The organism is Rhodococcus sp. ACS1 (assembly GCF_002300155.1).
Lineage (GTDB): Bacteria > Actinomycetota > Actinomycetes > Mycobacteriales > Mycobacteriaceae > Rhodococcus_F > Rhodococcus_F koreensis.
The window spans coordinates 1,091,248-1,206,590 of sequence record NZ_NSDZ01000004.1 but is presented as its reverse complement, the minus strand read 5'-3'; the positions used below and the strand labels follow the sequence as shown (position 1 = coordinate 1,206,590).

The 115,343-nt window shown below is 68.3% G+C and carries 94 protein-coding genes and 1 tRNA gene (2 of these 95 only partly in view); 45 read left to right on the top strand and 50 right to left on the bottom strand.

The window, feature by feature from the left end:
* Positions 1-1,590 carry the 3' portion of an MMPL family transporter gene (locus CJ179_RS17840; protein WP_095862402.1) on the top strand. 633 nt of this gene lie to the left of the window's left edge, so the window shows 1,590 of its 2,223 coding nt (coding positions 634-2,223); its start codon lies beyond the left edge, outside the window; its stop codon occupies positions 1,588-1,590.
* On the opposite strand, the gene CJ179_RS17835 is transcribed toward CJ179_RS17840, so the two are convergent.
* From CJ179_RS17835 to CJ179_RS17810, 6 genes are read right to left on the bottom strand one after another with little or no spacing between them, the layout of a single operon-like run.
* Positions 1,587-2,438: a DNA-3-methyladenine glycosylase gene (locus tag CJ179_RS17835; protein ID WP_072947749.1), complete on the bottom strand. Its 852-nt coding sequence runs from the start codon at positions 2,436-2,438 to the stop codon at positions 1,587-1,589. The genes CJ179_RS17840 and CJ179_RS17835 overlap by 4 nt on opposite strands.
* A complete protein-coding gene (locus tag CJ179_RS17830; RefSeq protein ID WP_095862729.1) occupies positions 2,435-3,091 on the bottom strand; it encodes an alpha-ketoglutarate-dependent dioxygenase AlkB in 657 nt (218 codons plus the stop codon). The genes CJ179_RS17835 and CJ179_RS17830 overlap by 4 nt, the downstream gene beginning before the upstream one ends.
* 5 nt (positions 3,092-3,096) lie before the next feature.
* Positions 3,097-3,807, bottom strand: a complete 711-nt coding sequence (locus tag CJ179_RS17825) for a 2OG-Fe(II) oxygenase (protein WP_095862401.1) — start codon at positions 3,805-3,807, stop codon at positions 3,097-3,099.
* The gene (locus tag CJ179_RS17820) at positions 3,804-4,406 is read right to left on the bottom strand and encodes a methylated-DNA--[protein]-cysteine S-methyltransferase (RefSeq protein WP_095862400.1); all 603 of its coding nucleotides are present in this window, start codon (positions 4,404-4,406) and stop codon (positions 3,804-3,806) included. The genes CJ179_RS17825 and CJ179_RS17820 overlap by 4 nt, the downstream gene beginning before the upstream one ends.
* Complete coding sequence (locus CJ179_RS17815; RefSeq protein WP_095862399.1) at positions 4,403-4,894, bottom strand: RNA polymerase sigma factor; 492 nt, start codon at positions 4,892-4,894, stop codon at positions 4,403-4,405. The genes CJ179_RS17820 and CJ179_RS17815 overlap by 4 nt, the downstream gene beginning before the upstream one ends.
* The gene (locus CJ179_RS17810) at positions 4,891-5,397 is read right to left on the bottom strand and encodes a methylated-DNA--[protein]-cysteine S-methyltransferase (RefSeq protein WP_072947739.1); all 507 of its coding nucleotides are present in this window, start codon (positions 5,395-5,397) and stop codon (positions 4,891-4,893) included. Before CJ179_RS17810 ends, CJ179_RS17815 begins: the two co-directional genes overlap by 4 nt.
* A 94-nt stretch (positions 5,398-5,491) precedes the next feature.
* Here CJ179_RS17810 and CJ179_RS17805 point away from each other — a divergent pair, with 94 nt between their 5' ends.
* Positions 5,492-6,043 (top strand): ribulose 1,5-bisphosphate carboxylase large subunit, encoded by a 552-nt coding sequence (locus tag CJ179_RS17805; protein WP_095862398.1) that lies wholly within the window; start codon positions 5,492-5,494, stop codon positions 6,041-6,043.
* On the opposite strand, the gene CJ179_RS17800 is transcribed toward CJ179_RS17805, so the two are convergent.
* From CJ179_RS17800 to CJ179_RS17785, 4 genes are all read right to left on the bottom strand, one after another.
* Complete coding sequence (locus tag CJ179_RS17800) at positions 6,040-6,777, bottom strand: SDR family oxidoreductase (protein WP_095862397.1); 738 nt, start codon at positions 6,775-6,777, stop codon at positions 6,040-6,042. The genes CJ179_RS17805 and CJ179_RS17800 overlap by 4 nt on opposite strands.
* Positions 6,774-7,799 (bottom strand): phosphotransferase family protein, encoded by a 1,026-nt coding sequence (locus CJ179_RS17795; RefSeq protein WP_095862396.1) that lies wholly within the window; start codon positions 7,797-7,799, stop codon positions 6,774-6,776. The genes CJ179_RS17800 and CJ179_RS17795 overlap by 4 nt, the downstream gene beginning before the upstream one ends.
* The gene (locus CJ179_RS17790) at positions 7,796-9,007 is read right to left on the bottom strand and encodes an acyl-CoA dehydrogenase family protein (protein ID WP_095862395.1); all 1,212 of its coding nucleotides are present in this window, start codon (positions 9,005-9,007) and stop codon (positions 7,796-7,798) included. Before CJ179_RS17790 ends, CJ179_RS17795 begins: the two co-directional genes overlap by 4 nt.
* A gap of 99 nt (positions 9,008-9,106) precedes the next feature.
* On the bottom strand, positions 9,107-9,727 hold the full coding sequence (locus tag CJ179_RS17785; RefSeq protein WP_095862394.1) for a TetR/AcrR family transcriptional regulator: 621 nt from the start codon (positions 9,725-9,727) through the stop codon (positions 9,107-9,109).
* 119 nt (positions 9,728-9,846) lie between these two features.
* Between CJ179_RS17785 and CJ179_RS17780 the strand changes: the two genes are divergently transcribed.
* Entirely contained in the window at positions 9,847-10,305 is a 459-nt protein-coding gene (locus tag CJ179_RS17780; protein ID WP_072947722.1) for an SRPBCC family protein, read from the top strand.
* Here the strand turns inward: CJ179_RS17780 and CJ179_RS17775 are convergent.
* The 6 genes from CJ179_RS17775 to CJ179_RS17750 all read right to left on the bottom strand — a co-directional run bounded on the left by CJ179_RS17775 (position 10,302) and on the right by CJ179_RS17750 (position 15,742).
* Positions 10,302-11,291, bottom strand: coding sequence for an NADPH:quinone oxidoreductase family protein (locus CJ179_RS17775; RefSeq protein WP_095862393.1), 990 nt, complete (start codon positions 11,289-11,291; stop codon positions 10,302-10,304). The genes CJ179_RS17780 and CJ179_RS17775 overlap by 4 nt on opposite strands.
* A gap of 3 nt (positions 11,292-11,294) precedes the next feature.
* On the bottom strand, positions 11,295-12,053 hold the full coding sequence (fabG, locus tag CJ179_RS17770; protein WP_072947717.1) for a 3-oxoacyl-ACP reductase FabG: 759 nt from the start codon (positions 12,051-12,053) through the stop codon (positions 11,295-11,297).
* 67 nt (positions 12,054-12,120) lie between these two features.
* Positions 12,121-12,930 (bottom strand): SDR family oxidoreductase, encoded by an 810-nt coding sequence (locus CJ179_RS17765; protein ID WP_095862392.1) that lies wholly within the window; start codon positions 12,928-12,930, stop codon positions 12,121-12,123.
* Positions 12,931-13,053: 123 nt separating this feature from the next.
* Positions 13,054-13,749, bottom strand: coding sequence for a TetR/AcrR family transcriptional regulator (locus tag CJ179_RS17760; protein WP_087559136.1), 696 nt, complete (start codon positions 13,747-13,749; stop codon positions 13,054-13,056).
* 44 nt (positions 13,750-13,793) lie between these two features.
* On the bottom strand, positions 13,794-14,555 hold the full coding sequence (locus CJ179_RS17755; RefSeq protein ID WP_095862391.1) for an SDR family NAD(P)-dependent oxidoreductase: 762 nt from the start codon (positions 14,553-14,555) through the stop codon (positions 13,794-13,796).
* 41 nt (positions 14,556-14,596) lie between these two features.
* Positions 14,597-15,742, bottom strand: a complete 1,146-nt coding sequence (locus CJ179_RS17750) for an acyl-CoA dehydrogenase family protein (protein ID WP_072947707.1) — start codon at positions 15,740-15,742, stop codon at positions 14,597-14,599.
* A gap of 140 nt (positions 15,743-15,882) precedes the next feature.
* Here CJ179_RS17750 and CJ179_RS17745 point away from each other — a divergent pair, with 140 nt between their 5' ends.
* From CJ179_RS17745 to CJ179_RS17685, 13 genes are all read left to right on the top strand, one after another.
* Complete coding sequence (locus CJ179_RS17745; RefSeq protein WP_072947705.1) at positions 15,883-16,482, top strand: TetR/AcrR family transcriptional regulator; 600 nt, start codon at positions 15,883-15,885, stop codon at positions 16,480-16,482.
* A 91-nt stretch (positions 16,483-16,573) separates the two neighbouring features.
* Entirely contained in the window at positions 16,574-17,917 is a 1,344-nt protein-coding gene (locus CJ179_RS17740) for an HNH endonuclease signature motif containing protein (protein WP_095862390.1), read from the top strand.
* A gap of 97 nt (positions 17,918-18,014) precedes the next feature.
* Positions 18,015-18,350, top strand: a complete 336-nt coding sequence (locus CJ179_RS17735) for a hypothetical protein (protein WP_306454245.1) — start codon at positions 18,015-18,017, stop codon at positions 18,348-18,350.
* Positions 18,347-18,928 (top strand): DUF3558 domain-containing protein, encoded by a 582-nt coding sequence (locus CJ179_RS17730; RefSeq protein WP_179377607.1) that lies wholly within the window; start codon positions 18,347-18,349, stop codon positions 18,926-18,928. The genes CJ179_RS17735 and CJ179_RS17730 overlap by 4 nt, the downstream gene beginning before the upstream one ends.
* 3 nt (positions 18,929-18,931) lie before the next feature.
* Positions 18,932-20,284, top strand: coding sequence for a hypothetical protein (locus CJ179_RS17725; RefSeq protein ID WP_095862388.1), 1,353 nt, complete (start codon positions 18,932-18,934; stop codon positions 20,282-20,284).
* A complete protein-coding gene (locus CJ179_RS17720) occupies positions 20,281-21,030 on the top strand; it encodes an ESX secretion-associated protein EspG (RefSeq protein WP_095862387.1) in 750 nt (249 codons plus the stop codon). The genes CJ179_RS17725 and CJ179_RS17720 overlap by 4 nt, the downstream gene beginning before the upstream one ends.
* Before the next feature lie 16 nt (positions 21,031-21,046).
* Complete coding sequence (locus tag CJ179_RS17715; protein ID WP_007297214.1) at positions 21,047-21,520, top strand: DUF309 domain-containing protein; 474 nt, start codon at positions 21,047-21,049, stop codon at positions 21,518-21,520.
* Complete coding sequence (locus CJ179_RS17710; RefSeq protein WP_072947689.1) at positions 21,520-22,158, top strand: LON peptidase substrate-binding domain-containing protein; 639 nt, start codon at positions 21,520-21,522, stop codon at positions 22,156-22,158. Before CJ179_RS17715 ends, CJ179_RS17710 begins: the two co-directional genes overlap by 1 nt.
* A gap of 61 nt (positions 22,159-22,219) precedes the next feature.
* Positions 22,220-22,296: transfer RNA gene (locus CJ179_RS17705), tRNA-Met, on the top strand.
* A gap of 104 nt (positions 22,297-22,400) precedes the next feature.
* Positions 22,401-23,624: a cytochrome P450 gene (locus CJ179_RS17700; protein WP_072947686.1), complete on the top strand. Its 1,224-nt coding sequence runs from the start codon at positions 22,401-22,403 to the stop codon at positions 23,622-23,624.
* 40 nt (positions 23,625-23,664) lie between these two features.
* The gene (locus CJ179_RS17695; protein ID WP_072947683.1) at positions 23,665-25,263 is read left to right on the top strand and encodes an NAD(P)/FAD-dependent oxidoreductase; all 1,599 of its coding nucleotides are present in this window, start codon (positions 23,665-23,667) and stop codon (positions 25,261-25,263) included.
* A gap of 70 nt (positions 25,264-25,333) precedes the next feature.
* On the top strand, positions 25,334-26,173 hold the full coding sequence (locus CJ179_RS17690) for an alpha/beta hydrolase (protein ID WP_072947680.1): 840 nt from the start codon (positions 25,334-25,336) through the stop codon (positions 26,171-26,173).
* 50 nt (positions 26,174-26,223) lie between these two features.
* Positions 26,224-27,027 carry a transglutaminase family protein gene (locus CJ179_RS17685; protein WP_095862386.1) on the top strand — a complete coding sequence of 268 codons (804 nt, stop codon included), beginning with the start codon at positions 26,224-26,226 and terminating at the stop codon, positions 27,025-27,027.
* Between the two features lie 4 nt (positions 27,028-27,031).
* Here CJ179_RS17685 and CJ179_RS17680 read toward each other — a convergent pair whose 3' ends face one another.
* A complete protein-coding gene (locus tag CJ179_RS17680) occupies positions 27,032-27,412 on the bottom strand; it encodes a MarR family winged helix-turn-helix transcriptional regulator (protein WP_072947675.1) in 381 nt (126 codons plus the stop codon).
* Between the two features lie 64 nt (positions 27,413-27,476).
* On the opposite strand from CJ179_RS17680, the gene CJ179_RS17675 reads away from it, so the two are divergent.
* A complete protein-coding gene (locus CJ179_RS17675; RefSeq protein WP_072947673.1) occupies positions 27,477-28,973 on the top strand; it encodes an MFS transporter in 1,497 nt (498 codons plus the stop codon).
* A 47-nt stretch (positions 28,974-29,020) separates the two neighbouring features.
* Here CJ179_RS17675 and CJ179_RS17670 read toward each other — a convergent pair whose 3' ends face one another.
* The 3 genes from CJ179_RS17670 to CJ179_RS17660 form a co-directional block, all read right to left on the bottom strand.
* The gene (locus CJ179_RS17670; protein WP_095862385.1) at positions 29,021-29,992 is read right to left on the bottom strand and encodes an alpha/beta hydrolase; all 972 of its coding nucleotides are present in this window, start codon (positions 29,990-29,992) and stop codon (positions 29,021-29,023) included.
* A 160-nt stretch (positions 29,993-30,152) separates the two neighbouring features.
* Positions 30,153-30,704: a gluconokinase gene (locus CJ179_RS17665; protein ID WP_072947669.1), complete on the bottom strand. Its 552-nt coding sequence runs from the start codon at positions 30,702-30,704 to the stop codon at positions 30,153-30,155.
* A 33-nt stretch (positions 30,705-30,737) separates the two neighbouring features.
* Positions 30,738-32,132 (bottom strand): GntP family permease, encoded by a 1,395-nt coding sequence (locus tag CJ179_RS17660; RefSeq protein WP_072947666.1) that lies wholly within the window; start codon positions 32,130-32,132, stop codon positions 30,738-30,740.
* Between the two features lie 167 nt (positions 32,133-32,299).
* Between CJ179_RS17660 and CJ179_RS17655 the strand changes: the two genes are divergently transcribed.
* Positions 32,300-33,031, top strand: a complete 732-nt coding sequence (locus CJ179_RS17655; RefSeq protein ID WP_072947664.1) for a FadR/GntR family transcriptional regulator — start codon at positions 32,300-32,302, stop codon at positions 33,029-33,031.
* A gap of 36 nt (positions 33,032-33,067) precedes the next feature.
* Here CJ179_RS17655 and CJ179_RS17650 read toward each other — a convergent pair whose 3' ends face one another.
* From CJ179_RS17650 to zwf, 5 genes are all read right to left on the bottom strand, one after another.
* Entirely contained in the window at positions 33,068-34,519 is a 1,452-nt protein-coding gene (locus CJ179_RS17650) for a sugar porter family MFS transporter (protein ID WP_095862384.1), read from the bottom strand.
* A 226-nt stretch (positions 34,520-34,745) separates the two neighbouring features.
* Complete coding sequence (locus CJ179_RS17645) at positions 34,746-35,924, bottom strand: ROK family transcriptional regulator (protein ID WP_074933891.1); 1,179 nt, start codon at positions 35,922-35,924, stop codon at positions 34,746-34,748.
* Positions 35,925-35,952: 28 nt separating this feature from the next.
* Positions 35,953-36,579, bottom strand: a complete 627-nt coding sequence (gene eda / locus CJ179_RS17640) for a bifunctional 4-hydroxy-2-oxoglutarate aldolase/2-dehydro-3-deoxy-phosphogluconate aldolase (RefSeq protein ID WP_095862383.1) — start codon at positions 36,577-36,579, stop codon at positions 35,953-35,955.
* Between the two features lie 10 nt (positions 36,580-36,589).
* Positions 36,590-38,443, bottom strand: coding sequence for a phosphogluconate dehydratase (edd, locus tag CJ179_RS17635; protein ID WP_072947647.1), 1,854 nt, complete (start codon positions 38,441-38,443; stop codon positions 36,590-36,592).
* A complete protein-coding gene (gene zwf / locus CJ179_RS17630; protein ID WP_072947644.1) occupies positions 38,440-39,918 on the bottom strand; it encodes a glucose-6-phosphate dehydrogenase in 1,479 nt (492 codons plus the stop codon). The genes edd and zwf overlap by 4 nt, the downstream gene beginning before the upstream one ends.
* Positions 39,919-40,069: 151 nt before the next feature.
* Here zwf and CJ179_RS17625 point away from each other — a divergent pair, with 151 nt between their 5' ends.
* Positions 40,070-41,257 carry an ROK family protein gene (locus tag CJ179_RS17625; RefSeq protein WP_095862382.1) on the top strand — a complete coding sequence of 396 codons (1,188 nt, stop codon included), beginning with the start codon at positions 40,070-40,072 and terminating at the stop codon, positions 41,255-41,257.
* 66 nt (positions 41,258-41,323) lie between these two features.
* On the opposite strand, the gene catC is transcribed toward CJ179_RS17625, so the two are convergent.
* From catC to catA, 3 genes are read right to left on the bottom strand one after another with little or no spacing between them, the layout of a single operon-like run.
* Positions 41,324-41,605: a muconolactone Delta-isomerase gene (gene catC, locus CJ179_RS17620; RefSeq protein ID WP_072947638.1), complete on the bottom strand. Its 282-nt coding sequence runs from the start codon at positions 41,603-41,605 to the stop codon at positions 41,324-41,326.
* 15 nt (positions 41,606-41,620) lie between these two features.
* Positions 41,621-42,742, bottom strand: a complete 1,122-nt coding sequence (locus tag CJ179_RS17615) for a muconate/chloromuconate family cycloisomerase (protein ID WP_072947635.1) — start codon at positions 42,740-42,742, stop codon at positions 41,621-41,623.
* 29 nt (positions 42,743-42,771) lie between these two features.
* Positions 42,772-43,614, bottom strand: a complete 843-nt coding sequence (gene catA / locus CJ179_RS17610) for a catechol 1,2-dioxygenase (RefSeq protein WP_095862381.1) — start codon at positions 43,612-43,614, stop codon at positions 42,772-42,774.
* 206 nt (positions 43,615-43,820) lie between these two features.
* On the opposite strand from catA, the gene CJ179_RS17605 reads away from it, so the two are divergent.
* On the top strand, positions 43,821-44,591 hold the full coding sequence (locus CJ179_RS17605) for an IclR family transcriptional regulator C-terminal domain-containing protein (RefSeq protein ID WP_072947631.1): 771 nt from the start codon (positions 43,821-43,823) through the stop codon (positions 44,589-44,591).
* Positions 44,592-44,605: 14 nt separating this feature from the next.
* Here the strand turns inward: CJ179_RS17605 and CJ179_RS17600 are convergent, their stop codons facing one another.
* Entirely contained in the window at positions 44,606-45,145 is a 540-nt protein-coding gene (locus tag CJ179_RS17600) for an intradiol ring-cleavage dioxygenase (protein ID WP_072947628.1), read from the bottom strand.
* Positions 45,146-45,378: 233 nt separating this feature from the next.
* Between CJ179_RS17600 and CJ179_RS17595 the strand changes: the two genes are divergently transcribed.
* Together CJ179_RS17595 and CJ179_RS17590 are read left to right on the top strand one after the other, a co-directional pair.
* Positions 45,379-46,326: an acyl-CoA thioesterase gene (locus CJ179_RS17595; RefSeq protein ID WP_072947625.1), complete on the top strand. Its 948-nt coding sequence runs from the start codon at positions 45,379-45,381 to the stop codon at positions 46,324-46,326.
* A 51-nt stretch (positions 46,327-46,377) separates the two neighbouring features.
* Positions 46,378-47,862 (top strand): multicopper oxidase family protein, encoded by a 1,485-nt coding sequence (locus CJ179_RS17590; protein ID WP_095862380.1) that lies wholly within the window; start codon positions 46,378-46,380, stop codon positions 47,860-47,862.
* 10 nt (positions 47,863-47,872) lie between these two features.
* On the opposite strand, the gene CJ179_RS17585 is transcribed toward CJ179_RS17590, so the two are convergent.
* The gene (locus CJ179_RS17585) at positions 47,873-48,811 is read right to left on the bottom strand and encodes an AraC family transcriptional regulator (RefSeq protein WP_095862379.1); all 939 of its coding nucleotides are present in this window, start codon (positions 48,809-48,811) and stop codon (positions 47,873-47,875) included.
* A gap of 166 nt (positions 48,812-48,977) precedes the next feature.
* On the opposite strand from CJ179_RS17585, the gene CJ179_RS17580 reads away from it, so the two are divergent.
* Together CJ179_RS17580 and CJ179_RS17575 are read left to right on the top strand one after the other, a co-directional pair.
* Positions 48,978-49,538, top strand: coding sequence for a flavin reductase family protein (locus CJ179_RS17580; protein WP_095862378.1), 561 nt, complete (start codon positions 48,978-48,980; stop codon positions 49,536-49,538).
* Between the two features lie 24 nt (positions 49,539-49,562).
* Complete coding sequence (locus CJ179_RS17575; protein WP_072947615.1) at positions 49,563-51,179, top strand: 4-hydroxyphenylacetate 3-hydroxylase family protein; 1,617 nt, start codon at positions 49,563-49,565, stop codon at positions 51,177-51,179.
* 22 nt (positions 51,180-51,201) lie between these two features.
* Here the strand turns inward: CJ179_RS17575 and CJ179_RS17570 are convergent, their stop codons facing one another.
* Positions 51,202-52,149, bottom strand: coding sequence for an AraC family transcriptional regulator (locus CJ179_RS17570; RefSeq protein WP_095862377.1), 948 nt, complete (start codon positions 52,147-52,149; stop codon positions 51,202-51,204).
* 205 nt (positions 52,150-52,354) lie between these two features.
* Between CJ179_RS17570 and CJ179_RS17565 the strand changes: the two genes are divergently transcribed.
* From CJ179_RS17565 to CJ179_RS17535, 7 genes are all read left to right on the top strand, one after another.
* Positions 52,355-53,566: a cytochrome P450 gene (locus CJ179_RS17565; RefSeq protein ID WP_095862376.1), complete on the top strand. Its 1,212-nt coding sequence runs from the start codon at positions 52,355-52,357 to the stop codon at positions 53,564-53,566.
* A gap of 2 nt (positions 53,567-53,568) precedes the next feature.
* Positions 53,569-54,564, top strand: a complete 996-nt coding sequence (locus tag CJ179_RS17560; protein WP_095862375.1) for a 2Fe-2S iron-sulfur cluster-binding protein — start codon at positions 53,569-53,571, stop codon at positions 54,562-54,564.
* Between the two features lie 178 nt (positions 54,565-54,742).
* Entirely contained in the window at positions 54,743-56,119 is a 1,377-nt protein-coding gene (gene benA, locus CJ179_RS17555) for a benzoate 1,2-dioxygenase large subunit (protein WP_095862374.1), read from the top strand.
* 14 nt (positions 56,120-56,133) lie between these two features.
* Positions 56,134-56,643: a benzoate 1,2-dioxygenase small subunit gene (benB, locus tag CJ179_RS17550; protein WP_095862373.1), complete on the top strand. Its 510-nt coding sequence runs from the start codon at positions 56,134-56,136 to the stop codon at positions 56,641-56,643.
* A gap of 35 nt (positions 56,644-56,678) precedes the next feature.
* Positions 56,679-58,217, top strand: coding sequence for a benzoate 1,2-dioxygenase electron transfer component BenC (benC, locus tag CJ179_RS17545; RefSeq protein WP_095862372.1), 1,539 nt, complete (start codon positions 56,679-56,681; stop codon positions 58,215-58,217).
* Complete coding sequence (locus CJ179_RS17540) at positions 58,214-59,008, top strand: 1,6-dihydroxycyclohexa-2,4-diene-1-carboxylate dehydrogenase (protein ID WP_095862371.1); 795 nt, start codon at positions 58,214-58,216, stop codon at positions 59,006-59,008. The genes benC and CJ179_RS17540 overlap by 4 nt, the downstream gene beginning before the upstream one ends.
* Positions 59,009-59,153: 145 nt before the next feature.
* The gene (locus CJ179_RS17535) at positions 59,154-60,506 is read left to right on the top strand and encodes an aromatic acid/H+ symport family MFS transporter (protein WP_095862370.1); all 1,353 of its coding nucleotides are present in this window, start codon (positions 59,154-59,156) and stop codon (positions 60,504-60,506) included.
* Here CJ179_RS17535 and CJ179_RS17530 read toward each other — a convergent pair.
* Together CJ179_RS17530 and CJ179_RS17525 are read right to left on the bottom strand one after the other, a co-directional pair.
* Positions 60,482-61,549 carry a 2-oxoacid:ferredoxin oxidoreductase subunit beta gene (locus CJ179_RS17530; protein WP_072947656.1) on the bottom strand — a complete coding sequence of 356 codons (1,068 nt, stop codon included), beginning with the start codon at positions 61,547-61,549 and terminating at the stop codon, positions 60,482-60,484. The genes CJ179_RS17535 and CJ179_RS17530 overlap by 25 nt on opposite strands.
* A 5-nt stretch (positions 61,550-61,554) precedes the next feature.
* Positions 61,555-63,486, bottom strand: coding sequence for a 2-oxoacid:acceptor oxidoreductase subunit alpha (locus CJ179_RS17525; RefSeq protein ID WP_095862369.1), 1,932 nt, complete (start codon positions 63,484-63,486; stop codon positions 61,555-61,557).
* 122 nt (positions 63,487-63,608) lie between these two features.
* Here CJ179_RS17525 and CJ179_RS17520 point away from each other — a divergent pair, with 122 nt between their 5' ends.
* Positions 63,609-66,311, top strand: a complete 2,703-nt coding sequence (locus CJ179_RS17520) for a LuxR family transcriptional regulator (RefSeq protein WP_095862727.1) — start codon at positions 63,609-63,611, stop codon at positions 66,309-66,311.
* 103 nt (positions 66,312-66,414) lie between these two features.
* Positions 66,415-67,251, top strand: coding sequence for a class I SAM-dependent methyltransferase (locus CJ179_RS17515; protein ID WP_095862726.1), 837 nt, complete (start codon positions 66,415-66,417; stop codon positions 67,249-67,251).
* Positions 67,252-67,269: 18 nt separating this feature from the next.
* Here CJ179_RS17515 and CJ179_RS17510 read toward each other — a convergent pair whose 3' ends face one another.
* Positions 67,270-68,322, bottom strand: a complete 1,053-nt coding sequence (locus tag CJ179_RS17510; protein WP_072943797.1) for a 3-keto-5-aminohexanoate cleavage protein — start codon at positions 68,320-68,322, stop codon at positions 67,270-67,272.
* Between the two features lie 161 nt (positions 68,323-68,483).
* On the opposite strand from CJ179_RS17510, the gene CJ179_RS17505 reads away from it, so the two are divergent.
* The 8 genes from CJ179_RS17505 to CJ179_RS17470 all read left to right on the top strand — a co-directional run bounded on the left by CJ179_RS17505 (position 68,484) and on the right by CJ179_RS17470 (position 91,057).
* Entirely contained in the window at positions 68,484-69,488 is a 1,005-nt protein-coding gene (locus tag CJ179_RS17505) for an AraC family transcriptional regulator (RefSeq protein WP_072946304.1), read from the top strand.
* A gap of 152 nt (positions 69,489-69,640) precedes the next feature.
* Positions 69,641-70,027, top strand: coding sequence for a carboxymuconolactone decarboxylase family protein (locus CJ179_RS17500; protein ID WP_072946305.1), 387 nt, complete (start codon positions 69,641-69,643; stop codon positions 70,025-70,027).
* 50 nt (positions 70,028-70,077) lie between these two features.
* Positions 70,078-71,436 (top strand): MFS transporter, encoded by a 1,359-nt coding sequence (locus CJ179_RS17495; protein WP_072946306.1) that lies wholly within the window; start codon positions 70,078-70,080, stop codon positions 71,434-71,436.
* 139 nt (positions 71,437-71,575) lie between these two features.
* Entirely contained in the window at positions 71,576-72,052 is a 477-nt protein-coding gene (locus tag CJ179_RS52745) for a calcium-binding protein (RefSeq protein ID WP_241031327.1), read from the top strand.
* 14 nt (positions 72,053-72,066) lie between these two features.
* Positions 72,067-73,407, top strand: a complete 1,341-nt coding sequence (locus CJ179_RS17485) for a helicase-associated domain-containing protein (RefSeq protein WP_095862367.1) — start codon at positions 72,067-72,069, stop codon at positions 73,405-73,407.
* Between the two features lie 396 nt (positions 73,408-73,803).
* Positions 73,804-75,120: an HNH endonuclease signature motif containing protein gene (locus CJ179_RS17480; RefSeq protein WP_095862366.1), complete on the top strand. Its 1,317-nt coding sequence runs from the start codon at positions 73,804-73,806 to the stop codon at positions 75,118-75,120.
* A gap of 118 nt (positions 75,121-75,238) precedes the next feature.
* A complete protein-coding gene (locus CJ179_RS17475) occupies positions 75,239-76,246 on the top strand; it encodes an NAD(P)H-dependent glycerol-3-phosphate dehydrogenase (protein ID WP_072946310.1) in 1,008 nt (335 codons plus the stop codon).
* A gap of 135 nt (positions 76,247-76,381) precedes the next feature.
* On the top strand, positions 76,382-91,057 hold the full coding sequence (locus CJ179_RS17470) for a non-ribosomal peptide synthetase (protein WP_095862365.1): 14,676 nt from the start codon (positions 76,382-76,384) through the stop codon (positions 91,055-91,057).
* Here the strand turns inward: CJ179_RS17470 and CJ179_RS17465 are convergent.
* The 3 genes from CJ179_RS17465 to CJ179_RS17455 all read right to left on the bottom strand — a co-directional run bounded on the left by CJ179_RS17465 (position 90,992) and on the right by CJ179_RS17455 (position 95,012).
* Positions 90,992-91,708 carry a M50 family metallopeptidase gene (locus CJ179_RS17465; RefSeq protein WP_072946312.1) on the bottom strand — a complete coding sequence of 239 codons (717 nt, stop codon included), beginning with the start codon at positions 91,706-91,708 and terminating at the stop codon, positions 90,992-90,994. The genes CJ179_RS17470 and CJ179_RS17465 overlap by 66 nt on opposite strands.
* Positions 91,709-91,736: 28 nt before the next feature.
* Complete coding sequence (locus CJ179_RS17460; protein WP_095862364.1) at positions 91,737-93,692, bottom strand: aconitate hydratase; 1,956 nt, start codon at positions 93,690-93,692, stop codon at positions 91,737-91,739.
* A gap of 132 nt (positions 93,693-93,824) precedes the next feature.
* The gene (locus CJ179_RS17455; RefSeq protein ID WP_072946314.1) at positions 93,825-95,012 is read right to left on the bottom strand and encodes an AAA family ATPase; all 1,188 of its coding nucleotides are present in this window, start codon (positions 95,010-95,012) and stop codon (positions 93,825-93,827) included.
* Positions 95,013-95,181: 169 nt separating this feature from the next.
* Between CJ179_RS17455 and CJ179_RS17450 the strand changes: the two genes are divergently transcribed.
* Genes CJ179_RS17450 through CJ179_RS17440 form a run of 3 tightly spaced genes read left to right on the top strand, consistent with a single transcriptional unit; the run spans position 95,182 to position 97,207 of the window.
* Entirely contained in the window at positions 95,182-95,769 is a 588-nt protein-coding gene (locus CJ179_RS17450) for a sigma-70 family RNA polymerase sigma factor (RefSeq protein WP_072946315.1), read from the top strand.
* Positions 95,770-95,822: 53 nt separating this feature from the next.
* A complete protein-coding gene (locus CJ179_RS17445; RefSeq protein WP_095862363.1) occupies positions 95,823-96,920 on the top strand; it encodes a glycosyl hydrolase in 1,098 nt (365 codons plus the stop codon).
* Positions 96,917-97,207 (top strand): MoaD/ThiS family protein, encoded by a 291-nt coding sequence (locus tag CJ179_RS17440; protein WP_072946317.1) that lies wholly within the window; start codon positions 96,917-96,919, stop codon positions 97,205-97,207. The genes CJ179_RS17445 and CJ179_RS17440 overlap by 4 nt, the downstream gene beginning before the upstream one ends.
* Before the next feature lie 5 nt (positions 97,208-97,212).
* Here CJ179_RS17440 and CJ179_RS17435 read toward each other — a convergent pair whose 3' ends face one another.
* Positions 97,213-97,884 (bottom strand): cyclase family protein, encoded by a 672-nt coding sequence (locus tag CJ179_RS17435; protein WP_072946318.1) that lies wholly within the window; start codon positions 97,882-97,884, stop codon positions 97,213-97,215.
* 69 nt (positions 97,885-97,953) lie between these two features.
* Between CJ179_RS17435 and CJ179_RS17430 the strand changes: the two genes are divergently transcribed.
* On the top strand, positions 97,954-101,451 hold the full coding sequence (locus CJ179_RS17430) for a serine/threonine-protein kinase (protein WP_095862362.1): 3,498 nt from the start codon (positions 97,954-97,956) through the stop codon (positions 101,449-101,451).
* Positions 101,452-101,458: 7 nt separating this feature from the next.
* On the opposite strand, the gene CJ179_RS17425 is transcribed toward CJ179_RS17430, so the two are convergent.
* The 12 genes from CJ179_RS17425 to CJ179_RS17370 form a co-directional block, all read right to left on the bottom strand.
* Complete coding sequence (locus tag CJ179_RS17425; RefSeq protein WP_072946320.1) at positions 101,459-102,475, bottom strand: aldo/keto reductase; 1,017 nt, start codon at positions 102,473-102,475, stop codon at positions 101,459-101,461.
* A complete protein-coding gene (locus tag CJ179_RS17420; protein WP_072946321.1) occupies positions 102,472-102,963 on the bottom strand; it encodes a hypothetical protein in 492 nt (163 codons plus the stop codon). The genes CJ179_RS17425 and CJ179_RS17420 overlap by 4 nt, the downstream gene beginning before the upstream one ends.
* A 4-nt stretch (positions 102,964-102,967) precedes the next feature.
* The gene (locus tag CJ179_RS17415; RefSeq protein ID WP_072946322.1) at positions 102,968-104,572 is read right to left on the bottom strand and encodes a GMC family oxidoreductase; all 1,605 of its coding nucleotides are present in this window, start codon (positions 104,570-104,572) and stop codon (positions 102,968-102,970) included.
* The gene (locus tag CJ179_RS17410) at positions 104,569-106,080 is read right to left on the bottom strand and encodes an aldehyde dehydrogenase family protein (protein ID WP_072946323.1); all 1,512 of its coding nucleotides are present in this window, start codon (positions 106,078-106,080) and stop codon (positions 104,569-104,571) included. The genes CJ179_RS17415 and CJ179_RS17410 overlap by 4 nt, the downstream gene beginning before the upstream one ends.
* A gap of 16 nt (positions 106,081-106,096) precedes the next feature.
* A complete protein-coding gene (locus CJ179_RS17405; protein ID WP_095862361.1) occupies positions 106,097-107,215 on the bottom strand; it encodes a Zn-dependent alcohol dehydrogenase in 1,119 nt (372 codons plus the stop codon).
* Positions 107,216-107,249: 34 nt separating this feature from the next.
* Positions 107,250-108,266, bottom strand: a complete 1,017-nt coding sequence (locus tag CJ179_RS17400; protein WP_072946414.1) for an ABC transporter permease — start codon at positions 108,264-108,266, stop codon at positions 107,250-107,252.
* A gap of 5 nt (positions 108,267-108,271) precedes the next feature.
* Positions 108,272-109,789 (bottom strand): sugar ABC transporter ATP-binding protein, encoded by a 1,518-nt coding sequence (locus CJ179_RS17395; protein ID WP_072946325.1) that lies wholly within the window; start codon positions 109,787-109,789, stop codon positions 108,272-108,274.
* The gene (locus tag CJ179_RS17390; protein ID WP_083395952.1) at positions 109,786-110,817 is read right to left on the bottom strand and encodes an ABC transporter permease; all 1,032 of its coding nucleotides are present in this window, start codon (positions 110,815-110,817) and stop codon (positions 109,786-109,788) included. The genes CJ179_RS17395 and CJ179_RS17390 overlap by 4 nt, the downstream gene beginning before the upstream one ends.
* A 44-nt stretch (positions 110,818-110,861) precedes the next feature.
* Positions 110,862-111,902 carry a sugar ABC transporter substrate-binding protein gene (locus CJ179_RS17385; RefSeq protein ID WP_072946415.1) on the bottom strand — a complete coding sequence of 347 codons (1,041 nt, stop codon included), beginning with the start codon at positions 111,900-111,902 and terminating at the stop codon, positions 110,862-110,864.
* A gap of 65 nt (positions 111,903-111,967) precedes the next feature.
* Positions 111,968-113,155: an acyl-CoA dehydrogenase family protein gene (locus tag CJ179_RS17380; protein WP_072946326.1), complete on the bottom strand. Its 1,188-nt coding sequence runs from the start codon at positions 113,153-113,155 to the stop codon at positions 111,968-111,970.
* 12 nt (positions 113,156-113,167) lie between these two features.
* Positions 113,168-114,730 carry a CoA-transferase gene (locus CJ179_RS17375; protein ID WP_095862360.1) on the bottom strand — a complete coding sequence of 521 codons (1,563 nt, stop codon included), beginning with the start codon at positions 114,728-114,730 and terminating at the stop codon, positions 113,168-113,170.
* A gap of 275 nt (positions 114,731-115,005) precedes the next feature.
* Positions 115,006-115,343, bottom strand: the end of a protein-coding gene (locus CJ179_RS17370; protein WP_072946328.1) for a LacI family DNA-binding transcriptional regulator. It continues 676 nt past the right edge of the window; the window shows 338 of its 1,014 coding nt (coding positions 677-1,014); its start codon lies beyond the right edge, outside the window; it ends in the stop codon at positions 115,006-115,008.

Here is a 115,343-nt window from a genome sequence, read left to right as displayed (position 1 = left end):
TCCCCGGTGCTGTGGTTCTTCCCGCTCTTCTCGGCGCTGCTCGCGCTCGGCCTGGCGTCGATGGTCATCTACTTCCTCGCCAAGGCCGAGGTGCTCACGCTCACCGGGCAGAGTCAGGGCATCCTGTTCGTCCTCGTGATCGGGGCGGGCACCGACTATGCGCTACTCCTGATCTCCCGCTATCGGGAAGAACTGCACTTCTATCCCAGCCGGTTCGACGCCATGATCAAGGCCTGGAAGGAATCCGCCCCTGCCATCACGGCGTCGGCGGTCACCGTCATCCTCGGTCTGCTGTGCCTGACGTTTTCCGAACTGAACTCCAACAAGAGCCTCGGTCCGGTCGCCGCGATCGGCATCGCGTGCACGTACCTCGTGATGATGACGTTCCTGCCGGTGGCGCTGTCCGCGGCGGGACGGTGGGTGTTCTGGCCGCGGAAACCGAAGGTGGACGAGGCCGCCGACCTCACCACGCACGGTCTGTGGGGCAAGATCGCCGCCCAGGTCGGAAGCAAGGACCGCTCCCTCTGGATCGGGACGACGGTGCTGCTGGCCGTGCTGTTCCTGGTCGGTATCGGCAGCCTGAAGACGGACGGGCTGTCCTCTTCGGAGAACTTCACCAACCGGCCGGACGCCGTCGTCGGCCAGGAGTTGTACGACTCCAAATTCGATCCGGGCGCCGGCGCACCCGCCGTCATCGTCACCAACGCCGATCAGACGGACGCGGTCATCGCAGCCGTGAGCGGCGTGGAGGGTGTGTCGACGGATCCCGGCGCGGTGTGCCCGCAGGTCGATGTCGAGAAGCTGTCCGCCCTCGTCAAGTCGAACCCGGCGGCGGTGGCTTCGGCGGCCGGACAGGGGTGCGCACCCGACTTCCTCACCGCCGCACCGATCGACGGGCGAATGGTCGTCAACGTGACCCTCGCCGACTCGTACGATTCGCCGGAAGCTCTCGAGACGGTGAAACGACTGCGGGACGCGGCGCACGCAGTGCCCGGCGCCGACGCGCTCGTCGGTGGCAGCACGGCAACCACTCTCGACGTGCAGACGGCGTCGGTGCACGACCGGAACCTGATCATCCCGATCGTTCTTGTCGTCATCTTCGTCGTGCTGTCCCTCCTACTCCGCGCGCTGCTCACGCCGATCATCCTCATCGCCACCGTGGTCCTGTCGTTCGCGGCCACGCTCGGGGTGTGCGGGCTCTTCTTCACCCACGTCTTCCATTTCGCGAACGCGGATCCCGCGTTCCCGCTGTTCGCGTTCGTGTTCCTGGTGGCCCTCGGCATCGACTACAACATCTTCCTGATGACGCGGGTCCGCGAGGAAACCGAGGAACACGGCACCAAATCCGGTGTGCTGCGCGGTCTGGCGGTGACCGGTGGGGTCATCACGTCGGCCGGTGTCGTGCTCGCCGCGACGTTCGCGGTCCTCGGTGTGCTACCGCTGGTGTTCCTCGCCGAGGTCGGGTTCGCGGTCGCGTTCGGCGTGCTGCTCGACACGATCGTCGTGCGCAGCATTCTCGTCCCAGCGCTCTCCCACGACATCGGCAAGAAGATCTGGTGGCCGTCGGCGCTGGCGAAGGCCAAGGACTAATACGCCTCAGCCGTCCACAGGTGGAACAGGGCGTACGCCCGCCAGGGCCGCCACGCCTCGGCGAGTTCTGCTGCCTGCCTGCCGGTCTTCACCCCCAGCGCCCGTTTGAGGACGAGGTCGTCGGGTGTGAACGCGTCCGGGTCGCCCAGTACCCGCACCGTCAGATAGTCCGCCGTCCACGGACCGATGCCGGGCAGCGCGAGCAGACCGGCCCGGAACTCGGCCGGGTCGGTGTCCGCGCCGAGGCGCAGTCCGTTCGACGCGGCCTCGGCGAGCGCGAGCACCGTCCGGGCCCGGGCCCCGGTGAGACCGAGGGTCGAGCGGAACTGTTCGGGTGCGAGCGCCGCCAGCGTCTCCGGTTCGGGGAACGCGAAGAACCCGTCGTGGACCGGAAGGCCGTACGCGGCCACGAGCCGGCTGCCGAACGTCCGGGCAGCGGCCAGCGAAACCTGTTGTCCGAGAACGGTCAGGACCGCCGTCTCGAACCCGTCCACGCTCCCCAGGCGCCGCAGTCCCGGCCGTTGCGCCACGAGCGGAGCAAGCTGCGGGTGGCGGCTCAACGCGGCGTCGATCGGCAGCGGATCCACGTCGAGGTCGAGCCAGCGCCGGACCGTGGCGGTCAGTGCCTCGACGTCGTCGTGGTGCGCCGGCGTCACGCGCGCCTCGACATACCCGTCGGCGGGTCGCACGAGAACGGACACCAGCGCAGGCCCGTGCGGTCCCTCGACCACCCGGGTGTGAGTTCCGTCGGGGTCGTGCCGCTCGAGCCCGGACACGGTGTGCGCGCGGAGCGCACCCCACAGCGGCGCATGGGTGAACGGACCCCGATACGGCAGTCGCACTCTCATGTGTCCACGAGTCCCGTCACCCGCAGCGTGATGTTCAGTCGCCCCGTGGTCAACCCGCAGCCCGGATCACTCGTGCCGGGAAGCACTTTCGGCACTCCGTGATACGCGAAGCGCGACTCGCCGCCGAACACGAACAGGTCGCCGGACAGCAATTCGACGTCGGTGTACGGCTTGGTGCGGGTGGCGGTGTTCCCGAACCGGAACGTGCACGTGTCGCCGATGCTCAACGACACCACGGGCGCATCGGATCGTTCCTCCTTGTCCTGGTGCATGCCCATCTTCGCGGCGTCGTCGTAGAAGTTGATCAGCGCGGCATCGGGCGTGTACCCGGCGGCGGGCTCCCCGTAGGCGTCGCCGACCGCCCGCCGGCCGAGTTCGACCAGCCAGTCGGGTAGCGGCGCGACGCGCCCACCGCCCGCGTCGTCGGCGGTGCGCGAGTAAGAATACGGCTTCCAGTGCCAGCCGAGGCACACTGTCTGCACCGACATGCGGTGTCCCGTCGGCAGTTGCGCGGCCCGCATCGGGACCGGCGCGGTGGCCCAGCGCCGGCATTCGGCCACCAGGTGGCGTTGCTCCTCCGGCGTGAGCCAGTCGGGGACGCGGACGGCGCCGGGCGCCACCACGGTCCGGGGTCGGGGTATCAAGGCGGACATCACGGTCACTCCGCGTCGTGCAGGACCAGGCCGAGGGTCCGGCGGGTGCCGCGTCTGATGGTGCTGACGCCGTGCCGTACCGGCCCCGTCGACCAACCGCGGGTCGAGCGCACGGGACGGTCCCGGGTGGTGAAGATCAGCGCGTGACCCTGCCGCAGCGTCGTCACCGTTCCTCGCGACTGGGCGCGGGGTCGCTGCTCGACGAGCATGAACTCGCCGCCCTCGTGATCCACCCCCGGTCGGTCGAGCCCGATCACCACCTGCAACGGGAACACCAGGTCGCCGTAGAGGTCGCGGTGCAGCGCGTTCCAGTCGTTCGCCCGGTAGCTGAGCAGGATCGGCGTCGCCCGTTTCTGACCGGCGTCGTGGCACATGTCCAGCCATTCGTCCAGGGTGTCCGGCCACGGCGACGGCTGCCTCAGCTTGACCGCCCAGTCCCGTGCCACGGGAAGCAGTTTCGGGTAGAAGGCGGCGCGGAGTTCGGCCACGACCTCCGGTAACGGATAGTCGAAGTACCGGTACTGTCCCGAGCCGAAGCGGTGCCGGGCCATGTCCACGGTGGACCGGAAACGGTCGACCTCCTCGTACATGTCCGCGATCTGCCCGCATTCCTCGGCGGTCAGGATCTGCTCCGATTGCGCGCACCCCGCGGCGTCGGTCTCGGCGTGCAGCGTCGGCCAATTCAGAGCGTTCACGCGCTGCGTCACGGTGGTCATGCCGCCGCCTCCAAGGTCAGCAGAATCGACTTGGCCTCCGGCCCACCGGCGTACTGGCCCATGCTGCCGTCGCTGCGGACCACCCGGTGGCAGGGCACCACGACGGGCAGCGGATTCAGCGCACACGCGGTGCCGACCGCGCGCACCGCTTTCGGACTGCCCGCGGCGACTGCGACCGCCGCGTAACTGGCGGTGTGCCCGTAGTCGATGTCGGGGAGATGGCGCAGCACCTCGAGCCGGAATCCCTTGGACAGCCGGAAGTCCAGCGGGACGTCGAAGCTCGTGCGCCTGCCGAGGAAGTATTCGTCGATCTCGTGGGCGACCCGGTCGAGCCGGGCCGGTGCGCGCAGGATCCGGGGACTGATCTGCTCGGCGAGGGTCTGCAGCACGGCGTCGTGATCCTGGCTGGGGAAGGCGACCCGCACCAGCCCGCGATCGGTGGCGGCGAGCAGCAGCGAACCGACCGGGGTGTCGAGTGTCCGGTACGCGACGTCGAGGAGCCCGGCTTCGGCGGCGGCGGCGGCGAGACGCTCACGCAGTTTCTGCTCGACCGGGGAGTCCAACGGGTACAGGGAGTAGACGATGTCGGGCATGTTCATGTGATGTCTCCACTCACAGAAATCGAGAGGGTCTTGCGTAGCGCCGCAACGCCGTCCGAGGCCGCCCGCCGCGACGCGGCCGGGGAGTTGCCCAGGATCACCGCGATCTCGGTGTACGGCAGCCCGGCCAGGTAGTGATACGCCACCGCCGCCCGCTGCTTCATCGGCAGGGCACCGACCGCCTTCCACAACTCCGGGTCGTGGCCGCCGGGAAGTCCGCGGTCGGTCGTCTGCTCCGGCAGTTCGTCGGTGGGGACGGGCCTCCGGTCGCGCGCACGGATGTGGTCGAGCGCCTTCCGGTGCGCGATCGTCACCAGCCACGCCTCGACGTTGCTCTCCGGACCCAGGTCGGGGTACGCGCGCATCGCGGCGATGAACGTCTCCGACCAGGCGTCCTCGGCGTCCACCGGACCGACCACGGCCCGGCAGACCCGCAGGACAGTCCGGCCGTGCTCGGCCACGACGTCTTCGAACGGCTTCAGCGTCATCGGCTCAGCCGGAGCCCCGCCCGTTCCGCTTCGCGTTCGAGCAGGAACCGTTTGCGGTCGAGACCGCCCGCATACCCCGTCAGGCTGCCGTTGCTCCCGATCACCCGGTGACACGGGATGATGATGCTGATCGGATTCCTGCCGTTCGCCGCCGCCACCGCGCGAACCGCGGTCGGAGTGCCGAGGGAATCGGCCAGCTGACCGTACGTCCAGGTGTCGCCGTACGGGATGGTGCGCAGAGCGTCCCACACTCGTTTCTGGAACGGGGTGCCCCGCGCAGCGAGCGGGACGGTGAAGTCGGTCCGCCGGCCGTCGAAGTATTCGGCGAGCTGGGTGGTTGCCTCGTCGAACCCTGCGGTGTCGCGGTCGCCGAACGTCGCGGGATTCGGCTGATGCCGGTGTTCGACCATGTAGATGCCGCTCAGCACCCCGTCGACGCTCACCAGCGTCAGGGGGCCAATCGGCGAATCGATGACAGTGTGTGCTGCTCGGTCGGCATTCACGGTGCCAATCCTTCCAGGTGTACGGGCCTCTGGAAGGTAGACGTCTGCCACGACCGAAACGTGAGGTGCGGAATGCATCAGGCAGGATGGGCCGATGGCTCTCGTACAACTCGGCACCCGCGACCTGGTGCGTACCGTCACCGGTGTCGCCCGGTGGTCGGTGGACACCGCTGAACTCGTCGTCTCCCTTCCCGGCCGGATCGGTGTCCTCCTGGACCAGGTCGAGGCACTGATCGCCCGCATCGAGGCGATCAGCGACGGCGCCGAGATCGCGGTGGCGCGGGCGAACGGGGTTGCGGAAGCGGCGGCCACCGTCGTCGCCACGGCGGGGAACACGTCCGCGTCGGCGCAGACGCTGATCGGCCTGTACGAGCCGCTCGCGACGAAGGCCGCCCCACTCGCGCAGCGGTTCGTCGACGACCTCACCGAGGAGGAGATTCACGCCGCGATCGGGTTGGTGAACCACCTGCCCGAACTGACGATGCGCATGGAGGGGCTACTTCCGATCCTGGCGACCCTCGACACCGTGTCGCCGGAGATCCACCAGCTCCTCGAGGAGGTCCAGGGGGTGCGTCAGGCGATCCAGGGCGTCCCCGGGTTCAAGTTCTTCCGCAAGCGCGGCGAGGCGCAGGAGGACGAGGACTAGGCGCGGTAGCCGTCCGTTCCGGCCCGTCCGACGACGATCTTCGGGACCACCGCGCGCGAGGACAGCCGCAGCAGGGCGTCGACGAGTTCGACGATGTCGTTCACCTCGATCATCGTCTCCGGCGGAATCGTGTCGTGGATCCACGCGGACATGTCGGTGTCGACGTACGCCGGGGCGAGGGCGGTCGCCGAGACGCCGTTGCCCGACTCCTCCACGTTCAGTGTCTCGGTGAGCGAGATCAGCGCGGCCTTGGTGGCCCCGTAGACGGCGAGCCCCGCCTCGGCGTACACGCCGGTGATCGATGCCAGGGCGACGACCTTGGATCCGCGTCCCGGGTTCTCCGCCGCACCGGTCCGGAGCAGCGGCAGCGACTGCTGCAGCAGGCTGAACGGCGCCCGCAGGTTGACGCCCAGGCTCTTGTCGAATCGCCCCATCGGGAATTCGCCGATGGCGCCGGCGGTACCCACCCCCGCATTGAGTACCAGTGCGTTCAGCGAGCCGAAGGCGTCTGCGTGCGCCTCAACGACCCGTCCCGCCGATTCCTCGTCGGCGAGATCCCCGGCGACCACGACGACGTCCTTCGCGCCGGCGGTCCGCAGGTCGGCGGCCACCGCTTCGAGCCGCTCACGATCGCGAGCCGTGATCGTCAGCCCGTACCCCTGCTCCGCGAGGCGGGTGGCGATGCCGAGTCCGATGCCACGCGAGGCACCGGTGATCAGTGCGCTGCGGCTCATACCGTCTGTCCTTTCAGGGCGCGCAGGCCCGCCGCGATGAATTCGGGCACCGCGTCGCCTGCCTTGTCGAAACCGTCACCGACGGTGGCGCCGGCCCGGTAGCGGTGGTTGATGCCCTCGGCGATGACGGCGAGCTTGAAGTTCGCGAGCGCCAGGTAAAAGTTCCAGTGCACCAGTTCACGCCCCGAGGCCACGGTGTAGCGCTGCGCCAGATCGTCGGCCGACGGCAGTCGCGGGCTCGTCCACGCCGCCGGTTCGCCGAGCACCAGGTCGAGAGCCGGATGCCGGTAGACGCACATCAGAGCGACGTCGGTGAGCGGGTCACCGAGGGTCGAGAGTTCCCAGTCCACGACCGCCGCCACGGTGCTCACGTCACCGGGCGCCAGGATCGTGTTGTCGATGCGGTAGTCGCCGTGCACGATCGACGACTCCGACTGCTGCGGAATCGACTCGGCCAGTGCGGCATGCAGGCGGTCGACGTCGGCGGAATCCGTCGTCTTCACCCGCCCCCACTGACTCGCCCACAGCTTCACCTGCCGCGCCACGTAGCCGTCCGCGCGGCCGAGCTGACCCAGGCCGACGGCGTCGTAGTCGACGTTGTGCAACGCGCCGAGCACGCGGACAAGTTCGTCGGTGCACGAATCGATGTCCGCGTCGGACAGAGCATCGAGGTCCGATTTGGTCCGGATCACCTGGCCCGTCACGTGTTCCACCACGGTGAACGGCGCGCCCATCACGCTGTCGTCCTCACACAGCGCGACGGTCGCGGCGACCGGCACGTCGGTGCCCTGCAGCGCCGAGGTGATGCGGAACTCGCGGGCCACGTCGTGCGCGGAGGGTGTGAGCCCCGCGGTGGGCGGCCTTCGCAGCACCCACCGCGAGGAGTCGTCGAGAATGGCGTACGTGAGGTTGGACTTGCCGCCCGAGATCAGGTCGGCCCGCAACTCGCCATTCAGAGGGACATTCGAGTCGGACAGGAACTTCTGCAGAGCAACGAGATCGAGGCCGCGATGTTCACTCATGCGCCTGCCTCCCGCGCGGCCTTCTTCGCGGCACCCACCACGCGCTTGGCAATGGCCCAGCGATGCACCTCGGACGGGCCGTCGTACACGCGGAACGGCCGCACCTCACGGGACAGCCGTGCGAGTGGCAGGTCGCCGGACACCCCGAGGCCGCCGCACATCTGCACGGAGTTGTCGACGATCCGGAAGATCGCCTCCGCGGCGTAGGTCTTCGCGATCGAGGTCGAGTTGCTCGCGTGGCCGCCCTGATCGAGTTCCCAGCAGGCCCGCGTCAGCAGCGCCCGGGTGGCGGCGATGTCGATCTCGTTGTCCGCGATCATCTTCTGGACCATGCCGAGATCGCCCAGCTTGCCGCCGAAACCGTCACGCTGCGCGACGTGCGCCACGGCGACGTCGTGGCCGCGGCGCGCGGCGCCCAGCCAGCGCATGACGTGCGTCATCCGGGCGGGCCCGAGCCGGACCTGCGCGTACGCGAATCCCTGGTCCACCTCGCCGAGAACCCCGCTGTCGGGGACGAACAAATCCTCGAAGAACACCTCGCAGTGCCCGCCGATCATCGCCCGGTCGAGGGTGTCGATGTGACGCCCCACCGTCAGCCCCTCGGCGTCGGCCGGCGTGAGGAACATCGTGGCGCCGCCGCGGTCGCCGGGCACGCCGGACGTGCGGGCGAAGATGATGAAGAATCCAGCGCCGTCGGCTCCGGTGATGAAGTACTTGTGGCCGTTGACCTTCCACCCGCCCGGCACCTTCTCGGCGCGCGTGGTCAGCGCGGACGGGTCGGAGCCGGCTCCGGGCGACGGCTCGGTCATGGCGAACGCCGACCGCACGTCGCCGTGCGCGAGCGGGGCGAGGAACCGCTCCTTCTGCTCGGGGCTCGCGATGTGCGCGAGCATGTGGACGTTGCCCTCGTCGGGTGCGCCGATGTTCAGTGCCGTCGGGCCGAACAGCGAGTAGCCGGCGGCCTCGAAGACGGGCGCGCGGTCGGTCATGTTCAGGCCGTGTCCGCCGTACTCGACGGGTGCATGCGGGGCGAAGACTCCGGCGTCCTTGGCCGCCTTCTGCATCTGCACGCGCAGCGTGTCGCCACCGGCGGCGGTGATGTCGCCGCCGTGCTCGTCCTCGATGGGCAGCACGACTTCGCGGATGAACGCCTCGGTCTTCTCGACGAGTGCAGTCACCTCGGGTGCATAGGACAGATCGATCGCCACAACTACCTCCAGTCAGTACGGTGACTCCGGTACCGACCGATCACTCGCTCGGTCGAAGTCGTTCCCGAGAATTCCACAGGTTCGGAACGGGGTCAAGCCTCAGTCGGATGCGCCGACGGCACTCCTCGCGATCGCCAGGTACCGCTCGACCAGTTCGTCGGGCGACAACGGCCCGTCCTCGCGGTACCAGGTGGACACCGCGACGCACATGGTGACCACGGCGCGGCTCGCGTCCTGCGGGAACGGTGTCCGGAAATGCCCGGTCGCCACCCCGTCGCGGACGATGTCGTCGAGCATCTCCTGCTGCTCGTCGCGCAGCGCGATGTACGCCCGCCTGCTCTCCGGTTCCATGCTCCGCGTCTCACGGGACGCGACGAAGGCCTGTTCCCGGCGGAACATGTGGAACCGCAGCAACGACTCGATGACCGCGTCGAACCGCTCCCCCGGCGTCGGGCCCGCCTCGGACACCGCCGCGCGACTGCGATCGAGGAGATCCCGCATCACGACATTCGTCAGCCCCACCAGCAACGCCTGCTTGGAGGGGTAATGGTGATAGAGACCGGGGACCGAGAGGCCGGCCCGCGATGCGATCTCACGGATCGACGCGCCGTCGTAGCCCTTCTCGACGAACGCCGCCAGCGCCGCGGCCAGAACCTTCGACAACCCCTGGTCGGTGTACTCACGCCACGAACTGCCGCGCTGGGTGCCCTCTACCGTCATGGGTCCTACGGTAGAACAGGAACCCGCCGCTCCCCTGCCGTGGTCGCGGGAGTTGACTAGAGTCGAACGAGGTCGCCCAGATCGACAGCCTTCTCCGACAGAGAGCCAGGGACCACCCGATGATCCACGTCCGTCACTCCGCGATCGCAGCCGTGCCCCTCCACGTGGCATTCGCGTACATCGACGACTACCGGACGGTCCCCGACTGGATGTTCGGAGTCTCGGAATTCCGTCCGATCGGCGAATTCGACCAGGGGCTGGAGTCGACATTCGACGCCGCGATACACATCGGCCCGAGCACCCTGCGCTCCCGCCTCGAGGTCACCGAGTGGGTGCAGGACCGGGTCATCACCCTGGCGTCGCTCGACGGCGCCGCCAACTCCTCCACCTGGGAGTTCACCGCGCACGGTGAGGACAAGACCGAGATCAGCGTGGACTTCGCGTACAAACTCCCCGGCGGTCTCACCGGCAGGGCCCTCGGTCTCATCGTCGAACCGTTCGTCGAAACGGCCGTGAAGAACACCGAGGCCACCCTGCGGCACAACCTCGAGGAGCTGTACGCGAAGCGCGCCCGCTAGCGTCCGGGCAGGAACGCCAGCCGTCCGACCGTCGTCCCCTCGCCGAGGCGTCCGATGCCGTCCGCGACGTCGGTGAGCCCGAGTCGCTCGCTGATCATCGGTTTGATCTCGCCGGCCGCCGTCATCCTCGTCAGCTCGTCGTGACACTCCCGGATGGCGGCGGGGTCGTAGGCGTTGTACAGACCCCAGTGCAGCCCGATGATCGAGTAGTTCTTGATCAGCGCGTGGTTCAGCCCGGGTGACGGGATGGTGCCACTCGCGAACCCGATCACGATGATGCGCCCCTCGAACGCGATGCATTTGGTCGACTTCGTGTAGGAGTCGCCGCCCACCGGATCGAACACGACGTCCGCACCGCGGCCGTCCGTGAAGTCCTTCACGGCCTGGACGAAGTCCTCGCTGTGCCGGTCGATGACGAGGTCGGCACCGAGTTCCCGCGTGTAGGCCGCCTTCTCGGGCCCGCCGACGACGCCGATCACCTTGGCGCCTGCCGCCTTGCCCAGTTGCACGGCCGCGCTGCCCACTCCACCTGCCGCGGCCTGCACGAGCAGGGTTTCGCCGGGCTGGATCTGCGTTCTGCGGTGCAGCGCAAACCATCCCGTCTGGTACCCGATCGACAGGGCCGACGCTTCGGCGTCGTCGAGGGCCTCCGGGGCGGGGAACGCGGTGGCCGCCGACATGACGGCCAGCTCCGCAAATCCGCCGTTCGGCAGGCTCGGCATGCCGATCACCCGCTCGCCGACGGCGAACCCGGTGACGCCCTCCCCCAGCTCCACCACCTCGCCGCACAGCTCCACACCGGGCGTGAACGGAAGCGGCGGCTTGATCTGGTACTCACCGCGGCACAACAGCACATCCGGGAAGTTGGCGGCCGCGGAGAGCACCTTGACCAGCAACTCTCCGGGCTTCGGCTCGAGGTCGGGGATGTCCTCGAACGTCAGGACGTCCCGCGGCTGACCCAGTTCGTGTACACGCCACGCCTTCATCGATCAGTCCTTCGGTCCACCGGCGACGTAGACGACCTGACCCGACACGAATCCGGCGCCCTCGCTGACGAAGAACGACGCGGTGTGCGCGATGTCCTCCGGTTGCCCGACACGGTTGACGGGGATCTGCGACGCCGCCGCCTTCTTGAAGTCCTCGAAGCCGACACCCACCCGCTCGGCGGTCGCGGCCGTCATCTCCGTCTCGATGAACCCGGGGGCGATCGCGTTTGCGGTGACACCGAACTTGCCGAGTTCGAACGCCAGGGTCTTGGTGAAGCCCTGCATACCCGCCTTCGCGGCGGAGTAGTTGACCTGCCCGCGGTTGCCGAGCGCGGACGTGCTCGACAGGTTCACGATCCGGCCGAACTTGGCGTCCACCATGTGCTTCTGCACGGCCCGCGACATCAGGAACGCGCCACGCAGGTGCACGTTCATCACGGCATCCCAGTCGTCGACGGTCATCTTGAACAGCAGGTTGTCGCGGGTGATTCCGGCGTTGTTGATCAGGATCGTCGGGGCGCCGAGTTCGGTCGCCACCCGTTCGACTGCGGCGGCGACGGACGCCTCGTCGGCGACGTTCGCGCCCACGGCCAGGGCTTCGCCGCCCGCGGCCTTGATCGCGTCGACGGTGCCGGCACATGCTGCCTCGTCGAGGTCGAGCACGGCGACGGCGTACCCGTCGCTCGCCAGCCGCTTCGCGACGGCGGCGCCGATGCCCCTGGCGGACCCGGTGACGATGGCGGTTCTACGTTCCTGGCTCACTTGTTTCCTCCATGCTGGTTGTTCTCGGTCTTCGTACGGTATTTGCGCAGTTCGCTTCTCGGTCAGGTCAGGACGGCTGGGCCAGGAGCGTCGCCTGGTAGCGGCGCATGCCCCGGATCCATCGGTCGTAGTCGGCGCCCTTGTGCCGGTACATCTCCAGCACCTCGGGGTGCGGAAGGATCAGGAATTGTTCGGCTTCCATTGCGGCGAGCACGCATTCGGCCACCTCGGCCGGTTCGAGCACCGAACCCGCGGTGGTGACGGCGCGTGCGGCGGTGGCCGACAGGGCGGCGTCGTCGGTGAGCAGTTTGGTGTTGACGCCCATCGGGCACAGGCAGCTGACGCGGACGCCTTTGTCGCCGTACGTGACCGACAGCCATTCGGCGAATCCGACGGCGGCGTGCTTGGTCACCGAATACGGGGCGGAACCGATCTGAGTGAGCAGCCCGGCGGCCGACGCCGTGCTGACGAAGTACCCCTCCCCGCGCTCGATCCAGCCGGGAACGAGGCGGCGGGCCGCCCGGATGTGCGCTCGGACGTTCACATCGAGGGCGAGGTCCCACACGGCGTCGTCGGGTTCGAGTTGGTCGCCTGCCGCGACACCCGCGTTGGCGAAGTAGAGGTCGACGGGCCCGAAGGCCTGCTCCGCGGCGTCGATGACCGACGCGATCTGAGCGTCGTCGGACGCGTCGGCCTGCACTGCCAGCGCAGCGCCGGGATGCTCGGCGTCGATTCTCCGGACGATCGTTTCCAGCCCGGTGCCGTCGAGGTCGGTGACGACGACCTTGGCACCCTCGGCGGCGAGCCGCTCCGCGAGTGCACTGCCGATTCCACCTCCGCCACCGGTGACGACGGCGACCTTCTGCGCAACCTGCACGAGATTCCTCCCTCGAGGGGACACGGACGTGGCCCCAGTCTTCCACAGAAATCACCTGAACCCGGTGTCGGATTCAGTTTTGTGGACCGAAGTGTCCCACACGCTCACGCCGCCGGCGAGAGCTCAGCTCCGCTCGGGGAACCTCAGCCCGTTCGCCCAGATCCGCGTCGTCGTGAACACGACGTCGTCGAAGTCGACAGGAGTGCCGTCGGTCCCGTTCACGCTGGCCACGAACACGTTGTACGCCAGCCTGCTGACCATCCCCGACAACGCCCGCGACGCCAGCATCGGGTCCAGTTCCTTGTCGGCGATGCCCCGCGCCTGCAGCTCGGCGATCCCCCGCGCGTTGCGCGCGATGAACGCGTCGGCCCGCTGACGCCGCAGGTCCGCGAACGCCGGGTCGATGTGCGCCACCTGCTCGAGCAGCCCCATCAGCTTGGCGTTGCGCCGGTAGGCCTCCAGGTAGGCGCGGTTGCTCGCCTCCAGCACCGCGTAGGGGTCGTCGGTGTCCTGCACCCGCTTCATGCCCGGGTGCATCATGTCTTCCTGCGCCACCTCCAGCACGGCGGCGAAGATCTGCTCCTTGTTGTCGAAGTAGGTGTAGAACGACCCCGTCGAGCAGTTCGCTTCCTTCGTGATGTCGGTGAGCCTGGCGTCGAGGTACCCGGACCGCTCGAACACCGTCCGCGCAGCCGCCACCAGCGCCGCGCGCGTACGTGCACCCCGAGGGGTCGCCGGAGGCTCCCGCAGCAGATCGGTGGCCGCCATCGACGGGGCGGGCTGGTCGTCCCACTCTTCATGGACGGTGCGCGTGGTCATTTCCTACTTATACGCCAGCACCGCAGCCCCGCCCAACCCGGCGCTCAGGTGATGGTGATGCCGCCGTCCACCGCGATCGTCTGACCGGTGACGTACGCCGCGGCGTCCGACGCGAGCCAGACCACGGTCGCAGCCAGCTCCTCCGGGTCACCGAGGCGACCGAGAACCAGACGCGATTTCATCGATTCGAGGTACCCGTCCTGGTACTGGTCCGTCATCTCCGTCTCGAAGAATCCGGGAGCGATCGCATTCACCCGGATGCCCTTGCGGGCACCCCACTGCTGCGCCAGATCGCGGGTCAGACCGATGACCCCGGCCTTGCTCGCGGCATACGCGGCCTGCGGAAGTCCCGCGGTCGTGAGGCCCAGCACGCTCGCGATGTTCACGATCGCGCTGCCCGGCTTCATGACCCTGCCCGCCGCCTGCGCCGCCCAGTAAGAGCCGTTCAGGTTGATGTCGACGACCTGCCGGAACTGCTCCGGCGTCTCCCTCGTCGCGGGAACGGCAGTACCGACGCCCGCGTTGTTGACGAGAACGTCCACGCGGCCGAACTTCTCCATCGCCTCGTCGATCATGTTCTGCGCCTGCGCCGGGTCGACGATGTCCGTCGCGACGCACAACGCCTGACGTCCCGCGGCCCGCACCAGTTCCGCGGTCTTCTCCAGACGGTCGGTACGGCGCGCAGCCAGCACCACATCAGCGCCCGCCTCCGCCGCCGCCTGCGCGAACGCCACCCCGAGGCCCGACGACGCACCGGTCACGACGACCACCCGATCGGTCAAGCTGAACTTGTCGAGAACGGACATACGAAGCGACTCCTTAGTCGTCGGGCTGTGGGGGTGTGGACTCAGAGGCCGAGGTCGCGGCCGATCAGTTCCTTCATGATCTCGTTGGAGCCGGCCCAGATCTTGGTGACACGGGCATCCATCCACGCACGCGCGGCACGGTATTCGGTCATGAACCCGTAGCCACCGTGCAGTTGCACGCAGTGATCGAGGACCTCGTTCTGCACCTGAGCAGTCCACCACTTGGCCTTCGCGGCGTCCACTGCCGTCAGCTCGCCGTCGGCATGTGCGGCGACGCAGTTGTCGACGTACGCCTGGGTGACCTCGACACGGGTGACGAGGTCGGCGAGAAGGAACTTGTTCCACTGCAGCGACCCGATGGGCTGCCCGAATGCCTTGCGGTCCTTGGCGTACTGGATCGTCTCCTCGAGAATCGGCGCGGCGTGCGCGATGTTCGAGACGGCGGCGCCGACACGCTCCTGCGGCAGCATCTCCATCATGTGGATGAAACCGCGGTCGATCTCACCGATGATGTTCGTCGACGGCACGCGCACGTTCTCGAAGAACAGTTCGGCGGTGTCGGACTCGTGCTGGCCGACCTTGTCGAGCTTGCGTCCGCGCTCGAAGCCCTCCATGCCCGTCTCGACGGCGAACAGCGTGATGCCCTTGGACTTCTTCTCGGGGCTGGTGCGCGCGGCGACGATCACCAGGTCGGCGTTGTAGCCGTTGGTGATGAACGTCTTGGAACCGTTGATGATCCAGTCGTCGCCGTCCTTGACCGCGGTGGTCTTGAGCGAGGCGAGGTCGGAGCCGCCGGAGGGCTCGGTCATGCCGATCGCGGTGAGCAGTTCTCCGGTGCAGAACTTGGGCAGCCAGCGCTGCTTCTGCTCCTCGGTCGTGAGCTGCACGAGGTACGGCGCGACGACATCGGCGTGAATGCCGAAGCTCGACGACACTGCGGCGCTTGCGCGTGCGAGTTCCTCCCCGAGGACTGCGTTGAACCGGTAGTCGCCGGCCTCGCTTCCGCCGTACGCCTCCGGGACCTCGAGGCCGAGGAAGCCGTTGCGGCCCGCCTCGAGCCAGATCTCGCGGTCGATGAAGCGCTGCGCGATGAGCTTGTCTGCCACTGGCAGCAGGTTGCGGTTCACGAACTCCCGGACCGATTCGCGGAATGCCTCGTGATCGGGGCCGTACAGGGTGCGTCGCATGACCGCTCCTTCTGGATGCCGAGCTTTGACTGGTTCACGCTTCGAGCATGTAAGCGTCTGCTTATTTTCTAAGCGCTTGCTTATACTGATGGGGTGACGCGGTATTGTCAACAGCCGCGCAGCCGAGGATGGAGAAAGATATGAGCGAATCACCCAGCCAGGTGATCAGCCCGTCCAAGGCTGCCGCCCGCATCCGAGCTGCAGCCGTCGACGCGTTCGCTACCAGCGGATACGGAGGCACCACCACTCGCGAGATCGCCGCCCGCCTCGACATGAGCCCGGCCGCGATGTACCCGCACTACCGCTCCAAGGAAGAACTGCTCTTCGCGATCAGTTATGAAGGCCACACCGCCGCGCTCGACGTCGTCGTGAGTGCAGACCTCCCAGACGAGGCACCCTCGACGAGACTGCAAGCGCTGATCGGCGCGTTCGCGAGCTGGCAGGCCACCCACCACGCACAGGCCCGCGTCGTCCAGTACGAACTCAACGCCCTCACGCCGGAGCACTACCGCGACGTGGTCAAACTGCGCCGCGACATCACCCACATCGTCCGCTCCGTCGTCGACGCCGGAGCAGCATCCGGCGAATTCACCGTCCCCGACGGCGAAGGCGTCACCCTCGCCCTCATGTCACTGTGCGTCGACATCTGCCGCTGGTTTCCCGCAGGCGCCTACACCGAGCCGGAGGCCGTCGCGGACCTCTACGCCGGCCTCGCCATGCGACTGGTCGGGGCAGCGTAGGTATTGCGTTGGGTATTGCCGGGGTCCCGTGGTCGGGTTAAGATAGAACATACGTTCGATTCGGGGGATTCGGCAGTCGTGGGGGGTCGGGGTGGATACAGGGGCGGTAATCGCGTTTCTGGCCGAGGTGCCGAAACTCGATCGGGATATCGACGATGCGACGCGCATCGATGTACTCCGGGCACTGGAAGAGGTGAAGGCCGCATGCGCCGGCGCGCAAGCCCGGGTGACCGCAGACCTCGACGCCTCCATCCGAGCCGAACGAGCGGACCGCAATGTGCCGCTGCCGCAGCTCGGGCGCGGTATCGCAAACCAGGTTGCGCTGGCACGACGGGACTCACCATTTCGCGGTGGTCGCCATCTCGGCATGGCGACCGCTCTCGTCCACGAGATGCCCTGCACGTTGGCGCTGCTCGAACGAGGGCTGCTCAGCGAGTGGCGAGCGACAATCCTCGTCCGCGAAACGGCATGCCTGACCCGAGAAGATCGCACAGCGATCGACTACCTGCTGTGCGGCGACCCGGCAACGTTGGACGGGCTCGGCGACCAGGCGGTGTGCGCGAAAATTCGCGCGGCCGCCGCAGAATTCGACGCCGAGGCCGTGGTGCGGCGGGCCCGCAAGGCCGTGTCGGATCGGCGGGTCACCTCCCGTCCCGCACCGGACACCATGGCCTATGTCAGCGCCCTGCTACCCGTCGCGCAGGGGGTCGCGGTGCACGCCACCCTCGCACGTGACGCCGACTCGATCCTCGCCGCGGGCGACGAACGCACGCGGTCGCAGATCATGGCCGACCTCCTCGTGTCCAGAGTCACCGGCACACACCACACGGCGACGACACCGCCGATCACCGTGAACTTGGTGATCTCCGATCGCGCCCTCCTCGACAACGGATCCGAACCCGCCCACGTGCAGGGATACGGGCCTGTCCCCGCCGAACTGGCGGGGCACTGGATTTCCGAGGCAGTCCAGGCAGCGATCAATCCAGACACCGGAGATGCGACGCGGGTGAACCTGCGCCGTCTGTACGCCAACCCACAGTCGGGAGCGCTGACCGCGACCGAATCCCAGGCCCGCTGCTTCCCCGCCGGGTTGGCGAGGCTCATCGATCTACGCGATCGAACCTGCCGGACACCCTGGTGCGATGCCCCGATCCGGCACCACGACCACATCCGACCCCGCGAAAGCGAGGGCCCGACGACCGCGCACAACGGCGCCGGTCTGTGCGCAGCCTGCAACTACGCCAAACAAGGCGCAGGATGGAACGCCACCCCTCATCAGCGGCCCGGAGGACTGCACCACATCGAGGTCTACACCCCCACCGGACACCGGTACCGATCGACAGCACCACCACTACCGAAACCATTGCCATTCCACGAGCTTCAGACCGACTCACCCGTCGAACGCATCCTCATCGAATTCCTCAACGCAGCCTGAACATTGCAGCGCTGCGCACTAGACCGAGTGACACACCCGTGCGGTAGCATCTCCGCACGCGGCCGAGGGGGTCCTGTCGAGCACTGGGGGGATGGGAATGAGCAAAACACTGCGTCTGGAAGATGACGCCATCGAGAAGTGTGTCGGTGTGTGCAACACGATGCTGGAGCAACTAGACGACGCCGCAACAAAGGCGGACCGACTTCGACTTGTCAGCGGCTTCGGAGGATTCACCTCTGCCCAAGAATTGCAGGCTGGATATCAGCGAAAATTCACCGGGGATGAGGCATCTGTGCTCGCGCGCCTGGACCAGTTTCGTGACGCGATCATACTGATGCGCGACACCTTCGCTGCCGGCGGCGAGGCATTTGGAGACGCGGATAGCGCGATCCGGATGGCACTTGGAACGATCCAGGGGGGTTTCGAGGTATGAGAGGCTGGATTACCGCCGTCGGCGTCGCCGGAGTTGCGGTCGCAGTTTCAGGATGCGGTACCCCTGCAGTAAGTCCCCAGTCAGATACAGACGCTTCGCTCACCACGACGATGCGCATGCCCCGCTACGTCGACAATTCAGACCGACCTCGGGTCACGTTCGACCCCTGTCTCGACATCCCCGATTCCGCGTTGATCGAGGCTGGGTACGACCCCGCGAGTGAAGAAAACGCCGACTTCAAAGGCGGGAGTTACACCTTCCTCGGCTGTAGCTACGATACGCCGGAGCGGCGATACGGCATGAACGTACTCTCAGGGAATGTCTCCTTCGCGGAAGAGCAAGAAAAATCGAGTGCGTTTGCTACACCGATTGAAATCAACGGTCGCCGAGCTCTCCTGAAGTTCAATCCCGCCGTACGAAACGCCTGCGATCTGAGTATCGAAACGTCAGACGGGTTTCTTGGTTTCACTCGCAGACTCGTCGTTGATTACGCCGGCCCCGCACCCGAACCTGAGTGGTGCGCAGGCCTTGAGGACACAGCCCGGATTTTCGAGCGCTACATCCCGAAGGAGAGCTGAGCCGTGCCACCACAGGACGCTACCTCGACAATCCTCGGGTCGTTGATTTCCGTAGGTGCGGGGCAGAATCGGCGTGCAAGCCTTCAGGACTCGGCGAACAAGCTCTCCAGCGGCGCACAAACGGACAATCCATATATCGAGACCATGGAAAGCTTCCACGGATTCAGCCACGACGAGATTTACGCACAGGTTCAACTCATCGAACCGGCCGATATCGACGGAATTGCGCAAGCGTGCCATGACATCTCTAACGCTCTGCCTCTTGCATTTGGGTTCGCCGTTCTGAGCAACACGATCACCGAAAGCTGGCAAGGGGCTGCGGCCGACGCTGCCACGGCCGCGACACAAAAACTCGCACAAACGAGCGGTCAGCTTGTCGCCGGGCTAGCCACGATTGCCGTCAAACTAGATATTCTCCGAAGCACTGCCGAGGACGTCAAGGCCTCGGTTCCTCAGCCGGCCAGTGCCGAAGGTGTCCTGTCTCAACTCCCGCTGAGCCCGCTTGCGGCCGAAAGGTCCGAGACTGAGAGGGAAGCCGCACGTCTCGAGGCGGTTCGGAGGTTGGAGGCGATCTACGTGCCGAACTACCGGGACGTCGGCACGAATGTCCCGCAGTTACCGGAGCCCTACACGCCATCTGGCGACGGTTCCGGCTCCGGCGGCATGCCGAGTTCGTACGGAACGGTGCCACAGGGTTCAAATCCGTGGAACACATCCGACAGCAGTACCTTCTCCGCGCCGAGCGATGGCGATGCGTCTGTGAATGGTGAGACCCCTGGGGCCGAGGGTTCCGCGGAGGATGATGCCGCGACCACGTCTGCAGCGAATGCCGAGGCTGCCGCCAATCAGGGCGCCGGTGCCGGTGCCGGATCCGGTCCGGCCGCACAGACTGCGGCTGCGAATGCGCAGAACGCTGCTGGTGCAGGTTCGCAGTCGGGCAACGGCACGGGCGGCACGGGCTATGGCGGGATCGCCGGTGGTTCGGGGTCCGGTGCATCCGGCGCCGGCGGATCGGGTGTCGGGGGTTCGGCGTCGAGCACGCGCCGGAAGAACGACAAACGCGAGTCCGAGTCCAACTCGGGTGGTGTGGTTCCGGGTGGCCCGATCCCGTCGGGTGGTGCGGCGGCGGGTGCAGGGGCGGCGGCCGCTGCCGCGGCGGCGACGCCGGTGAAACCGAGCATGAGTCGCCCCGGGATGGGTATGGCACCCGGCATGATGGGTGCGCCCGGCCGGGCAGGCGGAAACGGCGAGGGCGACACGGAGCATCAGACGCCGAGCTACCTCATCACCGTCGACAACGGCAACGACCTGATCGGTAAACTCGACCCCGTCGCACCGTCGGTGATCGGCGCATGAACTGGCGGCTGACGTCAGCTCAATTCATGTGCCTTTGGGAGGCAACCGATCTCGACCGGATGCCGTACCCGCTGAAGTACCGGTCCGCCGCGGCAACGGAAGACCAGTACGCGAGCCAGCAACGCGAACTGGAGCAGTGGCGGTCCGCGCTCGACGAACCGAAACTGGTCGCGGCGATCCAGGTGCTCCGGAACCCGCAAGTGTCCGTCACGGTGCTCGCCCCCTCCCCCGAACTCGACTCCGGGATCCGGCGGAGGGGCAGCATCCGTGGCCGGGTCGCCGTCGTCGCCGAACAGCTCCGCGACGAACCGGGACGCGGCGACATCCGGATCGACGCGGGCGTGGAGAGCGTCGACGGGTTCGTCGCCCGACTCCTGGACGACTTGCCCGACTGCGCTCCCGGACGAACCCCGTCGCTGACCGCGCACCCCGACGACATCCAGAGCCGAAGCGCCACGACGTCCGTCCTGCAGAACGCCCGGGCCTCCGACGGCACTCTGCTGCGACGGATCGTCGGCCGACCGCGGACCGGGATCGGTTACATCTGCATCCGTGGTGCGCGCAGCGGACTCGACGAGCCCGTTATGGGTGAACTGACCTGGATCGACGTGGAACAGGACGGCCGGTACCTCTATCACCAGGACGACCGTGTTCACCTGCGGTCGGCGACGGTCCGGGTGGTTCGCGACGAGTTGTCGAAACGCGTGTCTGCGGCCCTTGCCAACCCTTCGCCGACCCGCGGCTGAGCGTTACCCTTGTCCCATGACCGATCGGGACAGGGACGGGACGGGGAAGCCGCTCAACGCACGCCCCCGCGACGAGCTCGGCCGGCCCCTGCCTCACGACGCCGAGGGTGTGCCGCGCATCCCCGACGACCTGCGGTTACCGCCCGACGAGGCGATCACCGAGGCTCAGCGGCTACTCGACCACGGCATGCCGTTCCACGCCCACGAAATCCTCGAAGGCACGTGGAAGATCGCCCCCGAGGACGAGCGGGAACTGTGGCAGGGGCTCGCGCAGCTCGCTGTGGGTCTCACCCACCTGATGCGGGGCAACAAGACCGGTGCGCGGTCGCTGCTGCGCCAGGGCCACGACCGGATCCGGCATTACGAGGTGGAGGCGCCACACGGCCTCGACATCGCCGGCCTCCTGACGTGGTCGGAACACCTGACGGACGAGATCGATCGCGTCGACCCGTTGCCGGCGACGCCCGTACCCCGATTGAGAATCCCCTGATGACTCTGCTCCCCATGTTCCCGCTGGGCTCGACGATGCTGCCCGGTCAGCAGCTCCCCCTCCACGTCTTCGAACCCCGCTATCAGGAACTGGTCCGCGACTGCCTGGACGCACCGGACGGTCCGCGATTCGGGGTCGTGCTCATTGCTCGCGGCAACGAGGTGGGTGGCGGCGACGTGCGCCACGACGTGGGCACGATCGCGCGGATCGAATCCCACGCGTCGATCGGCGACGGCCGGTACGAGTTGTTCTGCCGCACCGAGGAACGCATCAAGGTGTCGAAGTGGTTGCCGGACAACCCGTATCCGATCGCCGAGGTGGATGTGTGGCCGGACGAGAACTCCGGCACCCAGACGGCGGATTACGAATTCCCGTCGCTGATCGAGAGACTCGAATTCCTGTACGGCCTCCTCCGACGTCTCGCGACGGAGACCGGGAACGTCCCGCCCGACGTTCCGGTCATCGGCGGGTTCCGCGGGTCCCTCGGCACGAGGCTGTACGAGATCGCCACGTACATTCCGATGGGCGACGCCGACCGCCTGCAGATTCTCGCTGCGGCCGGCGCGGACGAGCGCTTGCGGGAGGTTTCCGAGGCGATCGAGAACGCCATCGAAATGGTCCAGTTCCGGTTGATGTGACCTAGCCCTCCCCGGGGTTGGTCAAGAGCACTCCGGGAAGGGTGTAGTGTTGTCAATGCAACGCGGGGTGGAGCAGCTCGGTAGCTCGCTGGGCTCATAACCCAGAGGTCGCAGGTTCAAATCCTGTCCCCGCTACCAAGTGGAAACGGCTCCGGAGATTCAATTCTCCGGGGCCGTTTTCGTTGTCCCCACATCCTCCAGGACTAGAACGTATTCTCGTACGTGAGGCCTCAGGAGGGACCGTGAAGCTCGCCGACGTCGATCTCTACAACCCGGACACCTTCGTGCAGGGCGTGCCCCACGAGATGTTCGCCACGTTGCGGCGCGAGGCTCCGGTCTACCGGCACCTCGACGAGCGCGGCGACCCCTTCTGGTGCGTCACCCGGCATGCGGACATCGTGACCGTGAACCGGGACGCCGAGACGTATTCGTCGTGGCGGGGCGCCACCTACATCGACGACCTTGCCCCCGACGACCTGGCGGGCCAGCAGTTGATGATGCTGAACATGGACCCACCGGACCACACGGCGCTGCGGAAGATTGTCAGCAAGGGCTTCACGCCCCGCCGCATCGGCCAGCTGCACGACATTCTCGCGCAGCGCGCAACAAGCATCGTCGACGCGGTGATCGAGCGTGGCGAGTGCGACTTCGTCGTCGACGTCGCGTCCGAACTGCCGCTGCAGGCGATCGCCGACTTCCTCGGCGTGCCCCAGGAGGACCGCAAGCTCATCTTCGACCTGACGAATCAGATGATCGGCTCGTCCGATCCCGAATTCCACCTCGAGGAAGGTCAGGAACGCGCGGCGGCCGGACAGATGTTCGCCTACAGCCTCGAGATGTTCGAGGACCGCAAGCGGCACCCGCGCGACGACATTGCGACAGCTCTCATCCAGGCCGACGTCCACGGCGAGAAGCTCGGCGAACTCGATTTCAACATGTTCTTCATGCTGCTCGCGGTCGCGGGAAACGAGACCACCCGCAACGCCATCTCGCACACCCAGCTGGCGCTGATGGAGCATCCCGAGGAGCGCCGGAAGGTGCTCGAGGATCCGTCGAAGCTCGACGCCCTGATCGAGGAGGGGTTGCGGTGGGCCACACCGGTCATGCAGTTCCGCCGGACCGCGACCAGGGACACTGTGCTGCACGACGTCGAGATCTCCGAGGGCGAGCGGGTGGTCATCTGGCACATGTCGGGGAACCGTGACGAGGCGGTGTTCGACGATCCGTACACGTTCGACATCGACCGTCCCACCGGCCACTACTCGCAGCACATCGCGTTCGGCGGCGGCGGTCACCATTTCTGTCTCGGCGCCAACCTCGCTCGCGCCGAGATGAAGGTGATGCTGAGTGAGATTCTGCGTCGGATGCCCGACATGGAGCAGACGGCACCTGCCCAGCGGCTGCGCTCCAACTTCATCAACGGACTGAAGCATCTGCCGGTGACGTTCACGCCGTCGTCCCTCTGAGCATCGAGCGGAGCGCTGACTTTTCTGACAGCCTGGTCGGGTGAGCAACGTCGACGCAGTGGTCATCGGATCCGGTCCCAACGGGCTCGTCGCGGCCGCGACTCTCGCCGATGCAGGCTGGGACGTCGCGGTCGTGGAGGCGCAGCCGACGCCCGGCGGCGCGGTGAGGTCGGCCGAACTCGTCCCAGGCTTCACGTCGGACCTGTTCAGCGCGTTCTATCCCCTGTCGACCGTGTCCCCCGCGCTGCGCGGGCTGGACCTCGAGTCGCACGGGTTGCGCTGGAGTCACGCGCCCCGCGCGGTCGGGCACGCCCGCTCCGCTGCTGACGAGGACGCGCCGGTGATTCATCCCGACCCGGCCGACACGGCCGCCGACCTCGAACGCAGGCAACCCGGCGACGGCGTCGCGTGGACGGCGCTGGTCGAGCAGTGGCACCACATCAAGGAACCGCTGCTGAGCATCCTGTTCAGCCCGTTCCCTCCCGTGCGGGGCCCGAGCGCCCTGCTGCGCCGGCTGGGCACCGCCGAGTCGCTGAGGGTGGCGCGATTCCTCCTCCTTCCTGCACGGCGGATGGCGCACGAACTGTTCCGCGACGAGGCGGCACGACTGCTGTTGCTGGGCAACGCGATGCACGCCGACACCCCTCCGGACGCACCGGGCAGCGGCGTCATGGGGTACATCCTGACGATGCTCGCCCAGGACGGTGGGTACCCCGTCCCGGTGGGCGGCGCGGGCGAGTTGTCGGCCGCGATGGTACGCCGGGCCGAGCACGCGGGCGCGCATTTCCACTACGGCGACGCGGTGACTGGGATCGAGGTTCGGTCCGGTCGCGCCGTCGGCGTGCGGACGGCGTCGGGTGCCCGCTACACGGCACGCCGGGCGGTGATCGCCGACGTCTCGGCGCCCGCGCTGTACGGGTCGCTGCTGCCGGACCATGCCGTCCCCGCCCGGGTGCGTGCCGATCTCGACCATTTCGAGTGGGACACGCCGGTGCTGAAGGTCAATTACGCCTTGTCACAGAAGATTCCGTGGCGTTCGCCCAGCCTGAGCGGTGCGGGGACCGTCCACCTCGGTGCCGACGACAACGGCCTCGTCCGCTGGATGGCCGACCTGACCACCGGCACCGTCCCGGCCCGCCCGTTCCTGCTGTTCGGGCAGATGACGACCGCCGATCCCAGCAGGTCACCGGAGGGCACCGAAAGCGCCTGGGCGTACACGCATCTACCGCGCGACATCATCGACAACGCGTCTGCCGACCTGCTTGCCGCGCGGGTCGACGACGTCCTCGAGGCCCACGCACCCGGTTTCGCGGATCGGGTCGTCGGACGCGTCGTCCAGCGCCCGTCGGATCTCGAGGCGGCCGACGCGAATCTCGTGGGCGGCGCCGTCAACGGGGGGACGGCGCAACTCCATCAGCAATTGGTCTTCCGGCCCGGGCCGGGCATCTCCCGCTCGGAAACCCCGGTTCAGCGCCTGTACCTGGGCAGCGCCTCGGCGCACCCGGGCGGCGGTGTGCACGGGGTGTCGGGCCTGAACGCCGCGCGCGCCGCGCTCGGCGAGGACGGGCCGCGTGGATGGCTGCGGCGACGCACCTCCCGAGCCGTGATCGACCTGTTGTCGAAGGGACCGATCCCCTAATTTTCCGCTTGTCGGGGTACCTCACCGTGCAATGATCTGAGTCGTCGAATTCGGACCACGAAGGGGCATCATGCAGCATCGAGAATCGTCCTTCGCCGGCGTCGGCGGAATTCCCATCGTCTACGACGTGTGGCTTCCCGAGCGGCGCCCGCGCGGCGTGCTGGTGCTGTGCCACGGCTTCGGCGAACACGCCCGGCGCTACGACCACGTGATCGAGCGACTCGGCGAACTCGATCTGGCGATCTACGCGCCCGACCACCGCGGACACGGGCGGTCGGGCGGCAAACGGGTCCATCTGAAGGACTGGCGCGAATTCACCGACGACCTGCACCAGCTGTTCGGCATCGCGTCGACGGACTGGCCGGGCACCGACCGGTTCCTCCTCGGGCACAGTATGGGCGGTTCCATCGCACTGACGTACGCCCTCGACCACCAGCAGGACCTGAAGGCACTCATGCTGTCCGGACCCGCGGTCGACGTGACGAGCGGGACACCGCGCGTGGTGGTCGAGATCGGCAAGCTGGTGGGCCGCTTCCTCCCCGGCGTGCCCGTCGAATCACTCGACGCGAAGCTGGTGTCCCGCGATCCGGCGGTCGTGGCGGCCTACGAGGAGGATCCCCTCGTCCACCACGGGAAGGTGCCTGCGGGGATTGCGCGCGGAATGATTCTGGCTGCCGAGCATTTGCCGGAGCGCCTGCCGTCGTTGAAGGTTCCCCTGCTGCTCCAGCACGGGCGGGACGACGGGCTCGCGAGCGTGCACGGCACGGAACTCATCGCGGAGTACGCCGGTTCGGAGGATCTCACGGTGGAGATCTACGAAAACCTGTTCCACGAGGTGTTCAACGAACCGGAGAACGAGGAGGTACTCGACGATCTCGTCGAGTGGTTGCGGCCACGCGTTCGGGCCTGACTCCGCCGGGGGGTTCTGCATCCCCGGACGTGGGATGCCAGGATGGGCTGATGAAACGTCACGTCACCGCCACTCTCGACATCGAGGTCACCGACCCCACCAGTCTCGAATTCAAGATCGCGGTGGCCCGGACCCCCGGTTCGGATTTGTCGGAGTCGCTGACGTTCACCCTCGACGGTAACCCGGTCGAGGCACGAGAGATGGTGGCGGAGCACGGAACTCGCGTCCACCTGCTGGACAGTCCACGCGGCTCGCTGCACGTCGAGTACTCGGCTTCGGTTCTGGGCAAGGCCGATTCGCCTCCCGTCACCGACTACGACCTGTCGAAGTACCTGCGCCCGAGCCGATATGCCGAGGCGGACAAGTTCTTCGGGTTCACCGGCGGGGAGTTCAACCTGTCGAAGCCGCACCCGGAACTGCTGCAGGACATCACCACGTGGGTGGGGTCACGGCTGCTGTACCAGGCGGGGTCGAGCAGATCCACCGACAGTGCCGTCGACACGATGCTGTCCGGGGCCGGGGTGTGCCGTGACTTCGCCCACCTCACGGTCGCGCTCTTGCGGGCCGTCACCATCCCGGCGCGGCTGGCGGCGGTGTATGCGCCGGGCTGCGATCCGATGGACTTCCACGCCGTCGTCGAGGCGTTCGTCGATTCCGAGTGGCGGGTGGTCGACGCCACCCGGCTGGCCCCGCGTTCGGCACTGCTGCGGATCGCGACGGGGCGCGACGCCGCGGACACCGCGTTCCTGGACAATCACGGCGGGGCGATCACGCTCGAGAACACGGTGGTGACCGCCGTCGTCGACGGCGAGTTCCCGTCCGACGACTACGCGACACCCACCTCGTTGACGTGACGAATCAGGTTGCTTCCGAAAGCCTTTCGGTGAGTACGCCCAGCTGAATCTTCTTGGCGTCGGCGTGTACCTCGCGGCCGGCGTCGGTGACGTCGACGAAGACGCCGCGCCGGTCCGCCTCGCACAGCGCTCTGGCGACCAGGCCCGCCTTCTCCAGTCGGGCCACGCTCCGGGACAGCGCACTGGGGCTGAGGTACATCTCGGCCGCCAGGTCCTGCATCCGTGGCCGGTCGCAGGTGGTGTCCATCAGTCGGTCGAGTGTCTCGAAATCGCTCATGCTCAGGCCGTGCGCGTGTTGCATCTCACGATCCAACTCGCAGGCGATCGAGTTGTATCGGCTCGCGAGCAGCCGCCACGTGCCGCGCAGGTCCGCTTCTGAGCTCATGGTCCGCACCCTAGCGCGCGCACGAAAAACGTGCAAGCGAATTAAATGCAAACGAAATTAGTGCTTGCGCATTGATTGCACGTGCATCTACATTCTCCCTGTGACTATCAGCGACGCCACCCCGGACCTCGCCACCTCGTCGGGCGCCACCACCGCCCCGTCGACCGACCAGGCCTGGACTCCCCGCCTCTGGGGCGTCCTGGCCGTGCTGTGCCTCGTGATGTTTCTCGACGGTCTCGACGTCTCGATGGTGGGTGTTGCACTGCCCTCCATCGGAACCGAACTGGGGCTGTCGACCACCTCGCTGCAATGGATCATCAACGGATACGTCCTCGGATTCGGTGGTCTGCTGCTGCTGGGCGGACGCACCGCCGATCTCCTCGGACGCCGCCGGGTCTTCCTGATCGCGCTGACCGTGTTCGCGATCGCGTCCCTGGTCGGCGGACTCGTCGACAACGGCACACTGCTCATCGCGAGCCGCTTCGTGAAGGGACTCGCCGCCGCGTTCACCGCGCCGACCGCGATGTCGATCCTCACCACCACGTTCAAGGAGGGGCCCGCCCGTAACCGGGCGCTGTCGATCTTCTCCGTCTTCGGAGCCAGCGGCTATTCGTCCGGACTGATCCTGGGCGGGCTGCTGACCAGCGCCGGGTGGCGTTGGACGTTCCTGATGCCGGTGCCGTTCGCGGTGCTCGCCCTGGTCGCAGGCGCCGCCCTGATCCCCCGCGACCGAGCCGCCGACACCGGCGGACACGACATCGTCGGAGCCGCCACGCTGGTGTCGGGCATGCTGCTCGCCGTCTACACCGTCGTGTCGGCGCCGGCTCGCGGCTGGGCCGATCCGCTCACGCTGGGCTCGTTCGCACTGGCCGCTGCCCTGTTGGCGTCGTTCTTCGTCGTGGAGAACCGGGTCGCGCACCCGCTCGTGCGGCTGAGCATTCTGCGGGTCGGTTCGATCGTGCGGGCGAACCTCAGCATCGTCGCGCTGTTCGGCTCCTACCTGAGCTTCCAGTTCATGATGACGATCTTCCTGCAGTCGGTGCTCGGATGGTCGCCGCTGGAGATGGCGCTGGGTCTTCTCCCCGCGGGCATCATCGTGGCCTTCGGGTCGCCGTTCGTGGGCCGTCTGATCGACGCGTTCGGCACCGCCCGCATGATCATCGCGGCACTCACGTCGCTGAGCCTCGGCTACCTGTGGTTCCTCTTCGCCGGGAGCGATCAGCCCGACTACACGATCGCGATCCTGCCGAGCGTGGTGCTGCTGGGTGTCGGTTTCGCGCTGGGCTTCACGTCGATCATGGCCCAGGCCACGTCGGGTGTCGACGACTCCGAGCAGGGGTTGGCGTCGGGGCTCGTGCAGACGTCCGCACAGGTCGGTGCCGCGCTCGTGCTGGCGCTGACCACCGCGCTCGTCACCGCAGGCTCGCACACCGCCACCGGCATCAGCGGCGCCGGGTTCCACCAGTTCCACTCCGGCCTCGTGCTCGTCACGGGTGTCGCCCTGCTGGGACTGCTGATCACGGTGTCACCGCTGCTGCGCAGGGTGCTCAACCCCGCATAGTCCGCGGACGGCGGAACGGGTGGGCACAGGCCCACCCGTTCTGCCGTTCAGGCCGAGTGCCGCTTCGGCTCCGTGAGTGCGCGGGACGCGAAGTCGACGGTGAGCCCGATGATCGTGCGGCTTTCCCGCAGCACCTTGCCGATCACCGGGAACGCGTGGATCTGTCCACTCCAGATGTGGGTCTCGATCTGCCGTCCCTCTCGATCGAACCGGTCGGTGATGATTTCGACGTCGGGCCGCATGATCTCGTACTCGGCGGCGGTGAGGAAGACCGGTGGGAACAGTGCGGGATCCGCGTTCACGGGCGACTGGGCACCGGGAATCTGGTCGGGCCCGGCCAGCCAGCGGTCCTTCAGCTTGGCCACCTGCGACATCGGCAGGTACGCGTCGCGCTTCATGAAATCGGGGTCGTGATCCTCGAGGTCGAGGTTGAGCAGCGGCGAGTATCCGATGACGGCCGCCGGCCGGGTGATGCCCCGCAACGCGGCGACTTCGGCGACCTTCATCGCGAGGTACCCGCCCGCCGAGTCCCCCGCGACGATCACCCTGCTGGGGTCGTCGCAGACCTTCAGCATCTCGGTGTATGCGGTCATGGCGTCCACCAGCGACGCCCCGATCGCCCCCTTGGGAAGCTGCCGGTACTCGACCGAGACGACGGGCGCACCCGAACGCGCGGCGAGCGGACCGCACAGCGCCCGGTGGGTGGCGAGCCCGCAGAACACGAATCCGCCGCCGTGGAAGTAGAGGATGGTGGCGCCGTCCATCGAGGTGACGGTGGGTCGCGGGTGGGTGATCTTCTCGCACGGCACCCCGCCGAGCGAGATCGCCTCGATGTCGAGCCCCTTCGGCTTGGGTAGCCGGTCGATGAGTTCGTCGAGAGCCGCGAGTAGTTCGATGCCGCGGTCCGTCGTCGGCCATATCGTGAACAGCGGTTTGACGAAAGCCCTGGCGAACCAGAACGTCATGCGCGCCCGCCGACTGACATCCCAGTGCCACACGATCGATTCACGCGTTCGCATACTGCCCTCCGTTGTATCGGACGCTTGTCCAGCTAACTGGACACCCTAGGGCGATCCGGGGAGAAACACACCCATATCCCCCGAGACCACACGCCACGGTAAGTCGAAGCCGCCCGTTACCGAGCGACTTCGACTGAATTTCCGTCCGATTACCGGAAGTTCACCGGCCGAGCCGCTGCTCCAGTCGAGCGATGATCTCGGTCGCCACCTGCGTCGGCGATCCGCCCACGTCCACCACGATGGCGTCCTCGTCGGGCTCGATCGGCTCGAGCGTCGAAATCTGCGTGTCCAGCAACGACGGGGGCATGAAGTGGTCGAGCCGGGCGGTCAGCCGTTCGCCGATCTGCGCCCGCGACCCGGCGAGATGCACGAACACGACGTTGTCTCCGCGCAGGACGTCGCGGTAGCTGCGCTTGAGCGCGGAGCAGGTGATGACCCCGGGAAGACCGTTGTCGGTGTGGTCCCGGATCCACCCGGCGACGAGATCGAGCCACGGCCAGCGGTCCTCGTCGGTCAGCGGCTGCCCCGACGCCATCTTCGCGACATTCGCCGGAGGATGCAGCGCGTCGCCCTCCTGCAGGTCCCAGCCCATCGCGCCGGCGATGATTCCCGCGACCGTCGACTTCCCGGACCCGGACACGCCCATCAGCACCAGGACGGGATCCGCGGTCTGCGGCGTGCGTCCTACCGGTTCGCGCGTACTCACGTGCATCTCACCAACCTCACTCGACATTCTCGACCCCCTTTAGATGAACACGCTCAGCGCGAGGACACCGGCCAGACCGGTGACGGAGATGATGCACTCCATCACCGTCCACGTCTTCAGGTTCTGTACCACCGTGACGCCGAGGTATTCCTTCACCAGCCAGAATCCCGCGTCGTTGACGTGCGACAGGAACAGCGAGCCGGAGCCGATCGCCAGCACCATCAGCGAGACGTGTGTGGACGTCAGCTCGGCAGCGACGGGCGCGAGGATGCCGGACGCGGTGACGGTCGCGACGGTGGCCGATCCGGTGGCGACACGGATCAGCACGGCCACGAGCCAGGCGAGGAACAGGACGGGGAGGGCGCTGCCCTTGATCGCTTCGGCGATCACGTCGGCGATGCCGGTGTCGATCAGGACCTGCTTGAATCCGCCACCCGCACCGACGATGAGGAGGATTCCGGCGATCGGCGGCAGCGAGCTCTCCAGCGACGCCGCGATGGCGTTGCGATCCATGCCACCGCCCCGGCCGAGGAGCAGCATTCCGGCGAGCACCGCGAGCCCGAGGGCCACGACCGGCGTTCCGAGGAAGTCGAGCAGTGCCTTCGCGGGCGACTCCGAGCCGGCGGCGACGACGTCGGCAATGGCCTTGCCCAGCATCAGGACGACCGGGAGCAGGATGGCGGAGAGGGTGGCCGCGAAGCTGGGGCGGCGACGCTCGGCGGCGGCCTCGGCACCTTCCCGGTCTTCGACGGTCACGTAGAGCTCGGGGACGGGGACGTCCACCCAGCGGGCCGCCAGCTTGCTGAACAGCGGTCCGGCGACGATGACGGTGGGAATCGCGACGACAACGCCGAGCGCGAGGGTGAGTCCGAGGTTCGCGTTGAGCGCCGCCACCGCGACCAGCGGCCCGGGGTGGGGCGGAACGAGACCGTGCATCGCCGACAGGCCTGCCAGGGTGGGAATCGCGATGCGCATCAGCGACAGCCCCGAACGGCGCGCGACGAGAATGATGACCGGCATCAGCAGCACGAGGCCGATCTCGAAGAACATCGGCAGGCCGATCACCGCGCCGACCAGTGCCATCATCCAGGGCAGCGTCCGCGGTCCGGCGCGCCCGACGAGGGTGTCGACGACGCGGTCGGCGCCACCCGAATCGGCGAGCAGCTTGCCGAACATGGCACCGAAGCCGATCAGGATTCCGACACTCCCCATCGTGGCGCCGAAGCCCTCGACGAACGATTTCACCGAGTCCGTGGCGCCGAGACCTGCGCCGATGCCGACACCGACGGCGCCGATCGACAGTGCGAGGAACGGGTGGAGTTTGAGCCAGGTGATCAGCGCGATGATGGCGGCGACGCCGACGACGGCGGCCGTGATCAGCTGCGCGTCGGTGCCGGCGCTGTCGGCCGCTGCGAGTAGTGACGCGGTACTCATTCTGTTGCTCCAGGGAGATCGGTATTGGAATGGCCGTTGTTCGTGACTCAGGTCACTCTGCCTTATAAACCATATGATTTCAAGGTGAAATCCGAATAAGTACTACTTAGAGCCTGAAGAGCGCGCCAACGTGTGTTCAATGGGGGCAACCGTGGGACCATCGGCGGATGACCAACGCAGAGGGCGCCGAGTACCGGCAATTGCACGAAACGGTGCTCGATCGGCTCGGCGGCGACATCGTGGCCGGAGCCCTGGCACCCGGCACCCGCATTTCCGCCGACGACGTGGTCACCCAGTACTCCGTCTCCCGCACCGTCGTCCGCGAGGTGGTTCGGGTTCTCGAATCCCTCGGACTTCTGGCGGTCCGCCGTCGCGTCGGGATCACCGTGCTGAGCGAGGAGCACTGGAATTCACTGGACCCGAGCGTGATCCGCTGGAAACTCGCCGGACCGCAGCGGTTCGACCAGCTGTCGAGCCTGAGCGAACTGCGGTCGGGTATCGAACCGCTCGCCGCGCGTCTCGCGGCGACCCGGGCGACGCCGGAGCAGTGCGGGGCGCTGACGGCGGCCGTCATCGGAATGTCGTCGACGTCCCGCGCGGCGGACACGGATGCGTACCTGGCCCACGATTCCGACTTTCACCGCACACTGCTGACCGCGTCGGGCAATCCCCTGCTGCGTGCGATGTCGCAGATCGTCGTGGAGGTGCTCGAGGGCCGCACCCGGCACTCGCTGATGCCGCACGTCGCGGAGACCGAGGCGATCCGCCTGCACGGCGTGGTGGCGTCGTCCATCCAGATGGGCGACGCGGATGCGGCGGAGGCGGCCATGCGCGCGATCGTGAGCGAATCCGCGACGGCCGTCGAGCAGATGAAGGACGACGAAGACACCCGCGAGTGAGATCCTCGCGGGCGTCTTCGTCGTGGCGGGAAAGGCCTACACGATCGAATCGGAGTGCATGGCTTCGAGTTCCACGCCCTTCGTCTCCTTGACCCAGCGCAGCACGAAAACGAGCGACAGCACCGCGCAGACGGCGTAGAAGCCGTACGAGATTCCGAGCGAGAAGTCCTTCATGGACGGGAACGTCACGGTGATCAGCCAGTTCGCCGCCCACTGGGCACCCGCGGCGAGCGACAGCGCGGCGGCCCGGATGCGGTTGGGGAACGCCTCACCGAGCAGGACCCACACGACCGGGCCCCAGGACATTCCGAACGCGACCACGAACAGGTTGGCGGCGACGAGCGCGATCGGCCCCTGCAGCCCGGTCAACTGCGGCGTCGTGACACCGTTCACGACCGTGGTGGAGGCGGTTCCGAAGATGAACGCCATGGTCGCGAGCGTGACGGCCATGCCGGCGGAGCCGATGATGAGCAGCGGCCGGCGGCCCACCCGGTCGATGTAGGCGATGGCGATGAGGGTGGTGGCGATGTTGACCACCGACGTGATGACCGTGATCTTCAGGGAACTGCCCTCGTCGAAGCCGACGGCCTGCCACAGGACGCTCGAGTAGTAGAAGATCACGTTGATACCGACGAACTGCTGGAAGACGGAGAGTCCGATACCGATCCACACGATCGGCATCAGGCCGAACGCGGAGCCCTTCAGGTCGCGGATCGACGGCTGCGTCTCGCGGGCCAGCGTCGAACGGATGCTCTCGATCTTGAGGTCGAGGCCCTTCTCGCCGAGCAGGACCGCGAGGATGCCGCGGGCCTCGGCGATGCGCCCCTGAGCGATCAGGTAGCGGGGGGATTCGGGAATCGTCAGTGACAGCAGACCGTAGGCCAGCGCGGGCACACACATCGCGAGGAACATCCACCGCCACGCCTCGAGCCCGAACCACAGTTCTTCCTGCGATCCGCCGGCGAGCGCGGCGAGGGCGTAGTCGACCAGGAGCGAGACGAAGATGCCGGTGACGATCGCGAGTTGCTGCAGCGACCCGAGACGTCCACGCACGCGGGCGGGCGAGATCTCAGCGATGTAGGCGGGTGCGATGACCGAGGCCAGACCCACACCGATGCCGCCGACGATCCGGAACGTCACCAGCATCTCGACGTTGGCCGCGAAGCCGGTGCCGATGGCGCTCAGCAGGAACATCACCGCGGCGGCCCGCATCGTGACGAGGCGTCCGTACCGGTCGGCGATCCGCCCGGCCAGCATCGCTCCCGCCGCGGCACCGAGCAGCGCCGAGGCGATCGCGAATCCGAGGAGAGCGGACTCGACCTGGAACTTGCCCTCGATCGCCGACACGGCGCCGTTGATCACTGCGCTGTCGTAGCCGAACAGCAGGCCGCCGAGTGCGGCGACGACCGCGAACCGGACGGGAACCGAAGTGCCCTCTGCGATGTCGCCGGGCGATTCCGCGCCGGGCAACAGGACGTTTTCAGTCATGGGACTCCTCGTGAGCAAGGGGTGATCGAGACTCGGATCGGGCCGAGGCCTGCGCAGAGTGCGCAGTCGTTGTGGTGTGGAACACAGTAGGCAACGAAACCACGAATCGTCAAGACATGAACATAGGAAGGCGTGTTTGTCCGATTTATATTCACCAATGAACACGAGGGACGCGAAGAACGCAGGGCTCACGCCCTGACCGGAGCGGGAATTCAGCGGCGAACAGTCAGGCGGGAAGCGCGGATCGCAGACCCAGGGCGACGGCGCCGAGCACCTGAGCGCGGGGGCCGAGTTCGGCGACGCGGATGTCCAGGGAGCGGACCGCGCTGGGCACCGCGTAGCGGCCGACGACCTCACGCATCGGCCCCAGGAGCAGTTCGCCGGCCAGTGCGAGTTCGCCGCCGATGACGAGTCGTTCGGGATTGACGAGATTGCACAGGCTCGCTGCCGCGACGCCGACGTGGCGCCCGGTGTCGGCGAGCACCCGGATGCAGGCGGCATCGCCGCGCTCGGCCATCGCGACGATGTCGGCGATGCTCAGATCGGGACCGCGACTCGGGGCGAGCAGCCCGATCACGACGTGCGAGGCGACGAGAGTCTCGAGGCAGCCGCGGTTGCCGCAGCGGCACACCTGCCCGAACTCGTCGAGGGTCAGGTGGCCGATTTCGCCTGCGGTGCCGCCTCTTCCGCGGTACAGCCGGCCGTCGAGGACGAGGCCGGCACCCACGCCGTCGGACAGTTTGATGTAGGCGAGGTCGGTGGTGCCGCGGCCGGCTCCCCACATGTGTTCGGCGAGCACACCGAGGTTCGCGTCGTTGTCGACGTGCACGGCGGTGCCGAGATACTCCGACGCGATGGCGGCCGCGTCGACACCGACCCAGCCGGGGAGGATGGACGGGCCGCCGACCTCGCCGGTGTCGGTCTCGAGCGGTGCGGGCAGACCCATGCCGACCGCGAGGACGGACGTGCGGTCGCAGCCGAGTCGGTCGAGGGCCGCGTCGAGAAGGGCGCCCGCCTGCACCACGCCGTCCTCCGCGCGGTGACCCGCACCGAGTTCGACGCGTTCCTCGGCGAGCACCTGGTGTGCCATGTCGGCGACGGCCACGGTGAGATGGCGGTGCCCGAAGTCGATCCCGACCGCGAGGCCCATCCGGCGGGTCAGCCGCACCGCCCGGCCGCGCTGGCCGGGGTGGTCGCCGCCCGGCACGGCGACCATCCCGGCCGCGGTCAATTCCTTGACCATGTTGGAGACGGTTGCGGGGGCCAATCCGGTGCGACGCGCGATCTCCGCCTGGGTGAGCTCACCCGACGTCTGGAGCGCGCGGACCACACGGTGCTGGTTGGCGGATTTCAGCGAGGACTGAGAACCCGGCCGCTGGGAATCACCGTTGTCACTGTCGCGCACGATTCACCGTACCGCGCCGCGTCACGCGCTATCGGGCGAGTGCCGCCGCCTCACGTGCGAGTCCGCTGATCCGGTCCCAGTCCTGCTGCTTCACGGCGTCGGCGGGCGTGAGCCAGGATCCGCCGACGCAGCCGACGTTGGGCAGCGACAGGTAATCGCCGACGTTCGACGTCGAGATGCCGCCGGTGGGACAGAACCGCGCGGCCGGAACGGGTGAGTGGATCGAGCCGAGGAACTTCGCGCCGCCCGACGCCTCGGCGGGGAAGAACTTGAGTTCGCGGTAGCCGTGCTCGAGCAGGAAGAGCACCTCGGAGACGGTCGCCGCGCCCGGGAGGTGCGGCAGTCCGGTGTCCGTCATCGCCTTCAGCAGGGTTTCGGTGCTGCCCGGCGAGACGAGGAACTGCGCTCCCGCGTCGGCCGCCCGCGCGGCCTGCACCGGTTCCACGATCGTGCCCGCGCCGACGCAGATCTCCGGCACCTCGGTCGCGATCGCCTTGATGGCGTCGAGGGCGCACGGCGTCCGCAGGGTCAGTTCGATCATCGGGATGCCGCCGGCCACCAGCGCGCGGGCCACCGGCACCGCGTCGCCGAGGTCGTCCACGACGACGACGGGGATGACCGGGACGCGGTCGAGGAGGGAGGGGCTGTTCGTCACTGAATACTCCTTAGACGGGTTGGGGGTGGAAAACGCTGGCGCCCTGGGTCGCCGGTCCGACGGCGGCACGCAGGCCGGCGAAGAGTTCGCGGCCCGTGCCGACCCATTCATCGGCACTGAGCGCACGACCGGTCGCCGGGCGGGCGGCCAGTTCCTCGTCGCCTACGTGCACGTTCACGGATCCGGTCACGGCGTCGACGGTGAGGACGTCGCCGTCACGCACCCGCGCGAGCGGTCCGTCCGCCGCCGCCTCGGGGGTGAGGTGGATGGCCGCGGGCACCTTCCCGGACGCGCCGGACATCCGGCCGTCGGTGACCAGCGCGACCTTGCGGCCCTGATCCTGCAGAACGCCGAGCACCGGTGTGAGCTTGTGCAATTCGGGCATGCCGTTGGCGCGCGGCCCCTGGTACCGGAGCACGGCCACGAAATCGCCGGTCAGCGTGCCCGCCTCGAACGCGGCGAGGAAGTCGAGCTGATCGTCGAACACCCGGGCCGGGGCGGTCACCACGCGGTGGTCCGGGTGGACGGCCGACGTCTTCATCACGCACGAACCCAGGTTTCCGGTCAGCATCTTGAGGCCGCCGTTGACGTCGAACGGATCTTCCGGTCCGCGCAACACGCTGGTGTCGAGGCTGATTCGGGTGCCCGGCTGCCATTCGACGCCCTCGCCGGACAGCTTCGGCTCCTCGGTGTACCGGCGGAGTCCGGCGCCGACGACGGTCTTCACGTCCTCGTGCAGCAGTCCCGCGTCCAGCATCGACGACACGACGTAGCCGAGGCCGCCCGCCGCGTGGAAGTGGTTCACGTCCGCCGAGCCGTTGGGGTAGATCCGGGCGAGCAGCGGCACCACCGCGGACAGTTCCGACAGGTCGTCCCACGTGAGGGTGATGCCTGCGGCGCGGGCGATCGCCACGAGGTGCATCGTGTGGTTGGTCGAACCGCCGGTCGCGAGCAGTGCGACGCAACCGTTGACCACGGCCTTCTCGTCCACGACCTCACCGACCGGTGTGTAGTCGTCGCCGAGCGAGGTGAGACCGGTGACGCGCTTTCCCGCCTCCCACGTGAGGGCCTCCCGCAGCGGGGTGCCCGGGTTCACGAAGCTGGATCCGGGCAGGTGCAGGCCCATGACCTCCATGAGCAGCTGGTTGGAGTTGGCCGTGCCGAAGAACGTGCAGGTGCCGACACCGTGGTAGGACGCAGCCTCGGCATCGAGCAGTTGCTCGCGGTCGGCCTTGCCCTCGGCGTACAGCTGGCGGACGCGCGACTTCTCGTTGTTGGGCAGACCGGACGTCATCGGCCCGGCGGGCACGAAGATCGTCGGCAGGTGGCCGAATCCGAGTGCGCCGATGAGCATTCCGGGCACGATCTTGTCGCACACGCCGAGCATGAGGGCGCCGTCGAACATGTCGTGGGACAGGCCGATCGCCGTCGCCATCGCGATGACGTCGCGGCTGAACAGCGACAGCTGCATGCCGTCGCGGCCCTGGGTGATGCCGTCGCACATGGCGGGAACGCCGCCCGCGAACTGGGCGATGCCGCCGGCCTCCATGACGGCGGCCTTGAGCTGCCGGGGGAAGTGTTCGAACGGCTGGTGCGCCGACAGCATGTCGTTGTACGAGGAGACGATCGCGATGTTGGGCTTGACGAACGCGCGCAGCGCCTTCTTGTCGGCCGGGCCGGACGCGGCGAAGCCGTGCGCCAGGTTCGCGCAGGCCAGCTTGCCGCGCGCCGGACCGCGGTCGGCGGCCTGCCGGATGCGGTCGAGGTAGATCGTGCGCTCGGGCCTGCTGCGCTCGATGATGCGTTCGGTGACGGCGGCGAGGACGGGGTGTACGTCGGCGGTGGGTGTGGGCGCGTCGGTCATGCGGTAACTCCTTCGTGCCAGGCGCGGCCGTCGCGCTCGATCAGGATGGTCGCGTCGGTGGGTCCGTTGGTGCCCGCCGGGTACCGCCGCGGTCCGCGCTCGGACTTCTCCCACCCGACGAGGATCTGCTCGACCCACTCCCAGGCGGCCTCCACCTCGTCGCGGCGCATGAACAGGGTCGGGTTGCCCCGGACCACGTCCATCAGCAGCCGCTCGTAGGCGTCGGGCGACGGACGCTTGAACGTTTCGATGTAGTTGAGGTCCAGCGACACCGGCTTGAGGCGGATACCGCCGGGGCCGGGTTCCTTCGCCGTCATGTGCAGGCGCATGCCCTCGTGGGGCTGCAGCTGGATGACCAGGCGGTTGGGTTCGCTGTGGCCCTCGCTGCCCGGGAACATGGGGTGCGGGACGGGCTTGAACTGCACGACGATCTCCGAGCAGCGCCGGTCCATGCGCTTGCCGGTGCGCAGGTAGAACGGCACGCCGGCCCACCGCCAGTTCTGGATCTCGGCCTTGACGGCGATGAACGTCTCGGTGGTGCTGTCCGGGTTCTCGACGTCGTCCTGGTATCCGGGGACGGCTTTCCCGTCGGCGAGCCCGGGGCCGTACTGGCCTGCGACCGTGCAGCGTTCGACGTCCTGCGGGCTCATCGGCTTGAGGGCCTGGAGCACCTTCAGCTTCTCGTCGCGCACGGTCTCGCGGTCGACGTAGGTGGGCGGCTCCATCGCGACGAGGCAGAGCATCTGCAGGAGGTGGTTCTGCAGCATGTCGCGCAGCGCGCCCGCCGACTCGTAGTAGCCGCCGCGGCTGCCCACTCCGAGCGACTCGGCGACGTTGATCTGCACGTGGTCGATCGACGAGGAGTTCCACAGCGGCTCGAGGAACGTGTTGGCGAATCGAGTGACCAGCAGGTTCTGGACGCTCTCCTTGCCGAGATAGTGGTCGATGCGGAAGATCTGCGATTCCTCGAACACTGCGCCGACCGCGTCGTTGACGGCGCGAGCCGAGGCGAGGTCGTGACCGATGGGCTTCTCCAGCACAACGCGGGACTGTGCGTCGGCGAGACCGTTCAGGGCGAGGTTCTCGCAGATCGGCCCGAACAGGCCGGGAGCGCACGCCAGGTAGAACACCCGGATGGCGCCTTCCCGGTCGGCGAGACAGTCCTGCAGGCCCGTCCAGTTCGCCGGGTCCGCGACATCGACGGTGACGTATTCGAGGCGATTGAGAAATCGCTCACAGGTGTCCGAATCCAGCTGATCGCCGGAGACGAAACGCGCGAGTTCTCCTCGCACCTTGTCGCGGTAGCCGTCGGTGTCGAGACCGGCTCGCGAGGCACCGATCACGCGGGTTTCGGCGGGCAGCTGACCGTCCCTGTCGCGCAGGTAGAGCGCGGGAAGCAGCTTACGAACCGCCAGGTCGCCGGTGCCGCCGAACACGACGAAATCGCACGGTTCCACGGTGGTCGCTGGTGACATGTCATCTCCCTCTGAAAGCCGGATGTGTGGGCCATCACAGACGAGAGTAGGCGACCTTTGGCTTTTGATCAATACAGACTTAAGTATTTCGACGAACAAAGATCTGAACCTTACGTTGTCAGACGCGTGTCCGGTTGGTTGAATGGCCTGCATGCGGACGCCTCGCTCGACGACCTCCCCGGCGACGGGTGGCGACGTTTTCGCCCTCATTCGCGCAGGGCTAGCCACCACGCGCACCGAGATCGGCAACCTCACGGGGCTGTCCCGCACGGCCGTCGCGGCCCGGGTGTCGTCACTGCAGGCGTCGGGACTCGTCGTCGAACGCGAAGAGGGCGTGTCGACCGGCGGACGCCCGCCGGTGAAACTCTCGTTTCACGTGCAGGCCGGTGTGGTGCTGTCGGCCGCCATCGGCCGGAGCCGCACCCAGCTGGCCATCTGCGACCTCGCAGGCGACGTCATCGTCGCCGAGGATGTGGAGCAGGAAATCGGCACGAGCCCGGCCGAGCTGATGCCCGTCATCGCGAGACGTCTCATCGCGCTGCGCGAGGGCCTGGGCGAGACCGCGGGGCGGACGGTCGGAATCGGAATCAGTCTCCCCGGCACCGTCGACACCGAGCGCGGGTGCAGCCTGAACTCCCCCATGATGTCGGGCTGGGACGGCGTTCCGCTGCAGCCCTTCCTCGCCGATGTCACCGACGCGCCCGTCTTCGTCGACAACGACGCCAACGTCATGGTCCTGGCCGAGCGGCGCGGGGAACGCCGCGACTTCGCCGATATGCTGCTCATCAAGGCGTCGACCGGGCTCGGCGCCGGACTCGTGTCCGGCGGCGTGCTGCAGCGGGGCGCCCTGGGCGCGGCAGGCGAGATCGGGCACACGAAAACCGCAGCGGCACAAGGGGTGGTGTGCCGCTGCGGTGATGTGGGATGTATCGAGGCCGTCGCCGGCGGGTGGGCGCTGGTCCGCAATCTGCAGGAGCAGGGACGCGAAGTGACGCACATCCGCGACGTGATCACCCTCGCCCTCGCCGGCGACGCCGAGGCCCGGCGGATGATCCGCGAGAGCGGGCGTCAGATCGGCGAGGTCCTGTCGGGGGCGATCAACCTCCTCAACCCGGAGGTCGTGATCGTCGGCGGCGACATGGCGCAGGCGTACGACACGTTCGTCGCCGGGCTACGCGAAACCCTGTACGGCAACGCGATCGCCGTCGCCACCCAACAGCTTCAGATCCTCCCCTGGACGCACGGGGAACTGTCCGGCGTCGTCGGCAGCGCCACCATGGCACTCGACCACGTCCTCAGCGTGCGCGCCGTGGACCAACTGCTCGCGCAGCAGAAATAGGCGGCTCCGCCGCCTGTGCGTGGTTGACGAGTCCAGAGACTCGTCAACCACGCACGGGCCGGAGGCCTACTTGACGTCGGAACCGTGCCGGGTGAGCGGCATGATCTCGATCTTCATGTACGGGAACAGTGGAAGGTTCCACAGGATCTCGTGCAGTTCGTCGGCCGACTCGACGTCGAAGATGCTGATATTGCTGTACTGACCGACGATCCGCCAGATCTCGGGCCACTTGCCGGAGCGCTGAAGCTCCTGCGAGTAGGCCTTCTCCTTGGCGATGGTCTCGTCCCGGACCTTCGGGTCGAGGTCGCGGGGAATGGCGACGTCCATGCGCACGTGAAAGAGTGCCATCGGGTGGTGTCCTCCTCAGTTCCTGGTCCAGGTCTTGACTGCGTCCATGTTGAGCTCGACTCCGAGTCCGGGGCCTTCGGGCAGGGACACCTGGCCGTCGGCGTAGCGAAGCGGTTCCTGCAGCAATTCCTCACTGAACAGCAGGGGCCCGAACAGTTCGGTGCCGAAGTTGATGCCGGGCTCGGCGCAGGCGAACTGAATGGACGCCGCGGTCCCGATCGGGCCTTCGATGGACGTGGCTCCGTGGCAGGCGATTCCGGCGGCCTTGGCGATCGCGACCACTTCGCGGCTCTTCGCGAGGCCACCGCACTTGGTGGTCTTGAGCGCGATGACGTCGGCGGCGCCGCGGCGGGCGACCTCGAGGGCGTCGTGCGGAGTCTGGACACTCTCGTCGGCCATCACCGGGACGGGGACGAGCCGGTTCAGCTCGGCGAGGACCTCGAGTTGCTCACCGGGTGTGGGCTGCTCGATCAGTTCGACGCCGCCGTCGACGAGGCGGGGCACGTACTTCAGCGCGGTCAGCCGATCCCAACGGGCGTTGACGTCGATCCGGACGCCGGCCTTGCCCTCGAGCGCCTGGGCGATCCGGACCACCCGAGCCGTGTCGACGGCAGGGTCGAGCGCACCCATCTTCAGCTTGAAACTGAAGTGCCGCTTCGACTCGACCAGGCCGAGGGCCTCCTCGATGATCTCCTCGGCGGGTGCGGCGCCGAGGGCCCAGGTGACGTCGACGCTCTTCCGGAAGGCGCCGCCGAGCAGCGTGTGCACGGGTACGCCCAGGCTGCGGGCCCAGGCGTCGTGCAACGCGACGTCGACGGCCGCCTTCGCGAAACGTGCATTGGCGACCACCCTTTCGATGTCCGACATGATGCCGGTGATCTCGTCGACACGCCGCCCCAGCAGGACCGGGGCGATGTACTTCTCGATGATCGCCTGCATCGTCTCCACCGACTCGCCGCCCCACCAGGGGCCGCCGGGGACGACGCCCTCGCCGTGGCCGGTCACGCCGCCGGCGGTCTCGACCGCGACCAGCAGGAGCGGCTGCGCGGTCATCGACGTGGTTGCGAACTTGTGGGGACGCACCAGCGGCACATCGAGGATCGTCGTTTCGACGGAGACGATCGACAGGTCGGTCATCGGATCACTTTCTGTACGGGTGGAACGGGTCACGCGGGGTCGAGCACGAAGTTGTAGGTGACGTAGTTCTTGCCGTCGTCGCCGGTCTTCGGGTCGAGGATCAGTTCCGGCTTGGTGGCCGACGCGACGTCGCTGTCGATCCACTCGCCGCCCTTGAAGTACAGCTGCGTGGTGACCGACTCCTTGCCGGGCGCCGACACGATGAGGTGCAGGTGCGCGGGACGCCACGGGTGGCCGTTCTGCGCCTCGATGAACTGGCCGGTCGGGCCGTCGGTCGGGATCTGGTAGGGCGCCGGCTGGATCGTGGTGATCTCGTAGCGACCCTCGTCGTCGGCGATGATCGTGCCGCGCAGGTTCCACTCGGGCAGGTGCGGTGCGAACTGCGAGTAGTAGCCGTCGTTGTCGGCGTGCCACAGTTCGACCTTCGCCCCGGCGAGCCCGTTGCCGTCGAGGTCGGTGACCTGGCCGGCGAAGACGAGCGGGGTGATCTTCTCGTCCTCGGCACGCATCGGCAGGGTGCACATGGACGGCAGTTCCGGCGAGTTCTCGATGTAGTACGGGCCTTCGATGCTGCCCTTGGTGCCCTTGCGGGAGCGGGCGAGGACCTCTTCGACGGAGTGCTCGATGAACACGTCGAGGAACAGCGGCCATTCGCCGCCCTCGCCGACGTCGATCAGCCACTGCTTGAACACGCGGTACTCGGGGTAGGTGACGCCGTGCTTCAGGATCACGTCGTTGAGCGCGCCGAGGGCGTCCTTGGCGATCGCCGCGAGCCGCTCGGGCGAGGTGTCGGCGCTGACGCGCTCGGCCTTGAACTTGTCGGTGGCGGCGGAGCCGGATCCGGCTGCGGTGGGACTCTCGGTGGTGGTCATCGTTTCTCCTCGGGCTGAAGGAATTCGGACAGGGCTGGTATCGAGTTTTGGGCGACGCGGTGGGTGTTCACACGCCGGAGGGTCTTGCATATGTACGCTGTGCGTACTAACATCACGCTGTGCGTACACCACTACTGTGCGCGCAGTCACATTGAAATGTCAACCCCGAGTCCGAAGACGCACACGAATCGCTGGTGGAGGCCGCAATGACCGAGAGCGATCGCGATTACATCCAGAGCATCGAGCGCGGTTTCGCCGTGCTGCTGGCCTTCGACGCCCAGCGCCCGAACCCGACGCTCGCCGAACTCGCGACGGAAGCGGGGCTGTCGCGCCCCGCCGTCCGCCGGATCCTGCTCACCCTGCAGAAGCTGGGGTACGTCGCGGGGGCGGGAGGCCGGTGGTCGCTCACCCCCCGCGTGCTCAGCATCGGACAGCACTACTCGGAGTCGCACGCGCTCATCGAGGCCGCGATGCCCCGGCTGCTCGAGGTGGCCGAGAAGACCCAGGAGTCCGCGTCGCTCGGTGTGCTCGACGGCGCCGACGTGGTCTACGCGGCGCGCGTCCCCGTCCGGCGGATCATGAGCATCAACGTCTCCGTGGGCACCCGCGTCCCCGCGTACGCCACGTCCATGGGCCGTGCGCTCCTGGCCTGGGCCCCCGCCGACGTCGTCGAGCAGGTGGTCGCCGAGTCCACGTTCCAGAAACTCGGGCCCGAAACCATCGGCTCCGCGGCCGAACTCGAGCGGGAACTGACCAAGGTCCGCGAGCAGGGGTTCGCCCTGACGGCCGAGGAACTGGAGAAGGGGCTCATCTCGCTCGCCGCACCGGTCCGCGACGCCGGCGGCACGGTAGTCGGCGTGGTCGCGTGCTCCACGTCGTCCGCGCGCAACACTCCGGCGCAGTTCCGCGAACAGGCCGTTCCGTGCGTCCTCGCCGCCGCGGCCGCCCTGAGCGCGGACATGGGTTACGCCGGCTGACGGCGGCACGCCGGTCAGATCGGATCGAGCACGAAGTCGCAGGAGACCACTCCATCGGCACCGACGTCGACAAGCGTCTCGACGGCGGAACTGCCCACTTCTCTCGACGCGCCGGGCGTAGGGACCAGCCTCGTCGCGAGCGGGCGGAACCCGCGCGCGTGCACGATCACGTTGAGGTGCCCCACGTCGGCATCGCCTCGGGCGCTGGAGAATTCGCACGGCGCGGGCTGCACCGTCGCGATGTCGAAGCGACCGCCCGCGCAGGTGACGACGATGCCGCGCAGGTTGTTGCGGAGGATCTCCACGGAATACCCGGAATAGCATCCGTCGGCGTCCGCGTGCCAGATCTCGATCTCCGCACCCGACAGCGGTTCGCCGGTGCGGGACCGGACGACGCCCGTCATCCGCAGCGGCGTTCCGGGTTCGCCGGGAAGTGCCGCGAGGTTCGCGGTCCACGGCAGCACCCGCTGCGCGGGGAGGTAGAACTCCCGGTCCACGTAGTCGAGGCAGGCCCGGTCGGCCCGGGGTGCGGTCGTCGTCGACGTTGAGGTCATCACCTGATCCGATCACTCGTGCACGCTGTGCGTACACAGGGAACGCTGTGCGGTCGTGGTCGAGTGTGCGCGCAGTCACAGGCGTTCGTCAACTGCGCTCCGTTCACATCGCGAACGGGTCGGTACGGGGCAACTGTGGGATAATTTCCCGGCCACCGGCGGACAACGACGTTTCGCCGTCGCCCGGTGCGCGCCCTCGCGCCGGCCACGTCGAACACCCGAGGAACACATCGATGACCACCCCTCCCCGCAGCATCACCCTCCGCTTCCTCGCCGCACCCACCGAGGTCGCGACACTCGGAGGTGCAGTCCAGGGCGGCCGCATCCTCGAATGGATCGACAAGGCCGCGTACGCCTGCGCGGTCGGCTGGAGCGGGAGTTACTGCGTCACCGCGTACGTCGGAAACATCAAATTCACCCGGTCCATCGAGTCCGGACATCTCGTGGAGGTCGAAGCGCGCCTCGTCCACACCGGGCGCTCCAGCATGCACATCCAGTGCACGGTCTCGTCCGCCGACCCTCGGACCGGCCAGTTCACCGAGGCCAGCAACTGCCTGATCATCTTCGTGGCCGTCGACGACTCCGGAAAGCCGACGACCGTGCCGCCGTGGAAGCCCGTCACCGCCGCCGACCACGCCGAGTCCGAGGAGGCCGTCATGCGCATCGGCCTGCGGGCCGACATCGAAGAGGCGATGAGCAAGCAGAGCTACACCGACGCGGGCACCGCACCGGAATCGCTGACCCGCTTCCTGGCCGCGCCCACCGACGTCAACTGGGGCGGCAAGACGCACGGCGGGACCGTGATGCGCTGGATCGACGAGGCCGCCTACCTGTGCGGCACGTCGTGGAACGGCACCCCGTGCGTGTCCGTGTACGCCGGCGGTGTCCGGTTCTACCGCCCGATCCAGATCGGGCACGTCGTCGAGGTCGACGCCCGCCTGCTGCACACGGGCGCGCAGACCATGCACATCTCGGTGCACGTGCGATCGGGCGACCCGCGCACCCGGGAAATGAACCTCACCACCCACTGCCTCACCGTCGTCGCCGCTGTCGACGACGACGGCGCGACCACGGCTGCGCGGCAGTGGGTTCCGCAGTCCGACGAGGATCGCAAGCTGGAGGCGCACGCCCGCGAACTCATCGCCCTCCGCGACCGGGCGCGAATCGGCGCCCTCGCGTAACCCACCCGGGTAGCGTCACGGGAAATGGTCTACCCGCGGAAGGAGCGGGGGATGCCCGGCGACCGTCCACTCGACGCGCAGTTGTCCCGGCGGCGGGTGCTGCAATGGGGCGCGGGAGCCGCGCTGCTCGGACTCGCCGCGGCCTGCGCCCGCGGCGAGAACACCGAGGCGGCGATCGGACCGGATTCACCGCAGGTGCGGGCGTTCGCCGAGGCCGAGTCGCGGCGGTTCCCCGGCGGCCGGCCTGTCGCCTACGAACTGACCGCGGCGCAGTCCGACGTCGACCTCGCAGGTACGCGCACCGCGGCGTGGCTGTACAACACGCAACTGCCGGGCCCGGTCGTGCGCGCGAACGTCGGCGACCGGGTCCAGGTGCGGTTCCGCAACCAGCTCCCGGACCCCACGACCGTGCACTGGCACGGGCTGGCCATCCGAAACGACATGGACGGGGTCCCGGACGTCACGCAGGCCCCGATCCCGGCGGAGGACGAATTCGTCTACGACTTCATCCCGCCCGACCCGGGAACGTACTGGTATCACACGCACGGCGATCTCCAGCGCGGCCGCGGGCTGTACGGGGCGCTGATCGTCGACGACCCCGCAGCACCCGCGAACTACGACGCCGAGTTCGTCGTCGTGCTGTCCGACTGGCTGACCGATCGCACGCCGACGCAGGTCTTCGACGAGCTGCGGGGCGGGAGGATGGCGTCCATGCCCGATATGACGTCGGCCGCGCTCGGCGGCGACGCCGGCGACGTCCGGTATCCGGTGTATCTCGTGAACGGCAGAACTCCCGCCGACCCGGCGGTCTTCACCGCCCGAGCGGGGCAACGCGCCCGCATCCGGCTGATCAACGCCGGCGACGACACGGCGTTCCGGGTCGCGCTGGGTGGCCACCGGCTGACCGTCACGGACACGGACGGTTTCCCCGTCGATCCGGTCGACACCGATTCGGTGCTGATCGGCATGGGCGAGCGGTACGACGCCGTCGTCACCCTGCAGGACGGGGTATTCCCGCTGGTCGCGGTCGCCGAGGGGAAGGGGGCGCAGGGATTCGCAGTGGTCCGCACCGGGGGCGGCGCGGCACCCGCCCCCACTGTGATGCCCGCCGAACTCACGGCACCGCCGCTCACCGTGGCCGACCTGCAGGCCACCGAGGCCGCGCGGCTACCGGTTCTCGACCCGGCCGTCACCCTGGAGGCGTCGCTCGGCGGCGACATGAAGGCCTACTCGTGGACGGTGAACGGCCATGCGTATCCCGACCACACACCCCTGACGGTGCACTCGGATCAGCGGGTACGGCTGGTCTACACGAACAAGACGATGATGTGGCATCCCATGCACCTGCACGGGCACACGTTCGCGGTGGCCCGGATGGACGGCTCCGGACCGCGGAAGGACACCGTGATCGTGCTCCCCGGCCAGACCGTCGCCGCCGACATCGACACGACCAATCCAGGTCAGTGGATCACACACTGCCACAACGACTATCACCTCGCCGCGGGCATGGCGACCATCTTCTCCTACGTCGACTGAGCCCGGGCCGTCAGCCCCGGAGCGCCTCCGAGGGCGCCACACCGTACTTGCGGCGGTACGCCGCCGCGAACCGGCCGGTGTGGGTGAAACCCCACCGCATCGCGACTTCGGCGACCGTCTGTGCACCGTTCGCGCGCAGCAGGTCGTCGTGGACGCGTTCGAGTCGTACGTCCAGCAGGTAGTCGCGGGGGCTCACCCCGACATAGTCGCGGAACCCTTCCTGCAACCGGCGCACGCTGACCCCGGCGACCTCGGCCATGTCGGCCGCCGTCCAGGCGCGGGACGGGTCGGCGTGGATCTCGTCGACCACCCGCTTCACGATCCGCGGACGCGCGCATCCCACCCCGGCCCCGTCGTCCGGGACCGCGGCGAGCACCAGCGCGGTGGTGACCGCCCCCGACAACTGCTCCGCGACGAGCGCGTTGTTCAGCACCCCGTCCGACTCCAGCATCTGCTTCAGCAACGACCGCACCAGAGCGAGCCAACTCGCGCCGTTCTCGGTGGTCACATCGATCTGCGGGGGTAGCTGGATGTCGGGCCGGGCCAGGATCCGCGACATTTCCCGGTGCAGGTGGTCCCGGTCGACGCGGACCCCGATGATCGAGCACTCCTCGCTCCAGTTGGTGATGAGCGTCGACGTGTCGGGCGGGCAGATCGTCCCGGAACCCGGCGCCAACATCACCTCGTTCCTGCCGGTCACCGACTCGAGGTGCCCCGACAGCGGGACGTTGACGGCGTACGCGCCGGGGTGGTCGGACCGGATCGACACGTCCGCACCCCAGCCGATGTGCGTGATCTTCACCGGGCCCAACTCCACTGCCTCCGCGACCGTATTGGTGGCCTTCGACCTGCTCAGCGGCGTGAGGGTGTGCGGGAAGTACACGTCCGACACGACGTGCGACGCCTCGTCCCAGTCCTCGGGGCGGGAAATCTTCGACGTGGCCGACATGGCACCAGTGTGACCGCGCACACTTCGCAATGCAATCGAGGCCCCCGCCTCAACTCGCCGCGCAAAGCGGATCACCTCCGCGCTCAGCGGATCGACGCCCCGTTCCCGCAGTCGTACGTTTCTCCGTACCTCAACAGCGCCCCGGACAGGAAGGGAGGCTCCGAACATGGAGCAGCGCGAACTCCGGAACATTTTCGGGCAGCTTGCCAGCGGAGTCACGGTCATCACGTGCGCCAACTCCGACGGTCTGCCGCACGGAGCGACGGTCACCGCCTTCACCGCCGTCTCGATCGAGCCGAGGCTGTGCCAGATCACCCTGACCCGAAAGTCGAAGGCCTGCAACTACTTGAGCAAGTCGCCGTTCGCCGTCAACATCCTCGCCGCGGACCAGGTGGACACCGCGATGCATTTCGCCGGACGCCCGCAGAACCCCGAACCCGTGTGGGCCGACGGACCGACCGCCCCCGTCCTCTGCGGCGCCGCCGCCACGCTGTCCTGCGAACCGTGGGCGGAGTACGACGGCGGCGACCACATCATCTTCATCGGTGAAATCGTGGCCGCCGAATCGAGCGGCAAGGATCCACTGCTGTTCTACCGGAGCACGTTCCACGACCTCGGTTCCCCGTCGGCGTCGGCCGCGTGGAACGGATCGATGGACGATCCGAACAGCGGATGGTTCGACTCCACCACCTCCTTCGCCCCCTTCCACCTTCAGCCCGTCCACTGACCGCCGAATCCGAAAGGACCCACCATGACCACCACCGAAAGCGCTCCCGAGACCACGCTCGACCCGACGAAGGTCAACCCTGCCGCGGACTGTGAAGCCAACCGCACCGCGAACTTCGCGACCCGCCCGATGACCGGTGACGAGTACATCGAGTCCCTCAAGGACGACCGCGAGATCTGGTTGCACGGCGAGCGCGTCGAGGACGTCACGACGCACCCGGCGTTCCGGAACCCGATCCGGATGACCGCGCGTCTCTACGACTCGATGCACACCGGTGAGCACGTCGACAAGGTCACCACGTCCACCGACACCGGCAACGGCGGCGTCACGATGCCGTTCTTCAAGGCCCCCACCTCCTCGGACGACCTGCTGAAGGAACGCGACGCCATCGCCACCTGGGCGCGGATGACGTACGGCTGGATGGGTCGCTCCCCCGACTACAAGGCCTCCTTCCTCGGTACCCTGCACGCGAACAAGGAGCTGTATTCGCCGTTCCAGGACAACGCCGAGCGCTGGTACAAGGAATCGCAGGAAAAGGTCCTGTACTGGAACCACGCCATCATCAACCCGCCCGTCGACCGGCAGCTCCCGCCGGACGAGGTCGGTGACGTGTTCATGAAGGTGGAGAAGGAGACCGACGCCGGCCTCATCGTCTCCGGCGCGAAGGTCGTGGCCACCGGGTCCGCCATCACCAACTACAACTTCATCGCCCACTACGGACTGCCGATCAAGAAGAAGGAATTCGCGCTCATCTGCACCGTCCCGATGGACGCACCGGGCGTGAAGCTGATCTGCCGGTCCTCGTTCACCCAGAACGCGGCCGTGATGGGCTCCCCGTTCGACTACCCGCTGTCGAGCCGGATGGACGAGAACGACACCATCTTCATCTTCGACAAGGTGCTCGTGCCGTGGGAGAACGTCTTCATGTACGGCGACGTCGACAAGATCAACGGCTTCTTCCCGCAGTCCGGGTTCCTGCCCCGCTTCACGTTCCAGGGCTGCACGCGTCTCGCGGTGAAGCTCGACTTCATCGCCGGCATGCTGATGAAGGCCCTCGACGCCACCGGAGCCGGCGGATTCCGCGGTGTGCAGACCCGCGTCGGTGAAGTCATCGGCTGGCGAAACCTGTTCTGGTCACTCACCGAATCGATGGCACGCAACCCCGAGCCGTGGATCGGCGACACCGTCATCCCCAAGCTCGAGTACGGCCTCACGTACCGCATGTTCATGATCCAGGGCTACCCGCGGATCAAGGAGATCATCGAGCAGGACGTCGCGTCCGGCCTGATCTACCTCCCCTCGAGCGCACGCGACTTCAAGAGCCCCGACGTCCGCCCGTACCTCGACAAGTACGTTCGCGGCTCCGACGGCATGACCGCCGTCGAACGCGTCAAGATCATGAAGGCCCTGTGGGATTCGATCGGCAGCGAATTCGGTGGCCGCCACGAACTGTACGAGCGCAACTACTCCGGCAACCACGAAAACGTCAAGGCCGAGCTGCTGTTCGCCGCCGAGAACCGCGGCGACGTCGCCTCCATGAAGGGCCTCGCCGAGCAGTGCCTGGCCGAGTACGACCTCGACGGCTGGACGGTGCCCGACCTCATCGGCAACGACGACGTCTCGTACTTCGGCAACAAGTAGCCCCACACACGCGCACTCCCCGTCAGAAGCGAACGAGCTCTGACGGGGATTTGCCGTACCTACGGCGGTACGCGGCGGAGAACCGGCCCGCGTGCGTGAAACGCCATCGGGCAGCGACTTCGGAGACGGTGACACTCGAACCCAGCGCCTTCAAGTCTTCGTGAGCGCGGCTCAGCCGGATGTCGAGGAGGCATTCGGAGGGGCTGCGCCCGACGTACTGGCGGAACCCTTCCTGCAGGCGGCGGACACTGGTGCCCGCCAACTCGGCCATGTCGGCCGCGGTCCACGCCCTTGCCGGATCGTCGTGAAGTCCGTCGAGGACCCGTTTGACGATCCGCGGTCGCGGGGCGCTGGGGCGGGCCTCCTCGTCGGGGGTGACGGCGAGGATGAACGCCGACGTGATCGCGCCGGCGAGTTGCGGGCCGACCACCGGGTTCGCGAGAAGGTCGGCCGGCTCCCGCAGTTGCGCGGTCAGTGAGCGCACCAGACGGAACCAGCTGTTTTCGGCCGCACCGGTGAGATCCAGCTGCGCGGGCAGGCGCAGCCCGGTCCGCAGCTCGGAACCGAGGATCCGGTCGGCCTCCTGTTCGAGGAAGTCGCCGTCGAATTTGACGCCGAGCACCGAGCAGTCGCCGCTCCACCGGGTGATCAGGGTCGGCTCGTCCGCCCGGAAGACGGTAGCCTGCCCCGGCCGCGACACCACCGTGCCTCCCGGCGAACGGGACTCCAGCGAACCGGACAGCGGGATGTTGACCTCGTACGCACCCGGGTAGTCACATTCAATCGACACGTCCGCGCCCCAGCCCAACCTGCCGAGCGTGACGGGACCGAAGTCGACGGTCCGCATCGACAAGGTCATCGCACCGCCCGACGACAGGTCGGTCAGCGTATGGGGAAAGTACGCACCGGCCACCGCTCTCGACGCCGCATCCCAGTCCCGGGTCTCGGTGATCGTCGATGCCATCGTCATGCACCTGCCTCGCTGAAGAATCGATTCCGACCAATTGAAGCTGCGCCGGGACTCCGGGTCGAGGGTAACTGAGATGCCGATCACAACTTGTCGCGCACATCGTCCAGACCCCGCGCAGAGTGGCTAGACGACCCGCCGACCTGCGCATTACGTTCTCCCCACGCCGCCACGGCCGCGAAAGTTGTTTCCGAAGAGGAGAATTGACATGACCGCCACGCTGTCCTGGATCGACGAGATCACGATGACGGAGCTCGAGCGCAACCCGTACCCGGTCTACGAACGGCTGCGCGCCGAGGCGCCCCTGGCGTACGTTCCGGTTCTCGGGTCGTTCGTCGCGACCACCGCCGACCTGTGCCGCACCATCGCCAACAGCCCCGACTTCGAGGGGATCATCACGAAGGCCGGCGGACGCACGTTCGGCCACCCGGCGGTGATCGGAGTCAACGGTGAAATCCACCGTGACCTGCGGTCGATGGTCGACCCGGCGCTGCAACCGTCGGAGGTGGATCGGTGGGTCGACGGGCTCGTCCGGCCCATCGCGCGGCGCTACGTGGAGCAGTTCGAGAACGACGGCACCGCCGATCTGGTGTCGCAGTACTGCGAGCCGGTCAGTGTGCGCGCACTCGGTGATCTGCTGGGTCTGAACGACGTCAGCTCGGACACGTTGCGCGACTGGTTCCACCGGTTGTCGAACTCCTTCACCAACGCGGGCGTGGACGCGAACGGAGAATTCACGAACCCGGAGGGCTTCGTGCAGGGCGACGAGGCGAAGGCCGAGATCCGGGCCGTCGTCGATCCGCTCATCGACAAGTGGACCGTCGACCCCGACGACAGCGCCATCTCGCACTGGTTGCACGACGGCATGCCCGAGGGGCAGGTCCGCGACCGCGAGTACATCTACCCCACCCTGTTCGTCTACCTGCTGGGCGCGATGCAGGAGCCCGGCCACGGCATGGCGTCGACGCTCGTGGGTCTGTTCACCCGCCCCGAGCAGCTGGAGGCCGTCGTCGACGAGCCGGCGCTGATTCCGCGGGCGATCTCCGAGGGAATGCGCTGGACCTCCCCGATCTGGTCGGCCACCGCCCGCATCAGCACCCGGGACGTCACGCTGGGGGACGTGTTCCTTCCCGAGGGATCCGTGGTGCTGCTGTCCTACGGTTCGGCCAACCACGACACCGCCGTCTACGACGCCCCCACCGACTACGACATGACGCGTCCCCCGCTCCCCCACCTGGCGTTCGGTTCCGGCAACCATGCGTGTGCGGGCATCTACTTCGCCAACCACGTGTGCCGGATCGGCCTGGAGGAGCTGTTCGAGGCGATCCCGAACCTCGAACGCGACGCCGGCGCAGACGTCGAGTTCTGGGGCTGGGGTTTCCGCGGTCCGACCGCTCTGCGGACCACGTGGGAGGTGTAGCCGTGACCTTCACCGTCTCGGTCGGCACCGACAGCGTGGAATGCCGCCCCGACCAGCCGATCCTGGACGCCTTCCTCCGGGGCAGCGTGTGGATGCCGAACTCGTGTAATCAGGGCACGTGCGGGACGTGCAAGCTGCGGGTGGTGTCGGGGTCCGTCGACCACGGGCGCTCGCCCGAGAACACCCTGTCCCCGGCCGAGCGCGAGCAGGGGTTCGCGCTGGCCTGCCAGGCGACCCCGTGCAGCGACACGGTGGTCGAACGCCTGGACGCGTCGCCCACGGGCGACGTCCACGCACTGCGGGACCTCGTCGGCACCGTGAGCGCGATCGAGGACGTCGCCCGCGACACGAGGCGTGTTCTCGTCACGCTCGACAGCCCGCTCGAATTCTCCGCAGGGCAGTACGTCGAACTGCGGGTCCCCGGCACCGGCCACGGTCGCCAGTACTCGATGGCGAACACGCCGGGCGAGTCGAAACAGCTCGAGTTCCACATCCGCAGGCAACCAGGCGGAGCGGCGACGGACGGCTGGGTGTTCAGCTCGATGTCCGTCGGTGAGCGCGTGGACATGGTGGGCCCGCTCGGCGACTTCCGTCTCGACCCGGAGGACGAAGGTCCCATGATCCTGCTCGGCGGCGGAACCGGTCTCGCCCCGCTGAAATCGATAACTCGCCAGGCACTCACGAAAGAACCGGACCGGGCGGTCCACCTGTATCACGGCGTGCGCGGGGAAGCCGACCTGTACGACGTGGACCTGCTGCGGGAATGGGAGCGGGCGCACCCAGGGTTCCGATACGTTCCGTGCCTGAGTGACGAGGCGTGGTCCGGGCGGTCCGGTTACGTCACCGATGCGTTCGTGGAGGACTTCGACACCTGTCGCGGCCACTCCGGATACCTGTGCGGGCCGCCCGCGATGGTCGACGCCGGGATCAAAGCGTTCAAACGCAGGCGGATGGCTCCGCGGCGCATCTTCCGGGAGAAGTTCACCCCCGCCGGCTGATCACGGGATCGATGCACGCCGGGGCCCCGAGACCCCGGCGTGCGCATGCCGAACACGTCCTAGTCAGTACTCGGTAAATGCCTAGTGTGATGCAGCGCACAGGCTGCAAGAGTGGAATCCATTGCCGGACCCGGGCGCCCCCGCAGGGCGCAAGCCCCCGGAGATCTTGGAGGATCCCATGACTGAAACCCTGTACTCAGCGCCGTCCGAGGACGTGCGCGCCAAGCTGGCCGACGCACTCATCGAAGACTCGGAAACCGGCCGCTACCAGGTGCGACGAAGCGTCTTCACCGACGAGGACCTGTTCGAACTGGAGATGAAGCACATCTTCGAGGGCAACTGGATCTACCTGGCCCACGAGAGCCAGATCCCGAATGTCGGCGACTACTTCACCACGTACATGGGCCGCCAGCCGATCGTGATCTCCCGCAACAAGGAGGGCGAACTCAACGCCCTGGTGAATGCGTGCAGCCACCGCGGCGCGATGCTCTGCCGGCGCAAGACGGACAACCGGACCACATTCACCTGCCCGTTCCACGGCTGGACGTTCAACAACTCCGGCAAGCTGCTCAAGGTCAAGGACCCGCGCGAGGCCGGCTATCCGGAGCAGTTCAACAAGGATGGCTCCCACGACCTCACCAAGGTCGCGCGGTTCGAGAACTACCGCGGATTCCTGTTCGGCAGCCTCAACGCCGACGTCCCGCCGCTCGAGGAACACCTCGGGGACACCACGAAGATCATCGACATGATCGTCGACCAGTCGCCCGACGGACTCGAGGTGCTGCGCGGTGCGTCCACGTACACCTACGACGGCAACTGGAAGCTGCAGACCGAGAACGGTGCCGACGGCTACCACGTGTCCGCCACCCACTGGAACTACGCGGCGACCACGTCGCGGCGCGAATCCGGTGAGTCCACCAACGCCACGAAGGCGATGGACGCCGGCAAGTGGTCGAAGCAGCAGGGCGGCTACTACTCGTTCGACAACGGCCATCTGCTGCTGTGGACCAAGTGGGCCGACCCCGCCAACCGTCCCCTCAACGAGCGCCGCGACGAACTGGTCGCCGAGTACGGCGAGGACCGCGCCGACTGGATGATCGGGGTGTCCCGCAACCTGTGCCTGTACCCGAACGTGTACCTGATGGACCAGTTCGGTTCGCAGATCCGGCATTTCCGTCCGATCTCCGTCGACAAGACGGAGGTCACCATCTACTGCATCGCCCCCAAGGGTGAGAGCCGGACGGCACGCGCCGCCCGCATCCGCCAGTACGAGGACTTCTTCAACGCCACCGGTATGGCCACCCCGGACGATCTCGAGGAGTTCCGCTCCTGCCAGAAGACGTACCAGGCCGGCGCCGCACCGTTCAACGACCTCAGCCGCGGTGTCACGCATCAACTCCGGGGCCCCGACGAGGACGCGAAGAAGATCGGCATCAACCCCATCTCCAGTGGTGTGAAGACCGAGGACGAGGGCCTCTACCCGATCCAGCACGGCTACTGGGTGCAGGCGCTTACCAAGGCGCTCGACGCCGACGTTGCCGCGAACAACCGCTGAGGGAGACGATCACCATGACTGCAGTAGCCGAAAGCACCGTCACCCAGCACGACATCGAGCAGTTCCTCTACCGTGAGGCCCGCTACCTCGACGACCGCGAGTTCGAGAAATGGATCGAGTGCTATCACCCCGACTCCGAGTTCTGGATGCCGGCGTGGGCCGACGACGGCGAACTGACGATCGACCCGATGACCGAGATCTCGCTGATCTACTACGCCAACCGCGGCGGCATCGAGGACCGCGTGTTCCGCATCAAGACCGACAGGTCGAGTGCGACGAGCCTTCCGGAACCCCGCACCGGTCACAACATCTCGAACGTCGAGGTCACCGATCGTCGCGGGAAAGTCGTGGATGTCCGGTTCAACTGGTTCACGCTCTACTTCCGGTACAACACGGTCGACACGTACTTCGGGAACTCCTTCTACACGATCGACTTTTCCGGTGAGCAGCCTCTGATCATGAAGAAGAAGGTCGTGCTCAAGAACGACTACATCCACCACGTGGTCGACATCTATCACATCTGATCTCCTTCCATTCTTCGCGAATCGAGCTGTTTTCCATGACTTTCCAAGTTGCACTGAGTTTCGAGGACGGGATCACCCGCTTCATCAAGTGTGACGGCGACGAGACGGTCGCCGACGCGTCCTACCGCGCACGCATCAACATTCCCCTCGACTGCCGAGACGGGGCGTGCGGCACCTGCAAGTCGCTCTGCGAGTCCGGCACCTACGACGGCGGCGACTACATCGAAGAAGCGCTCACCGACGACGAGGCGGAGCAGGGTTACTGCCTTCCGTGCCAGATGATGCCGGAAAGCGATCTGGTGCTGCAGATCCCGACCACCTCGGATGTCGCCAAGACGGCGGCGGGCACGTTCACGTCGACGATCACGGAGATCCGGAAGTTCTCCGACACCACCATCGGGTTCACCATCGACATCACGAACCGGGACGACCTCGTCTTCCTCCCGGGGCAGTACGTGAACATCACCGTTCCCGGGACCGAGGCGACGCGCTCGTATTCGTTCAGCACCGGACCCACGTCGAAGGAACTGTCGTTCCTGGTCAAGATCACCGACGGCGGCCTGATGTCGGAGTACCTCCGCGACCGCGCACGGGTCGGCGACGCACTCGAGTTCACCGGCCCGATGGGAAGCTTCTTCCTGCGTGAGCAGAAGCGCCGCGCACTGCTGCTCGCCGGCGGCACCGGGCTGGCCCCGCTGCTGTCGATCCTCGACAAGATGCGCGCCGACGCCGTCGACCACCCCGTGCACCTGATCTACGGTGTGTCGTCCGACGCGGACCTGGTGGAACTGGACAAGCTCGAGGAGTACACGAAGTCGCTGCCGCAGTTCACGTTCGACTACTGCGTGTCCGACCCGGCGAGCAGTGCCCCGAACAAGGGGTACGTGACCGGCCTGTTCGAACCCGCGCACCTGAACGACGGCGACGTGGACGTGTACCTGTGCGGCCCGCCGCCCATGGTCGAAGCGGTGCGCGACCACCTGAAGGCGGAGGGCGTCACGCCGGCGAACTTCTACTTCGAGAAGTTCAATAACGCGGCGACACCGAGCGGGTCCGAGCCATCCGCACCGCCGGCGGCGGACGCGGCCCCGGCGGCACCCGAGTACGAGATCGGCGAGGAGCACCAGCCGCTGTCCGAGTCGGATGCGCAGTTCGACGCCCGCATGGCGCTCGAACTCGGCGCGATGGAACTGACCATCGGCCGGATGACGCGGGAACAGCTGTCCGAGTACCGGATCCTCGCCGAGACCTCCTGCGAATCGATCGAGAACGACCACTTCACGGACGCCGGCGCGTTCACCGACACCAACGCCTCGTTCCACGAGTTCCTGTTCCGGTGCACCGCCAACGACGTACTCCTGGAGGCGTACAACCGCCTCGAGGTCACCCAGCTGATGACCAGGGTGCTCCGCACCGCGGACTGGGTGGACGAGCACATCCAGCACGACCACCTTGACATCGTCGCCGCGTTCGAGAGGGGTGACCGCGCCGCCGCCCACGACCTGATCGTCAGCCACAGCGCGCACGCGAAGGCCACCATGTGCCGCGCCATCGAGAGGAGTGCCGTCGCATGAGTGGATTCGTCACTCCGCACCGATTCGACGGCAAGGTGGTCGCGGTTACCGGCGCAGCGCAGGGCATCGGCCTGACGGTCGCCACCCGACTCGCGGCCGAGGGTGCGTCGCTGATCCTGATCGACCGCGCCGACCTCGTACACGACGTCGCGAAGGGCTTGCGGGAGAACGGCACCGAGGCGCACAGCATCACCGCCAACCTGGAGCAGTTCGCCGACGCCGAGGCGGCGATCGACGAGGCGCGGCAGCAGCACGGCCGGCTCGACGTGCTGATCAACAACGTCGGCGGCACCATCTGGGCCAAGCCGTACGAGCACTACACCGCCGAGCAGATCCAGGCGGAGGTGCAGCGCTCGCTGTTCCCGACCCTGTGGACGTGCCGTGCCGTCCTCCCCCACCTCATCGCGCAGCAGTCGGGCACCATCGTCAACGTGTCGTCGGTGGCCACCCGGGGTGTCAACCGCGTGCCCTACGCGGCGTCGAAGGGCGGGGTCAACGCCCTCACCGCCTCCCTCGCGCTCGAAGCGGCGCAGTACGGTATCCGCGTGGTGGCCACCGCTCCCGGCGGCACCGAAGCGCCGGCGCGTCGTGTCCCCCGCGGTCCCGGCGCGGACACCGATCGGGAAAAGGCCTGGTATCAGCAGATCGTCGACCAGACGGTCGACTCGTCCCTGATGAAGCGGTACGGCACTCTCGACGAGCAGGCCGCCGCGATCGTCTTCCTCGCCTCGGGCGAGGCCTCGTACATCACCGGCTCGGTCCTGCCCGTCGCCGGTGGCGACCTCGGCTAACCCCCACAGATCTCGACCGCCTCATCGGCGGGGCGCATTGCACCGTCTCGCCGATGAGGCATTTCTCTACCCGAATTCAACTGTGACACAACGCACTTTCATATAAGACCCGGTTCCCCGTCACACCCACCGAGCGGAGATCACCATGACTCAATCCACCCCCGGCACCTGGGCAAGTCCGAGACACCGAAGCGCCGTCACCTGGATCGTCGCGATCGCCACGATCGCGATCATCTTCGACGGCTACGACCTCGTCGTGTACGGCACCATCCTCCCGACGTTGATGAACGATCCCGGCCAACTCGGCGAGATCTCCGCCCAGCAGGCCGGCGCACTGGGCTCGTACGCGCTGATCGGCGTCATGGTGGGCGCACTCACCGCAGGCGCGGTGGGCGACTACCTCGGCAGGCGCCGGATGATGCTCGTCAACATCGCATGGTTCTCCGTGGGCATGGGACTCGCCGCGCTGGCCACGAACGTCACCATGTTCGGCCTGCTGCGGTTCTTCACCGGCATCGGCGTCGGGGGCCTCGTCGCCACCGCGGGCGCGATGGTGGCGGAGTTCGCCCCTCCCGGAAAGCGGAACCTGTACAACGCGATCGTCTACAGCGGCGTCCCCGCAGGCGGAGTGCTCGCCTCCCTCCTCGCGATCGTCCTGCGCGACACGATCGGGTGGCGCGGGCTCTTCTGGATCGGCGCACTGCCCATCGTGATCCTCCTTCCGTTGGCGCTCGCGAAACTGCCGGAGTCGCCGAAGTGGCTCGTCGCCCGCGGGCAGGAGGACAAGGCCCGTCGCGTCTCCGAACGGACGGGTATCCCGATGCCCGGCGCCGAGGAGATCGCCGCGGAACGGGCGTCGATCGAGAAGGTCGGCTTCGCGGCACTCGCGACGCGCCGTTACGCCTGGGGCACCGCACTTCTCGGCCTGATGAGCTTCTCCGGCCTGCTGCTCACCTACGGCCTCAACACGTGGCTTCCGAAGATCATGGAGGACGCCGGGTTCAACGCGAAGGGGTCGCTGTCATTCCTGCTCGTCCTCAACGGCGGCGCCATCCTCGGCGGCCTGATCGCCTCGAAGGTCGCCGACGGCATCGGACCGCAACGCGTCGTCGCCACCACGTTCGGTCTCGCCGCGCTGGCCCTGATCCTCCTGACGCTCGGCTTCCCGCTTCCGGTGCTCCTCGCGTCCGTCGCCGTCGCCGGAGTCGGCACCATCGGCACCCAGGTCCTGATCTACGGATTCGTCTCCAACTACTACTCGACGTCCGCGCGCGGCGCCGGGGTGGCCTGGTGCGCCGGATTCGGCCGGCTGGGCGGCATCTTCGGCCCGCTGATCGGCGGCGCCCTGATCAGCGCCGGCATCAGCAGCCAGGTGGCGTTCTACGTCTTCGCAGGCATCGCCGTCCTGGGCGGGATCGTGACGTTCTTCGTCCCGCACCAACGGGATGCGGTTGCGACCACGAGCGAGGAGTCCTACTCCACCGTCCAGGTGTCGTGACCGGTCAGCAACCGCTGCAGCGAACCGTCGTCGACCGGGTCCGTCTCCCGCGCGATCTCGTTCTGCAGACGCACCATGTCGTCGTACGTGTCCCGCGCGACGCTGCGGAACACACCCGTCACGGTGTGCGTCAGATCCTGATCGGACAACCTCGACAGAGCGTAGGCGTAGTCGGGGTCGTCGGTGTGGGCGTCGTGCACCACGATCTCGTCCCGGTCGACGTCGTCGGTCGCGACCACCTTCAGACCGAAACCCGATCGGACGACGCAGTATTCGCCTGAACCGCCGAACACGATCGGCTCGCCGTGGACCAGCGGGATCAGGCGCTGCTCCGAACCGTCCTTGCGCAGGACGTCGAACGAGCCGTCGTTGAAGATCGGGCAGTCCTGGTAGATCTCCACGAAGGACGTGCCGCGGTGGGCCGCCGCCTGCCGCAGCACCTCCGTCAGCCCCTTGCGGTCCGAGTCCATCGCGCGGGCCGCGAACGTCGCCTCGGCGCCCAACGCGAGGGACAGCGTGTTGAACGGGTGGTCCACCGACCCCAGCGGCGTCGACTTGGTGACCTTCCCGACCTCCGACGTCGGCGAGTACTGGCCCTTCGTCAGCCCGTAGATCCTGTTGTTGAACAGCAGGATCGTCAGGTTGACGTTCCTCCGCAGGGCGTGGATGAGATGGTTGCCGCCGATCGACAGCGCGTCGCCGTCGCCGGTCACCACCCACACCGACAGGTCCGGACGCGTCACCGCGAGACCCGTTGCGATGGCGGGCGCGCGGCCGTGGATCGAATGCAGACCGTACGTGTCCAGGTAGTACGGGAACCGGCTCGAGCATCCGATGCCGGAGACGAACATCAGGTTCTCGCGCCGAAGTCCCAACTCCGGAAGGAAGCTTCGGATCGTCGCGAGAATGACGTAGTCTCCGCACCCCGGACACCAGCGGACCTCCTGGTCCGACGTGAAGTCCTTGGCCTTCTGCGGTTCGTCGGTCCGGGGCACGTGCGCGGTGGCGCTCAGGCCCAGATCTGTACCAACCCGACTGATCATCCGTGTCACGCCGACTCCTCCTGCCGGGGTCCGGTCGATCGATAGGTCGCCGACGCGAGCGCGTCGGAGGTCTTCGCGAGTTCGTGCTCCCGCAACGTCCCGGCCAGCGCGGAGTCGATCACCTCGTGCAGTTCGTCGCCGAGGAACGCGAGGCCCTTCACCTTGGTCACCGACTGCACGTCGACGAGGAACCGTGAGCGGAGGATCATCGCGAGTTGTCCCAGATTCATCTCCGGGGCGACGACGGTCGCGTAACTGCGCAGCACCGCACCGAGGTTCGCGGGCAGTGGGTTCAGGTTGCGCACGTGCACGTGGGCCACCTTCTTGCCCTCTCGGCGAGCACGCCTGCAGGCCTCGCCGATGGGCCCGTACGAACTTCCCCACCCGACGAGCAGCAGGTCGGCCTCCCCCGACGGGTCGTCGACGACGGCGTCGGGAACGGTGATTCCGTCGATCTTGGCCTGGCGCAACCGGACCATCAGGTCGTGGTTGGCGGGATCGTAGGAGATGTCGCCGCTGCCGTCGGCCTTCTCCAGACCGCCGATGCGGTGTTCGAGCCCGGGAGTTCCCGGCAGCGCCATGGCACGCGCGAGCGTCTCCCGGTCGCGGACGTACGGTGCGAACTCGCCGTCCACCGGCGGTGCCGTGTCGACACCGGGATCGATCCGGTCCAGTGCGGACACGTCCGGGACGGCCCACGGTTCACTTCCGTTCGCGATCGCACCGTCCGACAGCAACAGCACCGGGGTGCGGTACGTGAACGCGATCCGGGCGGCCTCGACCGCGGCATCGAAGCAGTCCGCGGGTGAGCACGGTGCGATCACGGCCACCGGCGACTCGCCGTTGCGCCCGTACATCGCCTGCAACAGGTCCGACTGCTCGGTCTTCGTCGGAAGACCGGTGGACGGACCACCACGCTGGACGTCGATGACGAGCAGCGGAACCTCCGTCATCACCGCCAGCCCGATCGCTTCGCTCTTGAGCGCCAGTCCGGGTCCGGACGTGCTCGTCACCCCGAGCGCACCGCCGATCGACGCGCCCAGCGCCGCGCCGATCCCGGCGATCTCGTCCTCCGCCTGGAACGTGGTGACGCCGAGATTCCGGTGTTTGCTCAGCTCGTGCAGGATGTCCGACGCCGGGGTGATCGGGTAGGTGCCGAGGAAGACGTCCCGCGACGCCAGCTGCCCCGCGGTCACCACCCCGTAGGCCAGGGCCGTGTTCCCGGTGACCTGGCGGTACGTGGCCGGTGGGAGCGTCGCCGCCGACACCTCGTACGTCGTCGCGAAACTCTCCGTGGTCTCCCCGTAGTTCCACCCGGCCTTGAACGCGAGCAGGTTGCCCTCCGCGATCTGCGGCTTCTCCGCGAACTTGATCTGCAGGAACCGTTCGATGCCGTGGGTGGGGCGGTTGTACATCCAGGACAGCAGCCCGAGCGCGAACATGTTCTTCGCCCGCTCGCCGTCCTTCCGGCTCAGCCCGGCCGGTTCCACCGCACCCGCCGTCAGCGTCGACATCGCCACCGGATGCACCACGTAGTCCTCGAGGGAGTCGTCGTCGAGCGGGCTCGTGGCGTACCCGACCTTCGCGAGATTCCGCTTGGTGAACTCGTCGGTGTTCACGATGATCATGCCGCCGCGCGGCAGATCGGCCACGTTCGCCTTCAACGCCGCCGGATTCATGGCGACCAGGACGTCCGGGCGGTCTCCGGCCGTGAGAATGTCGTAGTCCGCGATCTGGATCTGAAACGACGACACCCCGGGCAGGGTGCCCTGCGGCGCCCGGATCTCGGCGGGGAAGTTGGGCTGGGTGGCGAGGTCGTTGCCGAACGCCGCCGCCTCCGACGTGAACCGGTCGCCGGTCAACTGCATACCGTCGCCCGAGTCTCCGGCAAAGCGGATCGCCACCCGCTCCAGCTTCGTGGAGTTCGCCTCCGTCATGAATTCACCGAATCCTTCGACTCGTGTTCGCTCTGACCAGCAGCTTCTCACCTCACGTTACAAGCGTTCCCAATTTTCGCCAGGAAGACGCCGAAATAGCGCGTCGCGATACGGTGAGTGACGTGAGTGACCCAGGGAATATCGAGTTCGTCGGACGTTCCCGCGAGCTCGCCGAACTCGAGGCGGTCCTGCACGAGACCGCCCAGGGTGTGCCCGTCGTCGTGGTCGTCGAAGGTGTGCCGGGCATCGGCAAGACCACTCTGGTGGAACACTTCCTCGCCGCGCATTCCGACGTGCCCGCGTTCTCCGCGGTGTGTGCCCCGTGGGCGTCGAGCCGCCCCTTCGGAGTCGCCGAACAGCTACTGGGTGCGGCCGTCACGGCGCAGGAACCTCTCGACGTCGCCCGTGAATTCGTCACGGCGGCGGCTCCGCGCGCCGGTGACGCGCCGTTCGTCGTCGTGGTCGACGACGCGCACTGGGCAGATCTGGCGTCGCTGCAGTCGTTGACCTCCGCCGTGCATCTACTCGACCGCCCGGCCGTGATCGTTCTCGTCACGAACCCGGATCCGCCCGACGGTGTTCCCGCGGACGTCCTCGATGTTCTCGACCGGCACAGTCGCCATCGGGTTCGTGTCCGCCCACTCGATGCGTCCGACACTCGCGCCCTCGCGAGCAGCCTCGCGCACGTCGACCTTCCCACCCCGGTCGCGCACCAGCTCGTCCAGCACACGGCCGGGAACCCGCGGCACCTCACGCAACTCCTCCAGGAGGTCGATCCTGTTCTGTGGGGACGCTGGCAGGCGGTCCTCCCGGTGCCGCACACGTTCGCGGCGAAGGTACGGTTGCAGCTGTCAGAGGCCTCACCGCAGGCCCGTGCGCTCGCCGAAGCGGCCGCAGTCCTGGCCGGGGATCCGAGATTCGCCGACGCCTCCGCACTCGCCGGCATCGAACACCCGGTGGACGCGCTCGACGAACTTCACCGGGCAGGCCTCCTCACCGCCGGTGAGCACCGCGGCGTGACCGTGCTGACCTTCCCGTCGCCACTCACCCGCGCCGCCGTGTACCACCGCCTCGGGCCGATCCGACGGCGCGACCTGCACGATCACGCCGCGCGGATCGTCGAGGACGAGGGCAGACGCCTGGACCACCGCGCCGCGGCCGCCCCGTTCGCCGACCCGGCGCTCGCGGACGAACTCGACCGCTACTCCGCGAGCAGGGCGACGGTCGGGGCGTGGTCGGCGGTCGCGGACGCACTGATCAAGTCGAGCCGCCTCACCGCGGACCGGGGGGAACGCGAGCAGCGGCTGATTCGTGCCGTCGACGCCCTCCTCGGCACCGGAAATCTCTCCCAGGCAGTGGCTTTCGCTCCGGAGATCGAGAGTTTCCCGGAGAGCCCGTTGCGCGACGCCGTGCTCGGCTACCTCGCGATCCAACGCGGCCGTCGCGCGGAGGCCGATGCACTGCTCACCCAGTCCTGGACCGCTTGCGACTCGGAGACCTATCCGGCCACCGCCGCCTTGATCTGCCAGCGGCGTGTCCTCGACTCGCTGGCCCGCTGGCACGGACCAGACCTCGTCGAATGGGGTTCCCGGGCAGTCGCTCTCGTCGATTCGGCTGATCCGTCGGCCGTCGAATCAGCGGCGATCATGGGGCTCGGACTCGCCGCCACCGGCCGGATCGCGGAGGCGCGGGCACACTACGACACACTGTCCGCGAAGATCGCCCTCGGCGCCCAGTCCCAGCGTTTCGACATGGCCCGGGGCTGGCTCGACCTGGCGCTGGACGATCCCGAATCGGCACGCCAGGAACTCGAGAGTGCCGTGCCGACGGCCTTCCGGATGGGCTCCACCCGCATCTCGCTGTGGGCGCAAGCCTGGCTGGCGCGAACACAATTCGCGCTCGGCGATTGGAACGGCGCCATCGCCACCGTCGACCGTGCCGCGCACCAACTCGAGGACGCCACGCTCGACCTCCTCCGGCCCCTCGTCCATTGGACCGGCGCGCAGACGCACGCGCTGCGCGGGAACTGGCCCGCGGCGCACGAGCATCTCCGGCTCGCCGCCGCGAGTTCGCACGACTACCCGATGATGTTCATCCCGTCCGCCCTGGCACGCGCCCAGTGCGCCGAAGTGGAGGCCGACTACGCCGCCGTCATCAGGGCGCTGGAGCCCCTCACCCGCATGGAACCCCGGGAGGGCGTCGACGAGCCCGGTTTCTGGCAGTGGCCCGACGTCTACGCGAACGCGCTCGTGATGGCCGGGCACGTCGACGACGCGGACGCCTTCCTCACCCCGCACGAGGAACGGGCCGCGGAACGCGGGCACCGGTCCGCGATGGCGCGTCTCGGCTACGCCCGCGGGCGCATCGCCGGTGCGCGCGGCGACATCGACACCGCCAGGGACGTGTTCGAGAATGCGCTGACCCAACTCGACACCCTGCCCCTCCCCTACGACCGCGCCCGGGTGAACTTCGCGTACGGCCAGACCCTGCGCCGGGCAGGCAAACGACGCGAAGCCGACGCCGTCATGCAGGCCGCCCGCGAAGGGTATTCCGCGCTCGGCGCCACCTCCTACGTGCAGCGGTGCGACCGCGAACTGAAGGCTGGCGGCCTCAACGTCAAACGCAGCAGGTTCACGCTCGAGGAACTGACCCCGCAGGAACGGGCGGTGACCGAACTCGTCGCGGGCGGAGCCAGCAACAAGGAGGCCGCGGGCGAGCTGTTCCTGTCCGTCAAGACCGTGCAGTACCACCTGACCCGCGTCTACGCGAAGCTCGGCATCCGCTCGCGCAGCGAACTCGCGGCGCAGTTCCGCGACCAGGAGTGACGTCCCGGGTGGCGGGAACCCACCCCGAGGGTGCCTGTTCCGGGCACCGCCGACCGGCCAGGCTGGATCTCGACCGATGAAGCCGACCCACCGGAGTACCGAGATGGATGACACGATCGACGCAGTACGAGCCGACCGCGACCTGAAGACCAAACACCGCGCCATGTGGGCCCTCGGCGACTACCCCGCCCTGGCCACCGACATCATCGCCGGCCTCGGCCCCGCCCTGGTCCGGGCGAGCCGGGTCAGGCCCGGTGACCGTGTCCTCGACGTCGCGGCCGGTTCCGGCAACGCCGCCATCCCCGCGGCGCTGTCCGGTGCGAGCGTCGTCGCCGGTGACCTCACCCCGGAACTGTTCGACGCCGGACGCCGCCGGGCCGCCGAACTCGGCGCCGAGGTCGAGTGGCGCGAAGTCGACGCCGAGGCGATGCCGTTCGCCGACAACGAATTCGACACCGTGATGTCCTGTGTCGGCGTCATGTTCGCCCCGCACCATCAGGAAAGCGCGGACGAGCTCGTCCGTGTCTGCCGGCCGGGCGGGACGATCGGACTGCTCAGCTGGACCCCCGAGGGGTTCATCGGTCAGATGTTCGCGACGATGAAACCGTACGCACCCCCGCCCCCTCCCGGCGCGCAGCCGCCGCCGCTGTGGGGTCGCGAGGACCACGTCCGGGCGTTGTTCGGCCATCGGGTGACCGACGTCGTGGCAACGCGGCACACCGTCCGCATCGATCAGTTCCGGACACCCGAAGACTTCCGCGACTACTTCAAGACCCGCTACGGTCCGACCATCGCGGTGTATCGGTACATCGCCGACGACCCCGCCCGGGTGGCCGAGCTGGACCACGAACTCGCCGACCTTGCACGGCGTTTCGACCACGGCACCGGCAGCACCGTGATGAACTGGGAGTACCTCCTGCTCACCGCGCGGAAGTGGTAGCGAGCAACCACGCGCCGGTCAGGCGTGCTGGGTGAATCCGACCTGGCCGGGACGGCGGTTCGGGGCGTAACCGAGCTTGGCGAGGGTCTCGTCGGCATCGGCGTAGGTCTGACCGATCCGGTAGATGTCGCGGGCCTCCTTACCGGTGGCCACCTCCCGGCCCAGCTCCCCGGCCACCCGGACCAACTGCTCGACCTGCGCGACCGACGTCATCTTCTCACCCTTGCGACCCCAGATCGTGTCCTCGTTCCCGCACCGCGGATGCAGACCCATCGCGATCGCCATCGCGTTGACCGGCAGCACACTGCGCATCAACGTCTCGAGGGTCAGGCACGCACCGTCCGGCACCCGCTGCACGAAATTCATGATGTTGTACGGATTCGGGCCGTCGAAACCGCCACCGATACCGACCCAGGTCAAATTCAGCGGACCGGTGTACACCCCACGCCGGATCAACCGCTCCACCGTCTCGAGCTGCGGAATGCTCGACAGCTGGAAATGCGGCTGGATCCCGGCCGCCTGCAGACGACGCAGATGCTCCTCCACCCACGCCGGACCGGCCGGGACCGTCATCTCCCGGTACGCCTCGGCCAGCTCGGGCCGCTGCATCGAGGTGCCCGCGATGTCGTCGGCGGTCATCAACTCCATGATGTTCATCTGCGAGGTGTTGATCGCGATCGTCACCTGATCCGGTGCCGGATCGAGGTCGGCGAGCATGTGCCGGGTGTCGTCGGAGAGCCACTTCGCGTCCGCACCCTCACCCTCGGGGGCGAACGAGATCGAACCGCCGACCTGCAGGATCATCTCCGGCACCGCCTGCCGCAGTCCGGCGAGCAGTTCGTTGAACTTCGACAGCCGCTTGGAGCCCTTGCCGTCGAGTTCGCGGACGTGGATGTGCAGCACGGTGGCGCCGGCCTCGTAGCAGTCCACCGCCTTCTGCACGTGCTCGTCCATCGTCAGCGGCAGGTCCTCGCGGAAGTCGTCCGGCTCCCACTCCGGACCGTACGGGGCACACGTGATGACCAGCTTCTCCTGGTTTTCGGGGAAGAGGGCGTCGTCGTGGAAATGCATGGGTGTTCTCCGTTTCGAAAGATTGCGGACGGCGGGACTGTGACTCAGCTGACATAACGGTAGCCACGGGATGCGATCCAGACTTACCCTTACGGGACATATTTGTTTCCTGTTCGGGACACCCCGGCCGAGTGGGACGCCTGCAACGGAAGGTGACGCGAATGGCCAAGCCCCTCGCCCGGTATGCCGCGCTGACCGGCTTCGTCGAACTGGGCCGCACACTGTCGCTCGACCCGGTGAAGCTGCTGACGAGCGTCGGACTCGACCCGGCCGGGCTGGACCTGCAGGACCGCTGGGTGCCCGCGTCGTCGGTCGCCCGTCTGCTGGAGTTGTCCGCGGCGACGTCGGGTCGCCAGGACTTCGCGCTGAAGCTGGCCGAGCGGCGGCGCCTGTCCACCCTCGGCCCACTGAGCGTCGGCATCCGGGACGAGCCCGACGCGCGAAGCGCACTCCGGATGCTGATCCGCTTCCAGCACACGTACAACGAGGCGCTACACATCCGGCTGTCCGAGCGCGACGGTCTCGCGACGATACGAATCCGCTTCGATCCCGGCGAACCCGTGCCGGTCCGGCAGTCCGTCGAACTGGCGGTCGCGGTGACCCACCAGCTGTTGCGGCAGCTGCTGGGCGAGCGGTGGCATCCGGTGTCCGTCAGCTTCGAACACGGACGTCCGGCCGACGACTCCACGCACCGGCAAGTTTTCGGCGCGCCACTCCACTTCGACGGCGAGTACTCCGGAATCCTGGTCTACACAGGCGATCTGGACGAGCCGAACAGATTGTCCGACCCGCTGCTGCGGTCCTATGCGCAACAGATCCTCGACACGCTCACCACGCCGGAGGAACCCACCCTCACAAATCGCGTGCGCGAACTCGTCGAACTGCTGCTGCCGAGCGGGCGCTGCTCGATCGAGCAGGTCGCCCGCAGCCTCGGCGTCGACCGCCGGACGGTGCATCGGCACCTCGCGAAATCGGGAGAGACCTTCACCTCGGTCCTCGACTCCACCCGCGCCGAACTCGCGAAACGCATGGTTACCGGGCGGCGCTACTCGTTGACGGAAATCTCCGAGATGCTCGCCTTCTCGACGCCGAGCAGTTTCTCCCGGTGGTTCCATCAGCAGTTCGGCATGAGTCCTCGCGAGTGGCGCAAACAAACCACGGGATAGGTGGCCGTGCGACCGATGTCCCGAAATGCAAAGAATTCCGTCCCGTAGGGGCAACTAATCAACTCACCGGCCACGTAGCGTGATGCAGGCCACTATCGGGTCGGGCCGTAGCCCGCATCACACCCGATTCGTTCTCCGTGAAACGAGCCGCCATGACCGCTGAGCCGATACCCACCCCGACACTCGACCGAATGAAGAGTGCGGGAAGCTGGAATCCTCTGTGGGACACCTTGTCCCAGTGGGATCCGGAGTGGACCGAGCAGTTCATGGCCATGAACGCCACTCCCGTGCAGCGTGGGGTGTTCACGCCCGAGTTCGTCGAACTGCTCAGCATTGCCATCGATGCCGCCGCCACCCACATGTACGCGCCGGGAGTGCGCAGGCACATCCGGGCCGCACTCGAACTCGGTGTGTCCAAGGAGGAGATCCTCACCGTCCTCGAGATGGTGAGCGTCCTCGGGATCCACGCCTGCAATCTCGGTGTACCGATCCTCGCGGAGGAACTCGACGCGTACGAGTCCCGGCGCCCGGCACACTGAACGCCGCTCCCACACTCTCTCCCTCTCCACCCGCACCCTCAGGAGCATCCATGGGACCGAATCCCACCACGTCCGAACTCGAGATCGCAGTCGCCGCCCCGTCGAGTTCCGTGCCGACCGCCGACCGCCGCACCCGACGCTCCTCGTTCTACCCCTGGCTCGTTTTCGCCCTCGCGTTCGCGTTGCTGCTCTCCGACTACATGTCCCGCCAGGTTCTCAGTGCGGTCTTCCCGTTCCTGAAGGCCGACTGGGCACTGACGGATTCCCAGCTCGCATCCCTTACCAGCATCGTCGCGCTGATGGTCGGGCTGCTCACCCTCCCGCTGTCCCTGCTAGCCGACCGATGGGGGCGCGTGAAGTCCCTGGTGCTGATGGCCACGCTGTGGAGTGTCGCGACCCTGCTGTGCGCGATCGCCTCGAGCTACGAGCAGATGCTCGCCGCGCGCTTCCTCGTCGGTGTCGGGGAGGCCGCGTACGGAAGTGTCGGAATCGCCGTGGTTCTCAGCGTCTTCGCGCCACGCGTCCACTCCACACTCAGCGGCGCGTTCATGGCCGGCGGTTCCTTCGGCTCGGTCGTCGGCGTCTCGCTCGGCGCGGTCATCGCCGTGCACCTGAGCTGGCGCTGGTCGTTCGCCGCGATGGCGGTCCTCGGACTCATCCTGGTCCTGGCATTCCGCACGATTGTCACCGAACGCCGCCTGGCCGAGCACGCCGCGACCGACGACACCGCCGAATCCGCCCGCCCCGACGAACCCGCGATCCGCGTCCCGGTGTCGACACTGTTCACCAACCCGACCGTGTGGTGCGCGTACCTCGGCGGCGGACTGCAGATGTTCAACGCGGCCGTGCTGCTCGCCTGGGCCCCGAGCTACTTCAACCGCTACTACGGCATGGCCCCGGACAAGGCCGGTGCCGTCGCGTCGGGGTTCGTGTTGCTGATCGCCATCGGCATGATCGTCTGCGGCATGATCACAGACCGGGTCGGCCGCAACAACGCGGCCGCGAAGTGGACCAGCGCAATCACCTACTGCACGATCTCGCTGGTCTCGCTCGGAATCGCACTCCAGCTGGAAACCGGTGCGTCCCAGCTGATTCTGCTGGGTATCGGCGCCTTCTTCGCTGCCGGCTCGTCCGGCCCCACCGCCGCCATGGTCGCGGGTTTGACCCACCAGTCGGTGCGGGCCTCGGCCCTCGGCAGCCTGACCGTGACCAACAACGTCCTCGGCCTGGCCACCGGACCCTTCGTCATCGGCATCCTCGCCGACCGCCTCGGCCTGCTCGGCGCACTGCAGCTGGCACCGCTGGTGTACGTGCTGGCGATCGTGGCCCTGTTCCTCGGCAAGCGGATGTACCCGGCCGGGCTCGCGAAGCTCGCGGCGCAGAGCGCCGCCGCCGCGGCGAAGGTCTAGGTCTCGCCGGACCACATCAACTCGGCAAGTCCCGGTGGCAGCCGCCGCCGGGACTTGCCGAATGTCATACACCTCGACGATGCACTGGCCGGTCCCGCGCCCTGGACCACCAGCTGGCGAAACACCGGACCGCGCACCCGTGACCGGTTACATCACGAAGCGCTGGAGGCACCAACTCCACCGGATCATCCAGGTCGAGGATCCGCAGGTCATCGGGCAACGCGAACACCCCCAGCGCGCGCCGCGAACCCGGCAGCAGCGGGAACGCGAGTCCGACTCCGGGTTGCTTCGGGCTATCCTCGTCGCCGTGAGATCACCCAACCGCGACGCACTGGAGGCCATGGTCGCGGAGGCGACGATCGACTGCTACAACGACAGCGAATGCGTCACCGGCTTTTACACCATGCTCCACGAGAACCTCGACCTGCCGTTCCACACCCGTGTGCTCGGTGCCCAGGTCACCGTGTCCGGCATCGACCTGATCGACGACCACATCGTTGTGATCTGCACCCGCGGCCGGTCACGACAACGCCTTCGAATTCTCGACCTGCCGTTGCCGGCACCGCCACCCGACGGTGCCGAGTGGATCGAGGCATACCGCCACTGGCTGAGATAGGTGAGGACACGAGCATGAACACCGGCGACACCGCACCCCCGAGCGCGACCGGGGAGCACCGGATACGAATGACCGAACAGGAGGCCATATCGAATCTGCACACGGTGCTGCACCTCTGCGCGGCCGGTGAATTGCGGTGCAGCGAGAAGACCCACCGCCCCTCCGCGGCGACGGTCGCTGCCGTGGGCTCACAGCTCGCGCACGGCGACTTCTACCTCGACGACCCGATCGCGTCGTTCGCGTGGCCGCTGATCATCCAGGCCGGTGGGCTCGCCACGATCGAGAGCGGGCGCCTGCGGCTGACCCCGAAGGGCCGTACCGCCCTGCGTCGGCCGGCGGCCGAGGCCATCTCCCAACTGTGGCGGCGCTGGCTCACCCACGCGGTGATCGACGAGTTCAGCCGAATCGAACAGATCAAGGGTCAGCGCGCACACAACGTCCTCACCTCGGCCCGGACCCGCCGGCAGACCGTCGCTGCGGCTTTGGCCGGCTGCCCACCCGGAGAGTGGATCGGGATGGATTCACTGTTCACGGCAATGCGACGGAAAGGCGTGAGCCCCAACGTCGCACGCAGCGAGCGCGCGCTGTGGAAGCTCTATCTCGTCGACCCGCAGTACGGCAGTCTCGGCTACGACGGTTACCACCGGTGGGAGATCCTCGAGGGCCGCTACACGATGGCGGTGCTGTTCGAGTACGCCGGCACGCTGGGCCTGCTCGACCTCGACTACCTCCACCCCACCGGCGCACGGTCGGACTTCCACGCCAACTGGGGCGGTGACGACCTGGACGCGCTGAGCAGGTATGACGGACTGCAGGCGATCCGGCTCACCGCCCTGGGCTGCTACACCCTGGGCCTGACCGACACCTACGAGCCGCCCGCCGACAACCCTCCGCCCCGGGTTCTGAAGGTCCTGCCCAACCTCGACATCGTCGCCACTGGAACCCTGTCCCCCGGCGATCAGCTACTGCTGTCCGGCTACGCCGAGCACACCGCGGACCGGGTCTGGACCCTCTCCGCCGCGAGCCTGCTGGCCGCGATCGACGGTGGCCACCACCTCGAGGACCTCACTACCTTCCTCGCCGCGCGCACCGACCATGAGCTGCCCGGCACGCTGCGGACCGTCATCGACGACGTCACCCGCCGAGCCGCCCAGCTCACCGACCACGGCCACGCCCGGGTGATCGAATGCACCGATGCCGCACTCGCTGCGCTCATCACCCGCGACCGCGCACTCCGCACACTGTGCCGTCCGATCGGCGACCGCCACCTCGCGGTCCCCGTCGAACACGAACCGAAGTTCCGCAGGGCCCTACACAAACTCGGCTACGCCCTGCCCAGGCCGAACACCCCCTGACCGAAGACGTCAACGCCGCGACACACAGGGCCGGGCGGCGGCCTGCGCCGGCGACCGGTGGCCGAATCGACTAGTAGTCAGATCCAGTCGATGTGGACGGAGTCGATGTGGTCGAAGTGGAATCCGAAATTGGTTGCAGTACATGTCGAAGCCCTTGTTCTCGCATCCCTCGTCGGCACCGTTGCGGACCATGACCCGGCTCTTGACCCGGATGACCGCCCTCTTCGGTGTTCCGGGTAGAGCCCGCCAATTCCTCGCCGACAAGGGCATCCGCGTGGGCCGACGGTCAGCGCCTGCCCCTCCGCGGGGGCAGCGCCTGCGATTCGGGTATTGCCCTGCCTCGCGTCTCCAGCTACAATCGAACGTATATTCGAATGACCTTGGGGGAGGTTGGTTGTGGGGGCAATGCTTCTCGAGGAATTGCGCACATTCACGGCGCGACTGCAATGCGCCGAGGCGGCGAGTGGGGATCCGGGGTTGGGCATCGACCTGCTCGATGCGATCGAGACGTTGAAATCGGTCGGGTGCGCGGTACAGGCGGTGATCACCGACGATGTCGCGACGAGCATCCGTCCGGACCGCGGGGCTCGGAAACGTCCACGATCCGAGTGGGGTCGGGGTATCGCGTCGCAGATTGCGCTGGCGCGCAGAGAATCCCCGAACCGGGGCGGCCGGCATCTGGGGTTCGCGCAGGCGCTGGTGCACGAAATGCCCCATACGTTGGCCATGCTGCAGACCGGTCGGCTGAACGAATGGCGAGCCACTCTGTTGGTCCGGGAGACAGCCTGCCTGTCCGCGACCGATCGGGCTATCGTCGATCGTCAGTTATGTTCGGACCCAGCAACACTCGACGGCGTCGGCGACCGCGGTCTGATCGCGCGGGCCAAGGCCCTGGCGGTCGAACTCGACGCCGCCTCGGTCGTCCGGCGGCATCGCAAGGCCGTGTCCGAGCGTCGGGTCACGACCCGTCCGGCCCCGGATTCGATGGCCTATCTGAGTGCGCTGATGCCGGTGGAGCAAGCGGTGTGCCTGCAGGCCACGCTGGGTCGGGATGCGGACAGTCTCATCGCGACCGGAAAGGGGCGGGGTCTCAGCCGAAATCAGCTGATGGTGGACTTGTTGTTCGAACGCGGCACCGGAGCGTCGGTGGCGTCGGGTGTGCCGGTGACGGTGAACCTGGTGCTCTCGGACGAGACGCTGCTGGCAGGCGGTCACGAGGCGGCGCAGCTTCAGGGGTTCGGGCCGGTGCCGGCCGGGATCGCGCGACAGCTGGTGGCCGACGCCCTCGATGATGACACCGAGACGTCGTTGCAGCGCGTGTATTCGTGCCCGCAGTCGGGGTCGTTGACGGCGATGGAATCGCAGTCCCGTACGTTCCCGAAAGGTCTGCGAAAACTGATCGATCTGCGGGATCAGACGTGCCGCACCCCGTGGTGTGATGCGCCGATCCGACATCACGACCACATCCGCTCACGGCGGCGGCGGGGTGCCACGACGGCGGACAACGGATCCGGCCTCTGCGAGGCGTGCAACTACGCGAAGGAAGGCGACGGTTGGACGGCCCGCCCCGTGCACAGACCCGGCCGCACCCACCTCGTCGACCTGGGCACCCCGACCGGGCACCACTACCGATCTGCGGCACCACCACTCCCGGCCGCCGCGCGGCAATCCGAGGTCGAGGCGGTGCTCATCGCACACGTGCGTGCGTCGTGACAGCGCGATCACGCCTGGACGACACCGACCGCCGGGACTTGCCGAATCAGCTTCGTGAACGCTTCACAAGTGCCACGCTTGAGACCATGGACAGCATCAAGTCGATGAGTGATCGGTAATGGCCCGGCCGGTGCGCGTCGTCGTGCTCGGCGCCGGTTCGTGGGGAACGACGGTGGCCGGTCTCGCCGCCCACAACACACCGACCCTGCTGTGGGCGCGGAATTCGGATACCGCGGACGAGATCAATACGGAGCATCGCAACTCCCGCTACCTCGGCGAGCGGGCACTCCCCGACTCCATGCGCTCGACAGCCGACCTGGTGGAAGCGGCGCAGGAGGCCGACGTTCTCGTGGTCGGGGTGCCGTCGCACGCGGTCCGCAGCACCCTTACTCAGATCGCCAACGAGGTGCGGGCGTGGGTGCCGGTGCTGTCTCTGGCGAAGGGGCTGGAGCCGGGAACACGGTTGCGGCCCACCGAGGTGATCGCCGAGTGCCTGCCGGGGCATCCGGTCGGGCTTCTCGCCGGTCCCAATATTGCGCGGGAGATCGTCGACGGACTTGCGGCGGCGTCGGTCGTCGCCACCCAGGACGTGCGGGTCGCCACCGCGTTGCAGCCGTTGTTCGCGTCCGCGGTGTTCCGCGTGTACCGGAATACCGATGTGCTGGGCTGCGAACTCGGCGGTGTGCTGAAGAACATCGTGGCCATCGCGTCGGGGATGGCCGACGGGCTGGATGTCGGCGACAACACGCGCGCGATGGTCCTCGCACGCGGGCTGGCCGAGATGACCCGGCTGGGTGAGGCGATGGGCGCGAACCCGCGGACGTTCGCCGGGCTCACCGGGGTCGGAGACCTGATCGCCACGTGTATGAGCCCGAGTTCCCGCAACCGGCGGGTGGGCGAGTTCATTGCCCGCGGCATGACCGTCGAGGAGGCTGTCGCCAAGCTGGGGCAGGTGGCCGAGGGCGTCAAGACCGCCCCCACCGTGATGGAGTTGGCCCGCGACTACAACGTGGACATGCCCATCGCCGCGGAGGTCGAGGCGGTCGTCGCCGGACGTCAGACGCCGGAAGGCGCCTACCGTGGCCTGCGGAAAGTCGCTGCCGGCAGTGAGGACGAGGTGGCGTGATCGCACAACTGCAACCGGAAGTAGCACTATCTAGACGTTTCTAAGCAATCTCCTAGAAAACTGGGGCAGACTCCTGAAGGGAGGCACCCCAGCGAGCAGCGTCGTGCGGGGACGGATGCGTGAGAGAAGTCAGCGATGAGTTCACCGACCCCGATTGGTCCCGGAGACTCGCCGGCGCGCGCCTATCCGCTGTCGCCCGCACAGATGGGGATGTGGCTCGCGCAGCGCGTCGACCCTGCCGTTCCCGTGTCGGTCGCCCAGTACGTCGACATCCGCGGCGCGCTGAACCGTAGCGCTCTCGCGTCGGCGTGTGCTCGCGCTGCCGCCGAGTTCGAGTCGTTCTTCCTGCAGATCACCGAGGTCGGCGGTCAGCCGCGGCAATGGGTGGACCCGAACCTCGACGCGACCGTCGGCTACGTCGACTTCCGCGACGTCCCGGACCCCGAGACGTCGGCGCACGCGTGGATGCGCGCCGAGCCCGCCGAACCGATCGACGTCCGGCGCGACCGCCTGACCGTCTCGTACGTTCTCCACGTCGGGCACGACCACTACTTCTGGTATTCGCGCGCCCACCACGTCGCGATGGACGGTTTCGGGTCCATCACGCTGGTCTACCGGATCGCCGCGCTCTACACGGCCGCGGTGCACGGACTGCCGCCGCCCGCGAGCAGGACCCTCGGCCTGCGACGCATTCACGACCTCGAGATCGACTACCGCGACTCGGCGCGCCGGGACGCCGACCGGGAGTACTGGACCGACACCATGCGTGGCGTCACCCACCCGAGCACCCTCGCGCGCGGCCCCGCGCCTGCGGCCGCCGGTTCCCGGGACGTCAGCGGAATATTGTCCACCGAACTGGTCGATCGGCTCGAGAAATGCGCGGCGGCGCACGGGGTCAATCCTGCGACACTCACGGTCTGCGCGGTCGCCGGCTTTCTGGCGCGCACGACCGGCCAGGACGACGTCACGCTCAGCCTGCCGGTGTCGGCTCGCACGACGGCGGCGCTGCGCCGGTCCGGCGGGATGGTGTCCAATATTGTGCCGCTTCGGATCCCGGGTGCAGGGACGGCGACCGTCGGTGATCTGGTGGCCCGCACGCGTCTCGTGATGTCGGGTGCCCTGCGGCATCAGCGGTACCGGCACGAGGACATCCGCGCCGATCTGGGCGACGCGCTGTCCGGGCCGCGGCTGTTCGGCCCCGCCGTCAACATCATGCTGTTCCCGGAGGAACTCGAACTCGGTTCCCTGCGGAGTCAATTGCACGTGCTGTCTTCGGGTCCGATCGAGGACCTGCTGGTGAACCTGTACCGCTCCGGTCCCCACGGACGCGTGCATCTCGACTTCAAGGCGAATCCGCGACTGTATTCGCAGGACGAGCTGGACGGTCACCACACCAGATTCCTGCGGTATTTCCAGCGCTTCCTAGACGCCGAGACCGCGCACCCGATCGGTGATCTCCCCGTCCTCATGGAAAACGAAACCGCGGCGCTGGTCCCCTGCCCCGGACCGCCGGGCAGTGTGCCGGTCACTCTCGCCGACGTGTTCCGCGCTGCTGCCGCCCGGGACCCGGACGCGACGGCCGTCGTCGACGCCGGCCGGGAGGTCACCTACCGGGAACTCGACGAGTGGTCGGATCGGATCGGATCGACGCTGGCACGGTTCGGCGTCGGGTCCGGCGACGTGGTGGCGCTGGCGTTCCCACGGTCCTTCGACTATCTCTGCGCGGTCTGGGCCGTCGCGAAGACGGGTGCCGCATTCCTGCCGGTGGACCCGACGTACCCGGCGCCGCGTGTTCGGCACATGCTCGACGACTCCCGCGCGGCGATCGGGCTGACCTCCGCGGAGTTCGTCTCCACGTTGCCGGACGGCACCGAATGGCTGCTGCTCGACGAGGCCGCCCGCTCCGGAAGCCCCAGTTTCGGCACGCCGGCAACACGACTCGACGACGCCGCGTATCTCATCTACACCTCCGGGTCGACCGGCGCCCCCAAGGGGGTGGTGGTCACGCACCGTGGGATCGCGAATCTGGTCTCCGCGCAGCGCACCCGACTGGACCTCGACCGGTCGGCGAGAGTTCTGCACGTCGCGTCGCCGAGTTTCGACGCCTCGGTCTTCGAGATGCTGATGGCCTTCGGTTCCAGTGCCGCACTGGTCGTCGCCCCGCCCGCGGCATACGGCGGATCCCCGCTGGCGCGGCTGATGACCGCCGAAACAGTCACCCACGCGGTCCTCACCCCGTCGGTGCTGGCGTCGATGGAGCCCGCCGAGGTCGAAGGTCTGCGCACCCTGGTCGTCGCCGGGGAGGCGTGCCCACCGGAACTGGTGTCGCGGTGGGCGTCCCGGTGCCGGATGATCGACGCCTACGGCCCGGCGGAGACCACCGTGATGGCGACCGTCAGTGGTCCCCTCCGCAGCTCCGCACTGGTCACCGTCGGCCGGCCGATCGACGGCACGAGGGTAGTGGTCCTCGATCACCGGCTGCGCCCGGTTCCCGTCGGCGTGGCCGGCGAACTGTACGTCGCGGGACCGGCCCTCGCCCGCGGGTATCACCGCAGGGCCCGGCAGACGTCGGAACGGTTCGTCGCCGATCCGTACGGACCACCGGGTACCCGCATGTACCGCACCGGCGACACGGTCCGCTGGACCCGCGACCACGAACTCGAGTACCTCGGCCGCAGTGACGCGCAGGTGAACCTGCGGGGCCTGCGCGTCGAACCCGGAGAGATCGACGCCACGCTCCGCCGACATCCGGCGGTTCGGTTCGCCGTCACCGTGATTCGCTCGCAGGCCACCGGTGATCAGCTCGTGTCGTACGTGGGCGCCGACGCCGTGGCGGAGCGGGAGTTGCTGTCGTTCCTCACCGCCGAACTGCCCCCGCATCTCGTGCCTGCCGACGTCGTCGTGCTCCCCCACCTTCCGCTGACCCCGTCCGGCAAGCTGGATCGCGCTGCCCTTCCCGAGCCGCACGCCCGGCCGTCGATCAGGGTCGCTCCCGAGGGCGCCCGGGAACGGACGCTCCACGCCCTCTACGCCGACATCCTCGGGACGTCCGATTTCGGTGTGGACGAGTCGTTCTTCGCGCTCGGCGGCGACAGCATCATGGCGATTCAGCTCGCCGCCCGGGCGCGGAGCGCCGGAGTGTCGTTCACCCCGCGTGACGTGTTCGAGCAGCGGACAGTGTCCCGACTCGGCGTCGTCGCCGGCGACGACCCGAGTGGACCGACCCTCGAGGAACTCCCCGGCGGCGGGATCGGCGAGATGCCACTCCCCCCGGCTGCCCGGTTCCTCTTCGACCGCGTCGGGGTCGTCGACCGGTACGCACAGGCTGTGGTGGTGGAATTGCCGCGGGGTGTGGACGCGCAGAAACTGCACACGGTGATCGGCGCCGTCGTCGATCGGCACGACGCGCTGCGGGCGCGCCTCGGACGCCACTCCGACGGGACGGCATTCCTCACGGTGAGCCCGGCCGGCGCACCGCTGCCGGACGGCACGATCACGCGGGTCACGCTACCCGCCGACGCCGACCCCGCGCAGCGGACGCGGGACCAGCACGAGGCGGCGGTCCGGCGGTTGAATCCGGTTGCGGGCGTGATGATGCAGTGCGTCTGGCTCGATCCCGGACCGGAAGAGACCGAGCGTCGTGGACGGCTGCTCTTCGTCGCGCATCACCTGGTGGTCGACGGGGTCTCGTGGCGGATCCTGATCGGCGACCTCGCCGCGGCGTGGGCGCAACTCGAGGCGGGAGCGTCGCCCAGCCTTTCTCCTGTCGGCACGTCCCTGCGCCGGTGGTCACACGGACTGGCCGAGGAGGCGCAGCGCACCGGCCGCAGGTCCGAACTGTCATTCTGGCGCGCTATGACCTCGGTCGAGGATCCGCCGCTCGGCACCCGACCACTCGACCCGCGACGTGACGTGAATTCGACGGTGGACCGGATTCACACGAGTACATCAGCAACGCACTCGCTCCTCACCGACGTTCCGGCCGCCTTCCGCTGCGAGGTCAACGACGCACTCCTCACCGCCCTCGCCCTCGCGCTCGGGCAGTGGCAACGCCGCCGCGGACGACCGGCCACGGCGCCGATGATCCGGCTCGAGGGCCACGGCCGCGAGGAGGCGGTGCTGCCCGGCGCCGATCTGTCCCGCACCGTCGGGTGGTTCACCAGTATTTTTCCGATCCGCCTCGACCTGGGGGACCTCGACCTGGACGACGCCGGCGCCGCCATCACGGTGGTCAAGGAACAGTTACGGGCGGTGCCCGACAAGGGCATCGGTTACGGCCTGCTGCGGGGTCCGGGGGACGAGACCGGCCAGATCGCGTTCAATTACCTCGGACGGCTCGACAACACTGATTCCGAGCATGATTGGCGGCCGGTGCGGGACGGCCCCGCCGTGTTCTCCTCCGCCGAACCGTCGATGCCGGTCACCGCGCTGATCGACATCACCGCGTTCACCACCCACGGCGCCCTCGACGCCACGTTCGCCTTCCCGACGGGTGCGATTGCGGCAGAAGACGTACGGGCTCTGGCCGATCTGTGGGAGCAGGCGCTGACAGCCCTCGCCGCGGTGGCGCGTTCCCCACACACGAGTGTGCTCACGCCGTCCGACCTGTCGCTGGTCGCCGTGGACCGCGAGGACATCGAGGAATGGGAACGCGACCGTCCGGGTCTGCTCGACGTGTGGCCGCTGACACCGTTGCAGTCGGGGCTGCTGTTCCACGCGGCGCTCGCAGGCGCGGAGGGCGATCCCTACGCGATGCAGGTGGTCCTGACCCTGTCCGGGCACCTCGACCGGGACCGGCTCCGAAGCGCGTGCGGCGCCGTCCTCGCGGGGCACGCGAATCTGCGCACCGCCTTCGTGCGCGACGGTCGCGGCGTCCCGGTGCAACTCGTACTCGGCGACGTGCCGCCGCGGTGGCGGCACGTCGACGTCACCGATACCGGTGCCGAGCAGATCCTGCTCGACGACCGCGCCACGCGCTTCGACCTGTCGGCCCCACCGCTGATTCGGTTCACACTGCTGTCGCGGGGTCCTGACAGTGCCGAACTGGCGATCACCGCCCACCACATCGTGCTGGACGGCTGGTCCATGCCGCTGTTGGTGCGTGAACTCCTCACCGCCTACCGAGGCGGTGACTCCCGCACCGAGCGGCCGGATTCGAGCCCCTATCGCGACTTCCTGGAGTGGCTCGCGGCGCGGGACACCGACGCCTCGGCGCGGGCGTGGGTCGCGGCGCTCGACGGCATCACCGAGCCGGCCGCGCCGGCGGACGACACCCCCACCACGTCCGAGTCGGTGCTGGAACTGAGTGAGCAGGACACCCGCAGGCTGACGGCCCGCGCGAGCGAACTCGGAGTCACGCTGAGCACCATCGTCCAGGCGGCCTGGGGAATCGTCCTCGGGCGGGCGACCGGACGCGACGACGTCGTGATCGGCGAGGCCGTCTCCGGCAGGCCCCCGGAACTCGCCGGCGTGGAGAGCGCGGTGGGATTGTTCGTCAACACCGTCCCCGTGCGGATCCCCCTCGATCCCGGCATCGACGTCGCCGCGCTGCTCACCCGCCTGCAGGCCGAGCACGTTCACCTGCTCGAACACCACTGGCTGGGCCTCGCAGACATTCAGCGGGCGGTCGGGGTCGCGCCCCTGTTCGACACACTGGTCGCGTTCGAGTCGTACCCTGTGGACCGCACCGCGCTGCCGGAACCCACGGACGGACTGACCTTGGACGGCGTTCACGCACACGACGCCTCGCACTACGCCGTGACGCTCGCGGTGACGGCGGCCCCGACCCTGCGGCTGACGGCGAAATGCCGGTCACCGCGCTACGACGGCGCGGCCCTGCTCGCACGGGTCGGCCGCGTGCTCGACTGCATGGGCAGGGATCCGCACGTCGCCCTCGGCAGCCTCGACCTTCTCGGTGCGGCGGAGCGGGAGCGGGTGCTGCGCACCTGGAACGCGACGGACGCACCGGTGCCCTCGACCACCCTGGTGGACCTGGTCGACGCGCAGGTCCAGCGTTCGCCCGGTGCCGTGGCGGTGGAGTTCGGCGCGGATCGGTTGACGTACGCGGAGTTCGACGCACGGGTGAACCGGCTGGCCCGGTATCTCGTGGCGAGGGGCGTCGGACCGGAAAGCGTCGTCGGGGTGGCGGTTCCCCGTTCGATTCGGCTTCTCGTCGCGCTGCACGCGGTGCTGAAGGCCGGCGGCGCCTATCTACCCGTGGATCCCGGGCACCCGCCCGGACGGACCGCCCTCGTACTCGACTCGACAGCACTGGTCCTCACGTCCGGTGCCGGGAACGGCACGGTCCCGGACGGAGTCGCTGTCGTGGACCTCGACCGGCTGGACGTCGCCGGGTACGACCCACGACCGATCACCGATTCCGAGAGACGTGCACCGTTGCGCCCGGCGAACGCCGCGTACGTCATCTATACATCCGGTTCCACGGGACGGCCCAAGGGCGTGACGGTAACGCACGAGATGATGGTCAACCAGTTTCGGTGGGCGCAGACGCTGACGCCGCTCGACGGTACCGATGCGGTGCTGCACAAGACCCCGCTCACGTTCGACATCTCCTCGTGGGAACTGCTCTGGCCCTTACACACCGGCGCACGGGTGGTGGTCGCCGAACCCGGCGGACACCAGGACCCCGCCTATCTGGCGCGGACCGTCGCGCAGCAGTCGATCACGACGCTCCATGTCGTTCCGTCGATGCTCGACGCCTTCCTGGCGCAGTGCGGGCCGCAGGTGCCCTCGACTGTGCGTCGCGTGTATTCGGCGGGCGAGTCGCTGTCCGCGGCGACGGCAGCACGATTCGCGGAACGCAGTGCGGCTGCGCTGTACAACTGGTACGGCCCGTGCGAGGTCGCGGTGGCGACGTCGGAGTCGATCGACGGCAACGAGATCGGCGCGGTGGTCTCCCTCGGCGGTCCCGTCCACAACGTACGTACGTATGTGCTCGACCGCCGGCTGCGACCGGTGCCGGTCGGGACGAGCGGCGAGTTGTATCTTGCCGGTGCGTACCTGGCGCGCGGTTACGCCGGACGCCCCGACCTGACGGCCGAACGCTTCGTCGCCGAACCGTTCGGCGGAACGGGCGGGCGGATGTATCGCACCGGCGACGTGGTGCGGTGGAACGGGGCGGGCAGGCTCGAGTACCTCGGGCGCAGCGACTTCCAGGTCAAACTTCGCGGCCAGCGCATCGAACCCGGCGAGATCGAAACCGCGTTGACGTCCGACCCGGCGGTGACCCGAGCGGCGGTCACCGTGCACCGCGACCGGGACGCCGGAGACCGGCTGATCGCGTACATCGTGGCCGCGGACGGTGCACCGCCGGACGAGCGGCGGATCGCCGGCCGTCTCGCCGGACTGCTCCCGGCCTACATGATTCCGTCCGCCTTCGTCCCGCTTCCCGAACTGCCCGTCACGTCCAGCGGAAAGCTGGATCGCGCCGCCCTGCCGGAACCCTCGCCCGCGAGGCCTGCGTCCGATCCGCCGGCCACACCCACCGAGGACGTGATCGCGTTCGTGTTCGCGGAGGTGACCGGCACCGCGTCCGTGGGACGGTACGACAACTTCTTCGCCGCCGGAGGAAACTCGCTGACCGCGGCGCAGGCCGCCGCCCGCGTCGGAGCGGCGCTGGGAACCACCGTCGACCTCCGTGCACTGTTCGACCACCCGACGGTCGCGGAACTGTCGGCGTATCTCGCGGACCGCGCACACGAGACCGCGCAGGCTCCGCTGGTCGCCCGCGCCCCGGCCGCCCACGTGCCGCTGTCCCTCGCCCAGCAACGTCTGTGGTTCCTGAACCGGCTCGACGGACTCTCGGCCACCGACAGCATTCCCGTCGTGCTCCGCCTCACCGGCACCGTGGACGAAACGGCGTTGTGTGCGGCCATGCGTGACGTGATCGACCGCCACGAACCCCTGCGCACCGTCTATCCCGAGCACGACGGGATACCGTGCCAGCACGTTCTCCCCGCGACCGCCGTTCCGCCGTGCACGGTGTGGAAGACGCCGAACCCGGCCGGCCGGGTGCGGGAACTGCTGTCGGCGGGATTCGACCTCACCGCCGAACCCCCGGTACGCGCCGAACTTCTCACGGTCGGTGCCGGCGAGTGGGTGCTCGCCCTGGTCGTCCATCACATCAGTGCCGACGGGTTCTCGCTGGGACCGCTCGCCCGGGACGTGATGACGGCGTACCGCGCGCGGGTGCAGGGTGGCACACCGGTGTGGACGCCACTGCCGGTCCGTTACGCCGACTACGCCCTCTGGCAGCGTGAACTGCGGGACCGGCAGCCGGGTCTGGCGTACTGGAGACAGACCCTGTCCGGGATGCCCGAACTGCTCACCCTGCCGTTCGACCGTCCCCGCCCGCCGGTCGCGACGCATCGCGGCGCCGACGTCGCGTTCACCCTCGACGCGGAGGCGCACCGGCAGATTCGTGCCCTCGCGCGCACCCACGACGCCACTCCGTTCATGGTCGTGCAGACGGCGCTGGCCGTCCTCGCGGCCAGACTCGGCGGCACCGCGGATGTCGTGATCGGCACTCCGATCGCGGGGCGCGGGCCGCGCGCACTCGACGACCTCGTCGGGATGTTCGTCAACACCCTGGTGTTGCGGACGAACCTCGCACTCCACGACTCGTTCGCCGGCACCCTCGCCTGCGTGCGGGACGTCGACCTCGCCGCCTACTCCCACTCGGACGTCTCGTTCGAGGAGATCGTGGAGGCGGTCGCGCCGGAGCGGTCGCGTGGTCGCAATCCGCTGTTCCAGCTGGCGCTCGCCTATCACAACACGGCACCGGTCGTGGTCGATCTGCCGGAGGTCACCGCCGCTGTCGTCGAGATCGACACGCACACGGCGAAATTCGACCTCCAGCTCACCGTCTCCGAATCGCTCGACGGCGACGGCGGCCCCGGACCCCTCTCCTGCGTCTTCACCTACGCCACCGACCTGTTCGACGAGGCCACCGTTTCCGGGTTCGCGGACCGGTTCCGGCGGGTGCTCCACACCGCACTCGCCCATCCGCGCGTGGTGATCGGTGACATCGACGTCCGGGGCGGCGAGGAGAAGGCGACACGCCACGCCGGTGCGCCGTCGTTGCCGCCGCGGACGCTGCCCGACCTGATGTCGGCGGCCGCCGAACGGAATCCGGCGGGTCCGGCGCTGACGGCGGACGGGCGGACCATGACGTATCGCGAACTGGATGCCGCGTCGAATCGTCTCGCCCGGGCGCTGATGCGGCGCGGGGCCGGACCCGAGACGATCGTCGCTCTCGCGCTGCCGCGCTCGGCGCTGTCCGTCGTCTCGGTGTGGGCCGTCGCGAAGACGGGGGCCGCGTTCGTGCCCGTGGACCCGCGCTACCCCGCCGCGCGGATCGAGTACCTGCTGGACGACTCCGGCGCCGCACTCGGGCTGACCACCGTCGCGGAGCGCGCGGCCCTGTCGGACGGGACGGACTGGCTGCTGCTCGACTCCCCGGACTTCCGAACCGAATGTCGCGGTTACTCTTCGGCCGCGATCGCGGACTCCGAACGTTCGCGGCCGCTGGAGGTGCGTCACCCCGCATACGTGATCTACACGTCCGGTTCGACGGGAAAACCCAAGGGCGTGGCGGTGACCCACACCGGTCTCGCCGATTTCACGGCGGAACAGCGGGAGCGCTATGCGGTGACGGCGGCCTCGCGGACACTGCATGCGTCGTCCCCCGGCTTCGACGGCGCGGTGCTGGAGATTCTGCTCGCTCTCGGTGCGGGCGCCTGCATGGTGCTCACACCTCCGACGGTGCAGGGCGACGATCCGCTCACGGACGTGCTGGCCGGGGAGCGGGTCAGCCACGTGTTCACCACGCCGACGGTGCTGGCGACGGTCGACCCCCGCGGCCTGCACGACCTGCAGGTGGTCGTGGTGGGCGGCGAACCCTGCCCGCCGGACCTCGTGAAAGTGTGGGCGCCGCTGAGACACATGTCGTTGTTCAACGGATACGGCCCGACCGAGACGACGGTGATGACGACGATCAGCGACCCGTTGGTGGCCGATCAGCCGGTCACCATCGGCCACCCGGTCCGCGGCGCCGCGGTAGTCCTGCTGGATGCGCGCCTGCACCCGGTTCCGACAGGGGTGGCCGGCGAACTCTATGTCTGCGGTCCGGGCGTCGCGCGCGGCTACCATCGCAGGCCTGCGCTCACCGCCGCACGGTTCGTCGCCTGCCCGTTCGGCAGCGCCGGGGACCGGATGTACCGGACGGGCGACGTGGGCCGGTGGTGCCGCGACGGGTCGATCGAGTACCTGTACCGCAACGACGCCCAGATCGAACTGCGGGGTGTGCGAATCGAACTCGGCGAGATCGACGCGACCCTCCTCACCCACCCGGGCGTGCGGTTCGCGGCGACGGATGTGCGCGAACTGCGCGACGGTGTCGACGCACTCGTCTCGTACGTGCTCCCGGAGCGGGGCGAGACGGTCGATCCGGAGCAGCTGATCCGCTTTGCGTCGACGCGCCTGCCCGCACTACTGGTACCCGCGATCGTGGTCGTCGTGGACGCCGTGCCGCTCACCGTCAACGGGAAACTGGACCGCTCGGCGCTGCCCGACCCCGTTCCGGCCGCAACCGACTTCGAGGCCCCGCACACACCCGCCGAGCGGGTGGTGGCGACAGCGTTCGCCGAGGTCCTCGGGCTCGACCTCGTGGGACGCGACGAGAACTTCTTCGCCCTCGGTGGCACATCGCTGTCCGCGACACGCGCCGTGTCCCGGATCGGTGCCGCGCTGGAGACGTCGGTGCCGGTGCGCGCAGTCTTCGACACCCCGACCGTCTCCGCACTCGCGGCGGCCGTCACCGAGCAGACCGACGGCGCGGCGCACGTGCCCCTGACCGTGCGTCCGCGCCCGCCCCGCGTACCGCTGTCGCCTGCGCAGCAACGACTGTGGTTCCTCGCCCGCCTCGCACCCGGCTCCCCCGAATACAACATCCCGATGGCGCTGCGGCTCGACGGAACACTCGACGTCGCCGCCCTCACCGCGGCCGTGGCGGATGTGGTCGGCAGGCACGAACCGCTGCGCACCCTGTATCCCGACAGTGACGGCGTCGCGTACCAGCAGGTGATCCCGGTTGCTCGGGCCACCCCGTCCCTCCGGCCGATATCCGTGGCCAGGGGCGACGTCGCCGCGCGGGTCGCGACGTTCGCGTCGCAGGGTTTCACCCTGGGCGCCGAACCGCCGATCCGCGCCCGGCTGTTCGCTCTCGCCACCGACGAGTGGGTGCTCGCCGTCATGGTCCATCACATCAGCGCGGACGGGTTCTCGGTGGCGCTGCTCGTCCACGATCTGATGACCGCCTACAAGGCCCGGGTCGCGGGCGAGGCGCCGCGGTGGGCCCCACTGCCCGTCCAGTACACGGACTACACCCTGTGGCAGCACGAACTGCTGGGCGAGAGCGACGATCCGCGGTCCGTCGCGGCGCGGGAACTGTCGTACTGGAAGGACACGTTGTCCGGTGCGCCGGAACAGTTGTCGCTACCCACCGACCGGCCGCATCCGGCCATCGCGTCGCACCGCGGCGGCACCGTCGAATTCGCGCTCGACGACGCGCTCTACCGCGCCGTCGAGCACACCGCGTCGACGTGCGCCGTCACCCCGTTCATGGTGGTGCACGCCGTGTTCGCCGTGCTGCTCGCGAAGCTGAGCGGGTCCACGGACATCGTGATCGGTACCCCCGTCGCCGGACGCGGAGATCAGGCGCTCGACGAACTGGTCGGCATGTTCGTCAACAACCTGGTTCTGCGCACCGAGGTGAGTCCCGCGGAAAGCTTCGCGGACCTGCTCGGCCGGGTGCGGGAGGACGACCTCGACGCGTTCGCGCACTCCACCGTCCCGTTCGAGACCGTGGTCGAGGCGCTCGACCCCACCCGGTCACGCGCCCGCAATCCCCTGTTCCAGGTGGCCCTGGCGTTCCAGAACCTCGACCACACCCCGCTCACCCTGCCCGGACTGCGGGTGTCGGCGACGACTCCCCCCACCCGGTCGGCCCGATTCGACCTGCAGCTCACCGTGACCGCCGATCCCGGCCCGTCGACGGAACGCACCCGGCGCACGGCTGTGTTCACCTACGCCACCGACCTGTTCGACCATCACACGGTCGTGGACCTGGGGGAACGATTCCTCCGGACGTTGAGCGAGGCTGTCGCGCAACCGCATCGGGCTGTCGGCGACCTCGCCCTCGTCGATCCGGACCCGGATGTCCCGGTCGCGGCGCCGTCTTCCGGTGAGACCCTCGTCGATCTGTTCGAGCGGCACGTCGCCACGTCGCCGGACGCCGAAGCGGTCGTCGCCGGCGACCGCGTGCTCACCTACGGTGAACTCGACCGTCAGATCAATCGGCTCGCCCGCCACCTGATCCACGCAGGTGCAGGCCCGGAGTCTCTGGTGGGATTGGCGATTCGCCGCTCCGCCGATCTCCTCGTCGCAATGTATGCCGTCGCGAAAACGGGCGCGGCGTACGTGCCGATCGACCCCGACCAGCCCGCGCAGCGCAACGCCCAGATCATCCGCGCCTCGGACGCGCGGGTCGTCCTCACCACCGAACGCGATCGGTTCGACCTCGCCGACGTCCTGCCCGCGGACACACGGCTCGTCGTCGTCGACCGGGTGGACCTGTCCGGGGTCGATCCGTCGCCGATTTCCGACCGCGACCGGACCGCTCCCCTGAGGGCGCAGAACCCCGCGTACGTGATCCACACGTCGGGATCGACGGGCACCCCCAAGGGGGTCGTCGTGACCCATGCGGCCGTCGTGAGCTTCCTGACCTGGCGGCAGGACACCGACCCGCTCGGTGCCGGCGACACGGTGATGCTCAAGCTGCAGTACACGTTCGACGCCTCGGTCCGCGAATTCTGGTGGCCGCTGATCGCCGGTGCGCGGCTGGTGATCGCCCGCCCGGACGGCCACCGCGACCCCCGGCATCTCGCCGAGCTGATCGGTCGGCACCGGGTGACCGCCGGATACTTCCTTCCGCTGATGCTGGCCGAGATCCTCGCGGTCCCCGACGCGGATCTCACGTCACTGCGGCAGGTGTCCTGCGGCGGCGAGGTTCTGCCGCCGGACACCGCCCACCGTTTCCACGCACGGTGCCCGGTCACGGTGCTCTACAACGAGTACGGCCCGACCGAGACGGCCGTCGCCGTGACCCGCACGGTCGTCGGTCCTGTCGATACGACCGTCCCGATCGGTGTGCCGCAGAACGGTGTCGGTGCACTCGTGCTGGATTCGCGGCTGCATCCGGTGCCTGCCGGCGTCCCGGGTGAGCTCTACCTGTCGGGCGCCCAGTTGGCCCGTGGGTATCTCGGGCAGCCGGGGACGACGGCCTCCCGATTCCCGGCCAATCCGTGGGGACCGCCCGGTCAGCGGATGTACCGGACCGGCGACGTGGTCAGTCGCCGGCGCGACGGCACGATCGACTACCTCGGCCGGCGGGATCTCCAGGTGAAGATCCGGGGTCAGCGCGTCGAACTCGAGGAGATCGAGACGGCGCTGCGCCGCAACACCGCCGTCGCGCAGTCCGCGGCGGCCGTCTACGAATCCCCGGCCACGGGGTCCCGGCTGGTCGGCTACGTCGTGCCGCGTCCGGGCGCGGACGTGGACACCCGTGCCGTGTCGGCGGAACTGGCGCAGCGACTGCCCCGGTACATGGTGCCCAACCAGATCGTGGTGCTGGAGGCACTGCCGTCGACCCCCCACGGCAAACTGGATCGGCGGGCGCTCCCCGATCCGGGTGTGCCACGGGCGCAGCGGTTCCGTCCCCCGACGACCCGCACCGAGAAACTGGTCACCGCGGTGTTCGCGGACGTGCTGGGCACCGGTCTGGTGGGGCTGGACGACAATTTCTTCGAGCTGGGCGGCAACTCGTTGTCCGCGACCAGGGCGGCGTCGCGGCTGCACACATCGACGCACGTCGAGGTCCGCCTCGACTGGTTCTTCACCGACGCGACCGCGGAGAGCATCGCCGCGCGGATCTCGTCGAGTTTCGCCGCCGCCTCCGACGCCTCCGCGGCGCTCGAGGTGCTGCTGCCGCTGCGAGCGGACGGCGAACGGGAGCCGCTGTTCTGCATCCATCCGGCCGTCGGGTTGGCCTGGTGCTATTCGGGATTGACCGCGCATCTGCGCCCCGACCGCGCGGTCTGGGGTGTGCAATCCCCCGCCGTGACCGAAGGCGGCGACCGGTTGACGACGATCACGGATCGCGCCGCTCGCTACGTGCGGGAGATCCGCCGCGTGCAGCCGCGGGGGCCGTACCACCTGCTCGGGTACTCCGTGGGCGGCGTGATCGCGCACGCGATGGCGGTCGAGTTGCGCTCGTGCGGCGAGGACGTGCGTGTGCTGGCGATGATCGACAGCTACGCGTCGGCGGAGCGGGACATCCCGGCACCGACACTGCCGGAACTGCTCGCGGAATTCGGGGGCGGCGCATCGGAACAGCTGGGTCCGGAACAGTTGGCCCGGTTGTACGAGGACTACGTCGACGTTATCGACGCCGCCGCCGACTTCGTGCCCGGGCACTTCGACGGCAGCCTGCTGTTCTTCGGCGCGGCCAGCGACGGCTCCCGGCCCACGGCCGCGTGCGCGACGTGGCGCCCGTGGATCGGCGGGGACGTGATCGCCCACACCGTCGACCGCCCGCACGCGCAGATGACCGACCCGGAGGCGCTGGCCGTCATCGGACCGATCCTGGCCGGCTACCTCGACTGCATCTCAGCCGCCGACGGGACGGAGAATCCACCAGCCACCCAGCGCGAGACAGCTCAGCGTGACGAGTAGGGACAATCCCACCCACACGATGCCGGGAACGTGGGTGAGCCGCGCCAGTTGATCCGCGTCCGACTCCGGGGCCGCGCCGCGGGCCCGTTGACGCTGCAGTTCCAGGACCGGTCTCGGGGCGGCGACGAGCATGAACAGCGTGATCAGATAGGCCGCGGCCACCTGCTGGTCCTGCGTGCCGAACCACACGAGCCCGAACAGCAGCGCCCCGACCACCGTGAGGGAGAACAATCCGTACAGGTTCCGGACGAGGATCAGCATGGCCGCGAGAGCCACGACACCGATCCACAGCACAGCGACCGCGTGCTGGGTGCCCAGCACCCAGGCCGCGCCGAGACCCAGAACGGCGGGACCCACGTAGCCGGCGAACGTCATGAGGACCACGCCGATCCCGGTCGGTTTACCGGACGAGATGGCCACACCCGACGTGTCCGAGTGCAGCCGCACCCCCTTCAACGTGCGACCGAACAGCAGGGCGACCACCAGGTGCGCACCCTCGTGCACGATGGTCACCACATTGCGGGTGATTCGCCAGGCGTGTGGTTCGAGGACGAGTATCACGGCCACCACCGCCGTGAGCTGAACGATCCAGGGAGCCGGCGCGGGGCTGACGGCGCTCATGCGCTCCCACAGCGAGTGAAGTCCATTCATCGGCGCCGAGTTTACGGCGACCGGCTGATCACTCCCTGCGTGCCAGCTGGGGAATTAATCCGCCCGCGAGCACGTCGTCGACCTGACGTGGGGACAGCCGATGACGCACCGGGATCTCCACGTCACGGGTCGAGTCGAACAGGGTCAGATGGGGGCCGGAACGAATGGCCTCCCGCACTCCGTCGAGGACCAGCACGTCGTCCTGCCGGATCGTGTCGTAATCGTCCGGGTTCTCGAATTCGAGCGCAAGCACACCGAAGTTGGCGAGGTTCTGCCAGTGGATACGGGCGAACGAGGTGGCGATCACCGCATGCAATCCGAGGTAGCGCGGGGTGATCGCGGCGTGCTCGCGCGAGGACCCCTGCCCGTAGTTGTCGCCGCCGACGATGAAATGCCCGGTGGTCTTCGCCGTCTCCTCCGCGCGCGCCGGATAGGTCTCGTCGACCTGGGTGAACGTGAACCGGGACAGCTTGGGAATGTTGGAGCGGAACGGCAGGGCCCGTGCCCCGGCCGGAGAGATCTCGTCGGTGGAGATGTTGTCACCGACCTTCAGGAGTACCGGAGCCTCGATGCGCTCGGGCAGGGGTGGAAACTCGGGCAGGGACGAGATGTTGGGTCCCTTCACGAGTTCGACGTGCCGAGCCTCTTCCTCCGGCAGCGGAGCCACCAGCATGGCCGTGTTGACCGTCGCGTGGTCCGGAAGTGTGATCTCCGGGTACGGCATCCCCTCTTTCTCCGCCCAGTCCCGCGGGTCGGTGATCACCCCGGTGAGAGCCGACGCGGCCGCCGTCTCCGGTGAACACAGCCACACGGAATCCTCGCGGGTGCCCGAACGCCCCGGGAAATTGCGGGGCATCGTCCGGAGAGAATTCCGCCCGGTAGCCGGCGCCTGGCCCATGCCGATACAGCCCATGCACCCGGATTGGTGAATTCGCGCGCCTGCTACAACGAGTTCGAGCGTGGCGCCCATCTTGGTCAGATCGGCCAGGATCTCCCGCGAACTCGGATTGACGTCGAAGCTCACGCTCGGATCGGTCTGCCTACCCGACACCATGGCCGCAGCGATCGCGAAGTCGCGCAGTCCGGGATTGGCGGACGACCCGATCACCACCTGGCTGACGTCCTCACCGGCGACCTCCCGGACGGGCACCACGTTTCCCGGCGAAGACGGTTTCGCGATCAGCGGCACGATCGTCGACAGGTCGAGGTGTTCGTGTACCTCGTACTCCGCGCCTGCATCGGCGAGCAGTTCCACGAAGTCGTCCTCCCTGCTCTCGGAGCGCAGGAAATCGCGGACGGCGTCGTCTGCGGGAAAGATGGACGTCGTGGCGCCCAGTTCGGCGCCCATGTTCGCGATGACGTGACGATCCATCGCCGTCAACGTCGCAAGCCCCTCCCCGTGGTATTCGATGATCCTGTTCAGCCCACCCTTCACCCCATGGCGGCGGAGCATCTCGAGGATGATGTCTTTCGCCGAACTCCAGTCGGGGAGCCTGCCGGTCAACTCCACACCCCAGATCTGAGGCATCCGCAGGTGCAGGGGCTGACCCGCGATCGCCATGGCGACCTCGAGCCCACCGACGCCGATCGCGAGCATGCCCAGCGATCCGGCTGCCGGGGTGTGCGAGTCGGAACCGATCATCGTCTTGCCGGGAACACCGAAGCGCTGCATGTGGGTGGGATGAGAGACCCCGTTGCCCGGCTTCGAGAACCACAGCCCGTACCGCAGGGCGGCGGTGCGGAGGAACTCGTGGTCCTCGGCGTTCTTCTCGTCGGCCTGCAGCAGATTGTGGTCGACGTACTGCGCGCTCAACTCGGTCTTGATGCGATCGAGGTGGAGCGCCTCGAGTTCCTGCATCACCAGGGTTCCGGTGGCGTCCTGGGTGAGGGTCTGATCGATCCGAATCGAGATCTCCTCTCCCGGTTCCATCCGGCCGTCGAGGAGGTGTGCACCAATGACCTTGCGGGCGACAGTGTCCGACATCGCTGATCCCTTCGTCGTACCTCCAGCATGCGCCGGAGCCACGGCGAGGGCCAGCGCCCGAACCACACGTCCGGGACTCGACAGGACAATCTTCGATTCTCTACTGAAATCCGTAGAGAGAGCTAGATTCTGCTAGTCGTTCTGCGCACGCAGATATCTGCCGAAGTGCGGCACGGTGAATCCGATCGACCCGCGCTCGGCCGAATAGATCAGGCCCTTCTTGATCAGCCCGTCCCGCGCCGGTGACAGCGACGCGGGTTTGCGGCCCAGTTCGGACGCGATCGCCGCCGTCGCGACCGGGCCGTCGTCCCCGGAGAGATCGGCCATCGCACGCATGTACTCCCGCTCGGCCGGCGTCGCGCGCTCGTACCGCGAACCGAAGAACCCGACCGCCAGTTCTTCCTCCGCGGTCGGCTCGGCCACCCGCACGTCCTCCTCCGTGATCGGCGTCGCCGCGGCCACGTCCCACGTCGCCTTGCCGTACGCCTGGACGAAGTAGGGGTAGCCGTCGGCCGCCGCGTACAACGCGTCGAGCGCCTCGTCGGTGAACTTCACGTCCTCGCGCTCGGCGGGCGCGATCAGCGCCCGGTCCGCGGACACCCGGTCCAGCCGGTCGATGCGGTGGTAGCTGAACAACCGCTCCGAATAGCTCTTGGACGCCGACAGCACCGCGGGCAGGTGCGGCAGTCCGGCGCCGACCACGATCAGCGGGGCCGCGTCCTGGCTGAGTTCGTGGCAGGCCCCGCACACCGCGGAGACGTCCGCGGCGCCGAGGTCCTGCATCTCGTCGATGAACAGTGCGATCCCGACCCCGACGTCGCGGGCCAGGGACGACGCGTCCAGCAGCAATTCCACCAGGTCGATCTCGATGTCCCCGGAATCGGCGCGACCCTTCACCGCGGGCGCGTCGATCCCCGGTTGCCACCGCTCCCGCATGCCCTTGTCGGCTGTCGCACGCAGGGCGAACGACTTCAGGATTCCGAGGAACTCCTCCACCCGGTCGGGGTCGCGGTGCGAGCCCGCGATCTCCCGAATCGCCATGTGCAACGCCGAAGACAGCGGCCGCCGCAAATCCTGATCCGGGCGCGCCTCGATCTTCCCGGTTCCCCACCGCCGAGAGATGGCCGCCGACCGCAGGTGGTTCAGCAGGACCGTCTTCCCGACCCCGCGCAGACCCGTCAGCATCACACTGCGCTCCGGGCGGCCGCGCGCGATCCGCTCGAGCACCACGTCGAACGCGTCGAGCTGCCGGGTTCGTCCCGCGAGCTCCGGCGGGCGTTGCCCCGCGCCGGGTGCATAGGGGTTACGGACAGGGTCCATGGCCACGAAGGTAACAACCTCTGTTGCCGAATCTGCGCTCATCTAGCGCGTGTCCTAGATCCCGCTATGAAGTCGTAGCGGGGGTGGTGACTTCCGCACCCTGCGGTGCCTATCGACGATCGCGCGTTCCGCCGAGGCTGGATGCAGCCGCAGGAACAGGGAGAACACCATGATCGAATTGGACGCCAGAGCCGAGTTGGAACGACTCGCGCCGTACGCAGCGACGGGCGACGAAGACGCCGTCGAAGAGGTTCTCCGCATTGCGCACCCGCTCGTGCACCGCTACTGCACCACCCGGCTCGAATCGGTGGATCACCCGCACACGACCGCCGACGACGTCACCCAGGACGTGTGCCTCGCGTTGATGAGCGCCCTGCGGACGTATCAGAACCAGGGAAAGTCGTTGCTGTCGTTCATCTTCGGCATCGCCGCACACAAGGTGTCCGACGCGCGGCGACGCGCCACCCGGATGTCCGTACCGCCGACCGCGCGCGCCGCCGCGGCGCATCACGTGGTGGACGTCGAGGACGGCCCCGAGCATCACGTCCTGCGCGACGAACTGCGCGGCGAGATGGGACTGCTCGTCGAGACCCTCCCGGTCCGGCACCAGCAGATCCTCTTCATGCGCGTCATCGTGGGAATGTCGGCCGAACAGACCGCGCGAGTCCTGGACACCACACCGGGCGCCGTCCGCGTCGCGCAGCACCGGGCACTGAGCCACCTGCGGGCGCGGATCGGGCACGGACCCTCGCGCTGAGAGGTTCCCGCCCGGTCGTTGCCATCCGGCGGACCGAGTGGTCCGATGGATTCATGAGCGCAGCCGACACCGTCCTGCTCGCGATCGGAACGAAGAAGGGCCTGTGGCTCGCCACCAGCCGCGACCGCGACACCTGGTCGCTGTCAGGCCCGCATTTCCTGATGAACGAGATTCCGAGCATCGGGATCGACACACGGAGTGGACGCACCCGCATCCTGGTCGGGGTCCGGTCCGAACACTGGGGTCCGACCGTCGCACATTCCGACGATCTGGGCGCCACCTGGACCGAACCGGACCACGGCGCCATCCACTTCGGCGACGGCGACGGCGCCGCACTCGAGCGGGTGTGGCAGATCCGGCCCGACACGGACGACCGTCCCGGTGTCGTGTGGGCGGGGTGTGAGCCCATCTCGGTGTGGCGGTCGGTCGACGGCGGCGAGCATTTCGACCTCGAACGCGGACTGTGGGACCATCCGCACCGGCCCGAGTGGGGGGCCGGATACGGCGGCGCCGCAGCGCATTCCGTCGTCCCGCATCCGCAGGACGAGAACACCGTGCACGTCGCGATGAGCACCGGAGGCGTGTACCGCACCACGGACGGGGGTGTGTCCTGGGAGCCGCGCAACACCGGGATCACCGCCTACTTCCTCCCGGACCCGAACCCGGAGTTCGGCCAGTGCGTCCACAAGATCGCCCGCGACGGCGTCGTCCCCGACCGGTTGTACGCCCAGAACCATCACGGGGTCTACCGCTCCGACGACAGCGGCGACACGTGGAAGTCGATCGCGGACGGACTGCCGACGGACTTCGGGTTCGTGATGCTCACCCATCCCCGCCGCGAGGGAACGGTGTGGGTGGTTCCGATCAAGGCGGACGGTGAACGCATCCCGCCCGACGGCCGGCCGGCCGTCTACCGGAGCGACGACGCCGGGAACAGCTGGACGCGCCTCGACAGCGGGCTGCCGGACCGCGACTACAACGTGGTGCTCCGCGACGCCGCCGCCGTGGACACCGCCGACCCGGTCGGCGTGTATTTCGGCACGCGCGGCGGCGAGGTCTACGGGAGCGCCGACGAGGGCGCAACCTTCCGCACGGTGGCGGCGCACCTGCCCGACGTGCTGTGCGTGCGGGCCGCGGTGATCGAATCATGAGCGAGGGTGTCACCGTTCGGGTTCCGCGGGCGCTGGCGTCGATCGTCGGCGGGGAGCGCTCCGTGCACGTGCCCCTCGACTCCGCTTCGACGGTCTCCCAGGTGCTCGACGTCCTGGCGGGAGAGTTCCCGATTCTCGGCCGCCGGATTCGGGACGAGACCGGCGCCCTGCGGCGGTACGTCAACGTCTACGTGGACGGCGAGGACGTCCGGCTCCTCGGCGGCGTCGGCACCGCGGTGACCCCCGGGCAGGAACTGCAGATTCTGCAGTCCGTCGCCGGTGGTTGAGCACGTTAGTCGGCCAGGTGCATCGCCACGGCCCGGGTGGGGGCTCCGTCGCCGGCCTCGAGGGAGATCGGTAGGAGGCTGACGAGCGGGTCGGGGAAGTCGATCCGGTCGAGCCGGCACAGGTTCTCGCCGATCACGCCGCCTGCGTCGGCGATCAGATGGTGAACCGGATATCCGGCATCGGTGTGCTCGTCGTCCGGTGTCTCGTCGACGCTCGGGGCGTCGAGGCAGAACGTCCGCACTCCCCGGTCGAGCAGCAGTGCGCACAGCGCGGGGTCCAGGAACGGATGCGTGTAATAGGCATCCGTGCCGTAAAGGCGAGACCACCCGGTATGGAACACGGCGATGTCGCCCGGCCGCACGTCGTCCGTCCGGGACCCGATCAGGTCCGGGGTGATCCGCTGCCGCGCACCGACCCCGCGCACGTCGAACACGACGCCGCGGCCGACGAACAACTCCGGCGCCAGCAGGTCGATGGTCGCCGCCCCCGCCTTCAGGTGCGCCGGGGCGTCGACGTGCGTCCCGGACTGCGAACCGATCCGGACGTCCAGGACGTTGTAGCCGTCGCGCTCGAGGGTGCAGTGCCGGATCAGGGTCGGCACCGGGTCGCCGGGATACACCTGCATCCCGGGCCCGATGGTGTGGGACAGATCCACGACTTTCCGCACGTGTGGCATCGCTCGATTGTCCGGCCTCGGCGTCACCCCTGCCGCGATATGCTCGATGGCGAGCGAAGAGGTGGTGGCATGACCGATTTCGACCCGCTCGCCACCCAGCGTGAGTCGGTGTCTGCGACCTTCACGGCCGAGCTGTCCGCGGTCGGGCTGGAGGACGCCAAGGAGATCGGGCACGGTGGGTTCGGGGTGGTATATCGGTGCGCGCAACCGGAACTCGACCGCACGGTGGCGGTGAAGGTTCTCACCTCCGCGCTCGACGCCGAGAACCTCGAGCGCTTCCTGCGGGAGCAGCGCGCCATGGGCAGGCTGAGCGGCCACCCGCACATCGTCAACATCATGCAGGTCGGGACCACCGACACCGGCAGGCCGTACATCGTGATGCAGTACCACCCCCACGATTCGCTGGACGCGCAGATCCGGCGGCGCGGTCCCATCCCCTGGAGCGACGCCGTGCGCATTGGGGTGAAACTCGCCGGCGCCCTCGAAACGGCGCACCGGGTCGGCATTCTCCACCGGGACGTCAAACCGGGAAACATCCTGCTCACGGAGTACGGCGAACCCCAACTCACCGATTTCGGGATCGCCCGGATGTCGGGGGCGTTCGAGACGACGGCGGGCACCGTCACCGGGTCCCCCGCGTTCACCGCGCCGGAGGTGCTGTCGGGGCGGACCCCGACCGCCGCGTCCGACGTGTACAGCCTCGGCGCGACCCTGTTCAGCGCGATCACCGGGCACGCCGCGTTCGAACGGCACAACGGCGAGGAGGTGATCGCGCAGTTCCTGCGCATCACCACCCAGCCCGTCCCGGACCTGCGCAGCGAGGGATTCCCCGAGGACCTCAGCGCCGTGATCCAGCGGGCGATGGCCGGGAAACCGGAAGATCGCCCCGCGTCCGCCGCCGCCTTCGGAGACGAACTGCGGGAGGTCGAGCGCCACCACGGTCTGGCCGTGGACGAGATGGCGATGCCCGTCGACCCCGGTGTCCATCACGGCGAGGACTCCTCGCACGGCACGGTCTCGACCGTCTCCGGTCCGTTCCGGACCTCCACGACCGGAAGGGCGAAATATACGTCGACGCCGCCGCCCGCGCCTGCCACCCGGTTCCGGCCGCCCGCCGCGACCCGGCAACTCGTGGAGCGCGGCCGGCTGATCGACCTGCTGCGGGCCGGCCGCCGTCGCCTGCTGACCGTGATCCACGGTCCCACCGGATTCGGCAAGAGCACCCTCGCCGCCCAGTGGCGGAACGTCCTCGCCGACGAGGGGGTCGCGGTCGCGTGGCTGACCGTCGACAGCGACGACGACAACGTGGTGTGGTTCGTCGCGCACCTCATCGAGGCGATCCGCCGCGTGCGCCCCAACCTGGCGAAGGAACTCGGCCAGGTCCTCGAGGAGCACGACGACGAGGCCGAACGGTACGTGCTCACCTCGCTCGTCAACCAGATCCACGAGAGCGGCGAACGGATCGCCCTGATCATCGACGACTGGCAGCGGGTGTCGGAACCCGCGACGATCGCCGCCCTGGAGTTCCTCCTCGACAACGGATGCCACCACCTTCAGGTCGTGGTGACGAGCCGGACCCGGGCCGGGTTGCCGATGAGCCGGATGCGGGTCAAGGACGAACTCGTCGAAATCGATTATTCGGAACTGCGTTTCGACGATTCCGAGGCACAGTCGTTCCTCGTCGACCTCGGCGGCCTGCCCCTCGACAGCGAGGACGTCACCGAACTCCGCGACTCCACGGACGGCTGGGTGGCGGCGCTGCAACTGGCGTCGCTGTCGCTGCGCGGGCGGGCCGATCCGTCGGAGCTGATCGCCGGACTGTCCGGGCGCCACCACGCGATCGGCGAATTCCTCGCCGAGAACGTCCTCGATACCCTCGAACCCGAGATGCTCGACTTCCTGCTGGCCACCTCGATCACCGAACGCACGTGCGGCAGTCTCGCGGGCACGCTCGCAGGCACCGCCCGTGGGCAGGCGTTGCTCGAGGCGGCCGAGGACCGGGACCTGTTCCTGCGCCACATCGACGACGAGCGAACGTGGTTTCGCTACCACACCCTGTTCGCCGAGTTCCTGCGCCGCAGGCTCGAACGCGACCAGCCCGACCGCATCCGGGAACTGCACCGCGCCGCGTCCCGCTGGTTCTGCGACCACAGTCTGCTCCGCGAAGCCGTCGAGCACGCCCTCGCCGGCGGCGAAGAGCAACGTGCCGTGGAACTCGTCGAGGCCGACGGGTTGTTGCTGCTCGAGCAGTCGCAGTCGGCGACGTTGTCCGCGGTGGTCGACATGCTGCCGCCGGGTCTCGTCGCCGCGAGCGCCCGGCTGCAGGTCACGACGGCGTGGGCGAACGCGATGGCGAACCGGACCACGGCCGCCGAACGGGCCCTCGAACGAGCCGAACGGGCGCTCGCCGACAGCGACGCGAGCGCGGGCGACACGGCGGATCTGCGGGCGGAGGCGGGCGTCGTGCGTGCCGTGGCGGAACTGCGCAACGACCGCACCGAACGGATCGACGAACTCGTCGGCGACTGCCTCGCCCGGCCGGAGTCGCTGCACCCGTGGGTGGTGTGCGCCGCGTTCAACGTCACCACGTTCGCCGCCGTGTACCGCTTCGACTTCGCGGAAGTGCGCAGGATCCAGGAGGTCGCGCGGCCCTTCTACGAGCGGAACAAGGGACCGCACAACGTCGTTCACGGCCAGAGCTATCTGGGTGTCGCATCGTACGAGCAACTCGACATCGACGATGCCGTCGACCGTTTCCGGCGCGCCCGCCGCGCAGGCCGGAAACTGGGCGGGCCGCGCGCACCGTCCGCCCGGCTCGCGGGGTCGCTGCTCGGTGAGGTGCTCTACGAACGCGGGGACGTCGAGGAGGCGGAGCGTCTCCTCGACGACGGATACACCCTGGCTATCGAGACCGGCGGGGTGGACTTCAAGGTCGCCCGCTTCGTCTCCGGAGCGCACGTCAAGGCGCTGCGCGGCGACCGGGAGGAAGCGACGAAACGCCTCCACGCCGGACTCGAGGTGGCCGGGACCTTCTCCCTCGCCCGCCTGCGGGCCCGCGTCGAGAACGAACGCCGGCGACTCGGGATCGCCCCGCATCCGACCCTCGGCGCACCGGACCCGGTCCGCTACGAGAACCGGCGGCGCCCGGTCGCGGGCATCGACGAGATCGTCGCGCAGGTGGAGGAGGCCACCGCGGTCCGGATGCTGCTCGCCACCGGGGCCCGCGAGAACATCGAGACGGCGTGCGAGTGGACGCAGGAGTGGACCGACCGGCTGGCAGGCACCGGCCGCAACCGCGGCCACCTGCTGGCCGAACGCCTCCGGGTGGCGTGCCTCGCCGCGGCGGGCCGCGAAGACGAGGCGAAGCAGGCACTCGCGTCCATCGCCTCGATCTGCGCGGCGCGCGGACTCCACCGGGTACTTCCCGACGGCGGGCCCTTCGTCGTCGCACTGGTCGCGGATCTGCGGGCCGATCAACTGGCCGGCGACTGGCCCCCGGACCGGCCGACGGTCCCCTCCGACTTCCTGGAGGAACTGCAGAACTCGACGTCTCCGTACACGATGTGACCGGCGGTCAGGTCGGGGTGGGCGCCTCCTCCCGGATCAGCCCCGCGGCGCGCAGGTCTTGCCAGAATTCGGCCGGGATCGGGTGTTCGAGCCAGGCCGCGTTCTGCCGCAACTGGTCGCAGTTCCTGGCGCCCAGCAGGAGTTCCCGCACCGCGGGATGCGCGGCCGCGAACTGAATCGACGCGGCCGCCAACGGAACCCCGTGGCGCGCGCAGAACTTCTCGAAGTCGCGTACCCGGCCGAGCACCTCTTCCGGCGCCGGCTGGTAGTTGAACTTGGCGCCGGCGACCGCGCCGGTGGCCAGGACACCCGAGTTGAACACACCGCCGAGCACGATTGCGACGTCGCGTTCCGCGGCGAGGGGCAGCAGGCCCTTCACCGGATCCTGCTCGAGCAGTGTGTATCTGCCCGCGAGGAGGACGCAGTCGAGGTCGACGCGTTCGAGGGCGTCGACGCAGACGTCGGCCTCGTTGACCCCGATACCGATCGCCCGGACCACGCCCTCGTCCCGCAACCGGATCAGCGCGGGAAACGCACCCGCGAGCGCCTCCGCGAACCGCGCGGGCTGGGCGTCGCCGTGCGTGTACCGGTCGACGTCGTGCACGTAGAGGATGTCGAACCGGTCCTGGCACATGCGCTGCAGACTGTCCTCCACCTGCCGCAGCACGGCGTCGTACGAGTAGTCGAAGTCGGCCCGGAACGGCGGGGTGTCCACCCAGATCCCGGTGTCGAACGACCCACGCGCCGCGGGTGTCAGCGTGCGCCCGACCTTCGTGGACAACACGTAGCCTTCGCGGTCCTGCGTCAGCAGTGCGTGGCCCAATCGGTGCTCGGACAGTCCGTGCCCGTACATGGGTGCGGTGTCGAACGACCGCACACCCATGTTCCACGCCTCGGCGATCTGCGCCTGGGCGTCCACCTCGGGGATCGGCCGGAAGATGTTGCCGATGGGCGCACCGCCGTAGCCGAGGAGGGTGACGTCGAAGCCGGCGCGCCCGAATCTCCGAGTGTCGTTCACCTTCATGGATTCTCACTTCCGTTGCCGAGGAACAGGGTGCCCGGGTCGCGCAGCACGGCGTCCATCTCGCGGAGGCACACCACCTTGATCGCCGAAACGACGAGCTCCGAGTAGAACTGGTCGTGGAACCACTTGTCGCCGCTGTACGCCACGACGAGCCCGCCCTCGCCCACGGCGCTGCCACCCCATTTGGTCCACCCCTGCTGGTAGAGGTACGGGTGCAGCTGCTGCACGGCGTGCGAGGGCAGTCCGGTGGTCCAGCTGATCCGCGCCTTCGACTCGGCGATCGCGTCGTACGGCCCGCGCCAGTCCTTCCTCTCACCCCAGCTGCGGCGGTAGATGACGGGCAACTCCGCATCGGCGGACGGGGCGACGCCCGGCCGGAGCACGACGAGGTGCCCCGGGCTTCCGTGGGAGAGGTTCTCGATCGACGGGAGGGCGAGTTCGACGGCCTCACTGGCGACGTCCGCGGTCAGTCCGGAAAAAGTGGTCATCCGGTCATCCTTCCCCACGGATCAGATCGACGGCCTTCTCGGCGATCATCACCGTGGGAGCCTGCGTGTTGGAGCTGACGATCCGCGGCATGACGGACGAGTCGACCACCCGCAGGCCCTCGATGCCCCTCACCTTCAGTTCCGGTGAGACCACGGCGTCGTCGCCGACACCCATCGCGCACGTACCGACCGGGTGGTACGAGGTACGGCCGTACGCGCGAACGAACTTCACGTAGTCGTCCTTCGTGTTCACCGACAGGCCGCCTGCCAGGTGCTCCGCCTTGATGTGCCGGGCCATCGACGACTGCGCCATGATCTCCCGGCTCTGCCGCAGCCCCTCGATGCTCGACTCGAGGTCGAAGTCGGTGGCGAGGAAGTTCGGGTCGATCAGCGGCTGGGCGGTGGGATCGTTGGACCTGATCTTCACCGAACCGCGGCTCTCCGGCCGCAGCGCGTACGAGTTCAGGGTGCAGCCGTATCCCGGCCGGACCGCCGCGACGCCGGCCTCGACGCCGGCGGCGGGCAGGAAGTGGAACTGCAGGTCCGGGATCGACTCCTGCGCGTGCCCGAAGCTGAACCCACCGGCCTCGACGACCGTCGACGCCAGCGGGCCCCGCCGGAAGGCGGCGTACTCGAGTCCCGCCTTGGCCGTGGCCGGACGGATCAGGTTCAGGCGGTCGAGACTCTGGTACTCGCGGAGTTCGTAGATGACGTCGAGATCGCAGTGATCGTGCAGGTTCCGGCCGACCCCCGGAAGGGCATGGGCCACCTCGACATTCGCGTCCCGCAGATCGTCCGGGTGCCCGATCCCGGACAGCTGCAGGATCTTCGGCGATCCGAACGCGCCGGCGGCGACGAGCACCTCGCGCGACGCGCGGAACGTCTCCACACCGTGCGGGGTGAGCACCTCGATCCCGGTGGCGCGTCCGCCGTCGAGCAGAACCCGCGACACGGCGACGTTCTCCCGCACCGTCAGGTTGGGACGCTTCCTGGCGGGTGCGAGGTACCCGACCGCGGCGCTGCACCGGCGGGCGTTCTTCGTGGTCGTCTGGTAGAGGCCGACACCGTGCTGGTGATCGCCGTTGAAGTCGCCGTTGAACGGCAGGCCGAATTCCTGCCCCGCCTGGACGAACGACTTCGACAGCGGGTGCGGGTTGATCGGGTCGGACACTCCGAGCGGCCCGTCGGTCCCGTGGTACGGCGCCGACAGTCGTTCGTTGTCCTCGGACCGGAGGAAGTACTTCTGGATCTCGTCGAACGACCATCCGGCGCAACCGTATTTCAGCGCCCACTCGTCGTAGTCCTCGTGCGCGCCGCGGGTGAACACCTGGGCGTTGATCGAGCCGCCCCCGCCGATGACCTTGCCCTGAGCGAGCGGGATGACGCGCCCGTTGCAATGCTCCTGGGGGACACTCGAGAATCCCCAGTCGTATTTGCTCGCGGTCAGTTTCGCGAATCCCGCGGGCACGTGGATGAACGGATGCCGGTCGTTGCCGCCGGCCTCGAGCAGGAGAACCCGAACCGTCGGATCCTCGGTCAGCCGCCCGGCGAGCACACAGCCCGCCGTGCCACCGCCCGCGATGACGTAGTCGTAGGTGCCTGCACTCATCGATTGCCTCCGGTCCAGTTCGGGAACACGCGGGTGCGTGGTCCGGTGCGGATCTGAATGGTCTTGACGTCGGTGAACTCGTCGAAGCCGGCCTGGCCCATCTCGCGGCCGAACCCGCTCTGCTTCATGCCGCCGGCAGGCAGTTGCGGGGCGCCGTCGATGGTGGTGTTCACCCACACCCGGCCGCTGCGCATCTCGCGGGCCACCCGCAGTGCCTTGTCGATGTTCTTGGTCCAGATCGACCCGGCCAGTCCGTACTCCGTGGCGTTCGCGAGCCGGATGGCGTGGTCGACGTCGCTGAACCGGGTGACGGTGAGGACGGGGCCGAAGATCTCCTCCTGGAAGGCGGCGGATTCTTCGCCGACGCCGTCGAGGATCGTGGGAGCGACGAAATGCCCTCGTCCCCAGTTCTCGCCGTCGAGCCGTCCACCACCGGTCAGGACGGTTGCACCGTCGCGCCGCGCCGCGTCGATGTGGCCGAGCACGTTCGCGAGGTGGCCCGCGTCGATCATCGGACCCAGTTCGCTCGCCTCGTCGAGCGGACCGCCCACCGTGATGCGGCCGGCGGCCTCGACGAGGCGGCTCAGGAAAGCGTCCGCGATCGAATCCTGGATCAGGAGCCGGGCGCCCGACACGCAGCATTCGCCCTGGTTGAAGAACACCCCGAACAGCACCCCGTCGAGGGCGTCGTCGAGGTCTGCGTCGGCGAACACGACGCTGGCGGCCTTGCCGCCCAGTTCCATCGACAGCCTCTTGACGCTGCCCGCGGACGCCTCCACGATGCGCTTGCCCGTCTCGGTGCTCCCGGTGAACGACAGGATGTCGACGAACGGGCTCTCCGCGAGGGGTGCGCCGACCACCGAACCGGCACCGGTGACCACGTTCACCACGCCGTCGGGGACGCCGGCCTCGGTGAGCAACCGGGCCAGTTCGAGTGCGGTGCCGGACGTGAACTCCGCGGGCTTGATCACCGCGGTGCAGCCGGCGCCGAGCGCGAACGGCAGCTTCTGCGCGAGCAGGAGCAGTGGGAAGTTCCAGGGAATGATCATGCCGACCACACCGGCCGGCTCGCGGACCACCATGGCGGTGCAGTCGTCGCCCAGCGCCGTGTGTGCCTCACCGTGCATCGTCATGGCCAGGGCCGCCGCGTATTCGAACAACTCGATGCTCGCCGCGACGTCACCGCGGGCGAGGGTGATCGGCTTGCCGGTCTCCTCGGCGTCGATGCGGGCGAGGTGTTCCTCGTGTTCGCGCATCAGCCCAGCGCAGCGCAGGAGCGCGCGGCCGCGGTCCATCGCGGTCCAGTGCGGCCATTCACCCTCGTCGAACGCCGTGCGGGCGACGGCGACGGCGTCGAGCGCGTCGGCGCGCGTGCCCGCGGTGTACGTCGCGAGTACGCGGCCGTCGGCCGGGCTGATCCGCTCGAACGTGGTGTCCGACTGGGGCACCGCCCGGCCACCGATGAAGTGCCCGTAGGTGCGGAGGTGTGTTGCTTCGACTGTCGACATCTGGAGCCGTTCCTTGTCAGTGTTCGTGGATGAGGACGCCGCGCAGGTTGAGCCCTGCGTGCAGGTCCGCGTAGGCGTCGTTCACCTGGTCCAGGGCGTATCGCCTGGTGATCAGTTCGTCGAGCTTCAATCGTCCCGACTTGTAGTAGTCGAGGAGCGCCGGGATGTCCCGGGTGGGGTTGCAGTTGCCGAACAGGACCCCGCGCAGGTGCTTGGCGTAGACCACCAGTTCGAGCGGGCTGATCGGGATCCCCGGTGCGTTCTGGCCGATCGAGACGACCGCGACGGTGCCCTCCTTGCGGACGGCGCCGAACGCGTCGGCGATCAGCTGACCGTCCACCACGCCGACGGTGACGACGGCGTTGTCGGCGCCCTGGCCGTTGGTGACCGAGCGGACGAACGGCATGGCCTCGTCGATCGACGCGTACGCGTGGGTGGCGCCGAGTTCGAGGGCACGTTCGCGTTTGAACGCCACCGGGTCGACGGCGACGACGTGCGCGGCCCCCGCGTGGTGGGCACCCTGCACCGCGTTGATCCCCACACCGCCGACCCCGACGACCAGCGTCGTGTCCCGGGGACGGACGCCCGCGCCGTTCACGGTGGAGCCCCAGCCGGTCGCAACCCCGCACGAGACGAGACAGGCCACGTCGAACGGGATGTCCGCGTCGATCTTCACGGCCTGGGCCTGGGAGGTGACGAGGTAATTCGCGAACGTGCCGAGGCGCTGCATGGCGCCGATCGGCCGCCCCGACTGTGTGGCGAACCGCGCCGTTCCGTCGAGCATGAAACCAGCCTCCATACCGGCCCCCGTATCGCAGATATATTGCATCCCCTGCGCGCACCAGGCGCAAGTTCCGCAGGCGGGGAGGTAGGCGGTGGCGACGTGATCACCGACGGCGAGCCGGGTCACCCCGGGACCGACCGCGTCGATCACCCCGGCACCCTCGTGACCGCCGACCAGCGGCAGCGTGTTGGGGATGTCGCCGGTGACGAGGTGATCGTCGGAGTGGCACAGCCCGGACGCCATCACCTTGATCCGCACCTCTCCGGGACCGGGCTCGGCGAGGACGAGATCGTCGACCTCCCACTTGCCGCCCACTTCGTGAATCACCGCACCGCGTGCCGTCGTACTCATCGTTCTCCTTCGAATCTCACACTCACACAGAGTCCTATTTGATGATCGAGAGCCGGCTGCGGTCGAGCGTCACGGCGACCGCGACGATGACGACCACGCCGTACACGATCTGCTGAAAGCTGGGATCGATGCCGGCCACCGAACCGCCCACCCGGAGGACGGTGACCACCAGGGCGCCGACGAGCACCCGCCACGCGCCACCGATTCCACCGGTGATGGCGCAACCGCCGACCAGCACGGCCGCGATCGCGGGAAGCAGCAGCGAATCCGCGAGTTGCGGTGCGGCGCTCTGCTGCTGGGCCGACAACACGATACCCGCGGCTCCCGCGAAGAAGCCGGACAGGGCGAAGGCTCCGACCCGGACGACCCGGGTCCGGACGCCGCTCATCATCGCCGCGATCTCCCCCAGCCCGACGAGGTGGAAGACGTTGCCCCGCGGCGAGAACCGCATCGCGCAGAACACCGCGGCGACCGCGGCCACGCCCGCCCACACCGCCATCGGCAGTCCGAGCACCGTCCACGAACTGAGCCAGAAGATCGCGTCGTAGCCTTCGCTGATGTAGATGGTGGTCGATCCCGAGGCGACGAGCGCGACCGCACCCCAGAATCCCAGCGCACCGAGCGAGACGACGAACGACGGGACCTGCCCGAACACGATCAGCAGACCGGTCAGCGCACCGATCAGGGTGAGCGCCACGAGGGTGACGACGACCGCGAGCGGGCCGAGCGACCCGATCGCCGTCGCCAGGATCACCGTGGCGAGCGACGCGAGCGCCGCTACCGACAGGTCGATGCCGCCGGTGAGGATGACGAACATCTGGCCCAGCCCCAGCAGCAGGATCGGGACCGCCTGCGCCGAGACCACGGCGAGGGCGTTCACGGACAGGAAGTTCGGTTCGGCGAGCGCGACGAGGAGGACGAGCGCGACCAGCACGACCGACGGTCCCGCCAGGCGCAGCCGGTCCCGCGTCGTCCGGGACACCGCGGCCGCCGCACCCCCGGGTGCGCGCGTCTCGGCGGAAGTCCTCTCGGTGAAAGTTTCTGTTGCCACGGCGATCACATCATCTTCTCGAGGAGTTGGAGTTTGCTGGGTGGGTTTCCGGGCGGCGAGTCGAACTCGGCGGTGATCTCACCGTCGCGCATCACGATCACGCGGTGGCCGAGGCCGATCGCCTCGTCCAGGGTGTCGGCGAGCACCAGAATCGCCACTCCCCGCTCGGACAGATCGCGGAACAGTGCGTACAGGTCTTCCTTCGCGCCGATGTCGAGCCCGCGGGTGGGGTGGTCGAGCACCAGCACCTTCAGGCCGTCGCCCAGGATCCACTTGGCGACCACGGCCTTCTGCTGGTTGCCGCCCGACAGTCGCGCGATGTCGGCGTCGGGGTCGGCGGGCCGGATGCCGAGTGTGTCGATCCAGGTGCGCGCCGTCTCCTGCACTCGGGCGCCGGAGGAGATGCGGCCGCCGCCCGCCTTCACCGGATGCACCGTCGCGATGTTCTGCGCGACGGTCGCCCCGGCGATCATGCCCTCGACGCGACGCTCGGCGGGAACGTACGCGACACCGGACAGCACGGCGTCCGCCGGTGATCGGGGCGCCGAACGCTGCCCGTCGATCTCGACGGTTCCGGAATCAATGGGGACGGCGCCGAACACGGCGCGGGCCACCTCCTCGCGGCCGGAGTCGACCACCCCCACCACCGACACGATCTCGCCGGCGTGGACGTCGAGCGAGACGCCCGTCGCCTTGCCGCCACACGTGAGGTCGCGGACCGAGAGCGTAGGCGTGCCGGTCCGGGAGACGGCGCGCTTGCGCTCCGACGAGTAGATCTCCTCGGCCGCACCCTTGCCGATCATCAGCTGGTACAGCTCGGATTCGGTTGCCGCCGCGGCGATCCGCTCGCCGACGACCTTGCCGTCGCGCAGCACGTACACGCGGTCGGAGAAGCGGAGGACCTCGTCGAGACGGTGCGAGACGAAGATGACGGAACCACGCTCCTTGAGAGCGGTGACCCGGCGGTGGAGCACCTCGACATCCTCGGGTTCGAGCACCGATGTCGGCTCGTCGAGGATGAGGAGCGGCGGGTGTTCGGACTGCCTGGACGCGACGGCGCGCGCCACCTCCACCATCTGTCGCTGCGCGAAACCGAGCGTTTCGGTGAGCGCACCGGGGTCGACCGTCGACTCCACCACGGACAACATGTCCTGGGCGCGGGCGCGGATCCGGCGCCGGCGGAGGAATCCGGCACGGGCGGTGTCGCCCTCGTGCCCGAGGATCAGGTTCTGGCCGACGGTGAGGTTCGGCAGCAGCGACTGCTCCTGATGCACGACCCCGATCCCGTGGCCGGCGGCGTCGGCCGGGCTCGAAAAGCTCACCTCGCGCCCCCCGAGCACCATCCGGCCGCCGTCCTGGCGGTGCACTCCCGCGAGGATCTTGAGCAGTGTCGACTTGCCGGCGCCGTTCTCGCCGATCAGTCCCACCACCTCGTTCGGAGCGATGGACAGGCTCACGTCGTCGAGGACGGTGTTGGGCCCGAACTTCTTCGTGACGTTGCGGAGTTCCAGGAGAGATGTCATTTCACGACCCTCAATCGACTGCGGGCGGGCCACCCGGTCGCGATCACCGCGACCACGATGATGAGTCCCTGCGCGCCCTGCTGGATGTACGGGCTGGCGCCCGAGAGGAGAAGCCCGTTGCCGAGGACCACGAGGAGCAGCACACCCACCAGGGAGTGCAGGGGCCCACCGCGACCACCGGACAGCAGGGTGCCGCCGACGACCACCGCGGACAGGGTGAGGAACAGGCTTCCCGATCCGACGCTCACGTCGCCGACACCCAGCCGGATGGTGGCCAGCACTCCCCCGAGCGCGGACAGCAGTCCGGCCACCGCGAACAGGATGACCTTGGTGCGCCCGACCGGGACGCCCGCCAGGCGGCTTGTCGACTCGTCGCCGCCGATCGCGTAGGTGTGCATGCCCAGCCGGGTTCCCTTGCACAGCACCACTGTCACGGCCACGGCGGCGAGCGCGAACACCACGACGACGGGAAGTCCGAGCCAGTGGCCACCCGCCCAGGCGGCGAGCGACGGGTCGGCGAGTTGGGGGGTGGCGGTGCCGAAGAGCACGGTGGCGACACCGAGCCCGACGAACCAGGTTCCCAGGGTGACGAGGAAGGACGGCACCCGCGCGACGACGTGCAGCACCCCGTTGGCCACCCCGAAGAGCAGACCGACGCCCAGCGCGATCAGGACCGCGAGGAGTCCGAGGTCGTTGCCGTTGACGCTGTTCGCGGCGAGCAGGACGAACGTCAGCCCGCTGGCCGCCATCACGCCCTCGATCGACAGGTCCACGCCGCCCACCAGGACCACCAGCGTGGCGCCCATCGCGAGGACCACGGGAATGGCGGCCTGCTCCACGATCGCCATCGCGTTGCTCGCCGTCGCGAACCCGGGAGCCAGTGCGGCGAACACGGCGCACAGTCCGAGCAGGGCGGTGAGCGGGCCTGCGGTGGACAGTAACCGTCGCACGCGGGGTCTGGTGGTGCGCGCGGGCGGGCGAGTTTCGGCGGGAGTCGTCACCTCCCCCGTCATTTCGGTCGTCGACATCGTCACTCCTTCGGAAGATTGTGTGGTTCGTGAATGGTGAGGGGTTACCGGGCCACCGGGCCGGTGATGCGGGAGAAGGGATCCTGCACGGACCGCACGATCTCCTCGTCACTCGGCACGGTGCGGAATCGGTCGACGTTGCTCGCGGTGATCAGCGACTGCTCGACGTAGAATTCGCGGTTCTCGCGGGGCAGCGACGCGACGTCGATCTCCCCGGTCATGGCCTGGTAGCAGATGGCGAGGCCCATCGCTCCGTTGAAATAGGGGTCGGTCGTGTAGGTGGAGAGCAGTTCGCCGTCGGCGATGGCGCCCAGCCCTTCCGGGGTGGCGTCCGCGGCGCTGGCGATCTTGATCTCGCCCGCCCGGCCCGCTTCACGCACCGCCTGCAGCGCACCCAGGGCCATGGAATCGGTTGCGGCCCAAATGCCGTTCACCTGGTCGCCGTATTTGTTGAGCAGGGTCTGCGTGGTGGTGTACGCCTTGTTGCGGTCGAAGTCGGCGGGCTGGTCGTCGAGCAGGGTGACGCCGGACTGTCCGTCCATGGCCTGCTGGAAGCCCTGGAACCTGGTCTGGCTGATCTCGTTGGCGAGCAACCCCTGCAGCGCGATCACGCCGCCGGTGCCGCCGAGCGAATCGACGAGCGCCTTCCCGGTGTCGGCGCCCTGCTGGACCCCGTCGTAGGCGACGTAGGACGCCCACCCGTTGCCGACGTCCCAGGGGTGCAGGTCCGAGGGCTTGCTCCACTGGGTGACCGCGCACCCGCCGCTGTTCTGCACGGCACGCACGATCGCCGGGGTGTCGGCGCTCGTGTTCGGATTGATGTTGAGCAGGACGGTCTTTCCCGCGGCGAGCACAGACTGCAACTGCGACAGCGCGTTCTGCGAATCGCCGCCGTAGACGATCACCTTCAGTTCGATCCCCAGCGATTCGGCGTACGCGCGGCTGCCCTGGACCCACGCGGCCTCGTACGGGTTGGTCAGCGACCGGACCTCGGAGACCATCACCATGTCGCCGCGGTCGACGGTGGCGCCGTCCCGCTCGGTCCGTTCCGATCCCGTCGAGCAGGCGACGGCGGAACTCGCCATGACGGAGATGGCCGCGGCAACGCCGACGGCCCGGGCCGCCGCCCTGACCGATCGGTTCGCCGGTGTCATCGTTCGTCCGAGCCGGTGCCCGCGGCACCCTTCAGCACGGCCCGGCTGATGATGAGCCGCTGCATTTCGCTGGTGCCTTCGTAGATCTTCGTGATGCGGGCGTCGCGGTAGAGGCGCTCCACCTCGTACCCGCGGATGAAGCCGTTGCCGCCGAACACCTGCACGGCGGCGTCGGCGTGGCGCACGCATCCCTCGGACGCGTACAGCTTGGCCATCGAGCAGAGTGTCTCGGCGTCCGCCGCGCCGGTGTCGAGGGCCCGCGCCGCCTCGACCGACAGCGCGGTGCCGGCCCGCAGTTCGGTGGCCACGGTGGCGAGGGAGAACGAGATGCCCTGGTTGGCGGAGATCGGCTTGCCGAACTGGCTGCGGTCGAGGGACTGCCGGGTGGCGGCGTCCAGTGCCGCGCGGCTGATGCCGAGGCTCAGTCCCGAGATCCCGAGACGGCCCTTGGCCAGCACCTTCATCATGTAACCGAACGCCTTGCCCTCCTCACCGAGGAGCGCGTCGGACGACAGCCGGACGGAGTCGAACACCAGACCGCCGACCTGGGACGCCCGCTGCCCCATCTTGTGTTCGTGGTAGGCGCGGCTGACGCCGGGCTGGTCGACATCCACCAGGAACACCGAGATGCCACCGCGCTTCCCCAGTTCGGGGTCGGTGACGGCGAGCACGACCGCGAAGTCCGCGACCGGGGCGTTGTGGATGTAGATCTTCTCGCCGCTGAGCACCCAGCCGTCGCCGCTGCGCACCGCCCGCGTGGTGATCGACCCGAGGTCGGAACCGGAACCCGGCTCGGTGAGCGCGTAGGCGCAGCGCTTCTCGGCGGAGAGCATCGGGCGCAGGTACTGCTCCTGCTGCTCGGGGGTGCCGTAGTTGCCGAGCAGGCTGCCGAGGATCTCGACGAGCCCGCACTGGTCGGCCACCGACGCATAACCGTAGGACAGCGACTCCATGACGAACAGGTAGTCGAGGGCGGTGCCGCCGAATCCGCCGAACTTCTCGGGCACGGTGATGCCGAAGAGCCCGATCTTGCCCATCTCGGCGTAGATCTCTTCGGGGAATCGTTCGGTCTCGTCCAGTTCGCCGGCGACCGGCCGGATCCGTTCGTCGACGAACTCCGCGACGAGCTTGCGTTCGTCGGTTCCGAGCACGGACGACGGAATGACACTGTTTCCGGTTGGCATGTGGTTCTCTCCTCAGATGTGTACGGCGACGGGGGCGAACAGCCCCGCGTCCATCAGGCGTGGGTTCTTGATGATCGGACGGAATCCCATGTGCGGAAGAATGTCCCGATCGATGTCGATTCCGGGAGCGACCTCGGTGAGTTCGAGGCCGTCCCGGGTGAGCACGAAGACGGCGCGTTCGGTGACGTACACCGCCTCGCGTCCCTCACGGACGGCGAGAGCGCCGGAGTAGGTGACCTGGTCGACGCGGTCGACGAACTTCGGCACCGACCCTTCCCGCCGGATCACCAGTTCTCCCCCGACGATCTCGATGTCCAGTCCGCGCGCGGTGAAGGTTCCGCAGAACACGGCGCGCGGCGAGTTCTGGGAGATGTCGATGAACCCGCCCGGTCCGACGATGCCGCCGCCGATCTTGCTGACGTTGACGGCGCCGGTGACGTCGACCTCGGCCATGCCCAGGCAGCTGACGTCGAGCAATCCGCCCGAGAACAGGTCGAACTGGGTGGTCGACGAGTGCACGACCTTCGGTCCTCGTGCGGCCCCGAACAGGTCGCCGGAGACGGGGATGCCGTCGATCAGCCCCTGCTCGATGGCGAGGGTGACGTCGTCCAGGCGGTCCTGTTCGGCGAGCGCGTCCACGACCAGCGCGGACACCCCGAAGCCGACGTTCAGGACGTCGCCGTCCCGAACCTCGGCGGCGGCCCGCCGGGCGATCAGCATGCGGATCGGGTCGTGGTCCGTCGCGTCGAAGCCGGCGTTCGCCGCGTCGCCGGACAGTTCCGGGTCGAATTCGCCTGCGTACGTCTGCCATTGGGCCGGCGCGTGGACCACGTCGTCGACCAGGACCGCCGGGATGTGCACGAGCCGTGGATCGATCGGCCGGTCCAGCAGATTCTTCACCTGGACGATGACCCGGCCACCGCAGGCCTTCGCCGCCTGAGCGACGGCCAGCGCGTCGAGCTGCGCGGCCTCCCCCGAGCACGTGACGTTGCCGGACGGGTCGATGGAATCGCCGCGGACGATGGCCACGTCGACGGGAAACGGCTTGTAGCGCAGATACTCACGACCGTCCAGCGCGAGGAGTTCGACGAGGTCCTCGGTGGCGGACGGCGTGAACTTGCCGCCACCGTGCCGCGGGTCGACGAACGTGTCGAGACCGGTGGCGGTGACGAGGCCGGGACGGCGCGCGCCGATCTCCCGCAGCAGCTGACTGATCGCGCCGCCGGGCCATGCGTACGCCTCGATCTCGTCGTTGCGGACGAGTTCGATCATCGTCGGCGACCACGTCCAGTGCCCGCCGATGACCCGCTTGATCATGCCCTTGTGCGCGAGGTGGTTGGTTCCGCGGCGCACCCGGTCACCGATGCCCAGAGCGTGCACGATCGTGAGGTCCCTGGGCGATCCGGTCGCGAGAAAGCACTCCTCCAGCGCCTTCAGCACAGTGTCCGGTTCGAGGATTCCGCCGCCCGAACCGGTGAGGGCGATCGTCGATCCTGGTGCGATGCCGCTCACGGCTCGTGTCGCGGTGGTCGGTGTCCAGCGCCTCGCCGCGGCACCCGGTCCGGGATGTGTCATATCCGCTCCTGTAAATGCTTACATTCGGCCAATCGGTCCATGAACGCCATGTACCTCGGTTATTGACACACTATATTGTGAGCTGAACAACATCAAGAAAGCGGTTACAGAATTTTTCCGAGACTGATCCGGCTATCGGAAGAACACGATTCGCCGACGACTGCCGCGTCGGCCTGCTTCACCGCACCGGCGCAGCACTGTGCGCCGGGGTGACCTGGATGATCGACGGCTCTGTCGCCGACCCCGCCTCTATCGTCCGAGCGAAAACGCCGGGGTCAGCTCGGGACGGGGCCCGTCGACTCGCGAATGACGACGTCCGCGGAGATCAGCGGCGGAGACGTGGTGGTCTCGTTGTTCAGGGCGGCGCGCATCAGCGACCACGCCTGGTCGCCCAGATCGATCTTGGGGCTCACGACCGTGGTCAGGCGCGGCGCCAGGTGGCGTGCCATGTCGATGTCATCGAAACCGGTGACCGAAATGTCCTCGGGGACACGGAGTCCCCGCTCCCGCAGTTTCGAGATGACGCCGAGCGCCGTCAGGTCGTTGAAGCACACGAGGGCGGTCGGCTCGTGCGTGAGCGCTTCCTCCACCACGTCGTAGCCACCCTCGATGG

Bases quoted from the DNA above. Each gene is read 5' to 3' on its own strand.
- CJ179_RS17535 (WP_095862370.1), top strand. From the start codon at position 59,154: ATGACTCAATCCACCCCCGGCACCTGGGCAAGTCCGAGACACCGAAGC.
- CJ179_RS17435 (WP_072946318.1), bottom strand. From the start codon at position 97,884: ATGCCACACGTGCGGAAAGTCGTGGATCTGTCCCACACCATCGGGCCC.
- CJ179_RS17510 (WP_072943797.1), bottom strand. From the start codon at position 68,322: ATGCATTTCCACGACGACGCCCTCTTCCCCGAAAACCAGGAGAAGCTG.
- CJ179_RS17605 (WP_072947631.1), top strand. From the start codon at position 43,821: ATGACCGAGAGCGATCGCGATTACATCCAGAGCATCGAGCGCGGTTTC.
- CJ179_RS17425 (WP_072946320.1), bottom strand. From the start codon at position 102,475: ATGAAGGTGAACGACACTCGGAGATTCGGGCGCGCCGGCTTCGACGTC.
- CJ179_RS17835 (WP_072947749.1), bottom strand. From the start codon at position 2,438: ATGAGAGTGCGACTGCCGTATCGGGGTCCGTTCACCCATGCGCCGCTG.
- CJ179_RS17525 (WP_095862369.1), bottom strand. From the start codon at position 63,486: ATGACGGAGGCGAACTCCACGAAGCTGGAGCGGGTGGCGATCCGCTTT.
- CJ179_RS17785 (WP_095862394.1), bottom strand. From the start codon at position 9,727: ATGACGGTAGAGGGCACCCAGCGCGGCAGTTCGTGGCGTGAGTACACC.
- CJ179_RS17780 (WP_072947722.1), top strand. From the start codon at position 9,847: ATGATCCACGTCCGTCACTCCGCGATCGCAGCCGTGCCCCTCCACGTG.
- CJ179_RS17405 (WP_095862361.1), bottom strand. From the start codon at position 107,215: ATGAGTACGACGGCACGCGGTGCGGTGATTCACGAAGTGGGCGGCAAG.
- CJ179_RS17800 (WP_095862397.1), bottom strand. From the start codon at position 6,777: ATGAGCCGCAGCGCACTGATCACCGGTGCCTCGCGTGGCATCGGACTC.
- CJ179_RS17680 (WP_072947675.1), bottom strand. From the start codon at position 27,412: ATGAGCTCAGAAGCGGACCTGCGCGGCACGTGGCGGCTGCTCGCGAGC.
- CJ179_RS17805 (WP_095862398.1), top strand. From the start codon at position 5,492: ATGGCTCTCGTACAACTCGGCACCCGCGACCTGGTGCGTACCGTCACC.
- CJ179_RS17390 (WP_083395952.1), bottom strand. From the start codon at position 110,817: ATGTCGACGACCGAAATGACGGGGGAGGTGACGACTCCCGCCGAAACT.
- CJ179_RS17395 (WP_072946325.1), bottom strand. From the start codon at position 109,789: ATGACATCTCTCCTGGAACTCCGCAACGTCACGAAGAAGTTCGGGCCC.
- benB (WP_095862373.1), top strand. From the start codon at position 56,134: ATGACTGCAGTAGCCGAAAGCACCGTCACCCAGCACGACATCGAGCAG.
- CJ179_RS17755 (WP_095862391.1), bottom strand. From the start codon at position 14,555: ATGTCCGTTCTCGACAAGTTCAGCTTGACCGATCGGGTGGTCGTCGTG.
- CJ179_RS17710 (WP_072947689.1), top strand. From the start codon at position 21,520: ATGACTCTGCTCCCCATGTTCCCGCTGGGCTCGACGATGCTGCCCGGT.
- CJ179_RS17440 (WP_072946317.1), top strand. From the start codon at position 96,917: ATGAGCGAGGGTGTCACCGTTCGGGTTCCGCGGGCGCTGGCGTCGATC.
- CJ179_RS17825 (WP_095862401.1), bottom strand. From the start codon at position 3,807: ATGACCACCGTGACGCAGCGCGTGAACGCTCTGAATTGGCCGACGCTG.
- CJ179_RS17470 (WP_095862365.1), top strand. From the start codon at position 76,382: ATGAGTTCACCGACCCCGATTGGTCCCGGAGACTCGCCGGCGCGCGCC.
- CJ179_RS17530 (WP_072947656.1), bottom strand. From the start codon at position 61,549: ATGATCAGTCGGGTTGGTACAGATCTGGGCCTGAGCGCCACCGCGCAC.
- CJ179_RS17720 (WP_095862387.1), top strand. From the start codon at position 20,281: ATGAACTGGCGGCTGACGTCAGCTCAATTCATGTGCCTTTGGGAGGCA.
- CJ179_RS17820 (WP_095862400.1), bottom strand. From the start codon at position 4,406: ATGAACATGCCCGACATCGTCTACTCCCTGTACCCGTTGGACTCCCCG.
- CJ179_RS17460 (WP_095862364.1), bottom strand. From the start codon at position 93,692: ATGTCGGACACTGTCGCCCGCAAGGTCATTGGTGCACACCTCCTCGAC.
- CJ179_RS17380 (WP_072946326.1), bottom strand. From the start codon at position 113,155: ATGCCAACCGGAAACAGTGTCATTCCGTCGTCCGTGCTCGGAACCGAC.
- CJ179_RS17375 (WP_095862360.1), bottom strand. From the start codon at position 114,730: ATGACACATCCCGGACCGGGTGCCGCGGCGAGGCGCTGGACACCGACC.
- CJ179_RS17500 (WP_072946305.1), top strand. From the start codon at position 69,641: ATGACCGCTGAGCCGATACCCACCCCGACACTCGACCGAATGAAGAGT.
- CJ179_RS17735 (WP_306454245.1), top strand. From the start codon at position 18,015: ATGAGCAAAACACTGCGTCTGGAAGATGACGCCATCGAGAAGTGTGTC.
- CJ179_RS17815 (WP_095862399.1), bottom strand. From the start codon at position 4,894: ATGACGCTGAAGCCGTTCGAAGACGTCGTGGCCGAGCACGGCCGGACT.
- CJ179_RS17575 (WP_072947615.1), top strand. From the start codon at position 49,563: ATGACCACCACCGAAAGCGCTCCCGAGACCACGCTCGACCCGACGAAG.
- CJ179_RS17595 (WP_072947625.1), top strand. From the start codon at position 45,379: ATGACCACCCCTCCCCGCAGCATCACCCTCCGCTTCCTCGCCGCACCC.
- CJ179_RS17580 (WP_095862378.1), top strand. From the start codon at position 48,978: ATGGAGCAGCGCGAACTCCGGAACATTTTCGGGCAGCTTGCCAGCGGA.
- CJ179_RS17690 (WP_072947680.1), top strand. From the start codon at position 25,334: ATGCAGCATCGAGAATCGTCCTTCGCCGGCGTCGGCGGAATTCCCATC.
- CJ179_RS17660 (WP_072947666.1), bottom strand. From the start codon at position 32,132: ATGAGTACCGCGTCACTACTCGCAGCGGCCGACAGCGCCGGCACCGAC.
- CJ179_RS17505 (WP_072946304.1), top strand. From the start codon at position 68,484: ATGGCCAAGCCCCTCGCCCGGTATGCCGCGCTGACCGGCTTCGTCGAA.
- CJ179_RS17600 (WP_072947628.1), bottom strand. From the start codon at position 45,145: ATGACCTCAACGTCGACGACGACCGCACCCCGGGCCGACCGGGCCTGC.
- CJ179_RS17625 (WP_095862382.1), top strand. From the start codon at position 40,070: ATGCGGACGCCTCGCTCGACGACCTCCCCGGCGACGGGTGGCGACGTT.
- CJ179_RS17495 (WP_072946306.1), top strand. From the start codon at position 70,078: ATGGGACCGAATCCCACCACGTCCGAACTCGAGATCGCAGTCGCCGCC.
- CJ179_RS17670 (WP_095862385.1), bottom strand. From the start codon at position 29,992: ATGCGAACGCGTGAATCGATCGTGTGGCACTGGGATGTCAGTCGGCGG.
- catA (WP_095862381.1), bottom strand. From the start codon at position 43,614: ATGACCACCACCGAGAGTCCCACCGCAGCCGGATCCGGCTCCGCCGCC.
- CJ179_RS17485 (WP_095862367.1), top strand. From the start codon at position 72,067: ATGAACACCGGCGACACCGCACCCCCGAGCGCGACCGGGGAGCACCGG.
- CJ179_RS17685 (WP_095862386.1), top strand. From the start codon at position 26,224: ATGAAACGTCACGTCACCGCCACTCTCGACATCGAGGTCACCGACCCC.
- CJ179_RS17745 (WP_072947705.1), top strand. From the start codon at position 15,883: ATGAGCGAATCACCCAGCCAGGTGATCAGCCCGTCCAAGGCTGCCGCC.
- CJ179_RS17540 (WP_095862371.1), top strand. From the start codon at position 58,214: ATGAGTGGATTCGTCACTCCGCACCGATTCGACGGCAAGGTGGTCGCG.
- zwf (WP_072947644.1), bottom strand. From the start codon at position 39,918: ATGTCACCAGCGACCACCGTGGAACCGTGCGATTTCGTCGTGTTCGGC.
- CJ179_RS17795 (WP_095862396.1), bottom strand. From the start codon at position 7,799: ATGAGTGAACATCGCGGCCTCGATCTCGTTGCTCTGCAGAAGTTCCTG.
- CJ179_RS17515 (WP_095862726.1), top strand. From the start codon at position 66,415: ATGGATGACACGATCGACGCAGTACGAGCCGACCGCGACCTGAAGACC.
- CJ179_RS17665 (WP_072947669.1), bottom strand. From the start codon at position 30,704: ATGCACGTGAGTACGCGCGAACCGGTAGGACGCACGCCGCAGACCGCG.
- CJ179_RS17410 (WP_072946323.1), bottom strand. From the start codon at position 106,080: ATGTCGACAGTCGAAGCAACACACCTCCGCACCTACGGGCACTTCATC.
- CJ179_RS17445 (WP_095862363.1), top strand. From the start codon at position 95,823: ATGAGCGCAGCCGACACCGTCCTGCTCGCGATCGGAACGAAGAAGGGC.
- CJ179_RS17465 (WP_072946312.1), bottom strand. From the start codon at position 91,708: ATGAATGGACTTCACTCGCTGTGGGAGCGCATGAGCGCCGTCAGCCCC.
- CJ179_RS17455 (WP_072946314.1), bottom strand. From the start codon at position 95,012: ATGGACCCTGTCCGTAACCCCTATGCACCCGGCGCGGGGCAACGCCCG.
- CJ179_RS17715 (WP_007297214.1), top strand. From the start codon at position 21,047: ATGACCGATCGGGACAGGGACGGGACGGGGAAGCCGCTCAACGCACGC.
- CJ179_RS17450 (WP_072946315.1), top strand. From the start codon at position 95,182: ATGATCGAATTGGACGCCAGAGCCGAGTTGGAACGACTCGCGCCGTAC.
- CJ179_RS17585 (WP_095862379.1), bottom strand. From the start codon at position 48,811: ATGTCGGCCACGTCGAAGATTTCCCGCCCCGAGGACTGGGACGAGGCG.
- CJ179_RS17655 (WP_072947664.1), top strand. From the start codon at position 32,300: ATGACCAACGCAGAGGGCGCCGAGTACCGGCAATTGCACGAAACGGTG.
- CJ179_RS17570 (WP_095862377.1), bottom strand. From the start codon at position 52,149: ATGACGATGGCATCGACGATCACCGAGACCCGGGACTGGGATGCGGCG.
- CJ179_RS17415 (WP_072946322.1), bottom strand. From the start codon at position 104,572: ATGAGTGCAGGCACCTACGACTACGTCATCGCGGGCGGTGGCACGGCG.
- benA (WP_095862374.1), top strand. From the start codon at position 54,743: ATGACTGAAACCCTGTACTCAGCGCCGTCCGAGGACGTGCGCGCCAAG.
- CJ179_RS17830 (WP_095862729.1), bottom strand. From the start codon at position 3,091: ATGTCCGCCTTGATACCCCGACCCCGGACCGTGGTGGCGCCCGGCGCC.
- CJ179_RS17730 (WP_179377607.1), top strand. From the start codon at position 18,347: ATGAGAGGCTGGATTACCGCCGTCGGCGTCGCCGGAGTTGCGGTCGCA.
- edd (WP_072947647.1), bottom strand. From the start codon at position 38,443: ATGACCGACGCGCCCACACCCACCGCCGACGTACACCCCGTCCTCGCC.
- CJ179_RS17420 (WP_072946321.1), bottom strand. From the start codon at position 102,963: ATGACCACTTTTTCCGGACTGACCGCGGACGTCGCCAGTGAGGCCGTC.
- catC (WP_072947638.1), bottom strand. From the start codon at position 41,605: ATGGCACTCTTTCACGTGCGCATGGACGTCGCCATTCCCCGCGACCTC.
- CJ179_RS17750 (WP_072947707.1), bottom strand. From the start codon at position 15,742: ATGCGACGCACCCTGTACGGCCCCGATCACGAGGCATTCCGCGAATCG.
- CJ179_RS17760 (WP_087559136.1), bottom strand. From the start codon at position 13,749: ATGACCACGCGCACCGTCCATGAAGAGTGGGACGACCAGCCCGCCCCG.
- CJ179_RS17430 (WP_095862362.1), top strand. From the start codon at position 97,954: ATGACCGATTTCGACCCGCTCGCCACCCAGCGTGAGTCGGTGTCTGCG.
- CJ179_RS17475 (WP_072946310.1), top strand. From the start codon at position 75,239: ATGGCCCGGCCGGTGCGCGTCGTCGTGCTCGGCGCCGGTTCGTGGGGA.
- CJ179_RS17775 (WP_095862393.1), bottom strand. From the start codon at position 11,291: ATGAAGGCGTGGCGTGTACACGAACTGGGTCAGCCGCGGGACGTCCTG.
- CJ179_RS17615 (WP_072947635.1), bottom strand. From the start codon at position 42,742: ATGACCGACCTGTCGATCGTCTCCGTCGAAACGACGATCCTCGATGTG.
- CJ179_RS17565 (WP_095862376.1), top strand. From the start codon at position 52,355: ATGACCGCCACGCTGTCCTGGATCGACGAGATCACGATGACGGAGCTC.
- benC (WP_095862372.1), top strand. From the start codon at position 56,679: ATGACTTTCCAAGTTGCACTGAGTTTCGAGGACGGGATCACCCGCTTC.
- CJ179_RS17650 (WP_095862384.1), bottom strand. From the start codon at position 34,519: ATGACTGAAAACGTCCTGTTGCCCGGCGCGGAATCGCCCGGCGACATC.
- CJ179_RS17385 (WP_072946415.1), bottom strand. From the start codon at position 111,902: ATGGCGAGTTCCGCCGTCGCCTGCTCGACGGGATCGGAACGGACCGAG.
- CJ179_RS17590 (WP_095862380.1), top strand. From the start codon at position 46,378: ATGCCCGGCGACCGTCCACTCGACGCGCAGTTGTCCCGGCGGCGGGTG.